We start from the raw sequence: 111,712 nt of genomic DNA, 5'->3' as shown, positions 1-111,712 counted from the left end.
GGTAGGGTGCGGGCGTGACAACCGACAGCCCATCGTCCCCGCGAGCGAGGCGACGCCGACGGATCGGTTGCGCCGCAGCGGCTGCGGGCGTCATCGGCGCAGGCCTCCTCGTCCACGGTCTCGTCGAGGGGCCGGCCGGGGACATCGCCGGGGACGCCCTCTACGCCGTGCTGATCTACGCGCTCATCGCCTGCGCACTCCCCCGTGCGCGCTCCGGCGCGATCGCGGTGTCGGCCGCCCTCGTGTGCGCTGCCGTCGAGTTCGCCCAACTCACCGGCATCCCGCGCGCCCTGGGCCAGGCGTTCCCACCCGTGCACCTGGTGCTGGGTTCGGGATTCGATCCCCGGGATCTGGTCGTCTACGTCTGCGCCGTCGCGGTGGCCGCTGCGCTCGACGCCGGCGTGCGCTCCAGGTGGACAGCGCGTCCGGAGAAAGCAGAAGGCGCCCTCCCGGAGGAGAGCGCCTTCTGAAGAGATCGCTGCTTACGCAGCCGACTTCGGAGCGTTGACGTCGGAAGGCAGAGCCTTCTTGGCCGTCTCGACGAGAGTCGTGAACGTCGCTGCGTCGTTGACCGCGAGGTCGGCGAGCATACGACGGTCGACCGTCACACCCGCGAGGCCGAGGCCCTGGATGAAGCGGTTGTACGTGATGCCGTTCTGGCGTGCCGCAGCGTTGATGCGCTGGATCCAGAGACGACGGAAGTCACCCTTGCGCTTGCGACGGTCCCGGTACGAGTAGACCAGGGAGTGGATGACCTGCTCCTTGGCCTTCCGGTAGAGGCGCGAACGCTGGCCGCGGTAACCGGAGGCGCGCTCGAGGATGACCCGGCGCTTCTTGTGAGCGTTTACCGCCCGCTTGACTCTTGCCATTTTCCTGTATTCCTATCGTGCGTTCGGCGCGTCAGCGACCGAGAAGCTTGTTCGCGACCTTGGCGTCTGCCTTCGACAGAACCTGGTCCTGGTTGAGGCGACGGGTGCGACGGCTCGACTTGTGCTCGAGGTTGTGACGCATGCCAGCCTGCTGCTTCTTCAGCTTTCCGCTGCCGGTGATCTTGAAGCGCTTCTTCGCACCCGAATGGGTCTTCTGCTTCGGCATCTTCTCTTCCTTCGTATGGCGCCTTCTCAGGCGACGGTGTCAACCCGCGGTGCGGGAGTGTGTGGGGCGGGTGTCACTCCGCGGCGGCTTCGGCCGGAGCCTCGGCCTTCGCCTCGCGGGCAGCCTGCTTGTTGGCGGCGCGCTGCGCGTCGCGAACGGCGTTCTGCTCCTGCTTGGCCTCGGACTTGCTCTTCAGCGGAGCCACGACCATCACCATGTTGCGACCGTCGATCGTCGGGTTCGACTCGACGGTTCCGAGCTCCGCGACGTCCTCGGCGAACTTGCGCAGCAGACGCACACCCTGCTCGGGACGCGACTGCTCGCGGCCGCGGAACAGGATCATGGCCTTGACCTTGTCGCCGGCCTTCAGGAAGCCCTCGGCACGCTTGAGCTTGGTCGTGTAGTCGTGCGCCTCGATCTTCAGGCGGAAGCGGACCTCCTTGAGAACGGTGTTCGCCTGGTTGCGGCGAGCCTCCTTCTCCTTCTGGGCGGCTTCGTACTTGAACTTGCCGTAGTCCATGATCTTGACCACGGGCGGCTTCGAGTTGGGTGCGACCTCGACGAGGTCGAGGTCGGCTTCCTGCGCAAGGCGCAGCGCCGCCTCGATGCGGACGACGCCGATCTGCTCACCCGCGGGGCCGACGAGGCGGACCTCGGGGACGCGGATGCGCTCATTGGTGCGGGGATCGCTGATGCGGAACTCCTTAGACGATGGGATTCGGCCACCGGGATGCTGTCAGCATTCCGGGCGAAATCAGAATCGTCCCCACCCACCGGCCTTCAGAAGCCGGCTTCGCACCCTGACGACCGCCCCGCTCTGCGAGCGGATCCGGTGGAGTGCAAGACCCGGTAGCCTGGAACGGCAAGCGCGGGTGGGAAGTGAATCCTCTTTCGTGCCGGAGCATGACGCTCCGGAGCCCGACAAAGTCTAACAGAAGGCAAGGCGAAGTGACGAACCAGGCATCCAACGAGGCTGACCGCGAGCGCGAAGAGCGCTGGGCACGGCAGGAGGAGGCCGCGTCGTCCGCGACGCGCGACATCGCCGACGTCCCCGCCGTCGAGGTCATCACCACCGCCGCCGTGCACCTCATGAGCGCGGCCGCCGTCAAGCTCGGTCTCGCCGACGACCCGAACGCGCAGGATCAGCTCGACCTCGACGAGGCGCGCAAGCTCATCAACGCCCTCGCGGGACTCATCACCGCCGGTGCCCCCGAGATCAGCGACATGCACGCGCGCTCCCTGCGCGACGGATTGCGCTCGCTCCAGCTCGCCTTCCGTGAGGCTTCCGTCATCCCCGACCCGATCGGCAAGGGGCCGGGAGAGAAGTGGACCGGGCCGGTCAACTAGTTTCTCCGGGGCGAGCGCAACGACGCCGCCTTCGTTCGCAGAACGGGGACCCTCCCGCTTCGCGGGCCCCTCCCGATGCTCACTCCCGGCGGCATCGCTGCGCTCGCCGGTCGGAACGACTCGACCGTTGGAGCTATAGGCGCGTCAGGCGCTGCGGCGGAGCTTGACGGTGAGGGAGTCCGCCAGGACGGCGATGCGGTCGTCGGACGACCACCGCTGAGCGAGGCGGGCGAGCACCGCGTCGAGGACCTCTCGCTCGAGTCCGTCGACGAGTTCGAGGATCACGATCAGTTCGGGACCCCGCAGACGCGCATCCGGATCCCCCGCGGCCACCGCCACGTCGATCACCGCGAGCTCCTGCGCGACGCTCGCCTGCAGGGCGGCGAACACCTCGGGCGAGAGGAAGCTCGGTTCCCACGCGTGCTCCTGCGCGATCGCCCACACCGCGGGGCGGCGGATCACGAACTCGGTCTCCGACGTCGGGTCGAGCACGATCAGATCGGTGTCGTCGGCGGATGCTGCGAGAGCCGCGCGAACGGCCTCGACAGGGATGGGTCGCGCCGACGCGTCCCATCCCTGCATCGCCTCCACCGAGGAGAACACGGGTTGCACGCGACGCCCGTCCGGTGCCGCGACCGTCACGATCGAGAGCTCCTGCGTCTTGTCGACGGCGAGTCCGCTCGGGGCGACACCCTCCTCGCCCTTCTCGGCGACGAGCGGGATGAGCACACGCGCATGGCGGAAGGCGTCCACGACCTCCACCTGGCTACCGGAACCCGCGCGGAAACTCAGCAGCGCGGCGAGCAGGGCGGGATCGGCGGAGCCGTCATCGGCGGCGTGCTGGTTCGCCTCGAAACTGCGCCCCTCCCACGGAACTCCAGCGGAGTCGCCACGGTTCGCCGCACCCGCGTGGTCGTGGGAACCGTGACCGTGCGGGCCGTGACCGCAGGAGTCGTCAGTCGCCGGCGACATCCAGCGCCTCAGCAAGGGTGAACGCCCCGGCGTACAGGGCCTTGCCCACGATGGCGCCCTCGACTCCGAGCGGCACCAGCTCGCGCAGCGCGGCGATGTCGTCGAGGCTCGAGATGCCGCCCGAGGCGACGACGGGCTTGGGCGTACGGGCGGTGACCTCGCGCAGGAGTTCGAGGTTCGGGCCGCGCAGCGTGCCGTCCTTCGTCACATCGGTGAGCACGTAACGGCTGCAGCCCGCGTCCTCCAGGCGGTCGAGCACCTCCCAGAGGTCGCCGCCCTCTTTCGTCCACCCACGCGCTGCGAGGGTCGTGCCGCGGACGTCCAGACCGACGGCGATCGCTTCACCGTAACGGCCGATCACGTCGGCCGCCCACTCCGGGTTCTCCAGGGCGGCGGTTCCGAGGTTGATGCGGGTCGCTCCGCTCTCGAGAGCCGCTTCGAGCGTCGCATCGTCGCGGATTCCACCCGAGAGTTCGATGTTCACGCCTCGGTACTGCTTGATGACCTTGCGCAGGATCGGCGCGTTGCTCCCCCGACCGAACGCCGCATCGAGATCGACGAGATGGATCCACTGAGCGCCCTGCGAGACCCATTCGCCGGCGGCGTCCAGCGGATCTCCGTAGCTGGTCTCCGTGCCGGCCTCGCCCTGCGTGAGGCGCACGGCCTTGCCACCGGCGACATCGACCGCGGGGAGCAGCGTGAGAGAGGGAGACTGTGCGAAGTCGTTCATGACGTCCTTGGTGTGGGGGCTCGGCGCCCGCTGCGGGCACGAGATTCGAGGGTACTCTGCGGCCGCTCGGGCCTCAAAATGCATGACGCCGGGCGGCGCCTCTCAGAGGCTCCGGGTCCAGTTGCGCAGGAGACGGATGCCCGCGTCCCCCGACTTCTCCGGGTGGAACTGCGTCGCGGTGAGCGGGCCGTTCTCGACCGCGGCCAGGAACGGATCACCGTAGGTCGTCCAGGTGAGAACGGGCTGCGGGAACGGCGGGATGACGTCGAGTTCCCAGGTCTGAGCCGCGTACGAGTGCACGAAGTAGAAGCGTTCGTCCTCGATGCCGTCGAACAGGATGCTGTCGGGCCCCGGGGACACCGTGTTCCAGCCCATGTGCGGGAGGACCGACGCGTTGAGCTCGGTGACCGCTCCCGGCCACTCCCCCAGTCCCTCGGTGTTCTGCCCGCGTTCGACACCGCGTTCGAAGAGCACCTGCATCCCGACGCAGATTCCCATGACCGGGCGTCCACCCGCGAGCCGACGATCGATGATGTCGTCTCCGCCGTGCGCCCGCAGGGCGTCACGGACCGCGGCGAACGCGCCGACGCCCGGCACGAGCAGTCCATCGGCTTCGAGCGCCTCGGTGCGATCGCGAGTGAGGACGGCGTCCGCTCCGGCGGCGACCAGCGCCTTCACCGCGGAGTGCACGTTGCCGGACTCGTAGTCGAAGACGGCGACCCGGGGTGTGCGGGTCACAGCGCGCCCTTGGTCGACGGGATGCCGTCGACCAGCGGGTCGAGGGCCTTGGCCTGCCGGAAAGCGCGCGCGAAGGCCTTGTACTCCGCTTCGGCGATGTGGTGCGGGTCGCGACCACCCAGCACGCGGACGTGAACGGTGAGCGCCGCGTTGAAGGCGATCGCCTCGAAGGTGTGCCGGACGAGCGAGCCCGTGAAGTGGCCGCCGATGAGGTGCTGCTCGAAGCCCGCGGGCTCGCCCTCGTGCACGAGGTACGGACGGCCGGAGATGTCGACGACGGCCTGGGCGAGCGCCTCGTCGAGCGGCACGAGCGCATCGCCGTAGCGCGAGATGCCCGCCTTGTCGCCGAGCGCCTCACCGATCGCCTGGCCGAGCACGATCGAGATGTCCTCGACGGTGTGGTGCGCATCGATGTGGGTGTCGCCCGAGGCCCGCACCGTCAGATCGGTGAGCGAGTGCTTGGCGAAAGCCGTGAGCATGTGGTCGAAGAACGGAACGGAGGTGTCGATGCGGCTGGCGCCGGTGCCATCGAGGTTCAGCTCGAGCTCGACGGTGGACTCCGACGTGCTGCGCACGCGGCGCGCGGTGCGCGGGGCCGGGGTGGGGGTGCTCATGAGGCCGATTCTATCGAGGCCAGCGCATCGAGGAACGCCGTGGTCTCGGCCTCGGTGCCCGCGGTGACGCGCAGGTGGCCGGGGATCCCGACGTCACGGACGAGCACGCCCTGCTCGTAGAGACGCTGCCACGTGGCCTTCGGATCGGAGACGCCGCCGAACAGCACGAAGTTGGACCAGGACTCGTGAGGCGTGTATCCGAGCGCCTCGAGCGTCGCTATGATCCGATCGCGCTGCGCGACGATCTCCTCGACCATGCCCAGCATGACGTCGGAGTTGCGCAGCGCGGCGACCGCCGCCGCCTGGGTGAGCGCGCTCAGGTGGTACGGCAATCGCACGAGACGCAGGGCGTCGATGAACGCGGGATCGGCGGCCAGGTATCCCACCCGCGCTCCGGCGAAGGCGAAGGCCTTGCTCATCGTGCGCGACACCGCGAGCCGCGGGCGTCCCTCCAGCAGCGTGAGCGCCGAGGGCGCGTCGTGCGGAGCGAACTCCTGATAGGCCTCGTCGACCACGACCACACCGCGCGCGGCGGCATAGACGGCCTCGATGACGTCGAGTCCGAGCGGCGTCCCCGTCGGATTGTTCGGCGAGCACAGGAGCACCACGTCGGGATCGACCTGCTCGATCTGAGCGACCGCCTCTTCCGGGGTGATCGTGTAGTCGGGTTGACGCTCCCCCGCCACCCAGCGCGCGCCCGTCCCCTGGGCCAGCAGGGGGTACATCGAGTACGTCGGCGCGAAGCCGAAGACCGACCGCCCCGGGCCGGCGAAAGCCTGGAGGATGTGCTGGAGCACCTCGTTCGAGCCGTTGCCCGCCCAGATCTGCGAGGCGTCGAGGCCGTGACCGAGGTACTGCGCGAAGCCCTCACGGAGAGCCGTGAACTCGCGGTCGGGGTAGCGATTCACGTCGCGGAGCGCGACCGCGATGTCGTCGAGGATGTCGCTCGCCACGGCATCCGGTACGGGATGCGTGTTCTCGTTGACGTTCAGAGCGATCGGGAGCGGCGCCTGAGGTGCCCCATACGGGGTGAGCCCTCGGAGATCGTCGCGGAGAGGGAGATCATCGAGCGAAGAAGTCACCACTCCATGCTAGGCCGCACGGCCGAGGCCGTTCTCCGCGTTACCGCCTTTTGCGGTGGGGACGACCTTTTGCGGTGGGGACGACGGCCGGACGAGTCAGCTCGCGTACTCCGCGGGGATCGACAGCTCCTGGCCGATCTGCAGCACGCCGCCCTGCAGCATGTTGAGACGAGTGATCTCGCCGATCACCTCTCGCGGGTCGGACTCGGGCGAGACCTCGGCCGCGATCGACCACAGCGTGTCGCCGGGCATCACGGTGACCGTCTCGAACGTCACCGTGCCGGCCCCCTCGCCGGTCGCCAGCGCGCTGCCGCCGCTGAGCGCGGCGAAGGCGATGCCGAATGCGAGCGGAAGCGCGGCCAGAGCGAGCAGCACACGACGACCGCGCGCCGTCAGCCGGAGACGCGTCGCCGGGCGGACCGGACGGACGGCTGCGGTGCTGAAGGTGATGCTGCTCATGTCGTTCTCCTCTGCCTTGCTCCGGTGAACCGGAGGTCTGTCATCACCCGCGAGCGATGACCACGTTGGCGTAGCGTTCGCATCCGCCTCTCGGCCGGGAGGGGCGAGTGCGAAGCTACGTTCCGAAGGTATCTTCGAATTCGAATATCTGTCAAGCTTTCTTCGAAATCACGTTCGCGATTTCACCGACACGCTCGAACAGATCTTCCACATCCGCGCTTTTCTCGGATACGGTTTCGATACCAACACCGAACCACGGGCCTCCGACATTCGAAGAAGGACGCCGGAATCGCGCACCGAAGGAGCATCATGAGCGAGATCACCGCCCCCGATCCCGAGGCACCGCGCACACGCCGTCGGAAGAGCCTGAGCCCCAAGCAGATGGCCATTCTCGAGGTGATCCAGGCGTCGATCGCCCAGCAGGGGTATCCGCCGAGCATGCGCGAGATCGGCGACGCCGTCGGGCTCAAGTCGCTCTCGAGCGTGACCCACCAGCTCGGCCAGCTCGAGCTCAGCGGCTACCTGCGTCGCGATCCCGGCAAGACGCGTGCGATGGAGGTCCTGATCGATCTCCCCGGCACGAGCACCGAGAACCCCGCCGATGTCGCCACTCCCGTGGGCGACGCTGCTCTGGTGCCCCTCGTCGGTCGCATCGCCGCCGGCGTCCCGATCACGGCCGACCAGCACGTCGAGGAGATCTTCCCCCTGCCGCGACAGCTCGTCGGCAAGGGCGACCTGTTCATGCTCAAGGTCTCGGGCGAGTCCATGATCGACGCGGCGATCTGCGACGGCGACTGGGTCGTCGTCCGCTCCCAGCACACCGCCGAGAACGGTGAGATCGTGGCGGCGATGCTCGACGGTGAGGCGACGGTCAAGACCTTCCGGCGCCGCGACGGCCACACCTGGCTGCTTCCGCGCAACTCGGCGTTCGAACCGATCCTCGGCGACGAAGCCGTCGTCCTCGGAAAGATCGTCGCCGTCCTCCGCGCGGTCTGACGCACACCCGGGCCCGGCGCGCTCGCGTCGACGCATAGGCTCGAAGCATGTCGTCACCGTACGGTTCCTGGTCCTCGCCCTTCACCCCGGCATCCGTCGCCGCGGCCTCCCCGCGCCTCGACGGAGCACGATTCGTCGGCGAGGAGATCTGGTGGGCGGAGTCCGTGCCCGCAGAGGGCGGTCGCATGACGGTGCGCTCATCGCTCGGACATGAGGTGCTCCCCGCTCCCTGGAGCGCCCGATCACGCGTGCACGAGTACGGCGGTGGAGCATGGACGGCGGACGCCGATGGCACCCTCTTCTTCGTCCAGGCCGACGATCAGCGCGTCTACCGGCTCGGTCGCGGCACGGAGCCTGTCGCTCTCACTCCTCCGGGCCCCGCCCACGGCGGGCTGCGCGTGCAGGACAGCCGCCTTCTCGCCGTCCGCGAGGACCTGACCTCGACCGAGCACCGTCGGGCGATCGTCGAGATCCCGACCGACGGGTCTGCCGCGGAGTCCCCGTCCGCCGTCATCGTGCACGCCGAGAGCGGCGCCTTCTACGCCCATCCCTCCCTCTCCCCCGACGGCACGAGACTGGCCTGGGTCGAATGGTCGGGCGAGCGGATGCCGTGGGACGAAGCGCACCTGCGTCTGCGTGACCTGCGCTCCGGCGAGACGGGCTCGGTGTCCACGCGTGCGGCCCTGCAGCCGGAGTGGATATCCGAGAACGAACTCCTCTTCGCGGACGACCGCGACGGGCGCTGGGCCGTGCACCGTGTCACCGTCGACGGGATCGCGCCCACGGCCGCGCCGGTCCCTCTCACCTCCGCCGATGCCGACACCGGCTACGGACTGTGGGTGCTCGGCAATCGCTGGTTCCAGCCCCTCGATGACGGCCGTCTCGTGGCCGTGCGCACGAACGGCCGCGACGAGATCGTCGTCCTCTCCGGCGACGGTTCCGAGCGACGCGTCGAGGTGCCGTGCGACGGGCACGTGAGCATCGATGACGTCGTCGGCTCGCTCGTCCTGCTCTCGGGGAACGGATCGGGCGTCACCTCCGGGGTGTGGTGCGCCGATCTCGACACGGGTGCCGTCGTCGCGGTCCGCGGAGGCGAGGCCGTCGATCCCGCGTGGATGCCGCCGCCCCTCGCTCTCACCTTCGACGGCCGTCACGGCCCGGTGCACGCCTACGCGTATCCGCCCGCGAACCCGGGTGCTGCGGCATCCGCCGACGAACTCCCGCCGTACCTGGTGCTGGTGCACGGCGGTCCGACCGCTCATGTGACCGGGGCGACCTCGGCGGCGCTCGCGTTCTACACGAGCCGCGGGATCGGGGTGCTCGACGTGAACTACGGCGGGTCGACCGGCTATGGGCGCGCCTATCGCGAGCGGCTCGACCGCCAGTGGGGCGTCGTCGACGTCGACGACGTCATCGCTGCGGCGCACGGCCTCGCGGCGGCGGGCCTCGCGGACCCGACGCGCATCGCGATCCGCGGAGGCTCGGCCGGTGGTTGGACGGTCCTCTCCGCGCTCGTGCGCGGGGGCGCGTTCGCGGCGGGCATCTCGCGTTACGGCGTCTCCGACCTGAGGATGCTCGTCGCCGACTCCCACGACTTCGAGAAGCACTACATCGACGGCCTCGTCGGTCCGCTCCCGGCATCCGAGGAGCTGTACATCGAACGCTCGCCCCTGACGCACGCCGACCGGATCGACGTTCCGGTGCTCCTGCTCCAGGGAGCCGATGACATCGTGGTGCCTCCGTCGCAGTCCGAGGCGATCCGCGATGCGCTCGCCCGACGGGGCGTCGATCACGAGTACGTGCTCTACCCCGGGGAGGGGCACGGCTTCCGGCGCGCGGAGACGGTCGTCGATGCCCTCGAACGCGAACTCGCGTTCCTGGGTCGGGCGTTCGGCTTCACGCCGTCGCCGTGACCTGCGGCTATTCGCCGACGCGGTTGCGCAGTCGCATCGCGCGTTCCGCTTCGCGCGTGTCCTGACGCTCACGGAGCGTCTGGCGCTTGTCGTACTCGCGCTTGCCCTTGGCGAGTGCGATCTCGACCTTGGCGCGACCGTCGGAGAAGTACAGCTTGAGCGGGATCAGCGTGTAACCGCCCGCCGAGACCGCGTGGGCGATCTTCACGATCTCCTCGCGGTGCAGCAGCAGCTTGCGGATGCGCTTGGCCGAATGGTTCGTCCAGTGCCCTTGCGAGTACTCGGGGATGTGCACGGAGTCGAGGAACACCTCGTTGCCCTTGACGAACGCGTAACCGTCCGAGAGGTTCGCACGCCCCTGGCGCAGTGACTTGACTTCGGTGCCGGTGAGCACCATCCCCGCCTCGTACGACTTCTCGATGTTGTAGTCGTGACGTGCGCGACGATTGGTCGCGATGACCTTCTCCCCGCGTTCCCTGGGCATGATGCTCTCCTGATCCGTGTCGTGCGCTCGCACAACAGCCTTTCAGCATACCTGCGTCACGTGCCTCCGAGCCACTTCCGACCCGGCCGAGATGGTCAGGTGCGCAACCAGCGCCGGATCGCGAAGCCCGCCGAGAGTGCGGCGAGCACGACGCCGATGCCGATCAGCACCGGCACGACCCACGCGGCATCCTGCATTCCGATCCAGGTCGTGATGAAGGGCACGCGTCCCCGCAGGTAGCCGTTCACACCGAAGTGCACGCCCGCGAGAATCGCCGCACTCGCGAGCGCCGATCCCAGCAGGGCGGCGAAGACGCCTTCGAGCACGAACGGCGTCTGGATGAATCGGTTCGACGCGCCCACCAGGCGCATGATCCCGATCTCCTTGCGCCGCGCGTAGGCCGACAATCGGATGGTCGTGGCGATGAGCAGCGTCGCAGCGATGAGCATGAGCACCGCGATCCCGACAGCCACGTACGTCGCGACCGTGAGCGCCGAGAACAGCGGTTCGAGATATTGCAGCTGATCCTTGACCTGCTCGACGCCGGTCTGACCGCTGAAGGCTTCGGAGAGCACCTGGGACTGCCCCGGATCCTTCATCGTCACGAAGAAGACCTCGAACGCCTGGTCCGGGGTGATCACGCTCGCCTGCTCCTCGCCCACCTGCTCGACGAGCTTGGCGTAGGTGTCTTCCTTCGTGTCGAAGGTCATCGAGCTGATGAGCGGCGCGAGCGCGTCGCCCTCGAGCTGGGCGCGCACCGAGGCGACCTGCTCTTCGCTCGCAGCCCCGTCTACGCAGGTGTCGGACTCCGACACCGCCGAGCACATGTACACGGCGACCTGGGCGCGTTCGCTCCAGTAGCCGCGCATGACGCCGATCTGCGACTGCATCAGGATCGCCGCGCCCACGAAGGTGAGCGACACGAACGTCACGAGCACGACCGAGATCACCATCGAGATGTTCCGGCGCAGGCCCAGCAGGGCCTCGGTGAGGATCAGTCCGATTCTCATGAGGTCGGACCCACTTCCTCGTCGTCGCCGCTGGAGAGGCCGAGTCTGTCGGCGACGCCGAGCTCGGCGACGTCGACCTCGGGAAGGACGATCGGATGCGTGCGCGGACCGGTGGAGGGAGACGTCGGCGCGGCGTCGGCTTCGGCGGGCGCAGCCTCATCGGCGGCGTGTTCCGTGGGAGCCGCGGCGGGGACCTGGCCCGGAGCCGGAGCGGCTGCCGCGGCGGCGGGAGTCGGCACGGGCGCCGGGGAAGCGGGTGTCGGAGCGGATGCCGCGGCCTTGCGCTGCGCGCTGAGCTCCTCGGTCAGTGCGGCCCGCACGATCGACAGATCAGACGTCTGGCGCTGCACCTCCTGCACCGCCGTGAGCGCAGCCGCGGCGGCGGCGCCGCGCACCTCCTCGGGAACGAGACGCGGGATGTTGGAGGTGTCGCCGTAACCGCCGTGCACCTCGTCGCGCACCATCACGCCGTCGCGGAGCTCGATGACTCGGCGCTTCATCTGATCGACGAAACCGGCCTCGTGTGTGGCCATGAGCACGGTCGTCCCGCCCGCATTGATACGTGCGAGGAGCTGCATGATGTCGACCGAGGTGGCGGGGTCGAGGTTTCCCGTCGGCTCATCGGCGAGAAGCACCTGCGGGCGATTGACGAGAGCGCGCGCGATCGCGACGCGCTGCTGCTCACCGCCCGAGAGCTCATGCGGCATGCGCTTCTGCTTGCCGTCGAGACCGACCAGGGCCAACGCCTCGGGAACGGCCTGCTGGATGAAGCCCCGCGACGAACCGGTCACCTGCAGGGTGAAGGCGACGTTCTGGTACACCGTCTTCGACGGAAGCAGGCGGAAGTCCTGGAACACCGAGCCGATGTGGCGTCGGAAGTACGGAACCTTGCGGTTCGCGAGCGAACGGAGGTCGCGCCCCATCACGGCGACGCGGCCCGTGGTGGGCACGTCCTCGCGCAGGATGAGCCGCAGGCAGGACGATTTCCCGGAACCCGAGGCACCCACGAGGAAGACGAACTCCCCGCGCTGCACCTCGAAGTCGACTCCGGAGAGGGCGGGCTTGGACGTCCCGCGGTAGCGTTTCGTGACGTTCTCGAACCGAATCATGGCGATACGAGCCTAAGCGCGCTCCCCTCCCGCGCCGCGCGCGACACCCCGCGCGGGCCGGACGTGCGAGAAGGCATCGTTCGACATCCGTCTCCGTCGATGTCACGAGCCACTGCTATACATGAAGTGGCAGTCCGCGCCATCCACGCGGACGTGAGATCCGAGGGGGATGCCATGACGACACCTGCAGGCTGGTACGACGACGGTTCCGGGCGTCAGCGCTGGTGGGACGGCGAGCAGTGGACCGAGCACTTCGCTCCCGAGGCGACGGCTCCCGAAGCGAGCGCTCCCGAGACGACCACCGTCTCCGAGCAGCCGACCGCGCAGGTCGCCGAGGAGCCGCTCCCCGTCGTCCCGACCGAGGCCGAGGTGGACGCGACCATCGCGGTCGCCGAAGAGAACGAGCCGTCGGCACATGCGGATGCCGCAGCCGAGGGGCCGGCATCCGACGTCGCCCCCGAAGCCCCGGCCTACGCGGCTCCCGAAGCCCCGGCCTACGTGGCTCCCGAGGCCCCGGCGTACGTGGCTCCCGAGGCGCCCGCGTACGTCGCTCCCGAGGCACCCGCTTACGCAGCGCCGGCCTACGCGGCACCCGGCTATCCGACCACCGCCCCCGGAGGCGCTCCGGCCTACGGCGTCGCTCCGACGGGCGCATACCCCGGCAGCGCTCCCTACGGCGGCGCCCCCGGCGGGTACACCCCGTACCCCGGATCCCCCGCCGCCGAGCCCCGCCCGATCTCGGTGCTCGGCCTGGTCGGACTCGGTCTCGCCGTGCTGGGAACGATCCTGGTGTGCTTCCTGCTGACCGCGGTCTTCGGCTGGATCCTCCTCTTCGCCGGGCTCGTGGTCTCGATCGTGTCGCTCTTCCTCAAGGGCAAGAAGTGGCCGGGAATCACGGGAATCGGAGTGTCCGTCCTCGGAGGCATCGTCGGCGGCATCATGGCGATCGTGTTCTTCACGTTCGGCATCGCCCAGATCGCCATCGACACCGCGGAGTCGTACTCGCCCCCGCCCGTGCCTTCGATCGGCACCGACGGCGGAGAGGACTCCGGCGAGATCGTGGAGGGCACGATGGGCTCTCCCGTCACGGTGAACCAGTACTCGGGCGAGAGCGAGGTCACCATCACCGCCGCGTCCTGGGGCACCTCCAACGGCTCCAGCTTCGAGGCCGAGAACGGCGGATACCTCTCGGTCGAGCTCACGTGGGAGGCCATCAGCGGCGACACCTCCGTGAACCCGCTCTACTTCACGGTGATCGATGCCGACGGCAACGAGGGCACCTACGACTACTTCGGCGACGCCACGCTCGAGTCCGCCCAGCTGGCCCCGGGCGAGACCGCGCAGGGCACGCTGTCGTTCGATGTCGCGCAGAGCGACTCCTACACGATCGTCATCACCGACGAACTGCTGCAGGACGTCGCGGAAGTGACCGTCGAGGCCAGCGCCCGCTGACCGCGGAGCGTCGAGACGAAGAGCACCACCGAGGTGTCGACTCCCGCAGGCTGGTACGACGACGGATCCGGGCAGAAGCGCTGGTGGGACGGAGCGGGATGGACGGCGCACGTCGCCGCCTCCGCCGCCCCCGCGCTCGTGTCTCCTGAGCCCGCACCGTTCGTACCGCCGTACACGCCGCCCCTCGCCCCGCCGGTGCCCACCGCACCGCCGGGGGCATCGCCGATCGCCGCGCCGCAGCACCCCTCGGCACCTGCATATCCGTCGGCGCCGCAGTACCCAACGGCACCGCAGTACCCGTCCGCACCGCAGTTCTCGCCGTACCCGTCGGCACCGGGGGTGCCGGCGCCGTACGACGGCTACGCACTCCCCGGCACCTCTCCTGCGCCGTTCCCGGCGGTCGGACTCGCCGGCCTCATCGCCGCCGCGCTCGGAACGATCGTGGCCTGCATCCCGCAGATCCCGCTCATCGGATGGTTGCTTCTCGGCGCGGGATTCGTCCTGTCGCTCGTGTCGCTGTTCTTCCGCGCCCGGAAGTGGGCGGGAATCGCCGGGCTGGCGGTCTCCGTGCTCGGGGCGCTTCTCGCGGCCGTGCTCTCGTTCGTCCTCGTGGGTTCGTTCTCCGTGTCAGGGAGCGCGGACGACGTTCCCGGCAGCGAGGTGATCTACGCCAGCGACCTGGAGGTGGGCGACTGCCTCCCCGAGGGGCTGGACGGCGAAGAGTTCTTCGAGGTGACGATCGTGCCGTGCGACGGTCCGCACATCGACGAGATCTACTACGAGTTCGATCTACCGGACGGAGAGTTCCCCGGCGAGGACGCACTCACGGAGGCGGCGATCCGCGAGTGCGAGCCGCAGTTCGAGGAGTTCGCCGGCATCGCCTATGAGGAATCCGAGCTGAACTACTGGTGGCTCACGCCGACGGAGACATCATGGGCTGGCGGAGACCGCACGATGCAGTGCCTGATCTACGACTACGACGGCAGCACCGTGACCGGAACTCTCGAGGGCGCCGCCCGCTGAAATGCGCGCGGCGCGCTCGGGATCAGTCCTCTTCTGGACGCTTGCGCCAACGGATGCCGGCGGAGATGAACCCATCGAGGTCGCCGTCGAAGACCGCCATCGGGTTGCCCGACTCGTATCCGGTGCGAAGATCCTTCACGAGCTGCTGACCGTAGAGGAAGTACGAACGCATCTGGTCGCCCCAGCTGGCGGTGATGTTGCCCGCGAGTTCCTTCTTCTTCGCTGCTTCCTGCTCCTTTTGCAGCAGGAGGAGGCGGGTCTGCAGCACGCGCATGGCTGCGGCGCGGTTCTGGATCTGCGACTTCTCGTTCTGCATCGACACGACGATGCCGGTCGGCAGGTGCGTCAGTCGCACGGCGGAGTCGGTGGTGTTGACCGACTGGCCGCCGGGGCCGGACGAGCGGAAGACGTCGACGCGGATGTCGTTCTCGGGGATGTCGACCTCGGTCGCCTCCTCCATGAGCGGGATGACCTCGACCGCGGCGAACGACGTCTGACGTTTGTCGGCCGAACCGAAGGGGCTGATGCGCGCCAGGCGGTGGGTGCCGGCCTCGACCGACACCGTGCCGAACGCGTACGGCGCGTCGATCTCGAACGTGGCCGATTTGATGCCCGCGCCCTCGGCGTAGGAGGTGTCCATGACCTTCACGGGGTACTTGTGCCGCTCGGCCCAGCGCAGGTACATGCGCATGAGCATCTCGGCGAAGTCGGTCGCGTCGTCGCCACCCGCGCCGGAGCGGATCGTCACGATCGCGGAACGCTCGTCGTACTCGCCGTCGAGCAGCGTCTGCACCTCGAGCTGGTTGATCATCTCGGTGAGGGCTGCGAGTTCGGTGCGAGCCTCCTGCGCGGAGTCCTCGTCACCCATCTCGTTGGCCAGGTCGACGAGCACTTCGAGGTCGTCGAGGCGATGGGCGATGCCGGTGACGCGGGCGAGCTCGGACTGGCGGTGGCTCAGCGCGCTGGTGACCTTCTGCGCGTTCTCGGTGTCGTCCCAGAGGTCGGGGGCACCGGCTTCTTCGCTGAGCCGCGCGATCTCGTCGCGGAGCCGTGCGACATCGACGACCTCGCTGATGTCGCCGAAGGTGTGCCTGAGTGCCTGGATGTCGGCGGAGAGATCGAGTTCGAGCATGATCACCGAGCCTATCCTGTCGTCGCCGCGGGAGTAGCCTCGAACGGTGAGCAGTGCATCCACGGTCCTCCGACGATTCGGGCCGATGGTGTATCTCCCGACCGTGCTGTTCTCGCTCGGCGAGGGCGCGGTGATCCCGCTCATCCCCGTCATCGCCGCATCGATGGGCGCCGACGTCGCGTTCGCCGCGCTGGTCGCCTCGGCGCTGGTCGTCGGTCAGCTCTGCGGCAATCTGCCCGCCGGATGGGCGGTCGCGCGTATCGGCGAGCGGTTCACGATGGTCATCGCCGGCGCGATCGCCATGCTCTCGGCGGTCGGGGTGGTCTTCGCCCCGTCGATCGGCGTGCTGGCGGCATCTGTCTTCGTCCTCGGTTTCTGCGCCGCGGCCTTCGGGCTCGCGCGTCACGCCTTCATGACCACGCGGGTGCCGATCGAGTTCCGCGCTCGTGCGCTGTCGTTGCTGGGCGGCAGCTTCCGCCTGGGGATCTTCATCGGGCCGTTCGTCGCGGCGGGTCTGCTGGAACTGTTCGCCACCGAGACCGCCGCGATCTGGTTCTTCCTCGGATGCCTCACGGTGATGGTGCTGCTCGTACTCTTCGGCCCCGATCCGGAGAAGACGATCCCGCCCGCTGTGACCTCCCCCATCCGCATCGGCACGGCCGAGGACCCGGGCGCCGTGGTCAGCGGAGCGATCCCCACCTTCGAGCGGATCGGGATCTTCCGCACGATGTGGCAGCAGCGCACGGTGCTCAGCCGGCTCGGCCTCGCCGCGGCGTCGCTTTCGGCCGTGCGTTCGGCCCGCCAGGTCGTGCTGCCGCTCTGGGGCCTCTCGCTGGGCCTCGATGCGCAGACGATCGCACTGGTCGTCGGGATCTCGGGCGCGATCGACTTCGCGCTGTTCTACGCGAGCGGGCAGGTCATGGACCGGTTCGGCCGGATGTGGGCGGCGATGCCGGCGATGATCCTGATGGGAGCGGGCTTCGTCGCCCTCTCGCTGTCGCACGACGTCGAGGCACCGGTGCTGTGGTTCGGGATGTTCGCCGCGGTGCTCGGTGTGGGCAACGGCCTGTCCAGCGGCATCCTGCTCACGCTGGGCGCCGATGTCGCGCCGAAGCGCGAACCCGCGGCCTTCCTCGGATCCTGGCGGACGCTGACGGATGCCGGTGGGGCGATCGCGCCGCTCCTGGTGTCGGCGATCACGGCGATCGCGTCCCTTCCGGTCGCAGCCGCTGCGATCGGGGTGATCGGGCTGCTCGGTGCCGTGGGGTTCGTCCGGTGGATCCCTCGGTTCGTCCCGAGGGTTCGGGACGACGACCCGGTGCCGCCTCCCGGCTGACGGTCGCTCATCGCAGCGCGGTGCGGCTCGTCGCGGTCGCTTCGAGCACGACGCCGTCGGGCACGAAGGGCGAGAACACCGGCGGATGCCAGGGTGCCGTCACCGTCACCCGCACCGAGACACCGTCGGGTGTCCACGCGTCGACGAGAGCGGCATCTCCCTCGATCGCGTCGATGACCTCGAGCGCCTGCTCCCGCATGTCGCCGTCGTCGAGCTCGGCACGGACGCCGTGGTCATCAGCGACCAGTGTGAACCCGTCCGCTGCCGCTGCCGCCGCCGAATCGGCCACAGCGTCGAGACGTTTCTGCGCGAGGTACAGGTCGGTGGCGCACACGGAGACCAGCACGATCGCGAGCGCGAGGAGCACGTAGCCCAGGGTCAGGAGCAGGATGCTGCCCTCCTCGGCCTCGCTCGTACGACGCCGCATCATCCGCTCCCCCAACCGCGACCGACCTTCTGCACGGAGGTGGCCTCCAGAGGAACGGCGAGGGCGCTGTCGAGTCCGAGCATCTCCGGCACGAACGGCATCCGCACGACCGTGGTGACCGTCACGCGGAGCGTCGCGCCGCCCGTCGGGCACTCGGCACCTTCGGGCACGCAGGAGAGAGCGACGTCGGTGGCCTCGGCATCCATTCGGTACTCCTCGACGACCGCGGTGAGCACGTCGTCCGCGGCGAGCGCCGCGGATTCCGGGCCGGTCGACAGCGCGATGGTCCGGGCGATGTGTCTCGCAGCGGCCTCCGCCCCCAAGGACTGCTCCTGGATCGCGCCCAGGACGATCACGAGGTAGGCGAACGGCACCAGCAGGATCACCCCGACCGTGATGAACTCCAGCGCGGCGGAACCGTCGTCATTCCTCCCCCAGGCTCTCCATCGGAGCATGCGCGGTCACCTCCCAGGCGGCGGGGATACCGATCAGGCCCACCAGTGGGAACGTCGTCCGGATGCGCACGTCGACGCGATCGCGGTCACCGAGGTCGGTGACGCCGACGGCGATGTCCTCGGCGTACGCGGCCCCGACCGCGCGCTCGATCACCTCGCGCGCCCGCTCGGCGCCCTCCTCGAGCGTGGTGTCGGCGAGCGCCGCGTGGTACGCGCCCTCGACCGCTGCATCGTGCACCACGTTGCGGACGTAGACGGCGACACCGAGCTGGATCACGGCGAGTGTGAGCGCGGTGAGGAGCGTGCCGACGAGAACGAACTCGACGGGGCTCGATCCCCGCTCATCGTCGCGGATCCCGGACGAGCTCACTGGATCCCGGAGACCCGCTGGATCGCCTGCTCGAACAGATCCGACAGCGCCGGACCGGCGACCGCCCAGATGAGCACGACGAGGCCGGCGGTCATGAGCGTCACGAGCACCCAGCCGGGCACGTCGCCGCGGTCATCGTGCGCGAGCGCGCGCATCCACCGGGTCGCGCGGGTGCGGAGGGGAAGGATCGGGTTCATGGGTTTCCTTTCGTGGGAGCTCAGCCGATGCCGAGCCGGAGGATGAAGAGTCCGGGGTAGATCGCGAAGAAGACCGACAGGGGCAGGATCAGGAAGACGAGCGGCAGGAGCGTGCCGCTTCCGTTGGCTTGCGTTCTGCGGCGTCGGCGGGCAAGAACATCGACGGGTCGAGCACCCCGTGAATGGTTATCGCCTGGGGTCGTCCCTGCACGATGTCCGACACGATCACCCGCACGTCAAGAAGCTCCACGATCTCGCGGCGCATCGCCGCCGAGGCGTTCTCCAGACGTCCACGGGCGCGCTCCGCGAGCGCCGCCACATCCGTGATCCGCTGGGCTTGCTCGCCCCGCACAGACCGCATGGCGGCAAGTCCCTCCAGGCGCTCCCGGACGTCCGCGAGCTCACCACGGAGGCGCTCGATCGTCTGCCGGTGCTCCTCGGGGTCGTCGGCCATGAGGTACAGATCCTTCGCCCGACCCATCGCCCGCTCCAAGGTCGCCTCCTGCTTGCGAAGGGCGGCGATCATCGGGGCTTCGTCGTTCAGGTCGGCGTCGTCGTCCAGCTCAAGCCACTGGCGGGCCAGGCGATCGAGTCGTTCCGGATCGGCCAGCATCGCGGCGATCTCCGCCCAAACCGGCTCATCGATCGCCGGTCCCTTGATCTGCGGGCACGAGCAGCGCGGCTGTTCCTTCGACCGATACCGCCGTCCAGAGCACACGTAGTACGGGTTCGGGCGCGACTTCGTGGTCACACCGTCGTAGTGCTTGTCCATGTCACAGGGGCCAAACAGCCGACCGGTGAGCAGCTGTCGCTGCGGCGCGGAAGGCGTGACGGATGCCTTGCGGTTGACCGCCCGCTGGAGTGCGAGCCATTCTTGCCGGGTGAACACGGGCGCCCCCAGCGGCACCTTCACCGTGTCGCCATACATCGGCGTCCCGTCGCGATTCATCTTCGTGACCTTGCGCGCCGAACGGTAGTTGCCAGTCATCGCGGAACCCCACTCGGTCTCTGCCGTCCACAGGGATGGGTTCGTGGCGGTCTGACGGACCGTCTGGTATTGCCACTGTGCCGCGTGGCGCGGGTGCATCCCCATGAAGTTGAGCCGCTCAGCCACCTCGGCCGTGGACAGGCGCTCTTTGACGAATAGCCGGTACATCGCGCGGAGCACCTCACGCTCGCGCTCGTCCGGCACTGGAAGCGCGCTGCGGTTGTTGTTCGACTTCGTACTGTCGCGCTTCCACCCGAACGGGGGCTTCGACCCCGCCCATCCCCCAGCACGGCCCTTGGCACGCTGACCTGCGGCGGTGCGCGCCACAATCGTGTCCCGCTCCATTTCCGCGAACCCTGCCATGACCGTGCGCATCATCTTGCCCTGCGGGGTGCTCATGTCGATCTGCTCCTTGACCAGCACCAGGTCGACGCCCATCTCGGCGAAACGATCGGTCTCGCGGATCGCGTCTGCCGCCTTGCGCGCGAATCGGTCCAGCTTGGACACCACGATCGCGTCGATCTTGCCGTCGCGGGCATCCTGGAGCATCTGCCGCCATTGCGGGCGGTTCGCGTTCGTGCCCGACAGGCCCTCGTCCACGTACGCGCCGACCAGCTCCCAACCTCGGACCTTGATCGCCGCTTCGCAGATCTCGCGCTGCTCCGGGAGTGAGGTGTTGTCGACCTGGAGGTCGGTGCTCACCCGGGCGTAGTAGGCGGCGCGCTTAACGGTCATGGTCTGCTCCGAACTCGATGCTGCGCCCGGCCTCGCAAGCCCGGCACTCCAAGCGGCGCTGGGTGCTGCCCGGGCTCACCGGAGCGAAGGCGGATGGTGCTTTCACACGCCTGCACGACGTGCAGGTCTGCGGGTCGAAGACGATGACTTCGCTCATGCTCGGAATCCTTCGAGGTCGGTCGCGTCGTGGGTGATCGCGAGTGCCAGAGCGAGCGGGATCTCGTCGTCGAGCGTCAGGTCTGGGTCGTGCAGTTCCGCCGCCCGGGACAGGTGCATCCGCAGTTCCCGGAAGTTCTTGACCGTCAGGGCGGGGTCGATCGGACCTTGCGAGACCATGGTCGCGACGATGAACTCGTCGAGAGTGAGACGTTCAGGCATCGCCACGGCGAGCCTCCTTTCGGCTGTTGCGCTTCCTCGCGGCTTCGCAGTCCTTGCACTTCGACCGGAGCCACGGCCGGTCAGACCGCACCCGAGCGAATGCGCTCGCGGGCAGGTCTCGGTCGCATCGGCGACAGGTTTTGCTCTCGACGGCGATCACCCCGCACCTCCGTTCATCGCGGCGTGCTCGCCGTCCCATCGCGGGTGCAGCGGTCGCCACACATCGACGCCGGGGACGAGCCCGAGGACGTGGCCGTCTGGATCCCAGGCGACATGCACTGTCCCGAGGTCGTCCACGGAGGTCACCACTCCTGTGTCGCCCGCGCGCAGACGGGTGTACTCGTCGGTGGTGCTAACGAACGTGATGTGATCACCGGGCTGGGTCACTTCGCGGCCTCCTTCATGTCGGTGGCGGCTTTCGCGACGAGGCGCTCAGCAGCGCGGCGGAACTTCGCCTGGAGGGCGGCGCTGGGGAGTGACTTCGCCGCCGATGTGATCGCGGCCGGGGTGACCTTGCCGCCGTCCTGGATCGTGTTGAAGAGTTCGGCGACGAGTTGGGACACGTGCTTGGCGTCATGCCCTGGCCGGTAGATCGCTCGTCGCCCGATCGCTTCTCCGCATCCGCAGTTGCATCCGGTCGAGACCTCTGTGGCGATGGACTTGGTGTTCATGGCTAAGTTTCCGATCTGTTCTCTGATCGGGGATTTATTTGCCCCACCTTCCATCAAAATGTACGCATATGCGTCCGCACAATCCCTCTGCTCAGCCTCAGCCTTCCGAGCCGCACGGAGAGCCCGCCGCCGCTCCTTCGCACGCTGCCGCGCCTCCACAGTTGGCCTATACGGCCGACGATCCTGCGCGCGCTCAGCCTCGCGCGCGTAGCCGCCCCACACTCCGGCGGGCTCATCGGCAGCGACGGCGTAAGCCCGGCACTGGAACACGAGCGGGCAGTCCCAGCAGCGGTCTACTGCACGCTGCTGGTCGGCCAAGTCGTCAGACGTCCACGCCGCCGCATCCGGACCTACGCATGGGATCGCCCGCCCCTCATCGATAGCCGCGCCCACCTGCTGGAGCAGCCGGGCATGCAGCTCCCCGGCCTCCGGCGGGGCCTCCGTCGAACTCGCGGATACCGGGACGGGCCGGAGCGGGGTCGAGCCCATAGGACTCACAGGAACGCCAGCCGGAAGCAGGACGGACATGCGCGCTGGAAACTCACCGCTATGGTAAGTCTCGTGAAGGTGTTCATTAGTTGGTCCGGAGACAATTCGAGGCACGTGGCGGAGTCGCTGCGAACGTGGTTGCCTACCGTTCTTGCGGGAGCGGTAGAGTGCTTCGTCTCCAGCCAGGACATCCGCCGCGGCGAACGCGGCATGGACGTGATTGCGGGCGAACTGCAGGATCGCGACTACGGCATTGTGGTCCTCACGCGAGAGAACATGCAGAGCCCATGGATCAACTTTGAGGCTGGGGCACTCGGCAAGACGCTCGGCGTAGGGAAAGTGGCGCCTTTGCTTCTCGACCTCACTCGTGCTGATGTCGTCGGCCCGATCGCTCAGTTCCAAAGCACGCTGCTTACCGATCGTGACGATGTACGGCAGTTCATCCGGGACATGGCCGCCCTCTCGCCGACGATCCCAGAGGCGTCGATCGACGCGTTGTTTGCGTCCCAGTGGCCCGAGCTGGAAAAGGTGATCGAGCGAGCAGTTGGGATGAATAGCCCGACGACAACACGGACTTCGGAATCGATCCTCGAGGAGGTCCTGGAACGCGTCAGACGTATCGAGCGATTGAACGCCGGAGCTTCGGATGTGGACAAGTCGACCCACAGAAAGCTGTCCGATGATGTCCTCGATGCTCTCTCGGCTGGCAAGGATCGCTCGCCTATCACGGTGATTTCTCAGACATCGAAAGATGGAACCGCCGTGACCGTCGACGCGAATCCGGACACCTTCCTCGACGATGACGCCATGCAGCGGGTTTCCAATGAGCACGATGCGTGGATCGCAGTCCAACCACACGACATCAGGTTCAGGCCGTTCGGTACTTCTCGCGACTGGCCAAAGATGAAGCCACTGCGACAGTCGAGAGTAGTGCAAACCCTCGTTCACGACGCGTGACAGTGGCGCACTAGCGCAATCCCGGTCGCGTTGGTTCATGCTTCAACTGAGTGTCCGTGCAACGCGTCTTCGCGCACCCACGCGTCGATCACTGCGCGGCGGCTCTCGTCGAGATGGAACTGCGATCCATCGAATTGCACGGGGCCGCCGAGGCCAGCTACACGACCGAGGTCATAGAGAACTGACTCGGCAGCCCGTGCCTCGACTCGTTCATCCGGGTGTCCCTGGTTGACCAGCCGATCACGGCGGAAACCGACGAGCTCCTGCAAGTAGAGAGGGCCGAGACGAAGCCAAGCCGCGATCTCGGGTGCTCGCTTCGCGTCTGCGGTGTCCTTCGCAAGCTGCTCGGCGTAGCGCGCGTCGTTGTTGTCGTTCGTGTTCATTCAGGTGCCTCCTTAGGGGCTGTCGGTGGTTAAGGCCCGGCGGCTGTCGCGGACGTCCGGGCGGGACGCTGAAAGCCACCGGGGGTCTAATTAGTCGGTGGTTTCGAGCCGGGACGGTCGTTCGTGCTCTGGTTCGCGGGCACGCTCAATCTCGGACGGTGACGGATGCCACGCTCGACGAGCGCGCCGGTAGTGAGAGCGACACAGCCCAGAGCGTTCCGAAGGACGGGCGCACCCGTCGACCCAGCACTCGTTGGCGACCATCGCCACGGGTCCCCAGGATTCGACCTCCGCGATGTGAGGCGCGAGCCAGTCGGGTATCTGCGGTTCGTTGCTGTTCATGAGAGCGCCTCCATCGCGCGTGAAAGGTTGGGAGAAGATAAGGAAGTTGTTGTGTCTGTCGACTCGGGGTCGCCGGATCTCGCCGGGCCGCTCACCCTTCCAGGGGTGAGAGCGGACTCCGGCGAACTCCGTCGGTGGACCTGCGAGGGGCTCGCCGGGCGAGTTCGCCGGGCGAACTCTCGCCGCGTAGCGACGCGGCAATAACCTTGCCGGACAGATGCAGAGTGGGGGCTCGCCGGGCGAGTTCGCCGGACGTATCGCCGACGGCACTCATCCGGCGAGGCGTCCGGCGAGGTCTGTGGATGGATCCAGAGCATCATTCGTCGGCCTCTCCTCGCACCAGAGCAGTGCCTTCGGCGTAGCCGTTGCCCGTCCAGTGGACGAGACCCTCAGCGACGGCTTGCTCGATCAGCGCGCGGGCCTTCTCGCGACCAAGGGCCTTCTGGCCGTCCTTTGCGACCCTGCTCTTAGCCGATCGGCCGCTGACCCCGACGAAGGCCTCTTCGAGCCGCCTCTTCGAAGTTCCGTTGCCGGCCTTGACGAACTCCAAGACGCGGGCGGTGTTGAGCCCCTCGGCGAAGCGCTGTCTCTCGCGCTCGGCGAGACGCTCCAGGGAGTCTCGGTCGTCATTGCTGATCTCGGGAACCCTGACAATGCTCTCCAATTCCGCGAGGACGGAGCCCCTGAGGTTCCCGGTGCCGTGGCCGCTCGTCGGCGCGATGCGAAGGTTCGCAACAACCTGCCCCTTGAAGTAGGTGCCGGGGCGATCCTTCGCGCACTTCAAGCGCGCCTGACCCGCCTTGCCCTCGGAGAACCCCGCGTCACCGAGAACCTCCTGGATGTACTGCGCCCCGCTGATCGCGGCCCGCTTGCGCTGCGACCCGATTGGCCACAGCCCGCCGTCCGCCGACTTCGACATGTGATCAAGGACCACGACCGCCGGTCCGAGCTTCGCGATCGCTCGGGCGACCCTCTGGAACCACAGGGCCACTTCTTCGTCGGCGTTAGGGTTGATTCCCTCAGCGGCGAGCGCCTCCCCGGTCGAGTCCACGATGACCACCGTCGGCGCGCGTTCCGCCACGAGAGCGAGCAACCGCGCAAGCTCGGCATCACCGAGGCTCGTGTCGGGATTCAGATAAACGAACCGATTCAGGATCGCTTCGGGCTCAACTCCGAGTTGGAGGAGCCGAGTGACGATGCCGTCGCTGGAGTCCTCATAGTCGATGTAGAACGCTACGTTCCCGTCGGCGAGTTCCTGGGCGCACGTGTGCAGGGCAGTCCAGGACTTTCCGTCACCCGAGGCCCCAGCGAGACCGTTGACGCGAGCGGCATAGAAGAGCGCCTGACCTACGGAGGTTCTTCCGACCGTCGGGCGAAGACGCGTGCGCGTGCCGTCGATGAGGCCTTGCACCACGTCCCGTAGATCCTGCTGTTCCCACCCAGTCGCCTCGCGACTGTCACGCGTAACCGAGTGCGTCGCCCTCGGGGCTCCGCCGTACTTCTGCACCGCGCCGATCAAGCCGTTACGCCATTCCTGGGCGGGATCTTCACCGGGCGTGTGCGGGGATGCGAGCCATGTTTGTTCGGCGAAGGCGAGTGCCTCGGGGACGCCGCCGTGTCCTTCACTCCCGAGCTTTACGAGGTACGTCTGGACGGAGAGCATGACGTCGTGGCCTGAGAACACCTCTCCGGCTTCGAAGGGTCGGATCGTTGCAAGAACTGCGGCGCTCGCCTCCGTACCGGAGTAAACCGACAGCCACTCCTCTACGTCACCGGTCCACGGCGTAGCGCTCACTCCGTCAGTTTCCGTGCGGCCGCTGCGGAACCAGGCAAGAAATGATGCGACGTGTTCAGGCTCCGGTGGACGCCTCAACTCACCAAAGGGGCCGGTCATGAGATATCCCAGAGGTACGGTCGGATCTGTCCGTCGACCTTTGACTTACGAACTGTCGGCGCGATGAAGACGAACCCATGCCCTTCACCTTCGACTCCAGCCTGGAGGTCGAGCCCACCACGCTTGGTCTTGCGCGTACCGGTTGCGGCGATGAACAGATGCTCACCGCCCGAGGGTGTTGCGGCGCGGGCATACACGGTGGGCATCAATTGCAGCCGCTCGACTTCTGCGAGGTCGCGGTCTCCGCCGTTGCGCGGGTCAACGTCAAGAACGTCGAAGGCGTGGCCGGTGACGAAGCCCAACGCGTCCCCGTAGCGCCAGCGAGTGAGAGCGGTCTCGTCGCCGGGAGTCGTCCGGTCCCAATCTTCGGGGAACCAATAACCCGAAGCGCCGGTGCCCCAATTCACGGCCCATTCCCCCGTCTTGAGGAGCGCGGGAGCTGCGCGGAACACAGCACCGCCGAGACGCACAAGATCGCGGGCGTGTTCGACTGCCTCTTCAGCCTCGTCCCGTGTGATGAATCGCCGGGGGCTCAGAAGACGCTGGCTTGCGGTCGGCGTCCCATCGCTGCGCGGCATTACAGGCTCACCACCTGGATGATGAATGCGGTCATGCCGATGCCGAACGCGTAAGCGGTGCCGCAGACGGCGAGCCAGAACGCTGTCTCGGCGTCGGGCTTCCCAGGAAGGAAGTGGCGCAGTCGTCCAGGAACATGGATGGCGCTCATGCGTGCTGCACCCCCTCGGGTGCGTCCGTGTCCGGGCCGAACAACCAGGTCAACAACCTGGCTACGTCCTCGGCGGGCAGCGGTCGAGCGTCCCAGTATGTGGTCGGTGAAGTAGCCACCGTGTACTCCCTACTTGCGACGGGAGTGCGCCTGAAACGACAAACGCACGCCCGTATCCAGTTGAGGGAAAGCTCCGGATGCTCCGGAGCCGGTCCGTTGGGACCTTCCACTCCTCATTGGGATACGACGTGCGTTGTAGGGTCGCTGTCGCTGCGAGTTGACCTCGCCAGCGAACCCGAGGATCCGCTGCGCAGGGACAGTAACCAAGCCCCTGCTGTCTTCAGTTATCGCCCGGCTGGCTTCCTGCCGACGAGAGGAACCCTACCGGTACCGGCCCCAGCCTCATAAGTACTGGAAGCGAGGCTTGTAGAGACTCATAATCCGGATTGTTGGATCGACACAGTGACGCTCAGTCACGGCAATCATTGCGCAGTGAGGTTAGGCCCCATCGTAACTAGTCACCGTTCTCCGCCCGCGCCTCCGCGACAGCCGCATCGCCTTCAACGTCCCGGCCACCGTCAGAAGGTGCCGTTCTATCATCCGAGAGGAGGGGGTCCCGCCGGATGCCGTGCCGTCGGTCGTCGCTCATCTGTCGCGACTTTCTGCGGAGGAACTCGATCGCTCCTGGAGTGCCTTTCATCACGTCTTCGCCAAGCTTTGGACTCTCCGCGATGAGCGCCGCGATCATTTGCAGCTCGCTCGCCGAGACGCGACTGCGTGGCATGATATCGAGCATTTGGACGTCGCGAGACAGCCCCCGGACCGATGCCATGATGTCCGTGAACATCTCCGCAACGTCAGGGGGTTCCGGGGCGTCCACGGGCTCTTCTAGCGCAGGGATGTCCGCGATTAACTGCTCAAGATCGGCCCACCACTTCTCCACTGCTCGCTCGACGTCGATGTCGACGCCGTCGACCGCAGCGATATCCTTCATCAGCTTCGTGATGCCCGTGCGGTTGGCCGGAACACCATTGAACTGCTTCAGTGGCTCATCGAGGGCCGAAGGCTGAAACCCAAGAGTGACTGGAACGACCCTGGCATCGTTCTCGATCCGTTTAGCGAGCGCACCTGATTCGAAGTTCAACCACGGATTCCCAACGTTTTCGGGTGTCACGCAGAGGATACCGAAATCTGTTTTGGACAGTTCTCCGTTGATCTCGTTGTTCCATCGCTGGCCCGAACGGATATCGTCTGTCGACGAGAAGCACTCGACCGTGTGGATCACATCGTGAATCCACGTCCTGAGCGCGACTGCGAGCTGCTGGCTACGCGGGCCTGACCAACTGATGAAAATCTTCACGCGCCCACCCTATCGGGAACCGTGGCTACCAATAGGTGCGCCCCGCCCGCCACGAAACAAGGAGAGACTAGTGATTCTCCGTCGGTTCCTGTTCCTGGCGAAAAGCCTCTTCGTGGATGCGCCGAAACTCCTGCGGCCGCTTCCCCCGTCTCTCAAGAAGTTCGTCGAGTTCCGCTTCGTCCTCGTACACGAGACGACTGCCGGGCAGAGCGGAAAATCCTTCACCCTCCTGCTCAAGCTTCATGTGCAGGTATAGGTAGAACAAGCTGATCCCGGGGGAAATGGGTTCGCGAGCGTCCTCGTCGTCCCAATCGTGCAGGAGCCAACCTGCGCCGAAGTCTGCAACTTGCCGCCAGTTCTGCTGCATGTAGTCGTTGATCTGCTCCACCGAGGTGAAACCGACCTCGCCCATCTCCTCAGATCGCATCGCCGCGTAAGTAAATGAGGCCCCGAGATCCAATCGTCGACCTGTTCGTTTCGAGATCGTACGGTCGGCGAGCGCCACGGGGCCTGTATTCGAGATCAGGGCCAAGATCGAATCCCGGTCGACAGCTATGTTGCGGCGCCCGCTTTTCACTTCAGCATCGGCCCGCTTCGCGTGGCTCGTCGAATCCGTCTGAAGTTTGACGAACTCGTCATCAGCTAGTTCCAGTAGACCGGCTAGTCGAGCGAACCGGCGACTGATCTCACGTGGAACCGCGACCGAGGACTTATAACCAAGATCGTGCTCAATTTCGGCCCAAGCGTGCTGCAAAATGGATCTAACCTGGATCTCGAAGTAGATACCCGCGAAGCTCCGCCATTCGGGAAGGCGCGCACGATCTTCTTGCAGTTTCACAACGAGGTGAAAAGACTGATAGCCGAACTCATCATCGCTCAGGGATGCAGCCTTATCTAACGAACGGGTTGCATCGACAGTGAAAGCTCCAGTCAGCACCGCGACGGCGGCATCAACCTCGGTCGTGAGATTAGTAATAACACGCACGCCTAAGAGATCATGCAAATCCGAGAACCTCCCGTACTTATCGGGTGCATCCTCAATCTTTGCCCTTGCGCTCTCTTCGGTCTTGACGCGATGCGTGACGCTGTGGATTTTCACCCCACCATCGGCGAGCACCTCCTCAACCAGCGAGCGAATTTTCTCACCCCGAGCCCGGTGCGGTTCCGACTCTTGGTTGTAATCTCCGCGCCTAGCCATGGCTCTTCCCTTGCTGCGACAGTTCGTGAATTAGATCTTCAGCCATGGCGACCCCTGGCGGGAGTAGAGCGACCGTGCCCACAGTCTGGTCGTACTCCACGAGCCGTGCTTGGTGCATGGGCCGGAGCACGTTCTTCCGGTAGTCCGCGGGCCGTTTCTGCTCTAGCCACGACACGAGGTCAGCCTCCTTGGCGTCCGTGACCCCGGCCAGAAGCAGGAGCGTCTGCTTCAGCAACGTCAATCCTGGCTTCAGGACTCGGCGCTTATCGCCGCTCTTCCACACCAGCGACACCTCACGCTCTACGAGCGCGTCCACCAGGACGGTTGCATCATCGGTCGACAGGCCGTGCAGCAGTCGAACAAGCTCGGCCACAATCCACTTACTCATGTACACGACCGTGGTCGCGTCCATATGGTTCGGGTCTACGTCTCCGCCTGCGTGACCCACACCACGGTTGTTCCGGATCTCATACAGCGCCAGAATCATGCGGGGTATCTGAATTCGTGCAGCGCGTGGGCCGGTCTCGCCCTCAAGCTTCTTGCACGCGTCCACGATGTTGCTGGGCTTGCTTGACCGCACCGGGTACGTCCCCGCGAAGTAGCCGCCCAAGATCGTGTAGGCCGCTTCACAGAGCTTGCCACCGTTCAGCTCGGCGGGCTCCCAGCGATGTTCGGCGTAGTTCTTGACGACCTGCTGAAACGCGTCCAACAGGTCAGCGACAAGGGTTGGGGGCAGGGCGCTAAACGCATCCTTCGGGTCAAGAGGCATCCGACACGATCATCTGTTCGACCGCCTTGCGACCTGCATCAGTAAGTTTGTAGGTCTTCCGAGCCTGCTTGCTCTTACCGGACTTTTTGAGCTGCAATATCAGCGCGGGCTTCTTGCCGATGAGGTTTGTCATGACCTTGGCGGTGCCGGTGACCCCGTGTCCGAGGTCTTTGAGGAGCTTGTTTAGCTCAAGGGAGCCAAACGATTCCTGACCCCTGAGGATCTGCACCCAGTACGCGGCCACGAGCATACCGTCGCCGTGTGTCGATGCTCCCGAGGCGTCGTACAGTTCAGCGAAGTGGCTGTACCCGCCGCCACCTCCGGTTTCGATTTCAGCGTCGTCCTCGCCGTCTTCGTCGTCCTGGTCGACCTGATCGTTGACCGCTCCACGTGATTTCGCTGTCGACACTGAGATTCCGTATCGCTCGGCGACCCACCGGATTACCCGTCCGCGGGCGTCTTCATCGATGCCCGCCAGCGCCTTCGAAACTGTCCCCATAGCCTCGATTTCGAGGTCCTTTTCGTCTGCCATTTCATCCCCCATTGGTAAGTGGCTGATAGAAGCCTACTAGGGTCTGCCGACACCAAGCCAGGCCAGAGAGCGCCAGTTCTCGGCCTCCCATGGGGTTTCCCTGGACTCGAAGAAGGCCCGACGCCCTCCGAGGGGTGCCGGGCCTTCTCAGTTCGAGGAAAGGCGCTTCGTGCCTTAGCCCTGGATGAGTCCGGGGCGAGCGGGTGGCACAGCCGCCACAAACGCCTCCATCCCGTTGTTGAACTTGTCGAAGAGCGACACCACTACCTGCATATCCGGTGTGGCCTTCGCATCCTGCGCCGTCAGATCGGCATACGCCGCCGTGTGGTTGCGGAGCGCCTGGGAGAGGAACTGCCGCTCCCGAGGAGCAACCGTGTTCTCCAACAGGTCGAGCGTCTTGTCGGTTGCATCGAGGATCCGGTCGGACATCGCGGCCCGACGGTTTCGAGCATGCTGACTCTGAACACCCCGAGCCTTCGCCATGGCCTCCGGCGTGCCCGAGGAGCCGGAGCCCGTGCGGGCGAACTCCAGCCCCTCCGTGTCACGGACGACCCGAGAGACCGTCTGTGGGTGGACCCCCACAGACTTCGCGACCTGACCGCGCGTCAGCCCATCGCGGACCAGGCGCGCGATCTCCGCCTCCACCTCCGGCGGCGTCCGCACTCCGGACTGACGCGCGGACACGTCTCAAGCGCCCTTGGACGCCGAGCGGGCGATCTTGTCGAGGCGGTCCACCTCGACATCGACCTTGTAGCTGTCGACAAACGCATCCGAAGTCGCGATGGTCGACGCGCCGTCCGGGTCGACCTGCGCCAGGTAGCTGAGCGCGCCGATCGACACTGCACCCTCCAGCGCCTCCGAGAGAACCCGGCCCCATGCCTTCTTGAACTCGTCGGTCTTCTCGTCCGCGATCACCCGCGCCGCGCCGTCATGGCCGACCGCCGCCAGCCGGTCGATCACCAGATCGATAATCTCCGAGAGGTACGCCTCCGGATTGATCGACTGCGCGACCTCGGGCAGCAGTTCGGCGTTCGCCGCGACCGCGATCAGACGCTGCTCCGACGCTGTGTGGATGACCTGCTCGATCTCGCGGGTTCGGATCAACTGGGACACCATCTCCCACTCGCGGTTCACCACGGCCACCTCGTCGGCGGTGCTGGGCTGGAACGAGGAGATCAGCTTCTGGCGGGCGTTCAGGGTGCGGTCATCGCCGCCCCGGTTACCGGGGATCGACTGGTGCGCCGGGATGCGCGCGACCAACACGCGTCGAGCTTCCTCGATCATCTCGATACGGCGGCGGGTGATCGCGCTGTTGTGATAGTTCGGGTCGTGCCATGCGATCGCGAGTTCGAGGGACCGACGATAGGTCGCGTAGCCCTCGGCGAACTCCGCCCCGTGCGTCCGCTTGTAGTCCTCGAAAGCGCGGAAGTGCTCGCCGTGAACCTCGGGGTTGGATCCCGGAACGATGGGATCGGTCGTGATTGCCATGATGATTCTCGATTCTCTGGGTGGGCTCTCGTGGCCCTGGGTGACCGACCAGTTGGCACTGGCCGGGGATTACGGGCGCGACAAAACCAGCCCTGATTCGGCGGCACAAGTCACCACGTCGACAGGCGCATCACGCGGCCATCGCAACGGCTCGGACGGCGACCTCGAACGGGAACTTCGGGAGGGTGACCGGAGCGTCAGATGCAAGCCGACCGAGTAGGGAGGAGCATGAGGATCTCCTTGCGCCCGGCCTGCTCGATGAGGATCCGCTTGGCGTCCTCGCGGGCGTCGCCCGCCTGCGCCTGCAGGACGGCGGCGAGGGGTGCGCCGTGCTCGAGCGCGGCGATCACCTGGTCGATCGCGCGCGAGAGGCCCGGCAGCTGGAGTCGTGCGGCGGTCTCGCTCAGTGCCTCCGCCAGCGGGGAACCGGTGCCGACCGCGAGGACGACCTGCCGGAACTCGCCGGTGAGCTCGCCGGATCCGACCGATGACACCCGCCGCAGGGCGTCGAGGAACCCCTCGCCGGCGGACAGACAGAGGGCCAAGAACTCGAGCGTCGTCGGAAGCTCGTCGGTCATACGAGTGCGTCGCGCCTTGACCCGAGTGGACAACTGCATGTCGTAGAGCGCTCCGGCTGCCCCTCCGCAGAGGAGCGGAAGGACGGCCACGGGGGCGGTCATGCGGCCGGTGAGCACGAGGACGACGATCACCAGCGCGCCGCCGGCGATCCCCCCGACGATCCATCCGAGCTGGCGAGCCCGGAATCCCGAGGGAGTGACACTCGCGCCCGACTGCGCGATGCGACGAGCGAGCGCTTCTCCCCCGCCGAGCACCCTCTCGAAGAGAACGAGGAGATGCTGCCAGGGTGAGCGCCTCCCCGTGGGGAGCAGGGCGATCGACGGGAGCGCCGAGAGTGGAAGGTCGGCATCGTCCACGACGTCGCGCACGTACGGAGCGATCCGCACGGCCAGGGATGCGGCACCCCAGCGCGGCACGACCGAGAGGATGCCCAGGACGCCGAGTCCGAACATCCCACCCAGCAGTGCGGCGATCGCGATCGACGACCCGGAGTTCATCCGAACCACCGACGAGGCTCGGGCAGGCGTCCGATCCGGACCATCACGCGGAAGGCCACGGTCGACACGGCGGCTCCGAGACAGATCACCAGCACACCCTCAGGCGTGCCGTAGGCTTCGGCGCCCTCTGGCCGCATCACCAGCAGGCCGAGGATCACCCATGGCGCCACCGCGCCCAGCACTGCGGCCCCGCGGATCCATGACTGGCGCGCCTCGACCTCGCCGCGGAGGGCGGCATCGGCACGGACAGAGGCGGCGAGCGCGCGGAGCACGCCGGTCAGCTCGGTGCCACCCACCTGCCGGGCCATGCGCAGAGTCTCGATGATGCGGTCCCCGATGGGGTCGGCGAGCGTGTCCTTGAGGCGATCGAGGCTCGTCTCGAACCGCCCCGTCGCCCGCACATCGTGCGCGAACACCGCGAACGCCGGTCGCAGCATCGCCGGCGCGGAGTCCTCCAGCGCTCCGACCGCATCGGGGAGGGACAGACCGACGCGGATCGACGCGATGAGCAGATCGCATACGTCCGGCCAGAGCTGGCGGCGAAGACGGCGCAGACGCAGTCGACGCCCCCGCAGATACCCGATCGGCGCCGAGCCCGCTGCGAGCCCGGCGAGGAGCGCCAGAACCGGAAGACCGGAGACGAGCCAGGCGGCAGCCGCCGCGGCGAGCGCCACCGCGATCATGCCCGTGAGCACCGCTCGCGGGGTCAGCGCGCCGATCCCCGCCTCCGCGACGAGCCGAGTGAGATGCCCCCGACGGGGCGTCGTACTCTTCGGCGCGCCCGCCGGCCACAGCCACGGCGAAAGGCACAGCAGCGCTCCTGCGGCCAGGAGGGCGCCGAGGAACAGCGTCACGAGTCGCGCCCCGGGGTACGCAGAGCGGTGCCGCGCCCGGGGTCCGAGTAGATGACGCGGGTGGCGATCCGTCCGTCGGCGATCTCACCGGTCGGGGCGATGACTTCGCGTACCCGTCGTCCGCCCTCCGGATCGCGCACGCAATGCACCACGAGATCGACGGACGCGGCGAGCGCCGGCACGATGAAGGAGCGGTCGATGTTCCGCCCGGCCAGGAGAGGCAGCATCGTGAGCTTGTCGAGCGCATCGTCGGCGGAGTTCGCGTGCACGGTCGCCGCTCCCGGCACCCCGGTGTTGAGCGCCAGCACCAGGTCGAGCGCCTCGGCATCGCGCACCTCTCCGACGACCAGCCGATCGGGACGCATGCGGAGGGCTTCCTTCACGAGCCTGCGGAGGGTGATCTCACCGGAGCCCTCCAGACTCGCCTGGCGCCCCTGCAGCGCGACGAGATCGGGTCCGTCGACCGAGAGCTCGAAGGTCTCCTCGACCGTGACGATGCGCTGCAGATCGGCGCAGGCGGCCAGGAGGGCGCCGAGCATCGTGGTCTTGCCCGCATGCGTCGCCCCGGAGACGATCACACTCCGCCCCGCACGCATCTCATCGCCGAGGAATCTCGCGAGATCGACGGGGAGCGCCCCCTGCGCGGCGAGCGCATCGAGAGTCCGATGCCCGGGCAGGAACTTTCGGATGTTGACCGCCCACCCGCCGCGCACCACATCGGCGATCGCGACGTGCAGACGGGAGCCGTCGGGCAGCGAGGCGTCGACGAACGGTTGGCTGATGTCGACGCGGCGACCGGTGGATTGCAGCATTCGCTCGACGAGGTCGCGCACGACCGTCTCACCGAGCCGCAGTTCGACGCGCTCGGCCACTCCGCCCCGGGCGATGTGCACCTGGTCTCCCCCGTTCACCCAGATCTCCTCGATCCCCGGATCGTCGAGCAAGGGCTGCAACGCCCCGTACCCGCTGACCGCCGCGAGCACATCGCGGACCGAGCGCGCCTCGTCGTCGATGAGCTCCTGCCCTCGGGCGAGAGCCAGGTCGTTGTGCCTGCGGACCTCGGCCTCGGTGATCCGACGGACGGCATCCGGATCGATCGAGGGGTCGGTGCCGTCGCTGCGCAGACGAAGGCGCACACGATCGGCCACGGCGAGAGAGGGAGGATTCACGCCGAGCATCCTCGCAAGAATCGCGAGAACGGCGCGGAAGTTATCCACAGCGAAGGCGGAACGACCTCGGAACGGCCCTCGTGCTGCACTGAAGACGTGGCCTCCGACTCCTCGGAGCCCCCGGTGCCCGGATCGCCGCGGGGATGGTCACGCGGCCGTCGATCGGACGGTCGAGTCACCCGACGGATCGAGGGATCCCCGCCCTCTCCTTGTACCGGATTCTCCCGGGAAAGCGGAGGCCTCCGCTCGGTAGACTGTGAGCACCGCGCGGGAGTGGTGGAATTGGCAGACACGCAGGATTTAGGTTCCTGTGCCCCAGGGCGTGTGGGTTCAAGTCCCACCTTCCGCACAGGACGAGCGCATTCGCGCGTTCGGCTGCTCGACCGCCGCACCATCGCACCATCGCACCACGACGGGACACCCATGCATCACGCCGCGCTCATCCCCTGGCTCGACCCGGCCACGATCATCGGCACGGCGGGCCCGTGGGCTCTCCTCGTGGTGTGCTTCATCGTCTTCGCCGAGACCGGACTGCTGGTCGGCTTCCTGCTCCCGGGTGACACGCTGCTCGTGATCGCCGGTCTGCTGTCGCACCCGATCGCGGGTTCCGAGCACGGCGTCTTCGGCATCAACGTGTGGTTCGTGGCGCTCCTGATCGGTCTCTCGGCGTTCGTCGGCGGCGAGGTCGGCTACGTGATCGGCCACAAGGGCGGTCCGGCCGTCTTCGAGCGCAAGGAATCGGGCCTCTTCAGCAAGAAGAACGTCGAGCGCACGAACGCGTTCTTCGAGCGCTTCGGCGGCATCACCGTGATCCTCGCCCGGTTCGTGCCGATCGTGCGCACGTTCGCCCCGGTCGCCGCGGGCGTCGGACACATGCCGTGGCGCAAGTACACGCTCTACAACCTCATCGGTGCCATCCTCTGGGGCTTCGGTCTCACGATGTTCGGGTACGCGATCGGGTTCATCCCGCCCGTCGCCCACTTCGTCGAGAGCTACATCGATCTGATCCTGCTCGCCGCGGTCGGCGGCACGGCTCTGGTGACGCTGTGGCATTACCTCCGCGAGCGCTACAAAGCGAAGAAGGAGGCCGAGGCCGGCCACGACGTCGTCACCGAGGCGGCCGAGGCGCAGGCTCTCACGCTCGATCCCGAGGTCTTCGACCGCGCACCCGACCTGGACGGCGACGGCAAGCACTGACGACGCGGGCTGAAAGCGGGCGCGGCCGTCAGCCCGCTTTCCTCTTCGCCGGCGCCTTCTTCGCGGCGGGCTTCTTCGCGGCCGACTTCTCGGCGTCGGCATCCTTCCCGTCGCCGCCGGACTTCTCCGCGGAGCCCTTCGCCCGCTGTTCCTTGGACTTCGCGACGCTGGCGCGCAGGGCCTCCATGAGGTCGATGACCTCGCCGCCCTTCTCCGCTCCCTCCGTCTCGCCGAAGGTGTCGGCGACGTCGAAGCCCTCGCCCGCGTCGATCTTGGCGTCGATGAGCGTGCGCAGCTCCTTCTGGTACTCGTCGACGAACTCCGCGGGGTCGAAGTCGCTCGAGTAACTCTCGACCAGCGATGCCGACAGTTCGAGTTCCTTCTTCGAGATCGACACGTCCTCGTGCAGCGCAGGAAAGTCGACCTCGCGCACCTCGTCGGCCCAGAGCAGGGTCTGCAGCACGAGCACGTCCCCGCGCACCCGCAGCGCGGCGAGACGGGTCTTCTGCCGGAGCGTGAAGCGCACGATCGCGGTGCGGTCGCTCTGCTCGAGCGTCTTGCGCAGCAGCACGTAAGCCTTGGGGGATTTCGAATCCGGCTCGAGGTAGTACGGCTTGTCGAGGGTGAGCAGGTCGACCTGGTCGCTGGGCACGAACTCCACGACATCGATCTCACGGCTCTTCTCGGAAGGGAGAGCGGCGAGATCGTCCTTGGTGAGCACGACGGTGTGCCCCTCGTCGACGTAGGCGCGATCGATGTCGGAGTAGGCCACGGTCTCGCCGCAGATCTCGCACGTGCGCTGGTAGCGGATGCGTCCGCCGTCCTTGTCGTGCACCTGGTGCAGCGGAACGTCGTGGTCCTCGGTGGCGGAGTACACCTTCACCGGCACGTTGACGAGCCCGAACGTGACCGCGCCCTTCCAGATCGTTCTCATGACCCCAGTGAACACCAGCGGCACCGGCCGAGACCAGCCCTTGACTACGCTGGCTCCATGGTCGTCGACGGTCGGATCGTGCAGGTCGAAGGACGCCGCCTGCGCGTGACCAACCTCGACAAGGTCGTGTATCCCGAAACCGGCACGACGAAGGGCGAGATCTTCGCCTACTACTCGGCCATCGCACCGCAGCTGCTGCCCCTGCTCGCCGGGCGCCCCGTGACCCGCAAGCGCTGGGTCGAGGGTATGGGGACGGCGGATGCCCCGGCCGATGCCTTCTTCACGAAGCAGCTCGAACGCGGGGCGCCCGAGTGGATTCCCCGCCAGGCGATCGTGCACTCCGACGGTCCGAAGGACTATCCGCTGGTCGACGAGGTGCCGACCCTGGTGTGGCTGGCTCAGGTCGCGGCGATCGAGCTGCACGTACCGCAGTGGCGGTTCGGAGCCGACGGACTGCCCGGGCGACCCGACCGCCTGGTGCTCGACCTCGACCCGGGCCCCGGCGCGGGACTCGCGCAGTGCGCGGCCGTCGCCCGTCTCGCCCGCGGCATCCTGACCGGGATGGGGCTCGATCCGGTGCCGGTGACCAGCGGCAGCAAGGGCATCCACCTGTACGCGTCGCTCCCCGGCGAGCAGACGAGCGCCGAGATCTCGATGGTCGTGAAGGAACTCGCCCGCGTCATCGAGAACGAGCACCCCGAGCTCGCGACCGCCACCATGTCGAAGGCCGTGCGGAGCGGCCGAGTGTTCCTCGACTGGAGTCAGAACAACGGCAAGAAGACGACGATCTCGCCGTACTCGCTGCGCGGCCGCGCCCGGCCATGGGTGGCGGCTCCCCGCACCTGGGACGAGCTCGACGACCCCGATCTCGCACAGCTCGACCTCGACGAGGTGCTGGAGCGCGCGGCAGCCGGCATCGACCCGATGGCGGCGCTGCACCCGGCGGATGCCCCGGCCCCGACTTCCCCGCCAGCCGCCCAGTCGAAGGCGGAGCGACACCGGCCGAGCAGCCGCGGCGCCTCTCCCGTCGCGCTCGATCCGGAGGCGACGCTCCCGACTTTCGAGCCGATGCTCGCCGAGCACGGCACCCCCGCACTCGCGCGCCGCCTGAGCGATCCCGCCTGGGCCGAAGTGAAATGGGACGGCATCCGCGCGATGGGCACCTGGTCGAACGGATGGATGCGTCTGCACGCCCGCCGAGGCACCGATATCACCGCGCGCTACCCGGAGCTCACGAGCGACGGCGCCCCGTTCCTGCCGGCGGCGGACGCGGTCGTCGACGGAGAGATCGTCGCCTTCGACCATGACGGCCGTCCGAGCTTCTCGCGGCTGCAGAACCGCATGCACCTCACCCGCGCGCGCGAGATCGAACGGGAGGTCGTGCGCACGCCCATCGTGTACATGCTCTTCGACCTGCTGCGCCTCGACGGCCACGATCTCACCGGCATCCCCCTGCACCAGCGGCGCACACTGCTCGATGACCTGATCGCCGACCTCGACGCGCCGGTGCAGGTGCCGCCCGTGTTCGACGACGTCGATGACGCTCTCGCCGCGAGCGACGACTTCGGTCTCGAAGGCGTCGTCGTCAAGGACCGAGACTCGCGTTACCGCCCCGGCACGCGCTCGCCCTCCTGGCTCAAGCTCAAGCACACCCGAATGCAGGAGACGGTCATCGTCGGCATCCGTCCGGGCAAGGGCGATCGCGAGCGCACGCTCGGTTCCCTCCTGCTCGCGGTGCACGACTCCCCCGGCTCACCCCTGCGCTACGTCGGCCGGGTCGGAACCGGGTTCACCGAGCGCATCCTGCGCGATCTGCTCGACCTGCTCGAACCGCTGCGCACGAAGACCGCACCCCTCGACGGGGTTCCCGCGCCCGACGCCTCCGACGCGCTCTGGGTGCGCCCGGAAGTGGTCGGCGAGGTGGAATTCGCGAACTGGACGCCGGACGGGGTGCTGCGGCACGCGCGCTGGCGCGGACTGCGCCCCGACAAATCGCCCGATGAGGTCGTACGCGAGAGCTGACCCTCAGGCGTGGCGCGGCTCGCAGTCCGACTGCTCCGCCGGTTCGATCTGGAACGTCGAGTGCTCGACGTCGAAGTGCTCGGCGAGGCATCCCTGCATCTCCGAGAGGAGCCTGGTCGATCGTCCGTCGGCGAGGATCGCCGGGTCGACGAGCACGTGCGCGCTGAACACCGGCGCGCCACGGGTCAGTTGCCAGACGTGCACGTCGTGCACCCCGACCACACCGTCGTAGCCGAGCAGGTGCGAGCGGATGTCGGCCACCGCCATCCCCTTCGGCGCCGACTCGGAGAGCACCGAGAAGACCTCCCGCAGCAGAGAGATCGCCCGCGGGATGATGAGGATCGCGATGAACATCGAGGCGATGGCATCCGCCGGCATCCAGCCCGTCGCCACGATCACGATCGCCGCGACGATCACGGCCGCCGAGCCGATCAGATCTCCCATCACCTCGAGGTACGCCCCGCGCACGTTGATGCTGGTGCGCTGCGCGCGGCTGAGCAACCACATCGAGACCGCGTTCGCCAGCAGGCCGACCACCGCGACGACGAGCATCAGCGGACCCGCCACCTCGACCTCGCCCGGGTCGATCAGGCGGCCGACGGCCTCGAACCCCACCCACCCCGCGAGCAGGATCAGGATGATCGCGTTGATCAGCGCGCCGAAGACCTCGGCCCGCTGATATCCGAACGTGCGACGGTCATCGGCGGGGCGCGCGGCCACCGCCGCGGCGATGAGCGCGATCACGAGTGCCGAGGCGTCCGTGAACATGTGCGCGGCGTCGGCAAGGAGCGCCAAGGAACCGGTCAGCAGAGCGCCGACAACCTGCACCACCATGATCGTCGCGGTGAGGCACAGCGAGATCGTCAGAAGACGCCGGTGGCCGGCCGAGCGGATGCCGCCGGCAGCGGGAGCGTGATCGTGCATGCCTCCAGGCTAAGCGCGGAATCAGCCGTTCAGCCGCGATTTCGCTAGTCGGGAAGGGTAACGAGAACCAGTCTCATCTCGTTCTGCCCGAGCCCGCGCTCAGAGGTCGGCGAGCAGCGGCGCCAACTCCTCGAACGCGCGGGCGCGATGGGACTGCGCCTGCTTCTCCCCGTCGGTGAAGTCCCCGACCGAGCGCTCCTCCCCCGCCGGCTGGCCGTCGGGGATGAAGATGGGGTCGTACCCGAACCCGCCCCCGCCGGAGGCGGCGTGCGCGAGCCGCCCGGGCCAGATACCGGTGACGACCTTCTCGGCACCGTCGGGTGAGACGAGCGCGATCGTCGAGGTGAAGTGCGCGGCGCGATGCGGGTCGGCGATGTCGCGCAGCTGATCGAGCAGCAGCTCGAGGTTGGCGACGGCATCCTTCTTCTGCCCCGCCCAGTAGGCGGAGAACACGCCCGGCGAGCCGCCGAGCACGTCGACGCAGATTCCCGAATCGTCGGCGAGCGCCGGAAGTCCGGTGTGCGCGGCCGCGGCTCGAGCCTTGATCAGCGCGTTGTCGGCGAAGGTCACTCCGTCCTCGACCGGTTCGGGTCCGTCGTAGCCGACGACTTCGAGGTCGGGGCGCACCCGGGCGACGATCTGCTGGAACTCGGCGACCTTGTGCGGATTGTGCGTGGCCAGGACGACCTTCATCGTCACTCGGCCGCCAGTGCGGCGATCTGCCGCTCGGTGAGGGTCGCGCAGCCGTCGACGCCGAGCTGCAGCAGCGCGTCGAGTTCGCGCTTGTCGAAGGGCGCACCCTCGGCGGTGCCCTGCACCTCGACGAACAGTCCGCGACCGGTGACGACGACGTTCATGTCGGTCTCCGCGCGCACGTCCTCGACATATGCCAGATCGAGCATGGGCTCTCCATCGATGATCCCGACCGACACCGCGGCGACCGAGTCGAGCAGCGGGGTGGAGTTGCGACCGATGAACTTCTTCTCGCGTCCCCACTCGATCGCGTCGGCGAGGGCGATGTACGCGCCCGTGATCGCCGCGGTGCGCGTGCCGCCGTCGGCCTGCAGCACGTCGCAGTCGATCACGATCGTGTTCTCGCCGAGCGCCTTGGTGTCGACGACCGCACGCAGCGCGCGCCCGATCAGGCGGGAGATCTCGTGGGTGCGCCCGCCGATGCGTCCCTTCACGCTCTCGCGGTCGTTGCGGCTGTTCGTGGCGCGAGGGAGCATGGCGTACTCGGCGGTCACCCACCCCTTGCCCTTGCCGGTGAGCCAGCGCGGAACGCCGTTGGTGAAGGATGCCGTGCACAGCACCTTCGTCCCGCCGAAGCTGATCAGCGCGGAGCCCTCGGCCTGAGAGCTCCATCCGCGCTCGATCGTGACCTCGCGGAGCTGGTCGGTGGAGCGGCCGTCGGCACGCACGATGTCAGACATGGGCTTCCTTCGTTTCGGGGAGAGGGGTACCGCTCAGCGCGGCTCGGAGAGGGAGTCGGGAAGGGGAATGACGCCGGTCTGGACGAGCTGCACGTCGCGCACCTCGCGACCCATCAGGCGGTTCGCGAGCGCGGTGAAGTCCGAGGCGGAGTCGCCCGTGGCCTCGTACACGTACCGCGCGGTCGCGTCGGGCGGGGCGAGCAGATCGCCGCGGACGAGCTGACGGTAGACGTCGCCGGCCGTCTCGTCATCGCTCGACACGAGCGTGACGCCCTCGCCCATCACGTAGCTGATGGCGCCGCGCAGGAACGGGTAGTGGGTGCAGCCGAGCACGAGCGTGTCGACCTCCGCTTCGCGCAGCGGCGCGAGGTACTCCTCGGCGACGGCGAGCACCTCCGGGGTGCCGGTGATGCCCGCCTCGACGAACTCGACGAAGCGCGGGCAGGCCGCGGTGAACACCTGCAGCCGCTCGTTGACCTCGAGCATGTCCTGGTACGCGCGCGAGCCGATCGTGCCGACCGTGCCGATCACGCCGATGCGTCCGTTGCGCGTCGTCGAGACGGCCCGCCGAACCGCGGGCCCGATGACCTCGACCACCGGCACGTCGTAGCGCTCGCGCGCATCGCGGAGCATGGCCGAGGATGCCGTGTTGCAGGCGATCACGAGCATCTTCACGCCCTGGTCGACGAGCGTGTCGAGCACCTCGAGCGAGTAGCGGCGCACATCGGCGATGGGCTTCGGCCCGTAGGGCGAGTGGGCGGTGTCGCCGATGTAGACGAACGACTCGCGGGGCAGCTGGGCGCGGATGGCCCGCGCCACCGTGAGCCCGCCGACACCGGAGTCGAAGATACCGATCGGCGCGTCGTTCATGACTCCCCAGCCTAGTCGCGACGACACGGCCGCAGGTGAGCCGCGCTCACTAAACTGAGCGCATGACCTCGTCGACGGCGCTGCTCACCGACCGCTACGAACTCACGATGCTCGCCGCATCGCTGCGCGACGGGACCGCATCGCGCCCGAGCGTGTTCGAGCTCTTCTCACGCCGCCTCTCGGGCGGACGCCGGTTCGGGGTCGTCGCCGGCACCGGGCGCCTGCTCAGCCTGGTGCGCGACTTCCGCTTCGGTGACGACGAGCTTCGTTTTCTCCGCGACAACGACGTGGTCGATGCGGCATCCCTGCGCTACCTCGAGGATTACCGGTTCACCGGATCCATTCGCGGCTACCGCGAGGGCGAGCTGTACTTCCCCGGCTCCCCCATCCTCACCGTCGAGGGCAGCTTCGCCGATGCGGTCGTCCTCGAGACGCTGGCGCTGAGCGTGCTCAACCACGACTCGGCCGTCGCCACGGCCGCCTCGCGCATGAGCATCGCGGCGGGCGAGCGCCCCCTCGCGGAGATGGGATCGCGACGCGCCGCCGAGCGGTCGGCCGTCGCGGCCGCCCGTGCCGCCTACATCGCCGGGTTCCGGTCGACGAGCAATCTCGAGGCCGGCCGCACGTGGGGCATCCCGACGATGGGCACCGCCGCGCACTCCTGGACGCTGCTCCACGACAGCGAGGAAGAGGCCTTCCGGTCGCAGATCGAAAGCCTCGGAACCGACACCACGCTGCTCGTCGACACCTACGACATCCCGACGGGCGTGGAGACGGCGATCCGCGTCGCCGGCACGGGCCTCGGCGGGGTGCGCATCGACTCCGGCGACCTGCCCACCGTGGCGGCCGCCGTGCGCGAGCAGCTCGACGCTCTCGGCGCGACCGAGACACGCATCACGGTCACGAGCGACCTCGACGAGTACGCCATCGCGGCCCTCGCCGCGTCGCCCGTCGACGCCTACGGCGTCGGTACGTCGGTGGTCACGGGATCGGGATATCCGACGGCCAGCATGGTCTACAAGCTCGTCGCCCGACAGGATGCCACGGGTTCGTGGATCGGCGTCGCCAAGGCTTCCGCGGACAAGGCGTCGCACGGCGGCCGCAAAGCCGCCTTCCGTCGCCTCGAGGACGGCGTCGCCACCGCGGAGGAGGTTCTCGTCGCCGACGGCTTCGAGAAGCTGGACGGGCCGGCATCCTCCGTCGGGGGGCGCCCGCTCCAGGTGACGTTCATCGACCACGGCGAGATCGACTCCGCGCACGAGGGCGCCGCGGGAACGGCATCCGCCCGCGAGCATCACCTCCGCGTCCGTGAGGAACTGCCGGTGCGCGCGCTCGCGCTGAGCAAGTCCGACCCGGCCATCCCCACCGTCTACATCGACGTGGAGTGAGATCGCGCCCGCGCGGTCAGCGCGTCATCGACTCGTAGATCTCCTTGCACGTCGGGCAGATCGGGAACTTCTCGGGGTCGCGCCCCGGCGTCCACTTCTTGCCGCAGAGTGCGCGGACCGGCTTGCCGGTGATCGCCGACTCGAGGATCTTGTCCTTCTTCACGTAATGCGAGAAACGCTCGTGGTCACCCGGCTCGAGATTCTCCTCTCGGAGGAGCTCTTCCAGTTCGCGATCAAGCGTTGCCACGCCGCCCTGATCGGGGCTGTCCAGCGGAGTACTCATCCCGTGAGTCTAGCCGCGTCCACGCGTGCGCGGGGCGGCGTCACGCGGTCTCGACGAACTCCATGAGGCGTTCCCCACTGCGTTCGAAGATGAGGCCGCCGACGACCGCTCCGATGACGAAGACACCGACGCCGGTACCGAGGCCGGCCCAGAACGTCGCCATCGCCTGCTCCTCCCCCGAGAGGAGGTTCGAGGCGAAGAGCCAGATGACCGGACCGCTGACGAGGATCGCCCCGAGGAATGCGACGGCCGGCCCGTAGGCGCCGCGCGACGTCGGACGCTGCGGTTGCTGGAACGGACTGTCGCCCGGGCGTGACACCGCGTACGGCGCGACGACCGACACGATGCTCGACAGGCCGAGGGCCGAGAGCAGCAGGCTGGATCCGAGACCGATCAGCGGCAGCAGCAGATGCCAGTCGTCGATGACGAGGAGCGTGAGCGGAACGGCGATCGCCAGGACCGGAATCGACACCAGGAGAACGGGGACCAGGCGCCCGAGCCGATCGGGCAGCCCGCGCACACCGCTGGCGACGTGCGTCCACAGGGCCGTCGAGTCGTAGGCGACGTCGTTGTGCGGCAGCCATCCGAAGAAGAGCGCCATCACGGGGACCGGCACGAGGGCGGCGATCTCGAGCGGTACTCCGGCGACCAGGAGCGGGAGCACCGTGAGGACCCCCGCGACCGGGACGACGATCACGTTGACGATGTAGCGGCGGTCGCGCAGCCAGTACACGAGGCTGCGCGAGGCGATGGCTCCGAAGGCCGTCGACGGCAGGAGGGCGAACCACCCGAGACCGGTGCGTTCGCGCGCGGCCACGGGCCGCTCGGTCGTCGTGAGCAGGCGGCGGACCAGCCATTCCCACACCACCCAGAACCCCGCGAGGGTCACGACGGCGATGAGGCCGATGAGCCACGCCGTCGAGCTCTCGGGCGCCTGGAACAGCGCGCCGGGTGCCGCTCCGAGCGGGGTGAGGGAGAGCACTCCCGTCAGCGAGATCAGGGATGCCGGCACCTCCCCGTCCCACCGGAACGACGCGAGGAACACGGCGACCGGGAACGCGACGACGAGCAGCGCGAGCACGAACAGTGCCGTGAGCTCGCGCGAGCGCCGTTCGGGCAGCAGCAGCGCATTGACCGCCATGCCGATGCGCGCGACCAGGATGGTGCTGACGATGCCCACCACCGCCATCCCGACCGCGAGCGGCCACGCGACGCCGAGCTGCACCGCCACGATGCCGACGCTGAGGTACACGGCCAGGAGAGCCAGGCTCGGGACGCTGATCAGCGACGCGACGACGAGGATCCACGGCATCTGACGCTCGTCGACGCCGAAGACGGCGAAGCGGCGAGGATCGAGCTGGTCCACGGCTCCCACGAGGATCGGGCCGATGAGGAAGCCGAGGAGGATCGCGGCGCCGCCGAGGACGGTGACCGTGCGGGCGACGCCGAGCGGTGCGCCGGAGAGGCTGAGCACCGAGGTGCAGACGACGACCGTGATCGCCACGACGACGAGGAAGGACAGGATCGACCGCGTCCGGCGCTCGCCGCGCAGCGATCCGAGCAGAAGGGCGAGCCTCAGTCGGAGAACGTGTGCAGCCACTCGAGCCCCTCCACCTCTCCGATACCGCCGGAGAGCTCGACGAAGCGCGCTTCGAGCGTCTGGCCCGCCCGCACCTCGTCGATCGTCCCCTCGGCGAGCACTTCGCCGTCGACGATGATCGCGACGCGCGAGCACACCCGCTCCACGAGATCCATCCCGTGGCTCGACAGGATGACGGTGCCGCCGTGCGCGACGTACGCCCGCAGGATGTCGAGGATCACCGCCGAGGAGACGGGGTCGACCGATTCGAACGGCTCGTCGAGCACGAGCACGCGCGGCGAGTGGATCATCGCCCCCGCGAGCATGACCTTCTTGGTCATACCCGCCGAGTAGTCCGAGACGACGCGACCGAGCGCATCCCCCAGATCGAAGGCGCGCGCGAGATCGGCGACGCGCTTCTCGATCACGTCGGAGGCCAGGCCCCGCAGGAGCCCGTAGTAGTAGAGGAGCTGACGGCCGGTCAGACGGTCGAACGTGCGCAGGCGATCGGGGAGGACGCCCATCACCCGCTTCGCCGCCTGGGAGTTCGTCGCCTGGTCGATGCCGCAGATCACGACGCTCCCGGCGTCGGCGCGCAGCAGCCCCGCGATGATCGACAGCGTCGTCGTCTTACCGGCTCCGTTGGGTCCGACGATGCCGTAGAAGGAGCCCGCCGGCACCGACAGGTCTATGCCGTGCACGGCACGATTGTCGCCGAAATGCTTGACGAGCCCGCGGATGTGCAGAGCCTCGACGTCCGACGCAGCGGGGGCGGCCGATTCCGCGGCGACGGCGGATGCCTCGGACCGGACGTCCGTGGCCTCGACATCGGGCCCGGCTTCGGTGGTCTCCGGCTCGACAACCTCCGCCTCAGCGATCTCGAGCTCGACGACCTCGGCCTCGACGACCTCGGGCTCGACGACCTCCGTCTCAGCGATCTCCGCCTCAGCGATCTCAGGCTCGACGATCACCTCGTCGACGCCGACAGTCGCTCCGACACCGACCGTCCCGTCGACCTCGACCACCGCCTCAGGCGGGTCGATCCGGGTCGACTCGATCGTGACGGGAGCCTGCGGCTTCGGCTCGGCGACCTCCGCGGACTCAGCCGCAGCCGCATTCGCCGCGGCCGCCTTCGCCGCAGCGGTCCTCGCGGCGGCAGTCTTCGCCGCGGTCGTGCGAGTGGAAGCGGCGCGTGATGCGGCGGTGCGTGCCGTCGACTTCGCCGCCTGAGCCTTCGTCGCCGCGGTCTTCGCCGCAGCGGTCTTCGCCGCTGTCGACTTGGCTGCCGTCGACTTCGCCGCCGTCGACTTCGCTGCAGCCGATTTCGCGGCCGCTGTCTTCGCTGCCGTGGTCTTCGCCGCAGCGGTCGTGCTCGCGGCGGTCGTCTTCTTCGCCGCCGCCGACTTGGCTGCGGCCGTTTTCGCCGCAGCGGACTTCGCGGGTGTACGCGTCGTCGTGGCACGCGCTCCGGCAGCCGGCCGCGCGGGAACCTTCTTCTCGATCGGGCCCGCCGCCGAGACGGGCTCGATGACGACGTCGGTGCCCGCAGCGGCCTTCTCCGCCGCAGCCTTTGCCGTGCTCGGGCGCTTCGCGGGCGTGCGGGCTGCGGGAGTCTTCTTCGCGGCGTTCGTGCGGGCCGCGGAAGCCTTCTTCGCCGTCGGGGAGGACGCGGATGCCCGCTTCGACGTCGCCGTCCGCTTCTCCGGGGTCGCCTTCGATTCGGTCGTGGGGTCTTCCGCCTTTTCGGGGCGGGCGTCGGGGGAAGCAGTCACGGGTTCTACGGTATCAACGCGAGCCGACTTCCCCGGGGTCGGTCGCAACATTCACCCTGACAATCACCCGGGCGCCTTCCCCGACGTCGACCCTGGGTATACGGTGTGGACTGGGTCACGAAACGGCAACGGGCGCCGTGAGACCCGGTGTTTCCCAGGGTCCATCGCTAGCATGAACGCGGCACGACGAAGTGTCCGGCTGGTTAACCGGCCATGAACACACCTTCCAAAGGAGCACTCGTGACTCTTCAGACCGTCATCCTCGCAGCCGGCATGGGCTCGCGCCTGGGCCGTTCGCTGCCCAAGCCGCTCACCGAACTCGGCGACGGCCGCACGATCATGCGCCAGCAGCATGACAACATCCGCGCCGCGTTCGGCACCGACGCGCGCATCACCACCGTGGTCGGCTACCGCGCCGAGACCATCATCGAGGCCTTCCCCTCCGCCAACTACGTGCACAACGAGCGCTACGACGAGACCAACACCTCGAAGAGCCTCCTGCGCGCCCTCGGCGCGACCGGACGCGGCGGCGTGCTGTGGATGAACGGCGACGTCGTCTTCGACCCGATGATCCTCGGCCGAGCGGCCTCGTTCATCGAGCGCGATCAGTCGTTCGTCACGGTCAACACCTCCAAGGTCAGCGACGAAGAGGTGAAGTACACGGTCACGGCCGAGGGCTTCATCAAGGAGCTGTCGAAGACCGTGACCGGCGGCCTCGGCGAGGCCGTCGGCATCAACTACATCTCGTCGGCGCAGAAGAAGGCGTTCATGCGCCAGCTGCAGCGCGTCGACGACCAGGACTACTTCGAGCGTGGCCTCGAGCTCGCGATCGCCGAGGACGGCCTGCTGCTCGAGCCGATGGACGTCTCCGACCTGTACGCGGTCGAGGTCGACTTCGCCGAAGACCTCGAGCGGGCGAACCTCTTCGTCTGAGTCGCTGTCGAGAGCCTCCAGCGAAAACGCCGGGAGCCGCACCCTCAGGGGTGCGGCTCCCGGCGTTTTCGCGGGCGGGGTTCCTAGGATCGTGACATGGCCCCGAAGGTGCACAAGATCCACTCCCTCCCGGACGACGCCCCGTGGGACAAGGGCATCCCTCCGACGGGATCGCCCGAGCATCCGTTCGTCGTCCGTGGCCTCGATCGCGTGCTCTCGATCCAGCGCCCACTGGTGCTCGCGCACATCCGCAGCATCCGTCTGCGCAATCCCCATGCGTCACCCGCCGAGATCGTACGGATCCTCGAACGGCGCTACCTCGCCGCCGTCACCACCGGTGGGGCAGCGGTCGGGGCCACAGCCGTCGTACCGGGGATCGGCACCGGCGTGACGCTCGCGCTCTCCGGCGTCGAGACGGTCGGCTTCGTCGAGTCGACCGCCCTGTTCGCGCAGTCGGTCGCCGAGGTGCACGGCATCGCGGTCGCCAACCCCGATCGCGCCCGGGCGCTGGTGATGACCCTGATGCTCGGCAAGGAGGGCGTCGACCTGGTCGGGCAGCTCGCCGGTCAGGTCGCCGGCCGCGGCGGTACCCGGAACGCCTACTGGGGCGAGCTCGTGACGAAATCCCTCCCCCGTGCCGCCGTCGGACCGCTCGTCGATCAGCTCAAGAGCATGTTCGTGAAGCAGTTCGCCGCGCGCGGCGGCGCCTCCTTCCTGGGCAAGGCGCTACCGTTCGGAGTGGGCGCGGCGATCGGCGGCGCGGGCAACCACATCCTCGGCCGACGCGTGCTGACGACCTCGCACCGCGCGTTCGGCGCCGCTCCCCTCGACCTCCCGCCCGAGCTCGAACCCGTCGCCGGTGCCGAGAAGGTCGAACTCCGCGTGCTCCGCGGCGCGCGCTACGCGGGTTCAGCGGTCGCGGGCGCGGCCGGCACGGCGGTGCGCGGGGTGGGGTGGGCGGGTCGTAAGGTCGGCGAACTGACCACCCGTCGCGGACGCGGCGCGAGCGGAGAGCTGGAGTCCGATTCCGCCCCACGCGGCGACCACGAACTCCCCGAGAATCCGGGCGCCGTCGGTCCGCCGCGCTGATCGGACAGAGAGCACCTCACCAAAGGATCACGCCACCCGTTGTGGCGAGCATCCAACAGGCCGAGCCGCGGCGACGATAGTGTGGAATCCGTGACGGACAAGCCCGACCTCTTTACCACCGCCGGCAAGATCGCGGATCTGCGCGCTCGCTACACCGAAGCCGTCGTCGACGCAGAAGCGAAGGCGAAGGAGAAGCAGCACGCCAAGGGCAAGATGACCGCCCGCGAGCGCATCGAGCTGCTCGTCGATCCCGGGAGCTTCGTCGAGTTCGACGAGTACGTGCGCCACCGCACGACCGCGTTCGGCATGGATCGCTCCCGGCCCTACGGCGACTCGGTCGTCACCGGTGTCGGCACGATCAACGGGCGCACGGTCGCGGTCTACTCGCAGGACTTCTCGACGTTCGGCGGCTCGCTCGGCGAGGTCGCCGGCGAGAAGATCATCAAGGTCATGGAGTTCGCACTGGCGGGCGGCATGCCCTGCATCGGCATCCTCGACTCGGGAGGGGCGCGCATCCAGGAGGGTGTCGTCGCGCTCGGCAAGTACGGCGAGATCTTCCGCCTGAACACCCGCGCCTCCGGTGTCATCCCGCAGATCTCGATCATCATGGGCCCGGCGGCCGGCGGCGCGGTGTACTCCCCCGCCCTCACCGACTTCGTGATCATGGTCGACAAGACGAGCCAGATGTTCGTCACCGGCCCCGACGTCATCAAGACGGTCACCGGCGAAGACGTCGGCATGGAGGAGCTGGGCGGTGCGTACACGCACAACACCCGCTCCGGTGTCGCGCACTACCTCGCGGAGGACGAGGACGACGCGCTCGACTACGCGCGCACTCTGCTCAGCTTCCTGCCGGACAACAACATGGCAGAACTCCCCTCGTACGAGGGTGTCTTCGAGTTCGAGACGACGGATGCCGACCGCGCGCTGAACACGATCATCCCGGACTCGGCCAACCAGCCGTACGACATCCACACGGTGATCGAGCACGTCGTCGACGAGGGCGACTTCCTCGAGGTTCAGCCGCTCTTCGCGCCGAACATCGTCATCGGCTTCGGCCGCATCGAGGGACGCTCGGTCGGCATCATCGCCAACCAGCCCTCGCAGATGGCGGGAACGCTGAACATCGAGGCCGGCGAGAAGGCGAGCCGCTTCGTCCGCTTCTGCGATGCGTTCTCGATCCCGATCGTGACGCTCGTCGACGTTCCGGGCTACCTGCCCGGAACCGACCAGGAGTGGACCGGCGTGATCCGACGCGGAGCCAAACTGCTCTACGCGTACGCCGAGGCCACCGTGCCGCTGGTGACCGTCATCCTGCGCAAGGCCTACGGCGGCGCCTACATCGTGATGGGCTCGAAGCAGCTCGGCGCCGACGTCAACCTCGCGTGGCCGACCGCCGAGATCGCGGTCATGGGCGGCCAGGGCGCCGTGAACATCCTCTACCGGGGTGAGATCAAGAAGGCCGAGGAAGCCGGCGAAGACGTCGCCGCCGTGCGCACCCGCCTCGCGAACGAGTACACCTACAACGTCGCCTCGCCGTTCCTCGCCGCCGAGCGCGGCGAACTCGACGGCATCATCGAGCCGGCGAACACGCGCGTCTCGATCGCCAAGGCACTCCGCGCCCTGCGCGGCAAGCGCGCTGAACTGCCGCCGAAGAAGCACGGGAACATCCCGCTGTGATCGACGAGAGGGACGAGCGCCCGGCGCTCGAGATCACCCGCGGCACGGCGACCGAGGAAGAACTGGCCGCGCTCATCGCGGTGGTCAGCGACGCATATGCGGCCGAGGAATCGGATGCCGTCGCCGAGGAGCCGGTCGTCTCGGCGTGGACGCGCACGCAGCGCTCCCTGCGCAAGCCGCTGAGCAGGGACATCCCTTGGGGACGCTTCGCCCGCTGAGCACCGCCGGGCTCTCCCGGAACCGTGGATCAGCGCGCGAAGCGCAGCGTGACCAGCTGGAACGGCCGCAGCGACAGCTCGACGCCCGTCGCGACGCCGGTGACCGCCGCCCGCGGTGTCTCCCGCTCGAGGAGGTCGGTCTCCACGACCGACCCGAAGTCGAACGACGGCGTGACCTCCCCCACCGCCCGTCCGCCGTGCGCTTCGTACAGCCGCACGATGACATCACCGCTCCGGTCCTCCGCGAGCTTGACCGCCTCGATCACGATCGCGTCCGACGACACCGCGAATAGCGGCGCGACGGGGCCAGAGCCGCGCAGCGAGCGTGCGGGCAGATTCAGGCGGTACCCCTCGCGCACGGCATCCGCGATCCCCGCATCCGGACGGATGCCGACGCGGAAGGCGTGTCGTCCCTGATCCGCCTCCGGATCGGGGAACAGCGGCGCCCGCAGCAGGGAGAGCCGTACCGTCGACGCCGTTCCGCCGCCCTCACGGGGCGCTCGCGTGATGTCGTGGCCGTAGGTCGAGTCGTTCGCGATCGCGACCCCGAAGCCCGGTTCTCCGAGGTGCACCCAGCGGTGTGCGACCGTCTCGAAACGGGCGACGTCCCACGACGTGTTGGTGTGGGTGGGCCGGTGCACGTGACCGAACTGGATCTCGGATGCCGCACGATCGCTGTGCACGTCGAGCGGGAAGCCGAGCTTGAGCAGCTTCTGGCGCTCGTGCCAGTCGACGATCGTCTCGATGTCGAGGCTCGGGGACCCCGCCGCGAGCGTGAGGACCTGAGTGATGCGGGACGCACCGAACTCCCGGTCGATCCGCACGACGGCGGCGGTCGGGTGCGCGACGACCTCGATCGCCACGACATCCCTCAGCTCGACGGCGTGCCGGCGGTAGTGCTCGTCGATGTCCCAGGCATCCCATGCCGTGGGGGTGTCGCGGTGCAGCGTCAGCAGGTTCCCGCGCTCCCCCGTCGGGATCGTCTCGCGCCCGGTCGCACGCACGCTCAGCGAGGAGATGAGCCCATCGGCATCCACCACGACCCGCAGATGCTCGTTCTCGAGCACGATCTCCTCGCCATGCCGTCCGGCATGTGCCGCCGCATTCGCGGACTCCGCGACGCCGATCGCCAGGCCGGGCACACCACCCGACGGGTAGGGGCTCGCGTTGGCGACCAGTTCCACCTCCCCGCGGCCTGCGACGACCTCGAACGCGGTGTCGATGAGGCCGTCGAGCGTCTCGAGGACCTCCGCGTAGCGGCGCTCGGCCTCGCGGTGCACCCAACCGATCGAACTGCCGGGAAGGATGTCGTGGAACTGCTGCAGGAGCACGGTCTCCCACGCCTCCTCCAACGCGTCGTACGGGTACTCGGCACCCGCCAGCGCCGCGGCCGTCGCCCACAGCTCGGCCTCGCGCAGGGCGTGCTCGCTGCGCCGGTTACCGCGTTTCGTGCGCGCCTGCGAGGTGTAGGTGCCGCGGTGGAACTCGAGGTACATCTCCCCCGACCACACCGGCGGATCGGGGTACTCGGCCTCGGCCGTCTCGAAGAAGCACCGCGGATCGGAGAGGGTCACGGTCGGTGATCCCTCCAGCGATCGCAGTCGTGCGGCGGCGGCGAGCATCTCGCGGGTCGGCCCGCCTCCGCCGTCGCCGTATCCGAAGGGCACGAGCGAGGCGGTCGCCGCGCCCTTCTCGGCGAACTGGCGCTCGGCGCGGGCGAGATCCGCACCCGAGAGCTGCGAGTTGTACGTGTCGACCGGCGGGAAGTGCGTGAAGATGCGGGTGCCGTCCAGACCTTCCCACGTGAAGGTGTGATGGGGCATCGTGTTCGTCTCGTTCCACGACATCTTCTGCGTCAGCATCCACCGCGACCCGGCGGCCCGCGCGATCTGCGGGAGCGCGGCCGAGTATCCGAACGAATCGGGCAGCCAGACATCGAGGGGCTCGACCCCGAACTCCTCGAGGAAGAAACGCTTTCCCCGCACGAACTGGCGCGCGAGGGCCTCGCCTCCCGGCATGTTCGTGTCGGACTCCACCCACATGCCGCCCGCGGGGTGGAATCGACCGGCCGCGACGGCGGCGCGCAACCGCTCGAAGAGCTCGGGCTGGAACCGCTTCATCCAGGCGTACTGCTGCGCCGACGACGCCGCGAACGAGAACTCGGAGTCCTCTCCGATCAGCGAGAGGACGTTCGAGAACGTGCGCGCCACCTTGCGCTGCGTCTCGCGCACCGGCCACAGCCACGCGGAGTCGATGTGGGCGTGCCCGACCGCGTGGGCGGAGTGCGCGGACGCGGATGCCGGGCGGCCGAGAACCTCCGAGATTGCGACGCGCGCATCGGCGACGGTGCCGGCGACGTCGTCCGGATCCGTCGCGTCGACCGCGTGCTCGAGGGCGCGCAGGATTTCGGCGCGGCGGGAGGAGCTCTCGGGGAGCTCGGCGCGCAGACCGTCGAGCACCGCGATGTCCTGCAGAAGTTCCCAGACCGTGAGGTCGAGCACGGCCACGTCGGCACGACGCAGCTCGTACAGCGGTTCGTCGCCGGCGGAGTCCCACTCCCCGAGCGGCGTGGGGCCGAAGGTGCGGAACCCGTCGCCCACGTCCGGGTTCGCCGCCGCCTCGAGGTAGAGCTCGATCGCATCGCCCGGAGCACCGTCGAGCGGCACGTAGGCGTTGCGCGGCTCGACCGCCTTGACGATGGATCCGTCCGGCCGGTACACCGTGCCCTCGGCCTGGAACCCCGGCTGCGCGCCGTGGAAGCCGAGGTCGAAGACGAGTTCGGCCCGCTGCCCGGCATCCGTCGTCGGGATCGTCCCGGTCACCCGCAGCCACATCGTGCTCCAGGCACGCCCCCACGGCGAGCCCACGGCGAAGGGGGCGTACGTCTGCCCGACCGCCTCGGCGAACGGCACGGGTTCATCCGGGACCCGCCAGGCCTCGAGAGTGAGCTCGTGCGAGTGTGCGTACAGCGCGGGCTCGAGGCGCTCCCGCACGAACCGGCGGATGCGTGCTTCGACCAGTGAGGAGTTGTCGTGCATGACGGGTTTCCGATCGACGATGACGGAGGAACACCCGAATACTACATCGATTGGATTTAAGGAGCCACAGGCACGTCCGAGCGCTCCGACAGCATCAGCGTCGAGCTCCGCGGGGTGAGCGCCCGATCGAGCACCACGCAGGCCGCCCCCACGGCTCCCACGTCGGCACCCACGACCGTGCCGTCGATCGGGATCTCCCGCAGCGCTCGCGTCGCGCTCAGCCGCTGCACGTGCTCCGAGATCTCGGCGAGGTAGACCTCCGAGACGTACCCCCAGAAGGGTCCCCCGAGCACGATGCGCTCCACGTCGAGGACGTCGGTGAGCACCACCAGGAGGGCGGCGGTGCAGCGCGCGGCACGGCCGAGGATTCCCGCGGCGGCCACCTCCCCCTGTTCCGCCCGCGCACATACGTGCGCGAATCGCGCCTCGAGCGCACCGGGCTCGTCATCGTCGCCCTCCGCAGACAGCACCCCCGCACGCACCGCTTCCGCCACGATCGACTGCGGCGTGCACGTGACGGCGACGCATCCCCGGGATCCACAGGCGCACGGCGGCCCCTCAGGATCGACCACGATGTGCCCGATCTCGCCGAGGTTGCCCGTGCGTCCGCGCGTGACATCGCCGTCGCGCGCGAGCGCCGCACCGAGGCCCGTGCCGAGGTAGAGGAAGACGAACGAGTCGTCCACGGGACCTCGGCGCGTCCAGAGCTCACCCACGGCCGCCGCAGCGGTGTCCTTCTCCAACGCCACCGCGAACCCGGTCGCCGCCGACAGCAGCTCACGCAGGGGCACCCGGCGCCATCCGCGCAGCATGGGCGGGTCGACCACGGTCCCGTTCGCCTCGTCGAGGGGTCCGGGAGCGGCGAGTCCGATACCGAAGATCCGCGAGCGATCGACACCGACCTCGGTGATGAGGGCATCGATCGCGCGAGCCATCTCGTCGATGATTCGCCCGGGTTCGGGTGATCCCACCGGGATCAGGCGCCGCGCGACCACCGCGCCGGCGAGGTCGAGGAGCACCACCGTCACCACGGCGGGATCGAGATGGACACCCACCGAGTACCGGCTCTCCGCGACCAGACGGAGCAGGACGCGGGGCTTTCCCGGGCCGTTGATGGCGCGCCCGGCCTCGGCGATCAGTCCCTCGTCGAGGAGGCGGCGGGTGATGTTCGTGAGCGTCTGCGCGGAGAGTCCGGTGGTCGCGGCGAGCTCCGTACGGCTCAGCGCCTCACCCGCGCGGCGGATCGCCTCGATCACGACCGCCTGATTGAAGTCGCCCATTCGGGGCAGGTTCGTTCCGCGCCGCGTGCTCATCCGGCCATCCTCCCGCATCCGCGCACCTATGTCCCCCAAAATACCTACAGACACGGGGGTTGCGAGCCGCGAAACTAATAGAGACGCTTCGCGTTCGATCGGTCTCTCTGTCCCAGGGTAGACAGACGGTGATCGATCATCCGCGGCTGGTTTTCGGGTAACTGAGCCGCATGGCGAGGGGCTGGCGATATCGCCGCCCCTCGCCCATTCTCACTTCCTCTTCGACTCCGGCACCCTCCCCCAGCCGGAGCCGAAGAGAAGCGCCATCGCCGATGGTTCAGCCGCGGGCGGCACTGCGCGGGATCTCGTGCCACACGTCGACGGAGTCGTCGTCGCGCGATGATCCCGACCCCACACGCCCGACCACCGTCACCGCTGTGCGATCGTCCTTGGCGGAACGGATGATGAGGCGTCCCGCGTGGGCCCCCGCCAGGACGCCGGCGAGCTCGTCCCGGATCTCGATGCGACGCGCCTCGTCGACCCCCTCGAGACCGCCCTCGTCGAACACCGTGACGACCGCGCCGCGCCGACGCGCCGCTTCGATCGCATCGCGGACCGCATCGTTGAGCAGGTCGGCTCCGCGCAGCTCATCACGCAGGCGCCCCTCGGCGAGCCGGGCATCGAGACGCTCCTCCTCGGTCAGAGAGCCACGCGTCGCCACCGCGCGGCTGAGCACGGGGCCGGCGACCGCGAGCGCGAACTGTGTGCGCACGCGACGCTCCCGCTGACGCACGAGCTGGGTGGCGTGCCAGGCCGACACGGCCTGCTGGATCTCGGCGAGGCGCTCGGTGTCGCGCACCGCCCGGTCCCAGAACCACACCAGGAGGTTCGCGACGACCACCCACATGATCGATCCGACCAGGCCGAAGTTGAGAAGGGACTCGAGGAAGCCCAGGAAGACCGACGACGTCGCCACCAGGAGAAGGAGGATCAGCCAGCCCGTCAGGAACCGCCGCCGGACGATGAGGATCACGCTGAGCAAGCCCACGCCGCCGATGTACCAGGTGGCGAAGGGGGCGGTCCGCCCTGCCTCGTTCAGCGAGAACGTCACCGCGATCGGGATGATCACGCTGACGATCACCGCCAGCGTCGCCGTCCACAACGGCAGCTTCACCGTTTCCGGAGAGCCGAGGATCGCGAGGTTGACGACCAGGAGGTAGAGCGCGATCGCGAGCACCATGAGCAGCGGTGCCGTGGGCTGCACGATCCACCACACGGCGCGCGCAGCGAAGTACAAGGCGAAGCCGACCGCGAGAGACGTCGCGACGCTGCGGACGGTCCGGTTCATGAGGCGCTCCAGCCCAGGGTCACGGTCGTGCCCCTGGCATCCGAATCGATCCGAGCCCTTCCGGCCACGCCGGCCATGCGCGCGAGGATCGACGCGCGGATCCCCAGGCGGTCCTCGCCGATCGCCGTGAGGTCGAACCCCGCTCCGGTATCGCTCACGATCACGCGGATGCCGTCGTCACCCTGCGAGTCGGCGAGGATGTGGAGTCCCCGCCCGCCCGCGTGCGTCACCGCGTTGCCGATCGCCTGACGCGCGGCGAGCACGAGCGCGCGCGCCACGCGGCCGGGAATCGCCCCGGGAGTACCGGTCTCCTCGACGATCGCGTCCACGCCCATCTCCGACAGTGCCCGACGCAGCTCCGACACGATCTGGCTGACGGCGACCGGCTCATCGCTGCCCTCCTGGGCGACCGCCGCCTCGGTGTTGGCGAGACGGGTGAGCGCCTCGCGCGCCATCGCCACCGCGAGTTCCTTCGCCCTGTCGCTCTCGGCCCGCTCGGCGGCGATCAGCGCCGCGAGCACGCTGTCGTGCATGAGCGCCGACATCGCGATGCGCTCCTCCTCCGCGGCGGCCGCCGCCGCCGCTGCCGCGTAGGAGGCGACTGCGTGCCCTCGCGCGTCGTCGACGCCCGCGGCGACCGAGCGGAACATCCACCCCAGCGAGATGATGACGATGCCGAGGATCAGCGTGAAAGAGACATCGAACGCCGTCGTGGTCCAGAACTCGCGGGAGAACTCCCCCTGCACGAGCCGCACGTAGCCGTAGACGAACGGCACGGCCACCGCCCAGGCGTACTGCACGCGCACCGGGAAGGCGAGCATCGCGGCCACGACGCCGACGTTGACGAAGAAGAAGATCCACGGCTGTTTGGCCGCGAGCCCGTCGCCGATCGTCACGACGTTGGGCCAGGCGGCGAGCACGAGCACGTACGTGACGGCGAAGACGCCGGACGCGACACGGACTCCCCGGCCGATCAGGCAGCAGACCAGCATCACCGCGAACGGCACGTAGACGAGGAAGACGATGACGGCGTGGCCGACGTTCGCATCCGCGAGGGAAGGGATCGCGACGAACAGCGCCTGCACGCCGAGCGCCGTCGACCCGATCGCGACGACCGTGGCGAGGATGCGCTCCATGCGCTTGCCGGTGAACCGTTCGAATTCGGTCTCGGCCGCTCCGGGAGACGGGATCTGGTTCCACGCCTCGCGGATGCTGAGGGACTCAGCGGCCACTCGACGCCCCGTCTGGTTCGACGATGCCGTCTTCCATCGCGCGGCGGAGCAAGTCGACCTTCGTCGGCGCCGGGCGCCCGACCTCGACGTACTTCACGCGGATGCGGGTGATGTTCTCCTTGGCCGTCGAGTAGGCGACACCGAGACGCTCGGCGACCGCCTTGAGCGGCAGCCCGGCGGCGTACAGGCGGAGCACCTCGCGCTCGCGGGTCGAGAGCTGCGCGTCGGCGAAATCGCGGTCGCCGTCGACCGCGCTCGCCCACTCGACGTTGTTGAGCGCCTCGCCGTGGGCGACGGTGCGGATCGCATCGAGCACGTCGTCGAGCGCGGAGGACTTGCTCACCACGCCCGCGGCTCCGGCGGCGAGCGCCTCTCGGACCGCGGCCGGACGATCGGCGACGCTGTGGATGACGACGCTCGCGCCGTCGGTGACCAGCGAGGTCACGTTCTCGGTGACCGTCGTCCCGTCGCCGAGGGTGAGATCGAGCACGACGACCTCGGCGGGTGCCGCGCCGGATGCGGCGCGCCAGTCGAGGTACGACACGACCGTGCTGCCCGAGAAGACGATGGTCTGCCCGTCGCGCGCGCACGCCGCTTCGAGTCCCAGGCGGACGGACTCGTGATCATCGATGAGGGCGACCGTGCTCATCCCCACAGCCTAGTCAGCGGGTGAGCAGCGCGACGACCTCGAAGTGATGCGAGTGCGGGAACAGATCGAACCCGCGCAGCCGGTCGACATTCCAGCCGAGCCCCCGGAACGTGCCGAGGTCGCGTGCCAGGGCGACCGGATCGCAGGCGACGTAGGCGATCGCCTCCGGAGCGAGGGCGTGCACCGCCTCGACGACCTGGCGGCCGGCGCCCGCGCGCGGCGGGTCGAGGATGACGGCTCCGCTGCGTCCGCCTCCGGTGCGCGTGGCGAGGAACCGGTCGACCCGCGCCGTCACGGCGTTCACCGCGAGCGGGGCGAGGTTCTCGGCGGCATGCTGGGTCGCCCGGGCGCTCGATTCGACGGTCACGATGTCGGTGCCGCCGAGATCGGCGAGCGTCGCGGCGAACAGGCCGACCCCGCCGTAGAGGTCGAAGTGCGTCGCCCGCTCGTCGACGTGCCCGTCGAGAAGGCCGTAGACCGCCGCATCCAGAACGGATGCCGCACGCGGATGCACCTGCCAGAACCCGGTGGAGTCGACCGCGAACCGCCGGTCGTTCACGACCTCGTGGATCACCTCGGGAGCCGGGCGGCGTCGGAACCCGCGGGCGACCTTCGCCGGACGCTCGGTGGCGTCGCGGCGGATGACCCGCACCGTGCCGTCGGCCGGTTCGACGAGTTCGATGCGCCCCGGGGCCTCTCCGTGCAGGGAGAGTGCGGCCTCGGCGATCGCCGGCCGCGCGAGCGGGTGGGAGGTCACGGGGATCACGCGGTGGCTGCGGGCCGCGTACGGACCGACCTGCCCCGCGTCGTCGACGTGCAGCGTGACACGCGTGCGCCAGCCGCTCCCGTCGCCCGATTCGACGGCCTCGATCTCGGGGGCCTCGAGACCCGCGCCGGCGAAGCGGTCGAGCGCTTCGGTCAGCACCTGCCGCTTGAGGACGCGCTGGTGGTCGAGATCGATGTGCCCCAGATCGGCTCCACCCGGACGATCGGCGGGATCACGGGTCACGTCGGCCTCTGCCCAGAGGTGCGGACGACGGTGCTCGGACGCGTCGAGCACCTCGACGGTCTCGGCGCGCCAGAAGCTGCGGGTCGAGGCATCCGCTCCCTCGCCGGGCGCGATCAGCCGGGCACGGACGCGCTCGCCCGGGATGGCGTCGGAGACGAAGACGACGCGTCCTTCGTGGCGGGCGACGAAGGTGCCGCCGTGCGCGATCCCCGTGATGTCGAGGTCGAGCAGGTCCGCATCGGGGGAAGTCATCCTTCGAGGATACGGCGGTCCACGGATACGGTGGACCACATGCGCGTCTGCCTCGCCTCCACCTCTCCCGCCCGTCTGATGCTGCTGCGACAGGCGGGGATCGAGCCGCTCACCCTCTCCCCCGACGTCGACGAGGACGCGGTGGCGGCGGCCGCCGCGGCCGAACGGGGAGCGGAGCTGCCCCCCGCGGAGCTCGTGCTGCTGCTGGGACGGGCCAAGGCCGCCGATGTCGCCCGTCGCCTCTCGTCCGAGGACCCCTCCTTCGATGGCATCGTGATCGGGGGCGATTCGATGTTCGAGCTCAACGGACGCGTCTACGGCAAGCCCTACACGGCGGAGGAGGCGACGCGCCGCTGGCGCGAGATGCGCGGCGCCACCGGCGTGCTGCACTCCGGACATTCGGTCTTCCGCGTCTCGCCCGGCGCGGAGCCGGTCGAGGCCACCGCGACGGCCGCGGCATCCGTCACCTTCGCCGACGACATCTCCGACGCGGAGATCGCGGCCTACGTCGCCTCGGGCGAGCCGTTGCTGGTCGCGGGCGCCTTCACCGTCGACAGCCTGGGCGGGGCGTTCATCACCCGGGTCGACGGCGATCCATCGACCGTGGTGGGGATGTCCCTCTCAACCGTGCGGCGCCTCGCCGCCGACCTCGGCGTCGTCTGGACGGACCTCTGGAACACCCCGACCACGTCGTAGACTCCCCTCCACGTTCTCGGCTCTTTCTTGTGGGGAGTCGTCAAATGGATCCCCCTGCTTCTCGCTAGGCTGGCAACCATGCCTGCTATCGCCAAGGTGCTCATCGCCAACCGCGGCGAGATCGCCGTCCGCATCATCCGCGCCGCCCGGGATTCCGGAATCGCCTCGGTCGCCGTCTACGCCGACCAGGACCGTGACGCGCTGCACACGCGACTCGCCGACGAGGCCTACGCACTCGGAGGCGCGACGAGCGCCGAGACGTACCTCCAGATCGAGAAGATCCTCTCCGTCGCCCGGCGCGCCGGTGCCGACGCCGTGCACCCCGGATACGGCTTCCTCGCCGAGAACGCCGAGTTCGCCCGCGCCGTGATCGGTGCCGGACTCATCTGGATCGGCCCGTCGCCCGAGGCCATCGAGGCCCTCGGAGACAAGGTCACCGCGCGCCACGTGGCGGAGAAGGTGGGCGCCCCGCTCGCCCCCGGCACGCCCGGTCCGGTCGAGACCGCCGACGAGGTCGTGGCCTTCGCGAAGGAGTTCGGCCTGCCGATCGCCATCAAGGCGGCCTACGGCGGCGGCGGGCGCGGCCTCAAGGTCGCCCGCGAGCTCGACGAGGTCGCCGAGCTGTTCGAGTCGGCCACGCGCGAGGCCGTCGCGGCCTTCGGTCGCGGCGAGTGCTTCGTCGAGAAGTACCTCGACAAGCCGCGCCACGTCGAGACCCAGTGCCTGGCGGACGCCGAGGGCAATGTCGTCGTCATCTCGACCCGCGACTGCTCGCTGCAGCGTCGCCACCAGAAGCTCGTCGAGGAGGCGCCCGCGCCGTTCCTCACCGACGAGCAGAACGCCCAGCTCTACGCCGCATCGAAGGCCATCCTCAAGGAGGTCGGCTACGTGGGCGCCGGAACCTGCGAGTTCCTCATCGGCGCCGACGGCACGGTCTCGTTCCTCGAGGTCAACACGCGCCTCCAGGTCGAGCACCCGGTCTCCGAGGAGGTCACCGGCATCGATCTCGTGCGCGAGCAGTTCCGCATCGCCGCCGGCGGCACGATCGACTACGCCGACCCCGAGCCCCAGGGCCACTCCTTCGAGTTCCGCATCAACGGCGAGGACCCGGGTCGCGGCTTCCTCCCCCAGCCGGGCCCCGTCCACGTCTTCAAGACCTTCGGCGGTCCCGGCATCCGTCTCGACTCCGGCGTGACCGCCGGCGATGCGGTCTCGGGCGCCTTCGACTCGCTGCTGGCGAAGATCATCGTCACCGGCAAGGACCGCGAGGAGGCGCTGGAGCGCTCGCGCCGCGCGCTCGACGAGTTCGAGGTCGCGGGTCTCCCCACCGTGCTCCCCTTCCACCGCAAGGTCGTGCGCGACCCCGCCTTCACCGCCGAGAACGGCGAATTCGGCATCTTCACGCGCTGGATCGAGACCGAGTTCGTCAACGACATCCCTGCGTGGGACGGCGAGCTCGAGGCCCCGGCACCGGGTGCCGGTCGCCACACGGTGGTCGTCGAGGTCGCGGGCAAGCGCCTCGAGGTCAGCCTGCCCGACCGCGTGGCCGTCGCAGCCGGTAGCACCGGGCGCCCGGCCGCCGTGCCGCCGGCGCGTCGCAGCCATGCCACCACCGCCAACGCGGGCGCCTCGGGCGATGCGGTCAAGTCGCCCATGCAGGCGACGGTCGTCAAGATCGCCGTCGAAGAGGGGCAGCAGGTCGTCAAGGGCGACCTCGTCGTCGTGCTGGAGGCCATGAAGATGGAACAGCCTCTGCAGGCCCACAAGGACGGCGTCGTCGGCAACATCAATGCGGATGCCGGTGCCACCGTCTCCGCCGGGCACCAGCTGCTCACGATCAGCTGACCATCCCGCGAACACGCGAAAGGCGCCCCACCGAGGTGGGGCGCCTTTCGCGTCGTCCGGTCAGGAGATGTTGAATAGGTGCATCGCCCGGCTCGCGTCCGTGATGCTGCTGGACAGCGAGGGGTACGCCGCGAAGACGCGCGAGACCTGATCGACCGTGAGGCGCCGCTCGACGGCGATCGCGATCGGGTAGATCAGCTCGGAGGCCTTCGGGGCGACGATCACGCCGCCGATGACGGTTCCCGACCCCTTGCGGGCGATGAGCTTCACGAAGCCGTCCTTGATGCCCATCATCTTCGCGCGCGGGTTCGCCGCCAACGGGAGCTTGTAGACCATGCCGTCGGCCACGCCGTCCTCGACGTCCTTCTCGGAGTACCCGACGGTCGCGATCTCGGGCGCGGTGAAGATGTTCGAGGTGATCTTGATCTGCTCCAGCGGGATCACGATGTCGCCGAGAGCGTGGAACACGGCCGTACGGCCCTGCATCGACGCGACGGAGGCCAGTGGGAAGAAGTTCGTGCAGTCGCCCACCGCGTAGATGTTGGGGACCGAGGTGCGCGCCACGCGGTTCACTCGGACGTGCCCCTGCTCGGTGAGCTCCACGCCCGCCTCGGCCAGACCGATGTCGGCGGTGTTGGGGATGGATCCGACCGCCATGAGGCAGTGGCTGCCGTCGACCGTGCGGCCGTCGGAGAGCGTGACGGTGACGCCGTCCTTCGTGGTCTCGACCTTGTCGGCGCGGGCCTTCGAGAGCACGGTCATGCCACCGCGCTTGAAGACCTTCTCGAGCACGCGGGCGGCATCCTGGTCTTCGCCGGGAAGCACCTGGTCGCGACTGGAGACGAGCGTCACCTTCGCACCGAGGTTCATGTACGCGGAGGCGAACTCGGCGCCGGTGACACCCGAGCCGACCACGATCAGGTGCTCCGGGAGGGACTTCATGTCGTACAGCTGCGTCCACGTGAGGATCCGTCGGCCGTCGGGCTTGGCGGAGTCCAGCTCGCGGGGAGCCGCGCCGACCGCCACCACGATGGTGTCGGCCTCCACGCGGTCGAAGTCGGTGCCGCCCTGACCGGTCGAGACGACGATCGCGTCGGAACCCTCCAGCCGCCCGTGACCGGAGAGGATGCGCACACCCGCCTCGAGGAGGGTCGCCCGCATGTCCTCCGACTGCTGCCCGGCGAGCGCCATCAGGCGCTTGTTGACGGCAGCGAGGTTGATCGCGATCTCGGGCTTGAGCGGCTTGCCCTTCTCGCCCTTCGCGTAGAACTGCACACCGAGGTCGCTCGCCTCGGAGATCGCGACCGCGGCATCGGCCGTCGCGATCAGGCTCTTCGACGGCACGACGTCGGTGAGGACTGCCGCACCGCCCACGCCGACGCGCTCGACCAGGGTCACCTCGGCTCCGAGCTGAGCGGCAGCCAGGGCCGCCTCGTAACCGCCGGGACCGCCGCCGAGGACGGCGACGCGCTGAGTGCGCTCGAAAGGGGTGGAAGACATGAAAGCCATTCTTCCGCAATCTTGGCAGCCGAGCCGTCACCTTCCTAGAGTGGAGCCTATGTCCGAGACTCACAGCAACCCCCTGGACGACCCGAACGCCAACCCGTTCGAGGTCGCCGCCACCGCCGCCGCCGACATCGCCCGGCTGACCGGCGTCGAGAAGCACGACATCGCGCTCACGCTCGGCAGCGGTTGGGGCAAGGCCGCCGACATCATCGGCGAGACCGTCGCGACCATCCCCGCGACCGAGGTGACCGGCTTCTCGAAGCCCGCGCTCGAAGGCCACGTCGGCACCCTGCGCAGCATCCGCACCCCCGACGGCAAGAACGTCCTCGTCATCGGCGCGCGCACCCACTACTACGAGGACCACGGCGTCCGTCGTGTCGTGCACAGCGTGCGCACGGCGGCGGCGACCGGCGCCAAGATCATGGTGCTCACGAACGGCGCCGGCGGCATCCGCGAGACCTGGACGCCCGGCCAGCCGGTGCTCATCAGCGACCACATCAACCTCACCGCCGACTCCCCGCTCGAGGGCGCCACCTTCATCGACCTCACCGATCTGTACGCGAAGCGCCTGCGCGACATCGCCCGCAGCGTCGACCCGAGCCTCGACGAGGGCGTCTACACGCAGTTCCGCGGCCCGCACTACGAGACGCCGGCCGAGGTGCAGATGGCGAAGGTCATCGGCGGGAACATCGTCGGCATGTCGACCGCTCTCGAGGCGATCGCCGCCCGCGAGGCGGGCATGGAGGTGCTCGGATTCTCGCTGATCACGAACCTCGCCGCCGGCATCCAGAAGACGCCCCTCAGCCACGCCGAGGTGATCGAGGCCGGCCGCGAGGCGGAGCCGGTGATCTCGGCCCTCCTCGCCCGAGTGGTCGAGGCGCTGTGAGCGAGGAGCGGCTCGCCCAGGCACGCGCCTGGATGCGCCAGGACCCCGACCACGAGACCCGCGACCAGCTCGCCGGGATCATCACGCGCGCGGCGAGCGGCGAGGAGGCCGCGCTGGCCGACCTCGACGACCGCTTCGGCGCCCGCCTGGCCTTCGGGACGGCGGGTCTGCGCGGCGAGCTCGGGGCCGGGAGCAACCGCATGAACCGGGTGCTCGTGGCGCAGGCCGCCGCGGGCTTCGCGGCGTATCTGCGCGAGCGCTCGGGAGGCGCGACGCCGACCGTGGTGATCGGCTACGACGGACGCCGCAACTCGCGGGTGTTCGCCACGGACTCCGCCGAGATCTTCGCCGGCGCGGGGCTGCGTGCCGTGCTGCTCCCCCGTCTACTGCCCACACCGGTGCTCGCATTCGCGGTGCGCCACCTCGGTGCGGATGCCGGGGTCATGGTGACCGCGAGCCACAACCCGCCGAACGACAACGGCTACAAGGTCTACCTCGGCGGCGCCGACGAGGGCTCGCAGATCGTCGCCCCGGCGGACGCCGAGATCGCGGCATCCATCCAGCTCATCGCGGATGCCGGCAGCATCGCCGCTCTCCCCCGCTCGACCTCCTACGAGGTCGCGGGCGAAGACGTCGTCGATGCGTACGTGGCCGCCACCGCCGCGGTCGCCCCCGCTCCCGCGAGCGCATCGAGCATGCGCTGGGTGTACACGGCGATGCACGGCGTCGGGTGGGAGACCTTCGCGCGCATCGTGACCGCCGCGGGGTACCCGCGGCCCGCCGTCGTCGGCGAACAGCTCGCGCCGGACGCGACCTTCCGCACGGTCTCCTTCCCGAATCCGGAGGAGCCGGGAGCGATGGACCTCGCGTTCGCGCGTGCCCGTCGTACGAACGCGGACTTCATCCTCGCCAACGACCCGGACGCCGACCGCCTCGCCGTCGCCATCCCCGACGACTCTGCCCCCGAGGGCTGGCGTCGCCTGACCGGCAACGAGGTCGGCCTGCTCCTGGGCGCCCGCGCCGCGCGCGCCGCCGCCGGTACGCCCGGCGCAGCGCTCGCGTGCTCACTGGTGTCGTCGCCGGGCCTCGGCGCGATCGCCGCGCACCACGGCCTCGACTTCCACGAGACGCTCACGGGGTTCAAATGGATCTCCCGTGCGCCCGGCATCGTCTTCGGTTTCGAGGAGGCCCTCGGCTATCTCGTGAACCCCGAGACGGTGCGCGACAAGGACGGCATCTCCGCAGCCGTCGCGATCCTCGGCCTCGCCGCCGAGGCCCGCGACCGCGGCGCATCGATCGCGGATCTGCTCGCGGAACTCGGCGACACCTACGGGCATTTCTCGAGCGGTCAGGTCTCGATCCGCGTCGACGATCTCTCGATCATCGGGCGCGTCATGCTGGCCCTGCGCACGCTGCCCCCGGTCCAGATCGCCGGCCGCCCGGTCGCCTCGGCCGAGGATCTTCTGCACGCAGCCGCGGGACAGCCCTCGGGCGATGTGCTGCGCTACCGGCTCGACGACGGCTCACGGGTGATCGTGCGCCCGAGCGGTACCGAGCCCAAGCTCAAGGTGTACATCGACGCCGCGGGTGCCTCGGCCGACGAAGCCCGCGCAGCGGTCGCCGAGATCGAGACCGGTGTGCGGGAACTCCTCGACGAGCGCTCCTGATCCCTCACGACGGCGCGTGGCCCCTCGGGGCCGCGCGCCGTCGGCATACCCGGATACGATCGGATCATGCCGACCCGCCACGTCATCGTCAGCGCGCACAACGGAGTGCATGCCCGACCCGTCGCCGAGATCGTCCGTCTCGTGCAGGCGCACGGGGCACCGGTCACCCTGCGCACCTCGGACGGGACGACCGTCGATCTGCGCAGCGTGCTGGCGGTGATGGACCTCGCGCTCGGCACGGGCGATGCCGTGGAGCTGCAGACCGCGGCGGGCCCGGGTGCCGATGAGCTGCTCGACGAGCTGGCGGCCGTCCTCGCGCCGGCGAGCTGACCCCGCTCCGCTGTCTGCGGTGATGACGGCGAGAACGCTCAGCCGTCGATGACGGCGACGAGCTCGTCGAGGAAGGCCTCGAAAGTCGTTCCCCGGCGCACGATCCGCTGCACGCTCTCGCGCTCGCTGAAGACCTCTACGAGCTGCTCGAACACGGTCTGGAACGCCGCGCGATCGCCCTCGCTGAAGGCGGCGAGCGCGACCACCTGCACCCGACCGTCCGCCCACGCGGCCGATCCGTCGGCCACCCCGATCGCGATGGCCGTGCGCGTCGCGGTCATCTGCAGCGCGTGCGGCACGGCGAGCGCATCGGTGAACGCGGTCGACGACATCCGCTCGCGCACGATGGTGTTCTCGACGTAGTCCTCCCCGATGACGCCGGTGTCCACGAGCAGTCCTCCGAGGCGTCGGATGATCGCCTCCTCGCCCTCGTCGGGCAGCGGGTGCACGAAGGCATCGGCGTCGAAGTACTGGGCGAGCTCCTCGCGCAGGTGCGTGAGCCGGCGACCGCGGCGGATGCGACCGGCGGCCTGCTGCACGCGCTCGACGTCGGAGTCGGTGAAGAACGGATGGATGCGCACGAAGCGGTCGCCGGTGAGGGCGGGCTCGATCGTGCTGAGCACGAGGTCGGTGTCGAACGACGACCAGTCCGGGTCGACGCTGGTCACCACGCTCGTCACCTCGATCGCCGAACCGAGTGAGCGGTCGACGCTCGATCGCAGCAGCTCGTGCAGCTCGTAATACCCCGGGCAGACGATGGTGGCGGTGAGGATCGTCGCAGCCTTGCGGCTGCGTTCGAGCCGTCCGCCGACGTGCATGGCGATGTAGGCGATCTCGTCGTCGTGGATCGGGGTGCCGAGGCGGTCGTGCAACCCCGAGGCGATCGACACCGCGACCTCGAAGATCATGGGGTACGAAGTCTTCAACGAGCGCGTGAGCGGGTTGCGGGCGAAGGCCTGGCCCTGCGCACGCCGGAGCAGGTTCTGCACGTGCAGCGAGAGGCGGAGCACGAACGAGTCCTCGACGAGGTCGACGTCGTACTCGGCCGCAGCCCGGGCGAGCTCGGCGCGCACCGCGTCTTCGACCCCGACCTCCACGCCGCTGCGGGCGACCTCCCGCGTCGCCTCCTCGCCGGGAGCGACGACCCGGGTGAGCACGAGCGAGGCGAGGTGCCGGCTGTCGCCTTCCCCCAGCTCGACGCCGAAGTGCTCGGTCGCCAGGCGTGAGATCGTCTCCCCCACCCGCGGGATCTCGTCGTGCGCTCCGGTCGGGACGCCCGCGATCGCGTAGCCCGCGGCGACGCGGTCCGTCGCGATCGCGATGTGCAGGAGCACGTCCGAGATCGCGAGCTCGTTGACGAAGTAGCCGAGCGTTCCGAGTTCGCGCACGAGCGCCGACTTGAACGGGCCGACCGCCTCGGCCGACATGCCCGTGCCGGCGAGCGCACGACGGAACGTCTCGGGGTGGAACGACGCGGCATCCATCTCGTCGTGGGCGAGGCGCGAGATCAGCCGGCGCTGCTCCTCCTCGGTGCCCTGCAGGCGCACGATCTCGCGATCGCGCTCGAGCACGAGGTCCGTGCCGTCGAGGAGGCTGCGGACACGGGCGAGATCGGACTCGAGGGTCGCCTCGCTGACGTGCATCCGCTCGGCGGTCGCGTAGATGTCGATGCCGTCGGGCTCGTCGAGGAGCATCCGCACCACGGCGTGCAGGCGATCGCGTGGAGCGGACTCGCCACCCGACCGCGCGCGCAGCGCATCGCGCGCGGCGGGGCCCGCACGATAGCCCGCGGGACCGGACTCCACGGCGTCGCCGCCGACGCGGGCGTTGAGGGCGGCGACGTACGAGCGGATGCTGCGGGGCGTCACCCCGACCAGATCGGCGAGGCTGGCAGCGGTCGCCCACGATCCCCGACGCAGCAGAACGGTGAGGATCTGGTCCTGGCGCTGGCGCGACATGATCCTCCCTCTGCTCGTCGTACGTGCGCGACTTCTCTGTGCGCCGCCCTCCCATGATGTCAGGCCGCGGCCGGAGCGGGGGCCGGAAGCGGGGTTCCGCAGGGGCGGAAAGGATCCTGTTGGCACGCCACCCCCGGTCTTTCACAGACTGTTCTCAGGAAGGTGGAATCGATGAGGATCCTCATTGTGTGCGGCGCGGGTGCGTCGAGCACGTTCGTCGCACAGAGACTGCGGCGCGCCGCATCCGACGCGGGTCTCGAATGGGATGCCGTCGCCGGAGTGGAGTCCGCCGTCTTCCCCGGCGCACAGGATGCGCTCCTCGTCGGCCCGCACCTCGCGGACCGGGTGGACGCCCTGCGCGCGAGCGCCGGGGTTCCCGTCGCCCTCCTGCCCGCCGACATCTTCGCCGACCGCGACGGGGAACGGACGCTCGCCCTGGTGCGCGCGCTGCTCGCCGCGGAGACCACCCCGAAAGGAACACCATGACCGTTTCACGCACCGTTCGGATCGGCTCCTCCCACGGGCTGCACGCGCGCCCCGCGAAGCTCTTCGCGCAGGCCGCCAAGGAGGCGGGCATCCCCGTCACGATCGCCAAGGACTCCGGCAAGGCCGTCAACGCGGCCAGCATCCTCGGGGTCATCGCCCTCGCGATCGAGCACGGCGACTACGTCACCCTCACGGCCGACGGCGACAGCGCGGAGGGCGTGCTCGACACGCTCACCGAACTGCTGACCACCGACCACGACCAGGAATCCTGATGAGCGAGCTGCGCGGAGTCGGCATCGGGCTCGGCGTCGCGCAGGGCCCGGTCGTGCGCATGACCGAGGCGCTGCCCGCGCCCGACCAGACGCCCAGCACCGTCGGCGCCGAGGCGGAGCGGGCGCGCGTGCGCGAGGCCGTGACGGTCGTCGCCCAGGAGCTCACCGCCCGCGGCGAGGCGGCCGGCGGGTCGGCCCAGGAGGTGCTCGAAGCCCAGGCGATGATCGCCGAGGACCCGACGCTCCAGGACGAGGTCGACGAGCGCATCGACGCCGGCTCCACCGCCGAGTGGGCCGTGCACGACGCCTTCGCGGGATTCAAGGCCACGCTCGAGGCCGTCGGCGGCTATCTCGGCGAACGCGCCGCCGACCTCGACGACATCGCCCAGCGGGTGCTCGCCCGCCTGCGCGGCGTCGAGGCGCCCGGCGTGCCGAACCCGGGGCATCCGTTCGTCCTGGTGGCGCGCGATCTCGCGCCCGCCGACACCGCCCTGCTCGATCTGGACCAGGTGCTCGCGCTCATCACGAGCGATGGCGGCCCCACCTCGCACACCGCGATCCTCGCGCGTGAGAAGGGCATCGTCGCGATCGTCGGAGCGACCGAGGCAGCGGCTCTCGCGACCGGCACGACGGTCATCGTCGACGCCGCGGCGGGCATCGTCACCGCCGATCCCGCACAGGACGCCCTCGACCGCGCCGCCCAGCGCGCCGCGGAGCGCGCCTCCGCCGACGCCGCACCCGCGACGCCGGGGGCGCTGGCCGACGGCACCGCGATCCCGCTGCTGGCGAACCTCGGCAAGCCCGCGGATGCCGCGGACGCCGTCGAGCGCGGCGCCGAGGGCGTGGGGCTCTTCCGCACCGAGTTCCTGTTCCTCTCGGCCACGCAGGCGCCCACGATCGCGCAGCAGCGCGAGTCGTACCGCGAGCTGCTCGCCGCCTTCCCGGGCAAGAAGGTCGTCGTGCGCATGCTCGACGCGGGCGCAGACAAGCCCCTCGCCTTCCTCAACGATGCCCACGAGGAGAACCCTGCACTCGGGCTCCGGGGCCTGCGTTCGCTGCGCGCGAGCGAGGACATCCTGCGCGAGCAGCTCACGGCCCTCGCCGAGGCGGATGCCGCCACCTCCGCCGACCTGTGGGTCATGGCGCCGATGGTCACGACCGTCGAGGAGACCGCGTACTTCACCGGCCTCGCCCGCGAATACGGGCTGAAGACCGCCGGCGTCATGGTCGAGGTGCCGGCGAGCGCGCTGCTCGCCGACCGGGTGCTCGCGCACGCGGACTTCGCCTCGATCGGCACCAACGACCTGACGCAGTACACGATGGCGGCCGATCGCCTGCTCGGATCGGTCGCGAGCTTCCAGGACCCGTGGCACCCCGCTGTCCTGCGCCTCGTGCGCGAGGTCGGGGCCGCAGGTTCTCGCCTGGGCAAGCCCGTCGGCATCTGCGGTGAGGCCGCCGCCGATCCCCTCCTCGCCGTCGTACTCGTGGGCCTCGGCGCCACGAGCCTCTCGATGGCTCCCGCAGCGCTGGCGGACGTCCGCCACGCGCTCTCCGAACGCACGCTCGACGAGGCCCGTAACCTCGCCGAGCTCGCACTGGCGGCGGACGACGCCGCCGGTGCACGCCTGGCCGTGGTGGAAGCATCCACGGCCCTCCCTCCTCACCAGAAAGAGACGACATCATGACGACGACGTCACCAGCCCCCGCGAAGGCGAACGGGCTCCGAACGGGCGTGCAGCGTTTCGGCACGTTCCTCTCCGGCATGATCATGCCCAACATCCCCGCCCTCATCGCGTGGGGCATCATTACCGCTTTCTTCATCCCCAAGGGGTGGACGCCGAACGCACAACTCGAGACGCTGGTCGGCCCGATCATCCACTACCTGCTGCCGATCGTGATCGCATACACCGGCGGATTCCTGATCTACAAGATGCGGGGTGGAATCGTCGCGGCGATCGCCGTGATGGGTCCGATCGCCGGCTCGGACTACCTCATCGCCCAGGTGAACGCCAATCTGCCCGCCGACAACCAGCTCGGCCAGATCCACATGTTCATCGGCGCGATGATCATGGCTCCTCTGGCCGCCTACACGATGAAGTGGCTCGATTCCCTCTGGGACGGCAAGATCAAGCCCGGCTTCGAGATGCTCGTGAACATGTTCTCGGCCGGAATCTGGGGCTTCGTGCTCGTCATCATCGGCTTCTATCCGATCGCGTGGCTCGTCAATGGCCTCATGAACGTCCTCTCGGCGGCGGTCAACTGGCTCGTCGAGACGAACCTGCTCCCGCTCACGAGCATCCTGATCGAGCCGGCGAAGGTCTTCTTCCTCAACAACGCCATCAACCACGGCGTCCTCACGCCGCTCGGAACGCAGCAAGCGGCGGAAAGCGGCAAGTCGATCCTCTTCCTGCTCGAGGCGAACCCCGGCCCCGGTGTCGGCCTTCTCCTCGCCTTCACGTTCTTCGGTATCGGCGCTGCGCGCGCATCGGCACCGGGAGCGGCCGTCATCCAGTTCGTCGGTGGCATCCACGAGGTCTACTTCCCGTTCGCGCTCATGAAGCCTGTCCTGATCGTCGCCCTCATCGCCGGTGGCATGACCGGCGTCACCACGAACATGCTCTTCAACACGGGTCTCGTCGCGCCGGCAGCGCCGGGAAGCATCATCGCGGTACTCGGTCAGACCTATCGAACCGACTACCTGGGTGTCATCCTCTCGGTCATCCTCTCGGCAGCGGTGACGTTCATCATCTCGGCACTCATCCTGCGCGCAAGCCGCAAGAAGGACCTCGCGAAGGAAGACGCCTTCGCCGCCGCCGTCGCCCAGACCGAGGCGAACAAGGGCAAGTCCTCCGACGCGCTCTCCGGCCTCGCCGCACAGGCTGCGGCCGGTGCCGCTCCCGTCGCGACCGATCGCCGCATCGAGAACGTCGTGTTCGCGTGCGACGCCGGTATGGGCTCCTCCGCCATGGGCGCGAGCGTCCTGCGCAACAAGTTCAAGAAGGCGGGCGTCGAGGGCGTCACGGTCACCAATCAGGCGATCGCGAACCTCGACGGAACGGCCGATCTCGTGATCACGCAGCAGCAGCTGACCGATCGCGCGAGGGCCCAGTCGCCGAACTCCCTGCACGTATCGGTCGACAACTTCATGAATTCCCCGAAGTATGAAGAGGTCGTCGAGATGGTGCGCGCCCAGCGCGACACCGACGCGTGACACACCCCGGTGGGCGGATGCTGCGGCATCCGCCCACCGGACCATTCTCAGAAAGGAATCATCATGAGCGTTCTCACCCTCGACCAGATCCGGATCCACCCGGGATCGGCGACGCAGGAGGAGGCCCTGCAGGAGGCGACCGACATCCTGGTCTCGGTGGGCGCCGTGACCCCGGCCTACGTCGACGCGATGCGTCAGCGCGAGGAGACGGTCTCGACCTTCATGGGCAACGGTCTCGCGATCCCGCACGGCACCAACGAGACCAAGGACGCGATCCTCGCCTCGGCCCTCTCCGTCGTGCGCTACGACGGCGGCGTGGACTGGGCGGGCGAGCCGGCGACGTTCGTGATCGGCATCGCCGGACGCGGGGACGAGCACCTCGAGATCCTCTCGCAGATCGCGATCCTGTTCTCCGACGAGGACGACGTCGCGAAGCTGACGGCGGCGCAGACCCCCGACGAGCTCTTCGCCCTGCTCTCGGCGGTGAACGAGGGATGAAGGCCGTCCAGTTCGGCGCCGGCAACATCGGCCGCGGGTTCGTGGGCCTCCTGCTCCACGAGGGCGGCTACGAGGTCGTCTTCTCCGATGTGGCGGATGCGCTCGTCGATGCGATCAACGCCGTCGACGCGTACACGGTGCACGAGGTCGGGCCGGGGGGCGTCGACCGCACCGTGACCGGGTTCCGGGCCGTCAACAGCAAGACCGATCCGGATGCCGCGGCCGACGAGGTCGCCACGGCCGACGTCGTGACCTGCGCGGTCGGCCCGACCGTCCTGCGTTTCATCGCGCCGACGATCGTCGCGGGTCTCACCCGCCGCTCCCCCGACGCCGCGCCGCTGGTGATCATGGCGTGCGAGAACGCGATCGGCGCGACCGATCTGCTCCGCGCCGAGATCGAGAGCGCCGCGGGCGCCGACGCGCGCGAGCTGCTCGCGAAGGCCGTGTTCGCGAACACCGCCGTCGACCGCATCGTGCCGGCCCAGCCCGAGGGTGCGGGAGTCGACGTCACGGTCGAGCCGTACTTCGAGTGGACGATCGAGCAGGGCCCGTTCGGCGGCTCGCTGCCGAGCATCCCCGGCGCGCACTTCGTCGACGACCTCGCCCCGTACATCGAGCGCAAGCTGTTCACCGTCAACACCGGTCACGCGGCCACCGCGTACTTCGGCGCCCGCGCCGGCATCGACCGGATCTCCGACGCCCTCGCCGATCCGCAGATCGCCGCGGCGGTCGGCGCGGCCCTCGAGGAGACCTCGGCGGTGCTCGCCGCGACCCACGGGCTCGACCCGGCCGATCTGGCCGAGTACCGCGCGACCATCCTCGAGCGCTTCCGCAATCCGGCGCTCGTCGACACCGTGCAGCGCGTCGGACGCCAGCCGCTGCGCAAGATCTCGCGGCACGAGCGGTTCATCGGACCGGCCGCCGCCGCCGCCGAGCACGGCCTGTCGACGGACGCGCTCGTGGCGGCCATCGCCGCGACCCTCGAGTTCGAGGATGCCGACGACACCCAGGCGGTCGAGCTGCGCCAGCTGCTCGGCACGCTGGACGCGCAGACGTTCACGACGCGCACGACGGGGCTGGAGCCGCAGCATCCGCTCTTCGTCGCCGTCGAGGCGGTCGTGGCCGCCCGACAGGACGCTCTCCGCGCCGCCTGATCCATCGATCGCGGACGCCCCCGCACCCCGATACGATCGGGGTGCGGGGGCGTTTTCGGTACACGGACGTGCGGGGGCAACATGGACACCTATGCCGTGATCGGCGCGGGACCGTCGGGCCTGGCCGCCGTCCGCGCTCTGCGGAAGCGCGGCATCCCCGTCGTTGGCTACGAGGCCTCGCACGGCGTCGGCGGCCTCTGGGACATCTCCAATCCGCGCAGCACGATGTACGAGTCGGCGCACCTCATCTCGTCGCGCACGACGACCGAGTTCCGCGAGTTCCCGATGCGATCGACGGTCGACTATCCGGGGCACGCGGCGCTGCTCGAGTACTTCCGGGAGTACGCCGATCACTTCGGTCTGACCGAGCTCTTCCGCTTCGACACGCGCGTCACCCGGCTCGACCCCCGCGACGACGGCGGTTGGGACCTGACGAGCGTCGGCCCGGACGGCGAGCACACGCACCGATACGCCGGCGTCGTGCTCGCGAACGGCACGCTCGCCGAGCCGAACGTCCCCACCTTCCCGGGCGACTTCACCGGCGAGGTGCTGCACACGAGCGCCTACTCCTCCCCCGCGCAGCTCGCGGGACGCCGGGTGCTCATCATCGGCGCCGGCAATTCGGGCTGCGACATCGCAGTGGATGCCGTGCACCACGCCGACGCGATCGACATGAGCGTGCGTCGCGGCTACTACTTCGTTCCGCGCTACCTCTTCGGTCGCCCGAGCGACACCCTGAACCAGGGCCGTCCGCTGCCCGCCCGGCTCAAGCAGGCCCTCGACTCCCGCGTGCTGCGCGCCTTCACCGGCGACCCCGTGCGGTTCGGCTTCCCGAAGCCCGACTACCGCATCTACGAGTCGCACCCGATCGTGAACACCATGGTGCTCAATCACCTCGGCCAGGGCGATCTGCGCGTCCGGCCCGACGTCGACCGCTTCGACGGCTCGACCGTGCACTTCCGCGACGGATCGTCCGGCGAGTACGACCTGGTGCTCCTCGCGACCGGCTACCGACTCGATTATCCGTTCGTCGACCCCGCGCACCTGAACTGGCGCGGCGCCTCCCCCCGGCTCTTCCTGCACGTGTTCCCGCCGTCGTTCAACGGGCTGTTCGTGATGGGCATGATCGAGGCATCCGGGATCGGCTGGCAGGGCCGCTACGAGCAGGCGGAGCTCCTCGCCACGTATCTCGACACGGCGGAGCGGGACCCGGCCCGCGCGGCGCGGTTCCGCGCGAGGGTGACCGATTCCGCCTGGCCCGACCTCACCGGCGGGTATCACTACCTGGGCCTCGACCGCATGGCCTACTACGTCAACAAGGACGCCTACCGCGGCGCTGTCCGGCGGGAGCAGCAGGCTCTCGCGCAACCCGCGTGAGCGGTGCTCTCCCAGGCATCGCGCGTACCCTGGAGAGGTGCAGAAGAAGCGTGGCCGGCGCGTCCTGAAGTGGATGCTGTGGAGCATCCTGATCCTCGTCCTCCTCGGCGCCGGCGGCATCGTCGCCTGGAGCCAGATCGGTGTGATGGGGGCGGAGAAGGCCCCCCTCGCCGCCGTGCGCGAGAACCCCGCGATCACGGTCGACGACGCGGAGCAGGGCATCGTCCTGGCGCCCGCCGACGGGGATTCCGAGATCGGTCTCGTCTTCGTGCCCGGCGCGAAGGTCGACCCCTGGGCGTACGCCGCGATCCTGCAGGGCGTCGCCGAGGAGGGGGTCACGGTCGTGATCACGCGTCCCTGGCTGAACCTCGCCTTCTTCGACCCGCGCCCCCTCGACTCCTTCACCTCCGCCGCGCCCGACGTCGACGTGTGGGCCGTGGGCGGCCACTCCCTGGGCGGCGTGCGCGCCTGCCAGCTCGCGGCGGATGCCGATGCGCTCGTGCTCTTCGGCTCGTACTGCGCCAACGATCTGTCCGGCACCGATCTCGCGGTGCTCAGCCTCGCCGGCTCCGAGGACGGCCTCTCGACGCCGGCGAAGATCTCGGATGCGCGCGGCAACCTGCCCGCCGATGCCGACCTCGTCGAGATCGACGGCGCCTCGCACGCCTCGTTCGGGGACTACGGCCCGCAGGCCGGCGACGGCACGCCGTCGATCTCCGACGAAGAGATGCACGCCACGGTCACCGAACTCCTCGGTGCGTTCCTCTCCGAGGACGCGCTGGCCGCCGCGGGCTGAGCGCGGAGGTCAGCCGATCCGCGAGATCAGCGACTCGAGGCCCATGCCGTAGTCGATGCGCACGACCGGCAGCGCCAGCTTGTCGGTGCCGATCTCGACGTAACCCGGCTCGATGGTGCGGGCCATCTCGAAGCCGGCCTGGGTCACACCCTGCTTCGCCGTGTCGTTGTAGTGCCCGAACGGGTAGGCGATGACCTCGCGCACGCCCAGCACGTCGCCGGAGGTGTGGAGGTCGGCGGCGATCTCGTCGGCGGTCCAGTTCTCCATCCGGCCCCGACCGTTGGCACCGGCCTGATGCATGTCGTGCGTGTGCGAGCGGCGCAGCACGTACGGCGACGGCGGCGGGTCCTGCCGGTAGGCGGTGATCATGAACGATGTCGAGAGCAGCTTGTACTTGTCGATGACCGGCACGGCGAGGTCGAACCACGTCTGGTCGGCGTCGTCATCGGTGATGATGACGGAGCGCGCGGGTAGCGACAGCCGGCCGTCGATGAACGCGCTCAGCTCGTCCCACGTGGGCAGGTAGAACCCGGTCGTCGCGATGTGGTTCATCTGCGCGTCGAAGTCGCCGATGTAGGCGTAGTTGCCGCGCAGCCACCCGGACTCCCCCTCGGGGTTCGGGGTGAACTGGTGGTACATCAGGATCGGCACCTGCACATCGGCCGCCGCGTTCGCCTCGGGCGTCGTCCACGCGCCGAACAGCTCGACCTCGGCATTGGTGCAGACGACCGCGTCCGCACCGTTGACGCGCGCCGCGACGTTCTGGGCCGCCGCATCGTCGGCCGTGGCGTACCACCCGGCGAACACGCGACCGTCCTGCGCCGGGATCGGCAGGTACTGGTAGAGCGCGCCCTGCGACTGCACCTGCATGTCGAGCGCGATGCCCTCGCCCGTGAACGACACGGCGCACCCGTTCGGATCACCGGAGTCGGCGACGAGCTGCTGCGCCGCGGTCAGCGGGCGCTCGATCGGCGTCGCCTCGACGCGCGGGACAGGCTCCGGCTCGCGATTCGTCCACGTGAAGGCGGCAGCGGCACCACCCGCCACGACCACCACAGCGACGACCGCGCCGATCCAGATCCCCCGGCGTCTGCGCCGTGCCCGCGAACGGCTCCCCCGAGTCGTCATGGTCAGGCGTCGAAGCCTTCGGCGATCATCTCCACGAGCTCTTCGCGCTCCTCGACCGGGAGGAACGTCGCGGCCGCGGCGTTGAACTGGAAGGTCTCGAGGTCGTCGAGGTCGTACTCGAACGCCTCGACGAGAAGGGCGAGCTCACGGGTGAGTGAGGTCGCGCTCATGGTGCGGTTGTCGACGTTCACGGTGACGGCGAAGCCGAGCTGGTAGAGCAGATCGAACGGGTGATCGGCGAGCTCCGAGCCCCAGGCGGCGACCGCCCCGGTCTGCAGGTTCGACGACGGCGACAGTTCGAGCGGGATCTCGCGGTCGCGCACCCAGCGCGCCACCTCGCCGAACTGCACCTGCACCTCATCGCCCTCGCGCGTGATGACCTCGAGGTCCTCGGCGATGCGCACGCCGTGCCCGAGCCTCAGGGCGCGTCCGTCGAGCAGGGCGGAGCGGATCGAGTCGAGTCCGGCCGCTTCGCCGGCGTGCACCGTCACGGGGAAGAAGTTGTCGGCGAGGTAGTCGAAGGCCTCGCGATAGTTCGACGACGGGAAGCCGTCCTCGGGGCCCGCGGTGTCGAAGCCCACGACGCCGCGGCCGCGGAAGTCGACCGCGAGTTCCGCGATCTCCCGGGCGCGATCGTGCTGGCGCATCGCCGACAGCAACTGGCCGACGCGGATGCTGTGCCCCGCGGCGTCCGCCGCGTCCTCGCCCTCCTCGATCCCCTGCTGCACGGCCTCGACGACCTGCTCGAGGCTGAGGCCGCCCGCCAGGTGCTGCTCGGGTGCCCAGCGCACCTCGCCGTAGATCACGCCGTCCTTCGCCAGGTCCTGCACGAACTCCCGGGCCACCCGGGTCAACGCCTCCGGGGTCTGCATGACCGCGATCGTGAGGTCGAACGTCTTCAGGTACTCGACCAGCGAGCCCGAATCGCTCTGCTTCGCGAACCAGCGCCCGAGCGAGCGTGCATCGCTCTGCGGCAGCTCGATGCCCGCGGCATCCGCCAGCTCGACGATTGTCGCCGGACGCAGCGCGCCGTCGAGATGGTCGTGCAGCGACACCTTCGGCAGACTCCGCAGGGAGATCCCCTGGATCTTGACGTCGCCGTTCGCATCGATCGCCATGGGGATCCTCCAGTCGCAGAAAAGTGTGGCGGTGGTGACCGCCGTGTTCAGGGTAGCGGGCCGGAGGTCAGGCCGTGATGCGTTCGCGCACGATCGGTCCGCGCGCAGGTGCATCCGCTCCGATCTCCCACGCTCCCTCGAGGGCCTCGATCGCGCGCGGGAAGCGCGCCTCGTCGGCCGCCGAGAGCGTGAACAGCGGCTGTCCGGCGACGACGCGGTCGCCCGGCTTCGCGTGCAGGTCGATCCCCGCCTCGAAGATCACGGGGTCCTCGGCGCGCGCACGGCCGGCGCCGAGACGCCAGGCCGCGATGCCGAACGGCAGGGCGTCCATGCGGCTGATGACGCCGTCGGCGGGCGCCGTGACGACGTGGGTCTCGCGGGCGACCGGAAGCGCGGCATCCGGGTCGCCGTCCTGCGCGCGGATCATCGCCTTCCACTGATCCATCGCGCGCCCGTCGTCGAGAGCCGCCTCCACATCGGCATCCGGCTGACCGGCCAGCGCGAGCATCTCGCGGGCGAGCGCGATCGTGAGCTCGCGGACGTCGGCGGGACCTGCGCCGGCCAGGATCTCGACCGACTCGCGCACCTCGTTGGCATTGCCGATCGCGAAGCCGAGGGGCACGTTCATGTCGGTGAGCAGGGCCGTCGTCGCGACGCCCGAATCGGTGCCGAGCGCGACCATCGTGCGAGCGAGCTCACGCGCACGATCGATGTCCTGCATGAAGGCGCCCGAGCCGAACTTGACGTCGAGCACGAGCGCGTCCGTGCCCTCCGCGATCTTCTTCGACATGATGCTCGACGCGATCAGCGGGATCGCCTCGACCGTGCCGGTCACGTCGCGCAGCGCGTAGAGCTTCTTGTCGGCGGGGGCGAGACCGGAACCCGCCGCGCAGATCACCGCACCCACGTCGCCCTGCATCTGGGCGAACATCTCCTCGTTGCTGAGCGCCGCGCGCCAGCCGGGGATCGACTCGAGCTTGTCGAGCGTGCCGCCCGTGTGGCCGAGGCCGCGGCCGCTGAGCTGCGGCACCGCCACCCCGAACGCCGCGACCAGCGGAGCGAGCGGCAGCGTGATCTTGTCGCCCACGCCGCCCGTGGAGTGCTTGTCGACCGTCTTCTTGCCGAGGGCGGCGAAGCTCATCCGCTCCCCCGACGCGATCATCGCGTCGGTGAGCACACGGATCTCGTCGCGCTCCATGCCGCGCTGGAAGATCGCCATCGCGAACGAGGCCATCTGCGCGTCCGAGACGTAGCCGCGCGTGTACGCGTCGACCATCCATCGCAGGGCGGGTTCCGGAACGGCTCCGCCATCGCGCTTCGCGCGGATGACGTCGACCGCGTCGTAGGGCTCCACCGTGCTCATCGTGCGTCCTCCAGGTCGCGGGGGCCGAACGCATCCGGCAGTACTTCGTCGATCGTGCGGATGCCGGAGACGGTTTCGAGCAGCATTCCGGGCATCGCGTGCTCGAACAGCAGCTGACGGCAGCGGCCGCACGGCATGATCGTCTGCCCGTCGTTGTTCACGCACACGAAGGCGACGAGCTGGCCGCCGCCGGACATGTGCAGATCGCCGACGAGAGCGCACTCGGCGCACAGGGTGACGCCGTACGACGCGTTCTCGACGTTGCAGCCGGCGACGATGCGCCCGTCTCCCACCAGTGCCGCAGCCCCCACGCGGTAGCGCGAGTAGGGGGCGTAGGCCTTCTCCATGGCGGACGTGGCGACCTGGCGCAGCTCGTCCCAGTCGATGTCTGTCATGTCTCTCCTAGGACTTGATGTACGGTTCGCCGTCAGCCGCGGGGGCCCGCGACTTCCCGACGAGGCCGGCGACCGCGAAGATCGTCACGACGTACGGCAGCATGAGCATGAACTGGCTCGGCACCGGGGATCCGATGACGCTGAGCACGCCCTGCAGGTTGGTGGCGAAGCCGAACAGCAGCGCCGCGAGTGTGGCCTTGATCGGGTCCCACTTACCGAAGATCACCGCGGCGAGGGCGATGAAGCCCGCGCCCGCCGTCATCTCCTGGTTGAAGCGCGGCACCGAGACGAGCGTGTAGAACGCGCCGCCCATGCCGGCGACGGCACCGGCGAGCAGGATCGCCCGGTAGCGGGTCGCCAGAACCTTGATGCCGACCGTGTCGGCCGCCTGCGGGTGCTCGCCGACCGCGCGCAGGCGCAGACCCCACCGGGTGCGGTACAGACCGAACCAGACGAGCGCGACCACGAAGAACATCAGGTAGACGATGAACGACTGGCGGAACAGGATCGGGCCGATGACCGGGATCTCGCTCAGCACGGGGATCGACACGGTGTCGAACGTGGCCGGGCTGTTGAGGGTCTCGGTGTTCGGGGCGAGCACCACGCGGAAGAGGAAGGTCGTCAGACCGATCACCAGCACGTTGAGCACGACACCGACGATGACCTGGTCGACGTAGTACGTGATCGTGAAGACGCCGAGCACGAGCGAGACGAGCATGCCCGCACCCATCGCGGCGACCAGACCCGCCCACGGCGAACCGGTGATCGACGAGGCGATCGCTGCCGAGAAGGCGCCCGCCAGCAGCTGCGCCTCGATCGCGATGTTCACGACACCGGCGCGCTCACCGATCACGCCGCCCAGGGCGCCGAAGATCAGGGGCGTGGCCAGGGCCAGCGCTCCCCCGAGCAGGCTGATCATCCGCAGCGTCTCACCGGCGGCGGCCCAGGCGAGGAAGCCCAGCAGGAGGGCTGCGACGTAGACGATCACCAACCAGAGCGGGATGCTGCGACGAGCGGATGCCCGCACGAACGCGAAGACGGTGACCGCGGCGAGCACCACGACGGCGACCCAGGCGGTCGCGTTCGCGGGCAGGATCACGTCCGGGATCGCGAAGAACGCGTCGGCCGAGGCCAGCCGGAAGGTCGTCTCCCCGTCGCGCGGGGCGAGCAACGGCAGGAGGGCGAACAGGACCGTGAAGATCCCGAAGATGATCGGCGCCTTCCACGAGGCGACGGCGACGGCGCGCGGCTCCTCGATCGCGACGGCGGCATTCGTGACGGCGCTCATGCCGACACCTCCTGCTTCTGCGACTTCTTGGCCGCTCGGGTCTTCTTGCGTGAGGGACGCCCGGGCTGCGGGAGACCGAACATCGCGCGCACCAGCGGGGGCGCGGCGATGAAGAGCACGATCAGCGACTGCACGACGAGCACGATCTCGATCGGGATGCCCTGCGAGGACTGCATCGTGAAACCACCGGTCTTGAACGCCCCGAAGAGGAGTCCGGCGCCGAGGATGCCGATCGGCGAGGAGCGCCCGAGCAGAGCGACCGTGATGGCGTCGAAGCCGATGCCCGCGTCGATCGAACCGCCGAAACCGCTGGTCTCGGTGCCGAGGATCTGGCTGATGCCGGCGATACCCACCAGCGCACCGGCGATCAGCATGACGACGAAGTACATCTTGCCGACGTCGATACCCGCGACCCGGGCCGCCGCGGGGTTCTCCCCCACCGCGCGGAAGCGGAAACCGAGCGACGAACGCTCGAGCAGCCACCACGTGAAGGCGACGGCGGCCAGAGCCACCAGGAAGCCCCAGTGCAGTTTGTAGGTGTCACCGAGCAGCAGCGGGAGCACGGCCGAGTCGGGCATCGGAGCCGTCTTCGGGTTGCTCGATCCCGGCGCCTGCAGGATGCCCTGCGTCGCCAGCATCCAGGCCAGCAGGTAGAAGGCGATGTGGTTGAGCATGATCGTCGTGATCACCTCGTGCGCGCCCGTGCGCGCCTTGAGGATCCCGGCGATACCGGCCCACAGGGCTGCGGCGACCATACCGGCGATGACGGCGGCGATCAGGTGCAGCGGGAACGGCATGTCGATCTGCGTCGCGACGTATCCGCCGGCCGCGGCCGCCATGAGCATCTGCCCCTGACCACCGATGTTGAACAGCCCGGCGCGGAACGCGAGGCCGACACCGAGTCCGGCCGCGATCAGCGGCGTCGCGAACTTGAGCGTCTCGGTCAGCGGACGGATGCCGGTGGCGAAGTCGTCGGCGTTGAAGTTGTAGATCGCGCCGCGGAACAGCGCGGCGTACGCACCGCTGACGGCCTGCCAGACGGCGGCGATCATGTCACCGGGACGGGCGAAGAAGTACCCCGCCGTCTCCTGCACCTCTTCGTTCGTCGCCGCGATCATGATCGAGCCGACGACGACCGCGATCAGGACGGCGAGCACCGAGATGATCGCGTTGCCCGAGACGATCTGCTGGAACGCGACGCGCCACCGCGAGGGGGCCACGACGGTCTCCGGCTCGGCGAGCGGTCCCTTGGTCTCTACGACGCTCATGCGCTCTCTCCGTTCATGCCCGCCATCATCAGACCGAGCTGATCGCGGGGGGTGTTGCCGGGCACGATGCCGACGACGCGGCCGCGGTACATCACGAGGATCCGGTCGGCGAGGGCGGCGACCTCGTCGAGCTCGGTCGAGATCACGATCACCGGAACACCGGCATCGCGCGTGTCGATGATGCGCTTGTGGATGAACTCGATCGATCCGACATCGACTCCACGGGTCGGCTGCGCGGCGACGAACAGCGCGAGGTCGCGGCTGAGCTCGCGGGCGAGGACGACCTTCTGCTGGTTACCGCCCGACAGACGGCCGGCGGCCTGCGCCGGTCCCTGCGTACGGATGTCGAACTCGGCGATCTTGGCGCGGGCGAATTCGTCGAGAGCGCCACGGCGCACCGTTCCGGCGGAGACGAACTCCCCGCCGAACGACCGGTCGAGCATGAGGTTCTCCGAGATCGAGAACTCCTTGACGAGACCGTCGACGCTGCGGTCCTCGGGCACGAAACCCACACCCGCGTCGAGGATCTGCCGCACGCTGCGTCCGACGAGCTCTTCGCCGTCGAGGCGGATGCTTCCGCGCACGTGGTCCTGCAGGCCGAGGATCGCCTCGGTGAGCTCGGTCTGACCGTTGCCCTGCACACCGGCGATCGCGAGGACCTCTCCCCCGTGCACCTCGAAGCTCGCGTCGTCGACGAGGACGATGCCGGAGCGGTCGGTGACGGTGAGGCCCTGCACGCTGAGACCGTTCTCGCGCAGCGTCGGGGCGTCCTTGTGGACGGTGAGCTCGACCGCGCGGCCGACCATGAGCGAGGCGAGTTCCTCGTTCGAGGCCGTGGGCGATGCCTCGCCGACGACCTTGCCGAGACGGATCACGGTGATGCGATCGGCGACCTCACGGACCTCGCGGAGCTTGTGGGTGATGAAGACGATCGAGGTGCCCTGCGACTTGAGCTGGCGCATCGTCGCCATCAGCTCGTCGGTCTCCTGCGGGGTGAGCACGGCGGTCGGCTCGTCGAACACGAGCACCTTCGCCTCGCGCGACAGCGCCTTGATGATCTCGACGCGCTGCTGCACGCCGACCGGGAGGTCTTCGACGAGCGCGTCGGGGTCGACGGCGAATCCGAAGCGGTCCGAGATCTCGCGCACCTTCGCGCGAGCGGCCGCGAGGTCGAGACGACCTCCGAATCGGGTCTGCTCATGGCCGAGCATGACGTTCTCGGCGACGGTGAAGACGGGGATCAGCATGAAGTGCTGGTGCACCATGCCGATGCCGGCCGCCATGGCGTCGCCGGGTCCGTCGAAGTGCTGGACGACGTCGTCCAGCAGGATGTCTCCCTCGTCGGCCTGGTAGAGGCCGTAGAGAACGTTCATCAGCGTCGACTTGCCGGCGCCGTTCTCTCCGAGAAGACAGTGGATCTCACCCTCTTCGACGGTGAGATCGATGTGGTCGTTGGCTGTCAGCGCCCCGAATCTCTTCGTGATGCCGCGCAGTTCAAGCTTCATGTGTTCGATCCTATTCAGCAGACCGGAGCGTCGGGAATGCCTCCCGACAGGACGGAACGGGGAGGCCGACGAGCGTCGGCCTCCCCGTTCTCAGTGAATCACTCGCTCAGGTAGGAGTTGACGGTGACGGTGCCGTCGATGATGTCCTGCTGCAGCTGGGTGACCTCGTCCTGCAGGCCGGCGTCGACCTTGTCGGCGAAGTTGTGGAGGTCGGCGATGCCGACGCCCTCGTTCTCCAGCGTGCCGATGTAGGTCTCCGGGTCGAACTCGCCCTTGCCGCTGGCGAGGACGGCCTCGTAGGTCGAGAGGTCCATGGCCTTGAGGACCGAGGTGAGCACGACGTCCTCCGTGCTCGGGTCGGTCTCGAACAGGTCGGCGTCGGCGCCGATCAGCGCGACATCCTTACCGGACTCCTTGATGGCCTGCTGCGCCGACTGGTAGATCGGGCCGCCGACGGGGAAGATGACGTCGACGTCCTGGTCGAGAACGTTGACGGCGACCTGCTTGGCGTCCTGGTTGGCCTCGAAGCCACCCGTGAACGAGCCGGTCTTGCCGTCCCAACCGACGACCTGGACGTCGGTGCCCTTGACCTCGTTGTAGTGGTCGACGCCCTGCTTGAAGCCGTCCATGAAGATGGTGACGGTCGGGAACTCCATGCCACCGAAGGTGCCGACCTTGCCGGTCTTCGAGTAGCCGGCCGACAGGTAGCCCGCGAGGAAGGCGGCCTGGGCGGTGTCGTAGAGGAGCGGCTTGATGTTGTCCGCGTCCTTGGTTCCGTCGAAGTCGTTGTCGGCGGCGTCGTCGACGAGGATGAAGTCGACGTCCTCGTTGGCGGTGGCGGCCTCGACCGTGGCGGCCGAGAGGGCGAAGCCCACGGCGACGATCGCGTTGCAGCCCTCGTCGACGAGGTTCGTGATGTTGGGACCGTACTCGGTCTCGGCGTTGGACTGGACGTCCTTCAGCTTGACGCCGAGCTCATCGGCGGCCTTCGTGGCGCCCTCGAACGAGAGCTGGTTGAACGACTTGTCGTCGAAGCCGCCCATGTCGGAGACGATGCAGGGCAGGAAGTCGGGGGTGTCGCCGCCCGCGTCGCCGCCCGATTCGGCCGGTGCCTGGCCACAGCCGGCGAGAGCGAAGATGACGCTCGCGGCGACGGTCGCGCCGAGAAGCTTCTTGGTGGTGGAGATGGTCAACTCAGTGCCTCCCTGAACGGAACCGCGTCCCTCGCGGATCGATCAAAGTTACCTACTGTTTCACCCTTTTCGTATACCGGCGGCCCTCGCTCCGGTGAATCTTTACAAACTCGAAACCTGGAGCGCCGATGAGCACGATGCGCTGCTCATCAGAGCACATCGCCCCGTCCCGTGAGTTTGAGCGACTCCACGACGCCCTTCACCCGCTGCGCGTGCTCGACCGTCGTGACCAGCAGCGCATCGGGCGTATCGACCACCACGATGTCCTGAACGCCCACCAGGCTGATCACCCGTGAGGTCTGACTCACGAGGATTCCGGTCGCGGCATCCGAGAGCACTCGGGCGTGCGGCCCGAGGACCGCGAGATCGTTCTTGCGCCCGTTCGTGATGAGCTTCGTGAGCGAGGCGAAGTCCCCCACGTCGTCCCAGTCGAAGTGGCCCGGGACCACGGCGAGGCGCCCGCGTCGCGCGGCCGGCTCGGCCACGGCGTAATCGATCGCGATCTTCTTCAGACGCGGCCAGATCCGATCGACCGCGGGACCGCGTGCCTCGCGGTCGTCCCAGGCCTCTGCCAACTCCTGCAGTCCCGCGTGAAGCTCGGGCTCGTTCGCCGCGAGCTCGTCGAGCAGCACGCTCGCCTTCGCGATGAACATCCCCGCGTTCCACAGATAACCGCGGTCGGCGAGATATCCCTTCGCCGTCTCGAGGTCCGGCTTCTCGACGAAGGTGTCGACGAGCGCCGCTTCGCGCGCGCCGTCGACCACGAGCTCGGCGCCCATCTTGATGTAGCCGAAGCCGACGGCCGGCTCCGTGGGCGAGATGCCGATGGTGCAGATGTAGCCCTCGCGGGCGACCTCCACGGCATCCCGCACTGCGAACTCGAACACGCGCGTACCGCGGATGACGTGATCGGCGCTGAACGACCCGATGATCACGTCGGGGTCGCGGCGGTGGAGGATGGCGGCGGCGAGGCCGATCGCGGCAGCGGACTCGCGCGGCTCGGATTCGAGGAAGACGTTGAGATCGGCGATGCCGGGCAGCTGCTCCTCGACCGCGGCGCGGTGGGCGCGACCGGTGACGACGGCGATGCGATCGGGGCCCGCCAGGGGGACGAGCCGATCCCAGGTGTCGCGCAGCAGCGAATGACCCGATCCGGTGAGGTCGTGCAGGAACTTCGGCGCATCCGCTCGGGACAGCGGCCACAACCGGCTGCCGATTCCGCCCGCGGGGATCACGGCGTAGAAGTCTTCGATCGGTTGCGTCATGCCGCCAGGGTATCCCGGGGCGATCGCAGACTCCCGGTGCTGCTCAAGAACGCCTCAAGACCGGCCGGAGTTAGGTTCCCCTTCGTCGCCCCCCGCTGGAAGACGGGAATAGGATGGACACCGATCGGGCGTGCCTGGCGGCATGCGACCGACGCACATCGATCCAGGGAGGACGACCGTGTCCACGAGCGCTCGCTTGACACCGTCGATTTCGGAAACCACGTCCAAGACCCCCCGCGGCACCCTCTACCGGGGTCGCGAAGGCATGTGGTCGTGGGTGCTTCACCGCATCACCGGAGTCGCCATCTTCTTCTTCCTGTTGGTGCACGTGCTCGACACGGCGCTGATCAGGGTCTCACCCGAGGCGTACAACGCCGTCATCGGCACCTACAAGAACCCGATCATGGCGATCGGCGAGGTCGTCCTGGTCGCGGGCATCGTGTTCCACGCGATGAACGGACTGCGCATCATCGCCGTCGACTTCTGGTCGAAGGGCGCGAAGTACCAGCGACAGCTCTTCTGGGGCGTGCTGCTGGTGTGGGGCATCATCATGGCCGGTTTCGTGCCGCGACACCTCATGCTCGCGTTCGCCGGATTCACGGGGGGTGGACACTGATGTCCTCGCAGACCATCGCACCGCCGGCCCGTCGCCGCCGCGGATTCAACCTCGAGAAGTGGGGCTGGATCTTCATGCGCGCCTCGGGCATCGTGCTCGTCGTGCTGATCTTCGGCCACCTCTTCATCAACCTCATGGTCGGCGAGGGCATCCACGCCCTGGACTTCGCGTTCATCGCCGGCAAGTTCGCGACCCCGTTCTGGCAGTGGTGGGACGTGCTGATGCTGTGGCTCGCGCTGATCCACGGCGCGAACGGCATGCGCACGATCGTGAACGACTACGTCACGAACAACACCGCCCGCAAGGCGCTCATCTGGGCACTCGGCCTCGCCGCCGGACTGCTGATCCTGCTCGGCACGCTCGTCGTGTTCACGTTCGACCCCTGCTTGGGCGTGACCGAGTCGAGCACGCTGTGGGATTCGTGCCAGTCGCTGGGCAACTAAAGAAGAAGGCATACGAGAAGTGACTACCGAGACGCAGGATTCCGTCGTCCGTGACGGCGTGCACTACCACCAGTTCGACATCGTCATCGTGGGCGCCGGCGGCGCCGGCATGCGCGCGGCGATCGAGGCGGGCCCCGGTGCGAAGACCGCGGTGATCTCGAAGCTGTACCCGACCCGCTCGCACACGGGCGCGGCGCAGGGCGGCATGGCCGCGGCGCTCGCCAACGTCGAGGAGGACTCCTGGGAGTGGCACACCTTCGACACGGTCAAGGGCGGCGACTACCTCGTCGACCAGGACGCGGCGGAGATCCTCGCGAAGGAGGCCATCGACGCGGTCATCGACCTCGAGAACATGGGCCTCCCCTTCAACCGCACGCCCGAGGGCAAGATCGACCAGCGGCGCTTCGGCGGTCACACGGCCGAGCACGGCAAGACGCCGGTGCGCCGCGCCTGCTACGCGGCCGACCGTACCGGCCACATGATCCTGCAGACGCTGTTCCAGAACTGCGTCAAGCTCGGCATCAACTTCTTCAACGAGTTCTACGTGCTCGACCTGCTGACGGTGAAGGATGCCGACGGCAAGACGCAGGTCTCCGGCGTCGTCGCCTACGACCTCTCCACCGGTGAGCTCCACGTCTTCCAGGCGAAGGCCGTGATCTTCGCCACCGGCGGATTCGGCAAGATCTTCAAGACCACCTCCAACGCGCACACCCTCACGGGTGACGGCGTCGGGATCGTCTGGCGCAAGGGCCTCCCGCTCGAAGACCTCGAGTTCTTCCAGTTCCACCCGACCGGTCTCGCCGGCCTCGGCATCCTGCTCACCGAGGGTGCCCGCGGTGAGGGAGCGATCCTGCGCAACGCCTCGGGCGAGCGTTTCATGGAGCGCTACGCGCCGACCATCAAGGACCTCGCTCCCCGCGACATCGTCGCGCGCTGCATGGTGCAGGAGGTCGCGGAGGGCCGCGGCGCCGGTCCCCACAAGGACTACGTGCTGCTGGACTGCACGCACCTGGGTGCCGAGGTCCTCGAGACCAAGCTCCCCGACATCACCGAGTTCGCCCGCACGTACCTGGGTGTCGACCCGGTCGTCGAGCCGGTGCCCGTGATGCCGACCGCGCACTACGCGATGGGAGGCATCCCCACGAACAACAACGGCGAGGTGCTCGCCGACAACGACACGATCGTCCCGGGTCTCTACGCGGCCGGCGAGTGCGCGTGCGTCTCGGTGCACGGCGCCAACCGCCTCGGCACCAACTCGCTGCTCGACATCAACGTGTTCGGCAAGCGCTCCGGTCGCAACGCGGTCGAGTACGTCAAGACGGCCGAGTTCGTGCCTCTCCCCGAGAACCCGGCGGCCTTCGTCTCCGACATGCTCGAGGGTCTGCGCAACAACCAGGGCACCGAGCGCATCGCCGTGCTGCGCAAGACGCTGCAGGACGAGATGGACAAGGGCGCACAGGTCTTCCGTACGCACGAATCGCTCCAGCACGTGCTGGGCGTCATCGCCGAGCTGCGCGAGCGCTACAAGAACGTGCACGTCGACGACAAGGGCCACCGCTTCAACACCGACCTCCTCGAGGCCGTCGAGCTGGGCTTCCTGCTCGACATCGCCGAGGTCGTCGTCTACGCCGCGCAGAACCGCGAGGAGAGCCGCGGCGGCCACATGCGCGACGACTTCCCCAAGCGCGACGACGAGAACTACATGCAGCACACGATGGCGTACCTCACCGGAGACGCGCACTCGTCCGACCCGGGCGACCACATCAAGCTCGACTGGAAGCCCGTCGTCTTCACCAAGAACGAGCAGGGCGAGTTGAACTACCCGCCGATGGAGAGGAAGTACTGAGCATGTCGAACGCCATCGCCGAAGCCCCCGCAGACACGACCGAAGAGACCGGGATCCAGTCCTTCATCGTCACCTTCAACATCCGCCGCTTCGACCCGGAGGTCGACTACGAGCCGCACTGGGTGGACTACGACGTGGAGCTCTACTCCACCGACCGCGTGCTCGACGCGCTCCACAAGATCAAATGGGAGGTCGACGGCTCGCTCACCTTCCGTCGCTCCTGCGCGCACGGCATCTGCGGATCGGATGCCATGCGCATCAACGGTCGCAACCGTCTCGCCTGCAAGACGCTGATCAAGGACCTCGACATCTCGAAGCCGATCTACGTCGAGGCCATCAAGGGCCTCCCCCTCGAGAAGGACCTCGTGGTCGACATGGAGCCGTTCTTCGCCTCCTACCGCGAAGTGCAGCCGTTCCTCGTCGCGAGTTCCGTTCCCGAGAAGGGCAAGGAGCGCACGCAGTCGATCGCCGACCGCGAGATCTTCGACGACACCACCAAGTGCATCCTGTGCGCGGCGTGCACCTCGTCGTGCCCCGTCTTCTGGACCGACGGTCAGTACTTCGGCCCGGCGGCGATCGTCAACGCGCACCGCTTCATCTTCGACTCGCGCGACGACAACGCCGCCGTGCGTCTCGACATCCTCAACGACAAGGAGGGCGTCTGGCGCTGCCGCACGACCTTCAACTGCTCCGAGGCCTGCCCCCGTGGCATCGAGGTCACGAAGGCGATCGCCGAGGTCAAGCAGGCCGTTCTGCGCGGACGCCCCTGACCTGCATCCGGCATTCGTTCGAGAAAGGGCGGCTCCCTCGGGAGCCGCCCGTTCTCGCGTTTCGGCCCGTTGTCACCGATCGATAATGTGGAGGGCATGTCCGCTCCCCGTCCCCTCCGCGCGCGGCTCGAGGCACCCATCGAGCGTGTGACGGAGCTGAAGGACCGCACCCTCGCCGCCTTCCCCGTCCGGGTCTGGCGCAACTTCGCATTCAGCAACGGCTTCCTGCTGTCGGCGGGGATGAGCTACTACGTGCTCTTCGCCCTCTTCGCGCTGCTGTACGTCGGCTTCGCGGGCGCGGGTCTCTGGCTCGGAGCGAGCAGCCTCGCGATCGAAGCCCTCGTGCGCCTGGTCAACACGTACATCCCGGGGCTGATCGCCCCGGAGGGCGGCCTGTTCTCGGTCGAGGACGTCACCCAGATCGCTCAGGACTCCACGGGCATTCTGGGTGTCACCGGAGCGATCGCCGTCGGCGTGGCGCTGTGGACGGCGGTGAGCGCGGTGACCTTCACGCGGCGCGCGGTGCGCGACCTCTTCGGACTGCCGTTCGATGCGCGCCCGTACTGGTTGCTCAAGGTGCGCGACTTCTTCGCGGCGATCGTCTTCGGCGGGGCCATGCTCGTCGGCGCGGTGCTCATCTCCCTGAGCGTCTGGGCGCTGGAGCAGATCTTCCTGCTCTTCGATTGGAGCACCGGCACCTGGTTCTTCTCGTTCGGCGCGCAGACCGTCTCGGTCGTCGTGGCCTTCGCCCTCGATGCGACCGCGCTGGCGATGCTGGTGCGCTTCCTGACGGGTACGCATCTGCACTGGCGATTCATCTGGCCCGGTGCGATGCTCGGCGGAGGCGCGATGGTCGTGCTGCAGCTCGGTGCCGGATTGCTGCTCTCGCACGTGCCCAGCAATCCGCTGCTCGCCTCCTTCACCGTGATCATCGGTCTGCTGCTGTGGTGCCGCTGGCTGGCGATCGTGGTGCTGATGGCGGCCTCGTGGATCGCGGTGGCGGCCGAGGACAAGGATCAGCCGCTCGAGCGCGAGGACGAGGAGACGGCGCGTCGGGCCGAGAAGCAGGCGCTCCTGCTCGCCGCCCGCGTGCAGGTGCGCCGAGCGCAGGAGGCCGTCGACACGGCGCCCTGGTACCGGCGACCGGCCGCACGACGCGCGCTGAAGGCCGCGCAGCAGAGGCTGACGGATGCGCGGGCGGACGCCGAGGCGGACGCCGTGACGACAGGCAATGTCCGACCCCGCCCGTAGGCTGGATCACATGCCTCATCTGCGTATCGCCTCGGTCAATGTCAACGGGATCCGGGCGGCCGCCCGCAACGGCATGAGCGGATGGCTCGACGCCGCCGACGTCGATGTCCTGACGCTCCAGGAGGTCCGCGGTCAGGACGAGCATCTCGCAGCCGCCCTGCCCGGCTGGTCGTTCGTGCACGACGAGGCGACCGCCAAGGGCCGCGCCGGCGTCGCGATCGCCAGCCGCGTTCCGGCGCTCGCTTCCCGCACGGCGTTCGGCGCCGAGGACTTCGACTCGAAGGGCCGGTGGATCGAGGCCGACTTCCTGCTCGGCGACCGTCCGCTCACCGTGGTCAGCGCCTACGTGCACTCCGGCGAGGCAGACACCCCGAAGCAGGACGAGAAGTGGAAGTTCCTCGATGCCTTCGGCCCGCGCCTGAGCGAACTCGGCGCCGACGATGCGCTCGCCCTGGTGACCGGCGACCTCAACGTCGGCCACCGTGAACTCGACATCAAGAACTGGCGCGGCAACCGCAAGAAGGCCGGGTTCCTCCCCCGTGAACGCGCCTACTTCGATCGCTTCCTCGGCGCAGCGGGCACCGAGGTGACGGGTGTCGACGGCACGGTCGGCACGGGGCTCGGCTGGGTCGATGTCGGCCGCCGCTTCCACGGAGAGGTCGAGGGGCCCTACACCTGGTGGTCGATGCGCGGACAGGCGTTCGACAACGATTCCGGGTGGCGCATCGACTACCACCTCGCGACGCCTGCACTCGCCGAGCGCGCCACCGGCTACCACGTTGCCCGCGCCGCCGCGTACGACCAGCGCTGGAGCGACCACGCTCCGGTCGTCGTCGACTACACCTACTGACCCGGCACCGGCGGCTTCCCCCGCCCCATAGGATTGAACGCGTGACCAAGCCTCGCCTCTACTCAGGAATGCAGCCCTCCGCCGACTCCCTCCAGATCGGCAACTACATCGGGGCGCTCCTCCAGTGGCGTGATCTGCAGGGTTCGTACGACGCGTACTTCTCGGTCGTCGACCTGCATGCCCTCACGGTCGCTCAGGACCCCGCGGTGCTGCGCGAGAAGACGCGCCGCACCGCCGCGCAGTACATCGCCGCCGGCATCGAGCCCTCGCAGTCGACCCTGTATGTGCAGTCGCACGTGCGGGCGCACGCCGAACTCGCCTGGATCCTCAGCACCATCACCGGCTTCGGCGAGGCCGGGCGCATGACGCAGTTCAAGGACAAGTCGGCGCGGTACGGACAGGACGCCACGAGCGTCGGGCTGTTCACGTATCCGGTGCTGATGGCCGCCGACATCCTGCTGTACCAGACCGATGTGGTGCCCGTGGGCGACGACCAGAAGCAGCATGTCGAGCTCACCCGCGACCTCGCGGAGCGCTTCAACTCGCGCTTCGGCGAGACGTTCACGGTGCCGATGCCGGTGATCCAGAAGGACACCGCGCGCATCTACGACCTGCAGAACCCGACGTCGAAGATGTCGAAGTCGGCCGAGAGCGACGCCGGCGTGCTGTGGATGCTCGACGATCCGGCCAAGTCCGCGAAGAAGATCATGCGCGCGGTGACCGACAACGAGGGCTCCGTGCGCTTCGACCGTGAGAGCAAGCCCGGCGTCTCGAACCTGCTCACGATCTACGCGGCCCTCTCCGGCCGCCAGGTCGCGTCGATCGAAGACGAATACGCCGGACGCGGCTACGGCGACTTCAAGAAGGGCCTCGCGGAGGTCGTCGTGTCGGAGTTCGAACCGGTGCGCACCCGCGCGCTCGAGCTCCTCGACGATCCGGCCGAGCTCGACCGCATCCTGGCGGACAACGCCGGACGCGCGGATGCCGTGGCCGACGCGACCCTCGCGCAGGTCTACGACCGCGTCGGCCTGCTCCGCCGGGTCTGACCCTTCACCCTAGGATGACCTCGTGACCGATCCCCAGCTTCCTCCGCCGTCCGGTTCCGTGCCCTCAGGCTTCGTTCCCCCGGCTCCGCCGGCCGCACCGCCCGTCGTGCCCGCACCGCCCGCAGCCGCTCCGGCTCTCGCACCTGCGGCGTACGGGGCGTCCGTTCCGCCCGTTCCGCCGGCGCCCGGCTACGCCGCGCCTCCCGGGGCCTATCAGGTGCCGGTCGGCGGATACACGGCTCCCACCGGTGCGTACACCGTGCCCGACCCGGCACCCCGGCCGTCGAAGTTGACCGGCACGCTGTCGCTGGTCTTCGCTCTCGTCGCCGCCGTCGTCACGCCGATCGTGGCGGCGTTCGCGTCGTACGAGGTCGGCCGACGGGTGCCCGAGGCGATCGTGCGCCTCAACAGCGACGACCTCTCGTCGCTCGCCGTCCTCTCCCCCGCCCGCGACCAGGTGCTGTGGGCGGAGATCTCGTTCTGGGCCGGCACGATCCTCGGCATCGCCGCGATCGTGCTGGGCATCATGGCCATCGCACGCAAGCGCGGTCGCGGCCAGGGAATCGGCGCGCTCATCGTCGCGGTCGTCGGCCCCGCGATCTTCTTCCTCATCGCCGGGGTCGCGCTCGGCGCCGGAGCAGCAGCCGGAGGGATCGGCCTCTACAGCTGAGGCGCCCTACGCAGCACGACTCGACGCCTTACGCCGCCCGAGTCCGCACCCTGCGCAGCACGACTCCGCACCCTGCGCCTCAGCGCGGTGCGTGGTGCTTCTGCTGGGCGGCGAGGAGTCCCTCACCGATGAGGAGCTCGACGGCGTCCGCGGCATCCGAGACGAGGATCGGCAGGTTCGGTTTCTCGTCCTTGCCGAACGGCGAGAGCACCCAGTCCGCCGGATCCTGGCGTCCGACGGGGCGCCCGATCCCGACCCGTACACGTGGGAACTCGGGAGTGGTGATCGCGCGCGCGATGTCGCGCACGCCGTTGTGACCGCCATGCCCTCCCCCGGTCTTCAGCTTGACGGTGTCGAAGGGGATGTCGAGCTCGTCGTGCACGACGATGATCTGCTCCGCCGGCACCGAATAGAAGCGCGCGAGCGCCGCCACGGGCGTGCCCGACACGTTCATGAAGGTGTTCGGTTTCGCGAGCACGAGCTTGTCGCCGCCGGGTCGGAGCCAGGTCTCGACGACGCGCGCTCCGCCCTTGTGCTCGCGGAAGCTCTCGTTGCGGCGCGCGGCGAGCTCGTCGACCACCATCTGCCCGATGTTGTGACGGGTCGCTTCGTAGCGCGGACCCGGATTGCCGAGCCCCACCACCAGCCAGGGTGAAGTCATGTCCTCATCCTCTCGCACGGGCGCGCGACGGCCGCCCGGTCGGGGTACGAAAGAGGGGACGCGATCGGATCGCGCCCCCTCTTTCCGTGATTCAGCCGGAGATCACTCCGCGGCGGGCTCCTCGGCGGCAGCCTCTTCGCCCTCGGCGGGCGCCTCGTCCTCTTCGACCTCGAGGGCCGGGATGGAGATGGCGACGACGAGCACCTCGGCGTCGGTCAGCAGCGTCGAGCCCTTCGGGAGCTTCACGTCGGCAGCCGTGATGTGCGTGCCGTCCTCGAGGCCCTCGACCGAGACCTCGACGTTCTGCGGGATGTGCGTGGCCTCGGCCTCGATCGACAGCGTGGTCGCGTCGAGGTTGGCGATCGTGCCGGGAGCCGATTCGCCGGTGACGACGATCGGCACGTCGATGGCGACCTTCTCGCCCTTCTTCACGACCAGGAGGTCGATGTGCTCGATGATCTGGTGCACGGGGTCCTTCTGGACGTCCTTGACCAGGGCGAGCTGCGGCGTGCCCTCGATGTCGAGCTCGAGCAGCGCGTTGGCGCGACGGATGATGAGCGAGACCTGGTGGCCGGGCAGTGCGACGTGCACGGGCTCGGTTCCGTGGCCGTAGATGACGGCCGGGATCTTGCCGGCTGCGCGCAGACGGCGGGCGAAGCCCTTGCCGAAGCTGTTGCGCAGCTCGGCCTGGACCTTGGTGTCTTCAGACATGAGGTTCTCCTTCGGGGCACGCAGCGATTGCGCCGCGCGGTGGTCTGTGTGTTGTCGTGCTCTCGACATGGACACGTGAGGAAAGCCACCGGGGACTCGCATCGCCGCGTCGATAACGGACGCTCGCGCACGCGCGCAATCATCCCTCGCCGAGGTACTCGATCAATGGTACCGGATCACCCGATAGGCTGGGGACACCGTTCGCCTTCTCGCAGATCACGGAGACCCCTCATGCTCGACGGAGCCTTCTTCTCGCACGTCATCCTCTGGGTCATCGGCGCGATGACCGTCGGCGCCACGATCGCCAGCTTCGCCGCGCTGTTCTCGCTCGGCCGCTCCGGCTACCGCAAGGACTGACGCCTCAGGCGGCCGGGTCCCCGATCGCCGCCCGGATCAACGAGACGCTGCGTTCGACGTCCGCCGGTTCGACGCGGATGCCGTTCTCGTCGCTCTCGAGCGACTCGAGGGTGGCCAGTTGCGAGTCGAGCAGCGCCGCCGGCATGAAGTGATCGGTCCGGGCACGCATCCGCTCCTCCAGCGCCGCCCTGTCGACGGTCAGCTCCGCGAAGAACGCATCGGACGACTCCGCCCTGATCGCATCGCGGTAGATGCGACGCAGCGCCGAGCACGCGATGACGATCCGATCGTCGGCCTGGAGCGCCCGTCCCACGACGCCGAGCCACGGCATCCGATCGTCGTCGTCGAGCGGGATGCCGGCGGCCATCTTGTCGACGTTCGTGATCGGGTGCAGGTCGTCGGCGTCGATGAACCGGGCCCCGATGCTCTCGGCGAGCGCGAGGCCCACCGTCGACTTGCCGCAGCCACTCGGCCCCATCACGATGATTCGCACGGTCATCGAACTCCTCCTCCGTCGAACGCGCTCAAGAGAGTTCCGCTCAGTAGAACTCGACGGTGTCGACGACCGCACGCAGCGGTCGACCGTCGAGCAGCCGGGAGGCGTTGTCGGCGAAGCGGCGCGCGATGCGCTCCTCCTCGTTCGCGTTGATCGCCGCCGTGTGCGGGCTCACGAGGACCCGGGGATGACTCCACAGCGGTGACTGATCGGCGAGCGGCTCCTGCTCGAACACGTCGAGGCCGGCGAACGCCACGCGCCCGTCGTCGAGAGCCGTCAGGAGCGCGGCCTCGTCGACGACCGTGCCGCGACCGACGTTGGTGAGGATCAGTCCCGGCTTCACGGCGGCGAGCACGTCGGCGCCGATCAGGTGGTGGGTCTGCTCGGTGCCCGGCAGGGTCACGACGATCGCGTCGACCTGGGCCACGGCATCCGTCAGCTCGGAGAGCGGGATCAGACGGTCGACGCCATCCACCGGCTCGCCCGAACGGGTGGTGCCCCACACGGTCGCGCCGAGCGCGTGGAAGCGGCGCGCGCACTCCGTTCCGATGCCGCCGAGGCCGACGACCAGCACGGTCATCTCGTCGAGCTGACGCATCTGCCAGCGATCCGGCCAGGTGCGGCTGCGCTGGTCGGCGAGGAGCCGGGGAAGCCCCTTCGCCCCGGCGAGCACCGCGAAGACCGAGAACTCGGCGAGCGTGCCGCCGTGCACGCCCGCGCTCGTGGTGAAGACGACGCGATCGAGTTCGGCGCGGTCGAGACCCGCGGCCTTGACCGAAGCCCCTCCGCCCGCCGCCGTCGTCATCACCCAGCGCAGGGCGGGGTTCGCACGCACGGTGCGGGCGAGCGCCGCCGCGTCCACATCGGGGATGCCGAAGAGAACATCGGCGGAGTCGACCATCGCGTCGAACGCCGTCTGCTGCTCAGCGGTGCGGACGTGGTCGGGATCCCCCGACCAGTCGGCGGGCCAGCGCGCGGGATGCACGAGCGAGTGGTCGCGCACGACCTCCAGCCGGGGCTCGAGTTCTTCGATCAGTCGGCACTGCTCCTCGGGCAACGGCACCGTTACCACCGCTCGCAGTCTGGGTCCGCTGTTCACCACGCTGATTCCTCCTCGAAGACGCCGTCTGCATCCAGCGTAGAGGCCCCCGGAGCGGCGCCCTGCCGGTCGCTGACGCAAACCGAGACACACGCGCACGGGTCCCCGGTGACAGCGATACGCTGAGAACAACCCTTCTTCACGATCGAGGAGCCTTCTGTGCCCGAAGCATCAGCCAACATCGGAGTCGTCGGACTCGCCGTCATGGGGTCGAACCTCGCCCGCAACCTCGCCAGCCGCGAGGGCAACACGGTGGCGATCTTCAACCGCAGCTACGAGAAGACCCAGAGCCTTCTCGATGCGCACCCCGAGGCCGGTTTCATCCCGGCGCAGTCCTACCGGGAGTTCGCCGACTCGCTGCAGAAGCCGCGCACGGCGATCATCATGGTCAAGGCCGGCGGCCCGACGGATGCCGTGATCGACTCGCTCGTCGAGGTCTTCGAGCCCGGCGACATCATCGTCGACGGCGGAAACGCGTACTTCCCCGACACGATCCGTCGCGAGAAGGCCGTGCGCGAGACCGGTATCAACTTCGTCGGCGCCGGCATCTCCGGTGGTGAGGAGGGCGCCCTCACGGGCCCCTCGATCATGCCCGGCGGCTCGGACGAGTCGTGGGTCACCCTCGGCCCGATCCTGAAGTCCATCGCGGCGATCGCCGAGGGCGAGCCCTGCGTGACGCACGTCGGCCACGACGGCGCCGGTCACTTCGTGAAGATGGTGCACAACGGCATCGAGTACGCCGACATGCAGCTCATCGCGGAGGCCTACGACCTCATGCGTCGCGGCACGGGCAAGAGCCCCTCCGAGATCGCCGACATCTTCGCCGAGTGGAACAAGGGCGAGCTCGAGTCGTACCTGATCGAGATCACCGCCGAGGTGCTCCGCCAGGTCGACGCCGAGACCGGTAAGCCGCTCGTCGACGTCATCCTCGACCAGGCAGGCGCCAAGGGCACCGGGGCGTGGACCGTGCAGACGGCCCTCTCGCTCGGCGTTCCCGTCTCGGGCATCGCCGAGGCGACCTTCGCCCGTTCGCTCTCGTCGCACCCCGAGCAGCGCGCGGTCGCCGGCGCCCTCCCGGGCCCCGACGAGGAGTTCACCGTCTCGGCCGAGAACACCGAGCAGTTCATCGAGGACGTGCGCCTCGCGCTGTACGCGTCGAAGATCGTCGCCTACTCGCAGGGCTTCGACGAGATCCGTGCCGGCGCCGCCGAGTACGACTGGAACATCGACCTCGGGGCGATCTCGAAGATCTGGCGCGGCGGCTGCATCATCCGCGCACAGTTCCTGAACCGCATCGCCGACGCCTACGCCGAGACCCCCGAGCTGCCGGTGCTCATGACCGCACCGTACTTCGCCGAGGCGCTCACGCGCGGCCAGTCCGCCTGGCGCCGCGTCGTCGTGACCGCCGCGCAGGCCGGAATCCCGGCTCCGGCGTTCTCGTCGTCGCTGTCGTACTACGACGGCATCCGCGCCGACCGCCTGCCCGCCGCCCTGGTGCAGGGTCAGCGCGACTTCTTCGGCGCCCACACCTACAAGCGCATCGACAAGGAAGGCACCTTCCACACGCAGTGGTCGGGCGACCGCACCGAGATCGAGGCCGAGGACACCCACTGACCTCGCGCTGACGCACACGAAGGGCCCCGGCATCACGCCGGGGCCCTTCGTGCGTCCGCCTACTTCGTGATGTCCTGCACGGTCCCCTTCGAGAGCCGCAACCGGCGGGTGGCGCGGCGGGCGACGGCCGAGTCGTGCGTCACGACGATCATCGTGATGCCCTCGGCGCAGAGCCCTTCGAGAAGCGCGAGGATCTCATCGCGCATGCTCTCGTCGAGGTTTCCCGTCGGCTCATCGGCCAGCAGCACGCGCGGGCGCTTGACGATCGCCCGCGCGATCGCGACCCGCTGCTGCTGACCGCCCGAGAGCTCGGTGGGCAGGTGATCGCCGCGGTCGGCGAGCCCCACGTGTTCGAGCGCCTCGGTCACACGACGGCGTCGCTCAGCCCGGTCGAGAGAGGTCGGTTCGAGCGCCATGTCGACGTTCTCGGCGGCCGTGAGCGTGGGGATCAGGTTGAACCCCTGGAACACGAACCCGATCTCCTCGGCCCGGATGCGGCTGAGCTCCTTCGGCGAGGCCGAGGCGAGCTCGGTGCCTCCGAGGGTCAGGGAGCCGGAGGACGGGCGGTCGAGCGCGCCGAGCAGCTGGAGCAGCGTGGACTTCCCTCCGCCGGTCGGCCCCTGGATCGTGACGAACTCGCCGGTGCCGATCTCGAGATCGACGCCGGTCAGCGCCTTCACCGTGCGCCCCTTCTGGGCGTAGGTGCGCGTGACGCCGGTGGCGCGGTACAGCGGCGCCGCGGCATCCGTCTCCGAAGCGGTGGCGGTGGTGTCGGTGATGGTCATCTTCTTCTCCTGGTCTGTCGTGATTGTCGTGGGCGGCGCGATCACGCGACCGACCGCAGAGCCTCGGCCGGGCTGAGGCGGGCGGCGCGCCAGCCGCCGAAGGCACCGGCGACGAGGCCGCCGAGCACCGCGAGACCGACCGCGGCGACGAGCACCCACGGGGTGAAGGGGGCCTGCAGCACGATGTCGGCCGCCTGCGTGGTCTGGAACATCCCTCCCCCGCCCGTCGGCCCGCCCATACCGCCGGGGCCGCCCTGCGCACCCTCGGTGGCCGCGGCGCCCGCCGCGACGGTCGGCCGGATGACGTTGATCACGATGATCCCGGCGACGCCGATCACGAGGCCGACCGCTCCCCCGATGAGGCCCTGCACCATGGATTCCCCGGCCACCTGGCGCACGACGCGCCCGTTCGACCATCCGATCGCCTTCAGGGTGCCGAACTCCCGGGTGCGGCGCCCGACGCCCGAGAGGGTCAGCAGGACCGACAGCAGCACGGCGACCGCCAGCACGATGATCGAGAGCCACGTGCCGAGGTTGGTGATGAGCGACGTCGCGCTCGACAACGAGCCCGAGACGCTCGACGCGAGCTCGGCCTGCGAGGTGACGGTCGCATCGGGCAGCTCGTCGGTGAGCGCCGCCTGCACCGCGTCGATCGACGATGCCGAGTCGGCCTGCACGTAGACGGTGGAGATCACGTCGCCGGCGCCCGAGAGCTCCTGCGCGGTGTCGAGGGGCAGGTAGACGTTCGCCGCGGTGTCGGCCGCATCCGACGTGGAGGTGAGGATGCCGACCACCTCGACGTCGGACCCCGCGACGTCGATCGTGTCGCCGACGGCGATGTCGTTCGTGGTCGCGTACGTGCTGTCGACGAGGGCGACGAGCGCGCCGCTGTCGTCGGCGTCGAGCGCGCGTCCGTCGCCGACCTCGACCGAGGCGAGCGGTCCGATCGCCGTCGCCGCCGGGTCGATGCCGAGCACGGTGAAGGAATCGACGCCGAACGCGCCGCCGCCCGCCCCATCGGATCCACCCTGCGGAGGAGCCTGGCCCTCTGCGGGCATCTGTCCCTGCTCGCCCTGCGTCGCGCCGTCCTGCTGTCCGAACCCGCCGCTCGGGAGTTCGCCCGAGAAGGTGGAGTTGGTGAGGCTCAGTGCGCCCGTCGCGGCCGAGACGCCCTCGGTCGAGGCGACGGTGTCGAGCACCGAGGCCTCCAGCGTGCCACGCATGAAGTCGGTGCTCAGCGTGGACTGGTTGAGGGTGGTCGTATCGCCCTCGGTCTCGCCGGAGTCGGCGTCGAACTCGAAGCGCGGGCCACCGCCCTCCCCCGGTTCCGCCGCAGCTCCGGTGACGGTCAGGTCGGTGCCGACGCCGTACACGGACTCGAGGGCCTGCGCCTGCGCGTCGCGCACGCCCGCCGTGAGGGCGTTCACGATGATCACGAGGCCGATCGCGATCGCGAGGCCGATCGCGACGATCGTCGTCTGCTTCTTGCGGCCCGCGAGTTCGCGCCGCAGATATGTTCCGTACATCTCTCTCCTTCTGCCGCGGAGGTCGCGGTGCCAGAGACGACGTTAGGAACGCGGTCTATGCGGATTCGAAGGCACGGTGATGAAGAGGCTATGGATGACGGGGCCGGGGATGACGGCATCCGATCTTCACAGGCTATGCATAGCGCGCTCCATAGAAACCCCATAGGAGGTTCCGCAGAATGAGTGCATGACCAGTGATCTCCCCGACCTGCGCCGCCCCGACGGAACCCCGCTGCGCATCCTCGCGGTCGACGACGAGCAGATGCTCACCGACCTGCTCGCGATGGCCCTGCGCATGGAGGGCTGGGAGGTGCGCACCGCGTCATCCGGCATGGAGGCGCTCCAGGTCGCCCGCGAGTTCGAGCCGGACGCCCTCGTGCTCGACATCATGATGCCCGACCTCGACGGGATGGCCGTGCTGCGGCGCCTGCGCGAATCCGGGAGCCTGGTACCCGTGCTCTTCCTCACCGCGAAGGATGCCGTCGGCGACCGCGTCGCGGGCCTCACCGCCGGCGGTGACGACTACGTGACGAAGCCGTTCAGCCTCGAAGAGGTGATCGCCCGCCTGCGCGCGATCATCCGCCGCACCGGCCACGCGATGGCCGACGACGGACAGTCGATCCTGCGGGTCGCCGATCTCACCCTCAACGAGGACAGCCATGAGGTCGTGCGCGACGGCACCGAGATCGAGCTCACCGCGACCGAGTTCGAGCTGCTGCGGTACCTCATGCGGAACGAGCGTCGCGTGCTCTCGAAGGCGCAGATCCTCGACCGCGTGTGGAGTTACGACTTCGGCGGCAAGTCGTCGGTGGTCGAGCTCTACATCTCGTACCTGCGCAAGAAGATCGACGCCGGACGCACTCCCCTGCTGCACACCGTGCGCGGCGTCGGCTACATGATCAAGGCCCCGCAGTGACCCAGACGAGGATGACGCGTCGGCCGATGAGCCTGCAGACGCGGCTGATGACCGCCGTCATCGGGTTCGTCTCGCTCATCCTCGTGATCGTGGCCGTGATCACCAGCGCAACGCTGGGGAGCACTCTCGAGCGACAGCTCGACGAGCGGATCTACGGCTATGCGGATTCGGTGTCGCGGATCATCAAGCAGGTCTCACCCGACCTCGTCACCGCCCAGAACATCATCGGACGCGGTGGCGGCGAACCCGGGCTCCTCGTGGCGATCCAGAACCCGGCGACCGGAATCGACGGTGTCGTGGTGCCGAGTTCGACGGACGATTTCGAGGGTGGGACGGATGCCCTCACCTCGGCGCAGCTCGTGCAGATCGCCGATGCTCTCAACGGCCAGCACGTCGCGAACGTCACGATCGAGGGTCTCGGTTCGTACCGGGTGACCGCGTCGACGGCACCCTCCGGCGTCGTGGTCGTGACCGGCCTCCCCCGCGAGGCGATCCAGAATCAGCTCACCGCACTGCTCACGGTGATCGCGCTCGCGACCATCGGCGGGCTCATCCTGCTCGCCCTCACCACGGCGATCACGATCCGCGTGGGACTCCGACCGCTCCGGGCGGTTGCCGCGACCGCCACCCGCGTGGCCAACCAGCCGCTCGATCGCGGGGAGGTGTCGATCACCGAACGGATCCCCGCGTCTCAGGCCGATCCGCGCACCGAGGCGGGACTCGTCGGCGCATCGCTGAACAAGCTGCTCGATCATGTCGACACCTCGCTCGCCGCCCGCCAGAAGAACGAGGAGCGGATGCGGCGCTTCGTCGCCGACGCCAGCCACGAGTTGCGGACGCCCCTCGCCTCGATCCGCGGATACTCCGAGCTGTCGCTGCGCGCTCTCGGGCAGGCGCACGGACCGGAGGCGATCGAGGGCACGACCACGTCTCTGGAGCGCATCCAGGCCCAGTCGCTGCGGATGACGCGTCTGGTCGAGGACCTGCTGCTCCTGGCACGTCTCGACGAGGGGCGCGAGTTGGTCTACGGCACCGTGGACCTCACGCAGCTCGCACTCGAGAGTCTGGCCGATGCCCGGCCGACGGCCGTCGATCACCACTGGAACATCGAGGCGCCCGACGAGCCCGTCGTCGTCGTCGGCGACAGCGGGCGCATGCACCAGGTCGTCGCGAATCTGCTCGCCAACGCGCGGACGCACACCCCCGCCGGCACGACGATCACCCTGTCGGTCGCGCAGGAGGACGACGAGGCCGTGCTGCGCGTGCACGACGACGGTCCCGGCATCGATCCGGTCGTGCGAGACGAGCTCTTCGCCCGCTTCGCGCGGGGCGACAGCTCGCGGGCCCGCCAGACGGGAGGCACGGGTCTGGGGCTCGCGATCGCCAAGGCCATCGTCGAGGGGCACGGCGGCTTCATCTCCGTCGCCAGCGAGCCCGGAGACACGACGTTCACGGTGCGTCTGCCCCGGAGCCCCGCGGTTGCGGCGGCCGAGGGTGAGACGTCGGAGGCGCGCGAGGCGTAGGGGCGGGCGTCGGGACCGCACGGCGTCGGGGTCACTCGGCGTCGGGGCCGCACGGCGTCGGGGTCGCACGGCGTCGGGGTCGCACGGCGTCGGGGTCGCACGTCGTCGGCGTCGCACGTCTGCACGGAGAAGTCACGTCTGCACGGAACATCCGCCGTGTGCTCCGTGCAGACGTGCGTCGGCCGTGCAGATGAGCGAGGCCACGCAACGTCAGGACGCCCGGGTGAGTGCGGCGATGATCGCCGCCTCGACCACGGGCCAGTCGTGCACGACCTGGGCGTAGTCGAAACGCAGCGTCTCGAATCCTCGCGCGGATGCGGCGGCATCGCGCTGCAGATCGCGATGCCGCTGCGCGGGGTCGCCGTGATGCTCAGCCCCGTCGGTTTCGAGGATGAGTCGCCCGCCGACGACGAAGTCGACCCGTCCCACACCCTCGATCTTCACCTGGCAATCCAGGCGGATGCCGAGGTGGTGCAGCCGCAACCGGAGGAGCGACTCGAGGCCGCTGCCTGCGTCGTACCGAGCGAGGTCGATGAGCCATCGCGCGGACGCCGGCAGCCGCGCTCGCAACAGTCTGGCCGACCCGATCTTGCGCTGACGCATCGCCGATTCGAGAGCGACGAAGAACGCCTCCGCCCCGCGACAGGCGTAAACATGCACCAGCGCGTCTTCGAGCGGCGCCAGTCCAAGAACCGTCGCCCCCTCGAACCAATGGCTGACACAGTCGCATCCGGTGTGATGGACGCGTCCGTTCTCTCCGAGCCACACATGCAGGTCCGGATCATCATCGAGCACCCAGATCCCGTGCATCCGCAGCGCCACCGTGCAGGTGAGCGCTCCTCCGTGAGCAGCAGCGGCGACGAGTTCCGGGGCGGTGCGATCAGTCGCGAACACCCCTCGCCGCACGCGCACGACAGTCCCGTCGCGAACGGCTCGCGCAACGTGGAACCGTGTCAGACCGAAACGATGCAGGAAGGTGCCGCGGGCGATGCCGCCGCTGTGGTTGATCACATCTGCAGGCGAGAGCATCCGACCATCGTCACCGATCTCGACGAGCAGCCAAGTGCTCTCCCGCCGCGTGCGCGAAGAACTCTCGTAGCTGCTCCGTAGTGCAGAAAGAGTGCACGCATCACACCTGCACGGAGTGCGCACGTCTGCACGGTGAAAACCGGCATCCGCCCGTGCGGACGTGTTTCCTCCGTGCAGGTGCGCGCGTGCGGCGGGCTGCAGTCGGCTGAGACGGCGCGCACCGCGCGCGGGTCAGTACCCGGCGAAGGCGTCGGTGGTCAGGGCACGGGCGCGCTGGAGAGCGGGCGCGAGGTCGGCGATCAGGCGAGGCGGACCCGAGATGAACGCATGACGATCGGCGATGTCGGGCACGAAGCGGTCGAGACCGTCGGCGTCGAGGCGGATGCCGTGCGCCCAGGTCCAGTGCGGCGGGAGGTCGTGCGGCTGGTCTCGGGTGAACACGACCACGTGCGCTCCGGTCGCGGCGAGCTCGTCGCGGAACGCGAGCTCGGCGGCCTCCGCCGCGACGTACACGAGCACGACGTCGCGCGCGACGCCCTGGGCCTGCAGCTGCCGGAGCTGCGAGACGAAGGGCGTGACGCCGATGCCGGCGGCCACCATCAGCACGGGGCTCTCGCCGCGTGGGAGCAGGAAGTCGCCCCAGGTGCCGGTGACCGCGAGCGTCGTGCCCGGTTCGGCGGCGGCGAGGGCGCGCTTGTACGACGACGGATGCTGCTGGTCGCCGTTCTTGTACGCGATGCGCAGCGTCGGAAGGTCGGCCGGAGCGGAGACGATGCTGAACTCGCGTCGGGTTCCCCGTGCGTCCGGGCGGTGATGCGGCACGTCGAGTTCGAGGTACTGCCCGGGGAGGAACGACACCTTCCCCTTCGCGCGGAAAGTCAGCTCCTGCGCGGTGGGTGTGACGAACCGGCGCTTCTCGAGCACCAGGCGAACCGAGCCGCGCACCGCGAACGCGAAGGCCACGAGGTTGCCGATGAGGAGCGCCCGTTCCTGGCCGAGCGTGAACAGCCCGGCGATCGAGATCGGCCAGCCGGCCAGCACGCCCACGACCGCGGCGACCGAGAACTGCTGCCAACGCCGCGGCGGCAGGGTCAGCGGCTCGGAGAGCATGAATGCCCCGAGGAAGAGGAACGGCGACTGCAGCAGCGCGAACGAGAACGCGGTGCCGAGATCGGCGTCAAGGCCGGCCTGCTGGGCCTGCACGAACTGGCGCAGCACCGACGTGGCGAGAGCGATCACGAGGAACAGCAGCACGATCCGCACCTTCTCGGTGCGCCACAGCACGGCGAGACCGAGCAGCACGACCGGGATCGTGAGCGACGGGGTGCCGACCCACCACGATGCCGAGGTGCCGAGCCACGAGAACGCCCCGAACGACCCGACGATCGAGACGACGGCGGCGCCGAACGCGGCGGGGTTGAGGATGTGGCGTCCGCGCCAGGCGATCAGGTACTTCGACAGGCTCGCCACGGTGCCCGCGATCGCGAGACCGAGGATCGCCTGCACCTCGACGCCCGGGCGCAGGACGAAGAGCAGGATCAGCGCGGTCACGAGCGACGACTCGATGCGCCACGGCAGGCGGAGCAGACGCTGCACCAGTGCATCCACGCCCGAGATCACGACGGCGAGCACCAGGAACGACACCACGATCTCGACCGGTGTGGGCGAGACGATGACCCCGAGCGCCGACAGGCCGAGAGCGATGACGGCGAGGGCGATGAGCGCGAACAGCACCAGCCGGTACATCGACAGGGCCCCGAGGAGGGCGAGCACGCGCTGCCGTGCGGCGGTGAAGGAACGGTTCATGAGCTCGACTCTTCCCTATCGGGGCGAACGGGTGGGGGTGAAGATCTCGACGGGGCACCCGGGTGAGCGCTGCGCTCGGCCGTCGGTGCTCATGCGCACCCACTCGACGCCCCAGCGGGCGGCGAGTTCGGGGCCGCCGTCGAAGAAGAGCGCGGTGGCGACGGCATCCGCGGTCATGGCGTCGGGTGCGATCGCCCAGGTCGCCGCCCAGGTGCGCACCGGCAGTCCAGTACGGGCGTCGAGCACGTGGTGCAGTCCGTCGCCCCAGGCCCGGCGGTTGATGGCCGAGGCGCACAGGGCCTGGTCACGGATCGTGGCGATGCCGATCGCCCGCGACGGATCGAACGGATGCTCCAGGCCGATGCGCACACCGGCGCCGTCGGCACCAGCGCCGCGCACGGCGAGGTCTCCGCCGGCATCGACGATCAGGTCACCCGCGACAGAGCTCAGCGCATCGCGCACGAGGTCGACGAGACGCCCCTTGCCGAGCGCACCGACGTCGATCAGTGCGGGATGCGCGACCGCCGCCGTGCCCGTCGTCCACCGCACCCGCTCGGTCCAATCGGCCGGCGCGATCACCGGAGCTGCGGCGGTGAGCGAGTAGTCGGCGTCGTAACCGAGGGCTTCGAGGCTCTCCCCCACGAGCGGATTGACCGCCCCGGCGGTCGCATCCGACAGTTCGCGGTACGCGTCGAGCATCGCCCCCGCGTCGGGAGAGGCGAGCATGCCGCCCTCGCGCGCGAGACGCGTGACATCGGAGTCGGGGCGGAACCGCGACCACTCCCGGTCGAAGCGCTCGATCACGGCATCGACGGCGCCGCGGGAGTCCGCCGACAGCTCGTCGGCCGACTCGATCTCCCAGCGCGTGCCGATCGCCTCGAATCGCCAGATCACCATCGCCGGATCACCACGACCACGTCACCATCGCCAGATCACCCGTCGGGGATCAGGCTGCGGCCTGCTCCTTGATGTCATCGACGGCGGCGTTGAACCCACCGCTCGTCAGCGAGGATCCGGCCACGCGGCTGACGTTCAGGTCGTCGAGCGCCTTGCCCTCGACCTCTTCGGAGATGCCGTCGATGAACGCGCCCTGGTACTGCTCGGTCTCGCGCGCCTGCGGGTCACCGGTCACCTCGACGTCGGTGACGACGCCGTCGGCGAGGGTGAGGGTCACCGAGATCGTCTCGACCGATTCGGGGGTCTGGTACGAGCCCTCCGCCGTGTAGGTGCCGTCGGCGTACGACGACGACGCGTCGGCGCCCGAGGAGGACTCCGAGCCGGTCGCGCTGTCGGTGCCGGAGGTGCTGTCGGTCGTCCCGCCGGTGTCGGTCGGCGTGGTCGCGCACCCGGCAAGGACGAGGAGTCCGGCGATGCCCACGAGGGCGGATCCCTTGCGGACGGAAGTCGGTACGGTCGTGCGGATCATGGTGGTCCTCCCGGCTCGGTGTCGTCGACGCGGTGTCGATGATCCGAGCGTAGAAAGGGTGGCTATGTGCCCGCTGTGCCGTGTCGAGGCGAAGGCTATGGGCCTACGCGTCGCCGCCGAACATGCTCGTGACCGAGCCGTCCTCGAAGACCTCGTGGATCGCGCGGGCGAGCAGCGGAGCGATCGGGAGGATCGTGAGCTTGTCCCAGCGACGCGACTCGGTGAGCGGGATCGTGTCGGTGATGACGACCTCGTCGATCGAGGAGTCCTGCAGACGATCGGATGCCGGGTCGCTGAAGATCGCGTGCGTCGCCGCGACGATGACGCGGTGCGCGCCGGCCGCCTTCAGCGCCTGCGCGGCCTTGACGATCGTGCCGCCGGTGTCGATCATGTCGTCAACGAGGAGGCAGGTGCGGCCCTCGACCGTCCCGACGATCTCGTGCACGGAGACCTGGTTCGCGACCTTCGGATCGCGGCGCTTGTGGATGATCGCGAGCGGGGCGCCGAGGCTGTCGGACCACGTGTCGGCGACGCGCACGCGCCCCATGTCGGGCGAGACGACCGTGAGGATCTCGCGGTCCGCGGCCGAGAGCGTGCGCTCGAAGTAGTCGAGCAGCACGGGCTTGGCGAAGAGGTGATCGACGGGACCGTCGAAGAAGCCCTGGATCTGCGCGGCGTGCAGGTCGACGCTCATCACGCGGTCGGCGCCGGCGGTCTTGAGCAGGTCGGCGACGAGACGGGCGCTGATCGGCTCGCGACCGCGGCCCTTCTTGTCCTGACGCGAGTACGGATAGTACGGGGCGACGACCGTGATGCGCTTGGCCGAGGCGCGCTTGGCGGCGTCGATCATGATGAGCGTCTCCATGAGCCACTCGTTGACCGGCTCGCCGAAGGTCTGCACGAGGAAGAGATCGACGCCGCGGATCGACACCTCGAAGCGCGCGTAGATCTCGCCGGAGGCGAAGGTGCGGTGCTCGACCGGAGCGATCTCCGTGCCGAGGGCCTCGGCGACGGCCGCCGTGAGCTCGGGGTGCGAGCGCCCACCCGCGACGACGAGCCGCTTCTTGGTCTTCGCGATGATGCCGGGGGCTACCCCGTTGTCGCGATCCAGATCGACCGTCTTCTTCTTCCGGGCCATGGCCTGCCTATTCCGCCGCTCGCTCTCGGGCCACGGCATCCGCCGCGCCCGTCCCTGCTCTGTTCTTCTCGACCCAGCCCTCGATGTTGCGCTGGGGTGCGACGGTCATGGCCAGTGCACCGGCCGGAACATCCTTGCGGACGACCGCGCCGGCGCCGGTCTTCGCGCCTGCTCCCAGCCTAACGGGCGCGACGAGCACCGTGTGCGACCCGGTGTGCACCTCGTCGCCGATCTCCGTTCGGTGCTTGTTCACGTCGTCGTAGTTCGCCGTGATCGTGCTCGCGCCGAGGTTCACGCCGCGGCCGATCGTGGCGTCTCCCACGTACGACAGATGCGGCACCTTGCTGCCCTCACCGATCTCGGCGTTCTTGGTCTCGACGTACGCGCCGATCTTTCCCTTCGCGCCCAGGATCGTGCCGGGGCGCAGGAAGGAGAACGGCCCGACCGTCGCCTCGGCTCCGATCACCGCGAACGTCGCGTCGGTACGGCGCACGGTCGCGCCCTCGCCGACCTCGCAGCCGACGAGCGACGTGTCGGGACCGATGATCGCGCCCTCCGCGATCGTCGTGGCGCGCAGGATGTGCGTGTTCGGGAGGATCGTGACGTCGGGGGCGAGCACGGCGTCGTCGTCGATCCACGTCGTGGCCGGGTCGACGACCGTGACGCCCTCGAGCTGCCAGCGGCGGACGATGCGCTCGTTGAGAAGGCGGCCGACGAGCGCGAGCTGCGCGCGGTCGTTGACCCCGTAGGTCACGGTGACGTCGGAGACGACGGATGCCGCGACACGGTCGCCGTCGCGACGGAGCAGCCCCGGAACGTCGGTGAGGTACATCTCGCCCTGAGCGTTGTCGACACCGATCTCCGGCAGGTACTGGCGCAGCGTCGCGGCGCGGAACACGTACATGCCCGCGTTGATCTCGCGGACGGCGGCCTCGTCGGCGCTCGCGTCCTTCTGCTCGACGATGCGGTCGACGCTCCCGTCCGCATCGCGGATGACGCGGCCGTACCCGGTCGGATCGTCGACGACGGCGGTCATGAGCGTCGCCGGCGTACCCGCGGCACGGTGGGCAGCGAGGAAGCCGTTCAGGGTGTCGGCATCCGCGAGCGGGCAATCACCCGACAGCACGAGCACGTCACCCGTGAAGTCGTCGGGGAGGGCATCGATCGCGACCTGCACGGCGCGACCGGTGCCCGGCACGTCGTCCTGATCGATGAACACGGCGTCCGGGTAGTCCTCGGCGAGGGCCGCGACGACCTGGTCGCGCTCGTGCCGCACGACGACCTCGACGTGCGCGGCGCCGAGCCGGGCGGCGGTCGTGAGCACGTGGCCGACGAGCGGGCGACCGCCGATCGGGTGCAGCACCTTCGGCAGCCGGGACTTCATGCGCGTGCCCTGCCCTGCGGCGAGGACGACGATCGCGAGGTTGTTCTCCGTCATGCTCCGCCGCCAGGACTCGAACCTAGACCTCACAGCTCCAAAGGCTGTCGTGCTGCCATTACACCACGGCGGACCGCGGCCTCCGCGAGGAAAGCCGCCCGCTCATTCTGCCACGCCGACATCGGCGCGAAACACGGCTCTGGGATGCTTCGACCATGAGCATCCTGATCGACCGCGTCGCGGGCCCGACCCCCGGCCTCGCCGCGTTCCTCCTCGCGCACCACGACGACATGGCCGGCACCGCGCCGCCCGAGAGCCAGCACGCGCTGTCGCTCGATCGGCTCCTCGCCCCGGGCGTGCGGCTGTTCGTGGCGCGCGACGGCGACGATCTCGTCGCCACGGGAGCACTCGCCCCGCTCGCCGAGGGTCACGAGGAGCTCAAGTCGATGCGCACCGAGCCCGCCCGCCGGGGAGAGGGTCTGGGGCGGGCGATGCT

General features: G+C 68.9%; 113 protein-coding genes, 2 tRNA genes and 1 pseudogene (1 of these 116 cut by a window edge). 42 read left to right on the top strand and 74 right to left on the bottom strand.

The window, feature by feature from the left end:
• Nucleotides 1-14: 14 nt before the first annotated feature.
• Nucleotides 15-470, top strand: a complete 456-nt coding sequence (locus tag ACI2JZ_RS16405; protein WP_404598558.1) for a DUF2809 domain-containing protein — start codon at nt 15-17, stop codon at nt 468-470.
• 12 nt (nt 471-482) lie between these two features.
• Here ACI2JZ_RS16405 and rplT read toward each other — a convergent pair whose 3' ends face one another.
• From rplT to infC, 3 genes are all read right to left on the bottom strand, one after another.
• On the bottom strand, nt 483-869 hold the full coding sequence (gene rplT / locus ACI2JZ_RS16400; protein WP_045252681.1) for a 50S ribosomal protein L20: 387 nt from the start codon (nt 867-869) through the stop codon (nt 483-485).
• 31 nt (nt 870-900) lie between these two features.
• Nucleotides 901-1,095 (bottom strand): 50S ribosomal protein L35, encoded by a 195-nt coding sequence (gene rpmI, locus ACI2JZ_RS16395; RefSeq protein ID WP_247625340.1) that lies wholly within the window; start codon nt 1,093-1,095, stop codon nt 901-903.
• Between the two features lie 73 nt (nt 1,096-1,168).
• Nucleotides 1,169-1,813, bottom strand: a complete 645-nt coding sequence (infC, locus tag ACI2JZ_RS16390) for a translation initiation factor IF-3 (protein WP_308194271.1) — start codon at nt 1,811-1,813, stop codon at nt 1,169-1,171.
• Nucleotides 1,814-2,043: 230 nt separating this feature from the next.
• Here infC and ACI2JZ_RS16385 point away from each other — a divergent pair, with 230 nt between their 5' ends.
• Nucleotides 2,044-2,442 carry a DUF1844 domain-containing protein gene (locus tag ACI2JZ_RS16385; RefSeq protein ID WP_404598556.1) on the top strand — a complete coding sequence of 133 codons (399 nt, stop codon included), beginning with the start codon at nt 2,044-2,046 and terminating at the stop codon, nt 2,440-2,442.
• Between the two features lie 144 nt (nt 2,443-2,586).
• Here the strand turns inward: ACI2JZ_RS16385 and ACI2JZ_RS16380 are convergent, their stop codons facing one another.
• From ACI2JZ_RS16380 to ACI2JZ_RS16355, 6 genes are all read right to left on the bottom strand, one after another.
• Nucleotides 2,587-3,414: an SseB family protein gene (locus ACI2JZ_RS16380; protein WP_404598554.1), complete on the bottom strand. Its 828-nt coding sequence runs from the start codon at nt 3,412-3,414 to the stop codon at nt 2,587-2,589.
• On the bottom strand, nt 3,398-4,144 hold the full coding sequence (gene priA / locus ACI2JZ_RS16375; protein ID WP_247634394.1) for a bifunctional 1-(5-phosphoribosyl)-5-((5-phosphoribosylamino)methylideneamino)imidazole-4-carboxamide isomerase/phosphoribosylanthranilate isomerase PriA: 747 nt from the start codon (nt 4,142-4,144) through the stop codon (nt 3,398-3,400). Before priA ends, ACI2JZ_RS16380 begins: the two co-directional genes overlap by 17 nt.
• A 102-nt stretch (nt 4,145-4,246) precedes the next feature.
• Nucleotides 4,247-4,882: an imidazole glycerol phosphate synthase subunit HisH gene (gene hisH, locus ACI2JZ_RS16370; protein ID WP_247625336.1), complete on the bottom strand. Its 636-nt coding sequence runs from the start codon at nt 4,880-4,882 to the stop codon at nt 4,247-4,249.
• Entirely contained in the window at nt 4,879-5,496 is a 618-nt protein-coding gene (gene hisB / locus ACI2JZ_RS16365) for an imidazoleglycerol-phosphate dehydratase HisB (protein WP_247625335.1), read from the bottom strand. The genes hisH and hisB overlap by 4 nt, the downstream gene beginning before the upstream one ends.
• Nucleotides 5,493-6,578: a histidinol-phosphate transaminase gene (locus ACI2JZ_RS16360; RefSeq protein ID WP_404598552.1), complete on the bottom strand. Its 1,086-nt coding sequence runs from the start codon at nt 6,576-6,578 to the stop codon at nt 5,493-5,495. The genes hisB and ACI2JZ_RS16360 overlap by 4 nt, the downstream gene beginning before the upstream one ends.
• Before the next feature lie 96 nt (nt 6,579-6,674).
• Nucleotides 6,675-7,037 (bottom strand): LysM peptidoglycan-binding domain-containing protein, encoded by a 363-nt coding sequence (locus ACI2JZ_RS16355; RefSeq protein WP_247956540.1) that lies wholly within the window; start codon nt 7,035-7,037, stop codon nt 6,675-6,677.
• A 309-nt stretch (nt 7,038-7,346) separates the two neighbouring features.
• Between ACI2JZ_RS16355 and lexA the strand changes: the two genes are divergently transcribed.
• Together lexA and ACI2JZ_RS16345 are read left to right on the top strand one after the other, a co-directional pair.
• Nucleotides 7,347-8,033, top strand: a complete 687-nt coding sequence (gene lexA / locus ACI2JZ_RS16350; protein WP_404598549.1) for a transcriptional repressor LexA — start codon at nt 7,347-7,349, stop codon at nt 8,031-8,033.
• Nucleotides 8,034-8,080: 47 nt separating this feature from the next.
• On the top strand, nt 8,081-9,946 hold the full coding sequence (locus ACI2JZ_RS16345; RefSeq protein WP_404598548.1) for a S9 family peptidase: 1,866 nt from the start codon (nt 8,081-8,083) through the stop codon (nt 9,944-9,946).
• Nucleotides 9,947-9,953: 7 nt separating this feature from the next.
• Here ACI2JZ_RS16345 and smpB read toward each other — a convergent pair whose 3' ends face one another.
• From smpB to ftsE, 3 genes are all read right to left on the bottom strand, one after another.
• Nucleotides 9,954-10,430: an SsrA-binding protein SmpB gene (gene smpB, locus ACI2JZ_RS16340; RefSeq protein ID WP_247625330.1), complete on the bottom strand. Its 477-nt coding sequence runs from the start codon at nt 10,428-10,430 to the stop codon at nt 9,954-9,956.
• Between the two features lie 95 nt (nt 10,431-10,525).
• Entirely contained in the window at nt 10,526-11,440 is a 915-nt protein-coding gene (gene ftsX / locus ACI2JZ_RS16335) for a permease-like cell division protein FtsX (RefSeq protein WP_247625329.1), read from the bottom strand.
• The gene (gene ftsE, locus ACI2JZ_RS16330; protein ID WP_404598546.1) at nt 11,437-12,549 is read right to left on the bottom strand and encodes a cell division ATP-binding protein FtsE; all 1,113 of its coding nucleotides are present in this window, start codon (nt 12,547-12,549) and stop codon (nt 11,437-11,439) included. The genes ftsX and ftsE overlap by 4 nt, the downstream gene beginning before the upstream one ends.
• Before the next feature lie 174 nt (nt 12,550-12,723).
• On the opposite strand from ftsE, the gene ACI2JZ_RS16325 reads away from it, so the two are divergent.
• Both ACI2JZ_RS16325 and ACI2JZ_RS16320 read left to right on the top strand, forming a co-directional pair.
• The gene (locus ACI2JZ_RS16325; RefSeq protein ID WP_404598544.1) at nt 12,724-14,001 is read left to right on the top strand and encodes a DUF2510 domain-containing protein; all 1,278 of its coding nucleotides are present in this window, start codon (nt 12,724-12,726) and stop codon (nt 13,999-14,001) included.
• Nucleotides 14,002-14,034: 33 nt separating this feature from the next.
• Entirely contained in the window at nt 14,035-15,024 is a 990-nt protein-coding gene (locus ACI2JZ_RS16320; RefSeq protein ID WP_404598543.1) for a septum formation family protein, read from the top strand.
• A 22-nt stretch (nt 15,025-15,046) separates the two neighbouring features.
• Here the strand turns inward: ACI2JZ_RS16320 and prfB are convergent, their stop codons facing one another.
• Nucleotides 15,047-16,156, bottom strand: coding sequence for a peptide chain release factor 2 (prfB, locus tag ACI2JZ_RS16315; protein WP_404598542.1), 1,110 nt, complete (start codon nt 16,154-16,156; stop codon nt 15,047-15,049).
• Between the two features lie 85 nt (nt 16,157-16,241).
• Here prfB and ACI2JZ_RS16310 point away from each other — a divergent pair, with 85 nt between their 5' ends.
• Complete coding sequence (locus tag ACI2JZ_RS16310) at nt 16,242-17,492, top strand: MFS transporter (RefSeq protein WP_404598587.1); 1,251 nt, start codon at nt 16,242-16,244, stop codon at nt 17,490-17,492.
• A 7-nt stretch (nt 17,493-17,499) separates the two neighbouring features.
• Here ACI2JZ_RS16310 and ACI2JZ_RS16305 read toward each other — a convergent pair whose 3' ends face one another.
• The 10 genes and pseudogenes from ACI2JZ_RS16305 to ACI2JZ_RS16260 form a co-directional block, all read right to left on the bottom strand.
• Nucleotides 17,500-17,919 (bottom strand): hypothetical protein, encoded by a 420-nt coding sequence (locus ACI2JZ_RS16305; protein WP_404598541.1) that lies wholly within the window; start codon nt 17,917-17,919, stop codon nt 17,500-17,502.
• On the bottom strand, nt 17,919-18,374 hold the full coding sequence (locus ACI2JZ_RS16300; RefSeq protein WP_404598540.1) for a TadE family protein: 456 nt from the start codon (nt 18,372-18,374) through the stop codon (nt 17,919-17,921). Before ACI2JZ_RS16300 ends, ACI2JZ_RS16305 begins: the two co-directional genes overlap by 1 nt.
• A complete protein-coding gene (locus ACI2JZ_RS16295; protein ID WP_247634384.1) occupies nt 18,343-18,744 on the bottom strand; it encodes a TadE/TadG family type IV pilus assembly protein in 402 nt (133 codons plus the stop codon). The genes ACI2JZ_RS16300 and ACI2JZ_RS16295 overlap by 32 nt, the downstream gene beginning before the upstream one ends.
• Nucleotides 18,741-18,941, bottom strand: coding sequence for a hypothetical protein (locus ACI2JZ_RS16290; RefSeq protein WP_404598539.1), 201 nt, complete (start codon nt 18,939-18,941; stop codon nt 18,741-18,743). The genes ACI2JZ_RS16295 and ACI2JZ_RS16290 overlap by 4 nt, the downstream gene beginning before the upstream one ends.
• An 88-nt stretch (nt 18,942-19,029) precedes the next feature.
• Complete coding sequence (locus tag ACI2JZ_RS16285; RefSeq protein WP_404598538.1) at nt 19,030-20,664, bottom strand: recombinase family protein; 1,635 nt, start codon at nt 20,662-20,664, stop codon at nt 19,030-19,032.
• Nucleotides 20,654-20,821, bottom strand: a complete 168-nt coding sequence (locus tag ACI2JZ_RS16280; protein ID WP_404598536.1) for a hypothetical protein — start codon at nt 20,819-20,821, stop codon at nt 20,654-20,656. The genes ACI2JZ_RS16285 and ACI2JZ_RS16280 overlap by 11 nt, the downstream gene beginning before the upstream one ends.
• Entirely contained in the window at nt 20,818-21,042 is a 225-nt protein-coding gene (locus ACI2JZ_RS16275) for a hypothetical protein (protein ID WP_404598586.1), read from the bottom strand. Before ACI2JZ_RS16275 ends, ACI2JZ_RS16280 begins: the two co-directional genes overlap by 4 nt.
• Nucleotides 21,043-21,198: 156 nt before the next feature.
• Nucleotides 21,199-21,429, bottom strand: a complete 231-nt coding sequence (locus tag ACI2JZ_RS16270; RefSeq protein WP_404598535.1) for a DUF4314 domain-containing protein — start codon at nt 21,427-21,429, stop codon at nt 21,199-21,201.
• A complete protein-coding gene (locus ACI2JZ_RS16265) occupies nt 21,426-21,713 on the bottom strand; it encodes a hypothetical protein (RefSeq protein ID WP_404598588.1) in 288 nt (95 codons plus the stop codon). The genes ACI2JZ_RS16270 and ACI2JZ_RS16265 overlap by 4 nt, the downstream gene beginning before the upstream one ends.
• 198 nt (nt 21,714-21,911) lie before the next feature.
• Nucleotides 21,912-22,202, bottom strand: a pseudogene (locus ACI2JZ_RS16260) (WhiB family transcriptional regulator); the annotation flags it as partial.
• Between the two features lie 72 nt (nt 22,203-22,274).
• Here ACI2JZ_RS16260 and ACI2JZ_RS16255 point away from each other — a divergent pair.
• A complete protein-coding gene (locus ACI2JZ_RS16255) occupies nt 22,275-23,159 on the top strand; it encodes a TIR domain-containing protein (protein ID WP_404598533.1) in 885 nt (294 codons plus the stop codon).
• A gap of 35 nt (nt 23,160-23,194) precedes the next feature.
• Here the strand turns inward: ACI2JZ_RS16255 and ACI2JZ_RS16250 are convergent, their stop codons facing one another.
• The 13 genes from ACI2JZ_RS16250 to ACI2JZ_RS16190 form a co-directional block, all read right to left on the bottom strand.
• Nucleotides 23,195-23,542: a hypothetical protein gene (locus ACI2JZ_RS16250; RefSeq protein ID WP_404598531.1), complete on the bottom strand. Its 348-nt coding sequence runs from the start codon at nt 23,540-23,542 to the stop codon at nt 23,195-23,197.
• 658 nt (nt 23,543-24,200) lie between these two features.
• Complete coding sequence (locus tag ACI2JZ_RS16245) at nt 24,201-25,679, bottom strand: AAA family ATPase (RefSeq protein WP_404598530.1); 1,479 nt, start codon at nt 25,677-25,679, stop codon at nt 24,201-24,203.
• 95 nt (nt 25,680-25,774) lie between these two features.
• Nucleotides 25,775-26,356, bottom strand: coding sequence for a bifunctional DNA primase/polymerase (locus ACI2JZ_RS16240; protein WP_404598529.1), 582 nt, complete (start codon nt 26,354-26,356; stop codon nt 25,775-25,777).
• Nucleotides 26,356-26,505 carry a hypothetical protein gene (locus ACI2JZ_RS16235; RefSeq protein ID WP_404598528.1) on the bottom strand — a complete coding sequence of 50 codons (150 nt, stop codon included), beginning with the start codon at nt 26,503-26,505 and terminating at the stop codon, nt 26,356-26,358. Before ACI2JZ_RS16235 ends, ACI2JZ_RS16240 begins: the two co-directional genes overlap by 1 nt.
• Nucleotides 26,506-27,019: 514 nt before the next feature.
• Entirely contained in the window at nt 27,020-27,865 is an 846-nt protein-coding gene (locus ACI2JZ_RS16230; RefSeq protein ID WP_404598526.1) for a toll/interleukin-1 receptor domain-containing protein, read from the bottom strand.
• A 67-nt stretch (nt 27,866-27,932) separates the two neighbouring features.
• Nucleotides 27,933-29,063 carry a GTP pyrophosphokinase family protein gene (locus ACI2JZ_RS16225; protein WP_404598525.1) on the bottom strand — a complete coding sequence of 377 codons (1,131 nt, stop codon included), beginning with the start codon at nt 29,061-29,063 and terminating at the stop codon, nt 27,933-27,935.
• Nucleotides 29,056-29,832, bottom strand: a complete 777-nt coding sequence (locus ACI2JZ_RS16220; protein WP_404598524.1) for a hypothetical protein — start codon at nt 29,830-29,832, stop codon at nt 29,056-29,058. The genes ACI2JZ_RS16225 and ACI2JZ_RS16220 overlap by 8 nt, the downstream gene beginning before the upstream one ends.
• Nucleotides 29,822-30,364 carry a hypothetical protein gene (locus tag ACI2JZ_RS16215; RefSeq protein ID WP_404598522.1) on the bottom strand — a complete coding sequence of 181 codons (543 nt, stop codon included), beginning with the start codon at nt 30,362-30,364 and terminating at the stop codon, nt 29,822-29,824. The genes ACI2JZ_RS16220 and ACI2JZ_RS16215 overlap by 11 nt, the downstream gene beginning before the upstream one ends.
• A 174-nt stretch (nt 30,365-30,538) precedes the next feature.
• Nucleotides 30,539-31,048 carry a helix-turn-helix domain-containing protein gene (locus ACI2JZ_RS16210; protein WP_404598520.1) on the bottom strand — a complete coding sequence of 170 codons (510 nt, stop codon included), beginning with the start codon at nt 31,046-31,048 and terminating at the stop codon, nt 30,539-30,541.
• 3 nt (nt 31,049-31,051) lie between these two features.
• A complete protein-coding gene (locus tag ACI2JZ_RS16205; protein WP_404598519.1) occupies nt 31,052-31,852 on the bottom strand; it encodes a hypothetical protein in 801 nt (266 codons plus the stop codon).
• A gap of 197 nt (nt 31,853-32,049) precedes the next feature.
• Complete coding sequence (locus ACI2JZ_RS16200) at nt 32,050-32,928, bottom strand: type II secretion system F family protein (RefSeq protein ID WP_404598518.1); 879 nt, start codon at nt 32,926-32,928, stop codon at nt 32,050-32,052.
• On the bottom strand, nt 32,925-33,782 hold the full coding sequence (locus ACI2JZ_RS16195; protein WP_404598517.1) for a type II secretion system F family protein: 858 nt from the start codon (nt 33,780-33,782) through the stop codon (nt 32,925-32,927). Before ACI2JZ_RS16195 ends, ACI2JZ_RS16200 begins: the two co-directional genes overlap by 4 nt.
• Complete coding sequence (locus tag ACI2JZ_RS16190; protein ID WP_404598516.1) at nt 33,779-34,951, bottom strand: CpaF family protein; 1,173 nt, start codon at nt 34,949-34,951, stop codon at nt 33,779-33,781. The genes ACI2JZ_RS16195 and ACI2JZ_RS16190 overlap by 4 nt, the downstream gene beginning before the upstream one ends.
• A 267-nt stretch (nt 34,952-35,218) precedes the next feature.
• Here ACI2JZ_RS16190 and ACI2JZ_RS16185 point away from each other — a divergent pair.
• Nucleotides 35,219-35,300: transfer RNA gene (locus tag ACI2JZ_RS16185), tRNA-Leu, on the top strand.
• A gap of 74 nt (nt 35,301-35,374) precedes the next feature.
• Nucleotides 35,375-36,148: a DedA family protein gene (locus ACI2JZ_RS16180; RefSeq protein WP_404598515.1), complete on the top strand. Its 774-nt coding sequence runs from the start codon at nt 35,375-35,377 to the stop codon at nt 36,146-36,148.
• Nucleotides 36,149-36,176: 28 nt separating this feature from the next.
• On the opposite strand, the gene ACI2JZ_RS16175 is transcribed toward ACI2JZ_RS16180, so the two are convergent.
• Nucleotides 36,177-37,082, bottom strand: coding sequence for a Ku protein (locus ACI2JZ_RS16175; RefSeq protein WP_404598513.1), 906 nt, complete (start codon nt 37,080-37,082; stop codon nt 36,177-36,179).
• Between the two features lie 57 nt (nt 37,083-37,139).
• On the opposite strand from ACI2JZ_RS16175, the gene ligD reads away from it, so the two are divergent.
• The gene (ligD, locus tag ACI2JZ_RS16170) at nt 37,140-39,104 is read left to right on the top strand and encodes a non-homologous end-joining DNA ligase (RefSeq protein ID WP_404598512.1); all 1,965 of its coding nucleotides are present in this window, start codon (nt 37,140-37,142) and stop codon (nt 39,102-39,104) included.
• A 3-nt stretch (nt 39,105-39,107) separates the two neighbouring features.
• Here the strand turns inward: ligD and ACI2JZ_RS16165 are convergent, their stop codons facing one another.
• The 4 genes from ACI2JZ_RS16165 to murI form a co-directional block, all read right to left on the bottom strand.
• Nucleotides 39,108-40,028, bottom strand: coding sequence for a cation diffusion facilitator family transporter (locus ACI2JZ_RS16165; RefSeq protein ID WP_404598511.1), 921 nt, complete (start codon nt 40,026-40,028; stop codon nt 39,108-39,110).
• A gap of 99 nt (nt 40,029-40,127) precedes the next feature.
• Nucleotides 40,128-40,721 carry an RdgB/HAM1 family non-canonical purine NTP pyrophosphatase gene (gene rdgB / locus ACI2JZ_RS16160; RefSeq protein WP_404598509.1) on the bottom strand — a complete coding sequence of 198 codons (594 nt, stop codon included), beginning with the start codon at nt 40,719-40,721 and terminating at the stop codon, nt 40,128-40,130.
• 2 nt (nt 40,722-40,723) lie between these two features.
• Nucleotides 40,724-41,461, bottom strand: coding sequence for a ribonuclease PH (gene rph / locus ACI2JZ_RS16155; protein ID WP_404598507.1), 738 nt, complete (start codon nt 41,459-41,461; stop codon nt 40,724-40,726).
• Nucleotides 41,462-41,494: 33 nt separating this feature from the next.
• Entirely contained in the window at nt 41,495-42,331 is an 837-nt protein-coding gene (gene murI, locus ACI2JZ_RS16150) for a glutamate racemase (RefSeq protein ID WP_247624798.1), read from the bottom strand.
• Between the two features lie 62 nt (nt 42,332-42,393).
• Here murI and ACI2JZ_RS16145 point away from each other — a divergent pair, with 62 nt between their 5' ends.
• The gene (locus tag ACI2JZ_RS16145) at nt 42,394-43,719 is read left to right on the top strand and encodes a nicotinate phosphoribosyltransferase (RefSeq protein WP_404598506.1); all 1,326 of its coding nucleotides are present in this window, start codon (nt 42,394-42,396) and stop codon (nt 43,717-43,719) included.
• 16 nt (nt 43,720-43,735) lie between these two features.
• On the opposite strand, the gene ACI2JZ_RS16140 is transcribed toward ACI2JZ_RS16145, so the two are convergent.
• Genes ACI2JZ_RS16140 through ACI2JZ_RS16130 form a run of 3 tightly spaced genes read right to left on the bottom strand, consistent with a single transcriptional unit; the run spans nt 43,736 to nt 47,353 of the window.
• On the bottom strand, nt 43,736-44,002 hold the full coding sequence (locus ACI2JZ_RS16140) for a DUF3039 domain-containing protein (RefSeq protein WP_247624800.1): 267 nt from the start codon (nt 44,000-44,002) through the stop codon (nt 43,736-43,738).
• A 40-nt stretch (nt 44,003-44,042) separates the two neighbouring features.
• Nucleotides 44,043-45,602, bottom strand: coding sequence for a hypothetical protein (locus ACI2JZ_RS16135; protein ID WP_404598505.1), 1,560 nt, complete (start codon nt 45,600-45,602; stop codon nt 44,043-44,045).
• Nucleotides 45,578-47,353, bottom strand: a complete 1,776-nt coding sequence (locus ACI2JZ_RS16130) for an ATP-binding cassette domain-containing protein (protein ID WP_404598504.1) — start codon at nt 47,351-47,353, stop codon at nt 45,578-45,580. The genes ACI2JZ_RS16135 and ACI2JZ_RS16130 overlap by 25 nt, the downstream gene beginning before the upstream one ends.
• Before the next feature lie 240 nt (nt 47,354-47,593).
• Here ACI2JZ_RS16130 and ACI2JZ_RS16125 point away from each other — a divergent pair, with 240 nt between their 5' ends.
• The 4 genes from ACI2JZ_RS16125 to ACI2JZ_RS16110 all read left to right on the top strand — a co-directional run bounded on the left by ACI2JZ_RS16125 (nt 47,594) and on the right by ACI2JZ_RS16110 (nt 51,273).
• Nucleotides 47,594-48,286 (top strand): NTP transferase domain-containing protein, encoded by a 693-nt coding sequence (locus ACI2JZ_RS16125; RefSeq protein WP_247634340.1) that lies wholly within the window; start codon nt 47,594-47,596, stop codon nt 48,284-48,286.
• A gap of 96 nt (nt 48,287-48,382) precedes the next feature.
• Nucleotides 48,383-49,375 (top strand): hypothetical protein, encoded by a 993-nt coding sequence (locus ACI2JZ_RS16120; protein ID WP_404598502.1) that lies wholly within the window; start codon nt 48,383-48,385, stop codon nt 49,373-49,375.
• Nucleotides 49,376-49,465: 90 nt separating this feature from the next.
• On the top strand, nt 49,466-51,055 hold the full coding sequence (locus tag ACI2JZ_RS16115) for an acyl-CoA carboxylase subunit beta (RefSeq protein ID WP_404598501.1): 1,590 nt from the start codon (nt 49,466-49,468) through the stop codon (nt 51,053-51,055).
• Entirely contained in the window at nt 51,052-51,273 is a 222-nt protein-coding gene (locus tag ACI2JZ_RS16110) for an acyl-CoA carboxylase subunit epsilon (RefSeq protein WP_404598499.1), read from the top strand. Before ACI2JZ_RS16115 ends, ACI2JZ_RS16110 begins: the two co-directional genes overlap by 4 nt.
• A 29-nt stretch (nt 51,274-51,302) precedes the next feature.
• Here the strand turns inward: ACI2JZ_RS16110 and ACI2JZ_RS16105 are convergent, their stop codons facing one another.
• The 6 genes from ACI2JZ_RS16105 to ACI2JZ_RS16080 all read right to left on the bottom strand — a co-directional run bounded on the left by ACI2JZ_RS16105 (nt 51,303) and on the right by ACI2JZ_RS16080 (nt 60,054).
• Entirely contained in the window at nt 51,303-54,311 is a 3,009-nt protein-coding gene (locus ACI2JZ_RS16105; RefSeq protein ID WP_404598497.1) for an alpha-mannosidase, read from the bottom strand.
• Between the two features lie 56 nt (nt 54,312-54,367).
• A complete protein-coding gene (locus ACI2JZ_RS16100; RefSeq protein WP_404598495.1) occupies nt 54,368-55,624 on the bottom strand; it encodes an ROK family protein in 1,257 nt (418 codons plus the stop codon).
• Nucleotides 55,625-55,901: 277 nt separating this feature from the next.
• Nucleotides 55,902-56,912, bottom strand: a complete 1,011-nt coding sequence (locus ACI2JZ_RS16095) for a hypothetical protein (RefSeq protein ID WP_404598494.1) — start codon at nt 56,910-56,912, stop codon at nt 55,902-55,904.
• Complete coding sequence (locus tag ACI2JZ_RS16090; protein WP_404598492.1) at nt 56,909-58,144, bottom strand: sensor histidine kinase; 1,236 nt, start codon at nt 58,142-58,144, stop codon at nt 56,909-56,911. Before ACI2JZ_RS16090 ends, ACI2JZ_RS16095 begins: the two co-directional genes overlap by 4 nt.
• The gene (locus ACI2JZ_RS16085; RefSeq protein ID WP_247624811.1) at nt 58,134-58,793 is read right to left on the bottom strand and encodes a response regulator transcription factor; all 660 of its coding nucleotides are present in this window, start codon (nt 58,791-58,793) and stop codon (nt 58,134-58,136) included. The genes ACI2JZ_RS16090 and ACI2JZ_RS16085 overlap by 11 nt, the downstream gene beginning before the upstream one ends.
• Nucleotides 58,794-58,806: 13 nt before the next feature.
• Entirely contained in the window at nt 58,807-60,054 is a 1,248-nt protein-coding gene (locus tag ACI2JZ_RS16080) for a class I SAM-dependent RNA methyltransferase (protein ID WP_247956558.1), read from the bottom strand.
• A gap of 39 nt (nt 60,055-60,093) precedes the next feature.
• Here ACI2JZ_RS16080 and ACI2JZ_RS16075 point away from each other — a divergent pair, with 39 nt between their 5' ends.
• On the top strand, nt 60,094-60,750 hold the full coding sequence (locus ACI2JZ_RS16075; protein ID WP_404598490.1) for a Maf family protein: 657 nt from the start codon (nt 60,094-60,096) through the stop codon (nt 60,748-60,750).
• A 78-nt stretch (nt 60,751-60,828) separates the two neighbouring features.
• Nucleotides 60,829-62,595, top strand: a complete 1,767-nt coding sequence (locus tag ACI2JZ_RS16070) for an acetyl/propionyl/methylcrotonyl-CoA carboxylase subunit alpha (protein WP_404598488.1) — start codon at nt 60,829-60,831, stop codon at nt 62,593-62,595.
• A gap of 60 nt (nt 62,596-62,655) precedes the next feature.
• Here ACI2JZ_RS16070 and ACI2JZ_RS16065 read toward each other — a convergent pair whose 3' ends face one another.
• A complete protein-coding gene (locus ACI2JZ_RS16065) occupies nt 62,656-64,104 on the bottom strand; it encodes an NAD(P)H-quinone dehydrogenase (RefSeq protein WP_404598487.1) in 1,449 nt (482 codons plus the stop codon).
• A 49-nt stretch (nt 64,105-64,153) separates the two neighbouring features.
• On the opposite strand from ACI2JZ_RS16065, the gene ACI2JZ_RS16060 reads away from it, so the two are divergent.
• From ACI2JZ_RS16060 to ACI2JZ_RS16050, 3 genes are all read left to right on the top strand, one after another.
• Nucleotides 64,154-64,987 carry a purine-nucleoside phosphorylase gene (locus ACI2JZ_RS16060; protein ID WP_404598486.1) on the top strand — a complete coding sequence of 278 codons (834 nt, stop codon included), beginning with the start codon at nt 64,154-64,156 and terminating at the stop codon, nt 64,985-64,987.
• Entirely contained in the window at nt 64,984-66,654 is a 1,671-nt protein-coding gene (locus ACI2JZ_RS16055) for a phospho-sugar mutase (protein WP_404598485.1), read from the top strand. Before ACI2JZ_RS16060 ends, ACI2JZ_RS16055 begins: the two co-directional genes overlap by 4 nt.
• A gap of 66 nt (nt 66,655-66,720) precedes the next feature.
• Nucleotides 66,721-66,984, top strand: a complete 264-nt coding sequence (locus ACI2JZ_RS16050; RefSeq protein ID WP_247624818.1) for an HPr family phosphocarrier protein — start codon at nt 66,721-66,723, stop codon at nt 66,982-66,984.
• A 38-nt stretch (nt 66,985-67,022) separates the two neighbouring features.
• Here ACI2JZ_RS16050 and ACI2JZ_RS16045 read toward each other — a convergent pair whose 3' ends face one another.
• Nucleotides 67,023-68,942 carry a BglG family transcription antiterminator gene (locus ACI2JZ_RS16045; protein ID WP_404598484.1) on the bottom strand — a complete coding sequence of 640 codons (1,920 nt, stop codon included), beginning with the start codon at nt 68,940-68,942 and terminating at the stop codon, nt 67,023-67,025.
• 171 nt (nt 68,943-69,113) lie between these two features.
• Between ACI2JZ_RS16045 and ACI2JZ_RS16040 the strand changes: the two genes are divergently transcribed.
• The 8 genes from ACI2JZ_RS16040 (at nt 69,114) to ACI2JZ_RS16005 (ending at nt 76,736) form a co-directional block, all read left to right on the top strand.
• Nucleotides 69,114-69,428 (top strand): PTS sugar transporter subunit IIB, encoded by a 315-nt coding sequence (locus ACI2JZ_RS16040; protein WP_404598483.1) that lies wholly within the window; start codon nt 69,114-69,116, stop codon nt 69,426-69,428.
• Nucleotides 69,425-69,700 (top strand): HPr family phosphocarrier protein, encoded by a 276-nt coding sequence (locus tag ACI2JZ_RS16035; protein WP_247624821.1) that lies wholly within the window; start codon nt 69,425-69,427, stop codon nt 69,698-69,700. The genes ACI2JZ_RS16040 and ACI2JZ_RS16035 overlap by 4 nt, the downstream gene beginning before the upstream one ends.
• On the top strand, nt 69,700-71,385 hold the full coding sequence (gene ptsP / locus ACI2JZ_RS16030; protein ID WP_404598482.1) for a phosphoenolpyruvate--protein phosphotransferase: 1,686 nt from the start codon (nt 69,700-69,702) through the stop codon (nt 71,383-71,385). The genes ACI2JZ_RS16035 and ptsP overlap by 1 nt, the downstream gene beginning before the upstream one ends.
• Nucleotides 71,382-72,911 carry a PTS mannitol transporter subunit IICB gene (locus ACI2JZ_RS16025; RefSeq protein ID WP_404598481.1) on the top strand — a complete coding sequence of 510 codons (1,530 nt, stop codon included), beginning with the start codon at nt 71,382-71,384 and terminating at the stop codon, nt 72,909-72,911. Before ptsP ends, ACI2JZ_RS16025 begins: the two co-directional genes overlap by 4 nt.
• Before the next feature lie 63 nt (nt 72,912-72,974).
• Nucleotides 72,975-73,409, top strand: a complete 435-nt coding sequence (locus ACI2JZ_RS16020; RefSeq protein ID WP_247624824.1) for a PTS sugar transporter subunit IIA — start codon at nt 72,975-72,977, stop codon at nt 73,407-73,409.
• Nucleotides 73,406-74,563 (top strand): mannitol-1-phosphate 5-dehydrogenase, encoded by a 1,158-nt coding sequence (locus tag ACI2JZ_RS16015; protein ID WP_404598478.1) that lies wholly within the window; start codon nt 73,406-73,408, stop codon nt 74,561-74,563. Before ACI2JZ_RS16020 ends, ACI2JZ_RS16015 begins: the two co-directional genes overlap by 4 nt.
• 81 nt (nt 74,564-74,644) lie before the next feature.
• Nucleotides 74,645-75,940: a flavin-containing monooxygenase gene (locus ACI2JZ_RS16010; RefSeq protein ID WP_404598476.1), complete on the top strand. Its 1,296-nt coding sequence runs from the start codon at nt 74,645-74,647 to the stop codon at nt 75,938-75,940.
• A gap of 73 nt (nt 75,941-76,013) precedes the next feature.
• The gene (locus ACI2JZ_RS16005) at nt 76,014-76,736 is read left to right on the top strand and encodes an alpha/beta hydrolase (protein ID WP_404598585.1); all 723 of its coding nucleotides are present in this window, start codon (nt 76,014-76,016) and stop codon (nt 76,734-76,736) included.
• Between the two features lie 9 nt (nt 76,737-76,745).
• Here the strand turns inward: ACI2JZ_RS16005 and ACI2JZ_RS16000 are convergent, their stop codons facing one another.
• The 9 genes from ACI2JZ_RS16000 to ACI2JZ_RS15960 all read right to left on the bottom strand — a co-directional run bounded on the left by ACI2JZ_RS16000 (nt 76,746) and on the right by ACI2JZ_RS15960 (nt 87,259).
• Nucleotides 76,746-77,864 carry a polysaccharide deacetylase family protein gene (locus tag ACI2JZ_RS16000; RefSeq protein ID WP_404598475.1) on the bottom strand — a complete coding sequence of 373 codons (1,119 nt, stop codon included), beginning with the start codon at nt 77,862-77,864 and terminating at the stop codon, nt 76,746-76,748.
• A gap of 2 nt (nt 77,865-77,866) precedes the next feature.
• Nucleotides 77,867-78,982, bottom strand: coding sequence for an adenosine deaminase (locus ACI2JZ_RS15995; RefSeq protein WP_247624829.1), 1,116 nt, complete (start codon nt 78,980-78,982; stop codon nt 77,867-77,869).
• Nucleotides 78,983-79,049: 67 nt separating this feature from the next.
• A complete protein-coding gene (locus ACI2JZ_RS15990) occupies nt 79,050-80,345 on the bottom strand; it encodes a thymidine phosphorylase (RefSeq protein WP_404598473.1) in 1,296 nt (431 codons plus the stop codon).
• Nucleotides 80,342-80,740: a cytidine deaminase gene (locus ACI2JZ_RS15985; protein WP_247624831.1), complete on the bottom strand. Its 399-nt coding sequence runs from the start codon at nt 80,738-80,740 to the stop codon at nt 80,342-80,344. The genes ACI2JZ_RS15990 and ACI2JZ_RS15985 overlap by 4 nt, the downstream gene beginning before the upstream one ends.
• Before the next feature lie 7 nt (nt 80,741-80,747).
• The gene (locus ACI2JZ_RS15980; RefSeq protein ID WP_247956569.1) at nt 80,748-82,028 is read right to left on the bottom strand and encodes an ABC transporter permease; all 1,281 of its coding nucleotides are present in this window, start codon (nt 82,026-82,028) and stop codon (nt 80,748-80,750) included.
• Nucleotides 82,025-83,296 (bottom strand): ABC transporter permease, encoded by a 1,272-nt coding sequence (locus tag ACI2JZ_RS15975; protein WP_404598470.1) that lies wholly within the window; start codon nt 83,294-83,296, stop codon nt 82,025-82,027. Before ACI2JZ_RS15975 ends, ACI2JZ_RS15980 begins: the two co-directional genes overlap by 4 nt.
• Nucleotides 83,293-84,801, bottom strand: a complete 1,509-nt coding sequence (locus ACI2JZ_RS15970) for an ABC transporter ATP-binding protein (protein ID WP_247956571.1) — start codon at nt 84,799-84,801, stop codon at nt 83,293-83,295. Before ACI2JZ_RS15970 ends, ACI2JZ_RS15975 begins: the two co-directional genes overlap by 4 nt.
• 98 nt (nt 84,802-84,899) lie before the next feature.
• Nucleotides 84,900-85,994, bottom strand: a complete 1,095-nt coding sequence (locus ACI2JZ_RS15965; RefSeq protein ID WP_247624835.1) for a BMP family protein — start codon at nt 85,992-85,994, stop codon at nt 84,900-84,902.
• Nucleotides 85,995-86,143: 149 nt separating this feature from the next.
• Nucleotides 86,144-87,259 (bottom strand): mannose-1-phosphate guanylyltransferase, encoded by a 1,116-nt coding sequence (locus ACI2JZ_RS15960; protein ID WP_247624836.1) that lies wholly within the window; start codon nt 87,257-87,259, stop codon nt 86,144-86,146.
• 178 nt (nt 87,260-87,437) lie between these two features.
• Between ACI2JZ_RS15960 and sdhC the strand changes: the two genes are divergently transcribed.
• The 8 genes from sdhC to ACI2JZ_RS15920 all read left to right on the top strand — a co-directional run bounded on the left by sdhC (nt 87,438) and on the right by ACI2JZ_RS15920 (nt 94,751).
• Nucleotides 87,438-87,875: a succinate dehydrogenase, cytochrome b556 subunit gene (gene sdhC, locus ACI2JZ_RS15955; protein ID WP_247624837.1), complete on the top strand. Its 438-nt coding sequence runs from the start codon at nt 87,438-87,440 to the stop codon at nt 87,873-87,875.
• Entirely contained in the window at nt 87,875-88,318 is a 444-nt protein-coding gene (locus ACI2JZ_RS15950) for a succinate dehydrogenase hydrophobic membrane anchor subunit (protein ID WP_247624838.1), read from the top strand. The genes sdhC and ACI2JZ_RS15950 overlap by 1 nt, the downstream gene beginning before the upstream one ends.
• A gap of 19 nt (nt 88,319-88,337) precedes the next feature.
• Nucleotides 88,338-90,164 carry a succinate dehydrogenase flavoprotein subunit gene (gene sdhA / locus ACI2JZ_RS15945; RefSeq protein ID WP_336641940.1) on the top strand — a complete coding sequence of 609 codons (1,827 nt, stop codon included), beginning with the start codon at nt 88,338-88,340 and terminating at the stop codon, nt 90,162-90,164.
• Nucleotides 90,165-90,166: 2 nt separating this feature from the next.
• Nucleotides 90,167-90,934 (top strand): succinate dehydrogenase iron-sulfur subunit, encoded by a 768-nt coding sequence (locus ACI2JZ_RS15940; RefSeq protein ID WP_404598468.1) that lies wholly within the window; start codon nt 90,167-90,169, stop codon nt 90,932-90,934.
• Nucleotides 90,935-91,030: 96 nt separating this feature from the next.
• Nucleotides 91,031-92,185 (top strand): YihY/virulence factor BrkB family protein, encoded by a 1,155-nt coding sequence (locus ACI2JZ_RS15935; RefSeq protein ID WP_247624841.1) that lies wholly within the window; start codon nt 91,031-91,033, stop codon nt 92,183-92,185.
• 10 nt (nt 92,186-92,195) lie between these two features.
• The gene (locus ACI2JZ_RS15930) at nt 92,196-93,035 is read left to right on the top strand and encodes an exodeoxyribonuclease III (protein ID WP_247634313.1); all 840 of its coding nucleotides are present in this window, start codon (nt 92,196-92,198) and stop codon (nt 93,033-93,035) included.
• 41 nt (nt 93,036-93,076) lie between these two features.
• A complete protein-coding gene (gene trpS, locus ACI2JZ_RS15925; RefSeq protein WP_404598466.1) occupies nt 93,077-94,081 on the top strand; it encodes a tryptophan--tRNA ligase in 1,005 nt (334 codons plus the stop codon).
• Nucleotides 94,082-94,103: 22 nt separating this feature from the next.
• The gene (locus ACI2JZ_RS15920; RefSeq protein WP_404598465.1) at nt 94,104-94,751 is read left to right on the top strand and encodes a hypothetical protein; all 648 of its coding nucleotides are present in this window, start codon (nt 94,104-94,106) and stop codon (nt 94,749-94,751) included.
• Between the two features lie 79 nt (nt 94,752-94,830).
• Here ACI2JZ_RS15920 and pth read toward each other — a convergent pair whose 3' ends face one another.
• On the bottom strand, nt 94,831-95,412 hold the full coding sequence (gene pth / locus ACI2JZ_RS15915) for an aminoacyl-tRNA hydrolase (protein ID WP_404598464.1): 582 nt from the start codon (nt 95,410-95,412) through the stop codon (nt 94,831-94,833).
• 102 nt (nt 95,413-95,514) lie between these two features.
• Nucleotides 95,515-96,123, bottom strand: coding sequence for a 50S ribosomal protein L25/general stress protein Ctc (locus ACI2JZ_RS15910; RefSeq protein WP_247624845.1), 609 nt, complete (start codon nt 96,121-96,123; stop codon nt 95,515-95,517).
• A gap of 231 nt (nt 96,124-96,354) precedes the next feature.
• Between ACI2JZ_RS15910 and ACI2JZ_RS15905 the strand changes: the two genes are divergently transcribed.
• Nucleotides 96,355-96,480 carry a hypothetical protein gene (locus tag ACI2JZ_RS15905; RefSeq protein ID WP_281731609.1) on the top strand — a complete coding sequence of 42 codons (126 nt, stop codon included), beginning with the start codon at nt 96,355-96,357 and terminating at the stop codon, nt 96,478-96,480.
• A gap of 4 nt (nt 96,481-96,484) precedes the next feature.
• Here ACI2JZ_RS15905 and ACI2JZ_RS15900 read toward each other — a convergent pair whose 3' ends face one another.
• Both ACI2JZ_RS15900 and ACI2JZ_RS15895 read right to left on the bottom strand, forming a co-directional pair.
• Nucleotides 96,485-96,979 (bottom strand): gluconokinase, encoded by a 495-nt coding sequence (locus tag ACI2JZ_RS15900; RefSeq protein WP_247956578.1) that lies wholly within the window; start codon nt 96,977-96,979, stop codon nt 96,485-96,487.
• A 40-nt stretch (nt 96,980-97,019) separates the two neighbouring features.
• Nucleotides 97,020-98,057 carry a D-2-hydroxyacid dehydrogenase gene (locus tag ACI2JZ_RS15895; protein WP_404598584.1) on the bottom strand — a complete coding sequence of 346 codons (1,038 nt, stop codon included), beginning with the start codon at nt 98,055-98,057 and terminating at the stop codon, nt 97,020-97,022.
• 177 nt (nt 98,058-98,234) lie between these two features.
• On the opposite strand from ACI2JZ_RS15895, the gene gndA reads away from it, so the two are divergent.
• Nucleotides 98,235-99,689 (top strand): NADP-dependent phosphogluconate dehydrogenase, encoded by a 1,455-nt coding sequence (gene gndA, locus ACI2JZ_RS15890; RefSeq protein WP_404598462.1) that lies wholly within the window; start codon nt 98,235-98,237, stop codon nt 99,687-99,689.
• 59 nt (nt 99,690-99,748) lie between these two features.
• Here gndA and ACI2JZ_RS15885 read toward each other — a convergent pair whose 3' ends face one another.
• Together ACI2JZ_RS15885 and ACI2JZ_RS15880 are read right to left on the bottom strand one after the other, a co-directional pair.
• Nucleotides 99,749-100,474 carry an ABC transporter ATP-binding protein gene (locus ACI2JZ_RS15885; RefSeq protein WP_404598461.1) on the bottom strand — a complete coding sequence of 242 codons (726 nt, stop codon included), beginning with the start codon at nt 100,472-100,474 and terminating at the stop codon, nt 99,749-99,751.
• A gap of 41 nt (nt 100,475-100,515) precedes the next feature.
• A complete protein-coding gene (locus ACI2JZ_RS15880; protein ID WP_404598459.1) occupies nt 100,516-102,000 on the bottom strand; it encodes an ABC transporter permease in 1,485 nt (494 codons plus the stop codon).
• Nucleotides 102,001-102,187: 187 nt separating this feature from the next.
• Here ACI2JZ_RS15880 and ACI2JZ_RS15875 point away from each other — a divergent pair, with 187 nt between their 5' ends.
• The gene (locus ACI2JZ_RS15875; protein WP_247624850.1) at nt 102,188-102,916 is read left to right on the top strand and encodes a response regulator transcription factor; all 729 of its coding nucleotides are present in this window, start codon (nt 102,188-102,190) and stop codon (nt 102,914-102,916) included.
• A 26-nt stretch (nt 102,917-102,942) separates the two neighbouring features.
• Nucleotides 102,943-104,439, top strand: coding sequence for a sensor histidine kinase (locus ACI2JZ_RS15870; RefSeq protein WP_404598456.1), 1,497 nt, complete (start codon nt 102,943-102,945; stop codon nt 104,437-104,439).
• A 210-nt stretch (nt 104,440-104,649) separates the two neighbouring features.
• Here ACI2JZ_RS15870 and ACI2JZ_RS15865 read toward each other — a convergent pair whose 3' ends face one another.
• From ACI2JZ_RS15865 to ACI2JZ_RS15835, 7 genes are all read right to left on the bottom strand, one after another.
• Complete coding sequence (locus tag ACI2JZ_RS15865; protein WP_404598454.1) at nt 104,650-105,468, bottom strand: DUF559 domain-containing protein; 819 nt, start codon at nt 105,466-105,468, stop codon at nt 104,650-104,652.
• A gap of 231 nt (nt 105,469-105,699) precedes the next feature.
• Nucleotides 105,700-107,274, bottom strand: a complete 1,575-nt coding sequence (locus tag ACI2JZ_RS15860; protein ID WP_404598452.1) for a flavodoxin reductase — start codon at nt 107,272-107,274, stop codon at nt 105,700-105,702.
• A gap of 15 nt (nt 107,275-107,289) precedes the next feature.
• Nucleotides 107,290-108,171, bottom strand: coding sequence for an FAD:protein FMN transferase (locus ACI2JZ_RS15855; protein WP_404598450.1), 882 nt, complete (start codon nt 108,169-108,171; stop codon nt 107,290-107,292).
• Nucleotides 108,172-108,220: 49 nt separating this feature from the next.
• The gene (locus tag ACI2JZ_RS15850) at nt 108,221-108,700 is read right to left on the bottom strand and encodes an FMN-binding protein (protein WP_247634304.1); all 480 of its coding nucleotides are present in this window, start codon (nt 108,698-108,700) and stop codon (nt 108,221-108,223) included.
• Nucleotides 108,701-108,803: 103 nt separating this feature from the next.
• Nucleotides 108,804-109,838 (bottom strand): ribose-phosphate diphosphokinase, encoded by a 1,035-nt coding sequence (locus ACI2JZ_RS15845; RefSeq protein ID WP_247624857.1) that lies wholly within the window; start codon nt 109,836-109,838, stop codon nt 108,804-108,806.
• A gap of 7 nt (nt 109,839-109,845) precedes the next feature.
• Nucleotides 109,846-111,276 carry a bifunctional UDP-N-acetylglucosamine diphosphorylase/glucosamine-1-phosphate N-acetyltransferase GlmU gene (gene glmU, locus ACI2JZ_RS15840; protein ID WP_247624858.1) on the bottom strand — a complete coding sequence of 477 codons (1,431 nt, stop codon included), beginning with the start codon at nt 111,274-111,276 and terminating at the stop codon, nt 109,846-109,848.
• Nucleotide 111,277: 1 nt separating this feature from the next.
• Nucleotides 111,278-111,349, bottom strand: a tRNA-Gln gene (locus tag ACI2JZ_RS15835).
• 82 nt (nt 111,350-111,431) lie between these two features.
• On the opposite strand from ACI2JZ_RS15835, the gene ACI2JZ_RS15830 reads away from it, so the two are divergent.
• Nucleotides 111,432-111,712 carry the 5' portion of a GNAT family N-acetyltransferase gene (locus ACI2JZ_RS15830; protein WP_404598449.1) on the top strand. The gene runs 226 nt beyond the window's last position, so only the first 281 of its 507 coding nucleotides appear in the window; it begins with the start codon at nt 111,432-111,434; its stop codon lies beyond the right edge, outside the window.

It is taken from the genome of Microbacterium sp. NPDC087868 (assembly GCF_044900755.1).
Lineage (GTDB): Bacteria > Actinomycetota > Actinomycetes > Actinomycetales > Microbacteriaceae > Microbacterium > Microbacterium galbinum.
Note: the sequence above shows the minus strand (reverse complement) of the source record. Positions and strands in the feature narration are given on the sequence as shown.

Coding starts and splice junctions, on each gene's coding strand:
- ACI2JZ_RS15870 (WP_404598456.1), top strand. CDS start 102,943: ATGAGCCTGCAGACGCGGCTGATGACCGCCGTCATCGGGTTCGTCTCG.
- ACI2JZ_RS16075 (WP_404598490.1), top strand. CDS start 60,094: ATGCGCGTCTGCCTCGCCTCCACCTCTCCCGCCCGTCTGATGCTGCTG.
- rplT (WP_045252681.1), bottom strand. CDS start 869: ATGGCAAGAGTCAAGCGGGCGGTAAACGCTCACAAGAAGCGCCGGGTC.
- ACI2JZ_RS16280 (WP_404598536.1), bottom strand. CDS start 20,821: ATGAGCGAAGTCATCGTCTTCGACCCGCAGACCTGCACGTCGTGCAGG.
- ftsX (WP_247625329.1), bottom strand. CDS start 11,440: ATGAGAATCGGACTGATCCTCACCGAGGCCCTGCTGGGCCTGCGCCGG.
- ACI2JZ_RS15975 (WP_404598470.1), bottom strand. CDS start 83,296: ATGAGCGTCGTAGAGACCAAGGGACCGCTCGCCGAGCCGGAGACCGTC.
- ACI2JZ_RS15875 (WP_247624850.1), top strand. CDS start 102,188: ATGACCAGTGATCTCCCCGACCTGCGCCGCCCCGACGGAACCCCGCTG.
- ACI2JZ_RS16235 (WP_404598528.1), bottom strand. CDS start 26,505: ATGAGCGCCATCCATGTTCCTGGACGACTGCGCCACTTCCTTCCTGGG.
- ACI2JZ_RS16070 (WP_404598488.1), top strand. CDS start 60,829: ATGCCTGCTATCGCCAAGGTGCTCATCGCCAACCGCGGCGAGATCGCC.
- ACI2JZ_RS16065 (WP_404598487.1), bottom strand. CDS start 64,104: ATGGCTTTCATGTCTTCCACCCCTTTCGAGCGCACTCAGCGCGTCGCC.
- ACI2JZ_RS16325 (WP_404598544.1), top strand. CDS start 12,724: ATGACGACACCTGCAGGCTGGTACGACGACGGTTCCGGGCGTCAGCGC.
- ACI2JZ_RS16165 (WP_404598511.1), bottom strand. CDS start 40,028: ATGCACGATCACGCTCCCGCTGCCGGCGGCATCCGCTCGGCCGGCCAC.
- ftsE (WP_404598546.1), bottom strand. CDS start 12,549: ATGATTCGGTTCGAGAACGTCACGAAACGCTACCGCGGGACGTCCAAG.
- ACI2JZ_RS16225 (WP_404598525.1), bottom strand. CDS start 29,063: ATGGCTAGGCGCGGAGATTACAACCAAGAGTCGGAACCGCACCGGGCT.
- ACI2JZ_RS16175 (WP_404598513.1), bottom strand. CDS start 37,082: ATGAGAACGATCTGGAAGGGCGCGGTCACGTTCGGGCTCGTCAACGTG.
- ACI2JZ_RS16045 (WP_404598484.1), bottom strand. CDS start 68,942: ATGTCGCGCCAGCGCCAGGACCAGATCCTCACCGTTCTGCTGCGTCGG.
- ACI2JZ_RS16035 (WP_247624821.1), top strand. CDS start 69,425: ATGACCGTTTCACGCACCGTTCGGATCGGCTCCTCCCACGGGCTGCAC.
- ACI2JZ_RS15960 (WP_247624836.1), bottom strand. CDS start 87,259: ATGACGCAACCGATCGAAGACTTCTACGCCGTGATCCCCGCGGGCGGA.
- ACI2JZ_RS15980 (WP_247956569.1), bottom strand. CDS start 82,028: ATGAGCGCCGTCACGAATGCCGCCGTCGCGATCGAGGAGCCGCGCGCC.
- ACI2JZ_RS16050 (WP_247624818.1), top strand. CDS start 66,721: ATGCCGACCCGCCACGTCATCGTCAGCGCGCACAACGGAGTGCATGCC.
- ACI2JZ_RS16040 (WP_404598483.1), top strand. CDS start 69,114: ATGAGGATCCTCATTGTGTGCGGCGCGGGTGCGTCGAGCACGTTCGTC.
- ptsP (WP_404598482.1), top strand. CDS start 69,700: ATGAGCGAGCTGCGCGGAGTCGGCATCGGGCTCGGCGTCGCGCAGGGC.
- ACI2JZ_RS15850 (WP_247634304.1), bottom strand. CDS start 108,700: ATGATCCGCACGACCGTACCGACTTCCGTCCGCAAGGGATCCGCCCTC.
- rpmI (WP_247625340.1), bottom strand. CDS start 1,095: ATGCCGAAGCAGAAGACCCATTCGGGTGCGAAGAAGCGCTTCAAGATC.
- ACI2JZ_RS15885 (WP_404598461.1), bottom strand. CDS start 100,474: ATGACCATCACCGACACCACCGCCACCGCTTCGGAGACGGATGCCGCG.
- ACI2JZ_RS16140 (WP_247624800.1), bottom strand. CDS start 44,002: ATGAGTACTCCGCTGGACAGCCCCGATCAGGGCGGCGTGGCAACGCTT.
- ACI2JZ_RS15995 (WP_247624829.1), bottom strand. CDS start 78,982: ATGGCGATCGATGCGAACGGCGACGTCAAGATCCAGGGGATCTCCCTG.
- ACI2JZ_RS16285 (WP_404598538.1), bottom strand. CDS start 20,664: ATGACCGTTAAGCGCGCCGCCTACTACGCCCGGGTGAGCACCGACCTC.
- rdgB (WP_404598509.1), bottom strand. CDS start 40,721: ATGAAGGTCGTCCTGGCCACGCACAATCCGCACAAGGTCGCCGAGTTC.
- ACI2JZ_RS16020 (WP_247624824.1), top strand. CDS start 72,975: ATGAGCGTTCTCACCCTCGACCAGATCCGGATCCACCCGGGATCGGCG.
- pth (WP_404598464.1), bottom strand. CDS start 95,412: ATGACTTCACCCTGGCTGGTGGTGGGGCTCGGCAATCCGGGTCCGCGC.
- priA (WP_247634394.1), bottom strand. CDS start 4,144: ATGAACGACTTCGCACAGTCTCCCTCTCTCACGCTGCTCCCCGCGGTC.
- ACI2JZ_RS16060 (WP_404598486.1), top strand. CDS start 64,154: ATGTCCGAGACTCACAGCAACCCCCTGGACGACCCGAACGCCAACCCG.
- ACI2JZ_RS16180 (WP_404598515.1), top strand. CDS start 35,375: ATGCATCACGCCGCGCTCATCCCCTGGCTCGACCCGGCCACGATCATC.
- ACI2JZ_RS15900 (WP_247956578.1), bottom strand. CDS start 96,979: ATGACCGTGCGAATCATCGTGATGGGGCCGAGTGGCTGCGGCAAGTCG.
- ACI2JZ_RS15970 (WP_247956571.1), bottom strand. CDS start 84,801: ATGAAGCTTGAACTGCGCGGCATCACGAAGAGATTCGGGGCGCTGACA.
- ACI2JZ_RS16095 (WP_404598494.1), bottom strand. CDS start 56,912: ATGAACCGGACCGTCCGCAGCGTCGCGACGTCTCTCGCGGTCGGCTTC.
- ACI2JZ_RS16275 (WP_404598586.1), bottom strand. CDS start 21,042: ATGCCTGAACGTCTCACTCTCGACGAGTTCATCGTCGCGACCATGGTC.
- ACI2JZ_RS16205 (WP_404598519.1), bottom strand. CDS start 31,852: ATGGCAATCACGACCGATCCCATCGTTCCGGGATCCAACCCCGAGGTT.
- rph (WP_404598507.1), bottom strand. CDS start 41,461: ATGTCTGACATCGTGCGTGCCGACGGCCGCTCCACCGACCAGCTCCGC.
- ACI2JZ_RS15845 (WP_247624857.1), bottom strand. CDS start 109,838: ATGGCCCGGAAGAAGAAGACGGTCGATCTGGATCGCGACAACGGGGTA.
- ACI2JZ_RS16085 (WP_247624811.1), bottom strand. CDS start 58,793: ATGAGCACGGTCGCCCTCATCGATGATCACGAGTCCGTCCGCCTGGGA.
- ACI2JZ_RS15865 (WP_404598454.1), bottom strand. CDS start 105,468: ATGCTCTCGCCTGCAGATGTGATCAACCACAGCGGCGGCATCGCCCGC.
- ACI2JZ_RS16355 (WP_247956540.1), bottom strand. CDS start 7,037: ATGAGCAGCATCACCTTCAGCACCGCAGCCGTCCGTCCGGTCCGCCCG.
- ACI2JZ_RS15930 (WP_247634313.1), top strand. CDS start 92,196: ATGCCTCATCTGCGTATCGCCTCGGTCAATGTCAACGGGATCCGGGCG.
- ACI2JZ_RS16240 (WP_404598529.1), bottom strand. CDS start 26,356: ATGCCGCGCAGCGATGGGACGCCGACCGCAAGCCAGCGTCTTCTGAGC.
- ACI2JZ_RS15860 (WP_404598452.1), bottom strand. CDS start 107,274: ATGAACCGTTCCTTCACCGCCGCACGGCAGCGCGTGCTCGCCCTCCTC.
- ACI2JZ_RS16305 (WP_404598541.1), bottom strand. CDS start 17,919: ATGCGGCGTCGTACGAGCGAGGCCGAGGAGGGCAGCATCCTGCTCCTG.
- ACI2JZ_RS16290 (WP_404598539.1), bottom strand. CDS start 18,941: ATGAACCCGATCCTTCCCCTCCGCACCCGCGCGACCCGGTGGATGCGC.
- ACI2JZ_RS15935 (WP_247624841.1), top strand. CDS start 91,031: ATGTCCGCTCCCCGTCCCCTCCGCGCGCGGCTCGAGGCACCCATCGAG.
- ACI2JZ_RS16310 (WP_404598587.1), top strand. CDS start 16,242: ATGGTGTATCTCCCGACCGTGCTGTTCTCGCTCGGCGAGGGCGCGGTG.
- ACI2JZ_RS16200 (WP_404598518.1), bottom strand. CDS start 32,928: ATGAACTCCGGGTCGTCGATCGCGATCGCCGCACTGCTGGGTGGGATG.
- ACI2JZ_RS16100 (WP_404598495.1), bottom strand. CDS start 55,624: ATGAGCACGCGGCGCGGAACGAACCTGCCCCGAATGGGCGACTTCAAT.
- ACI2JZ_RS16265 (WP_404598588.1), bottom strand. CDS start 21,713: ATGAACACCAAGTCCATCGCCACAGAGGTCTCGACCGGATGCAACTGC.
- ACI2JZ_RS16300 (WP_404598540.1), bottom strand. CDS start 18,374: ATGCTCCGATGGAGAGCCTGGGGGAGGAATGACGACGGTTCCGCCGCG.
- smpB (WP_247625330.1), bottom strand. CDS start 10,430: ATGCCCAGGGAACGCGGGGAGAAGGTCATCGCGACCAATCGTCGCGCA.
- ACI2JZ_RS16380 (WP_404598554.1), bottom strand. CDS start 3,414: ATGTCGCCGGCGACTGACGACTCCTGCGGTCACGGCCCGCACGGTCAC.
- prfB (WP_404598542.1), bottom strand. CDS start 16,156: ATGCTCGAACTCGATCTCTCCGCCGACATCCAGGCACTCAGGCACACC.
- ACI2JZ_RS16000 (WP_404598475.1), bottom strand. CDS start 77,864: ATGACGACTCGGGGGAGCCGTTCGCGGGCACGGCGCAGACGCCGGGGG.
- ACI2JZ_RS16015 (WP_404598478.1), top strand. CDS start 73,406: ATGAAGGCCGTCCAGTTCGGCGCCGGCAACATCGGCCGCGGGTTCGTG.
- ligD (WP_404598512.1), top strand. CDS start 37,140: ATGGTCGTCGACGGTCGGATCGTGCAGGTCGAAGGACGCCGCCTGCGC.
- glmU (WP_247624858.1), bottom strand. CDS start 111,276: ATGACGGAGAACAACCTCGCGATCGTCGTCCTCGCCGCAGGGCAGGGC.
- ACI2JZ_RS15880 (WP_404598459.1), bottom strand. CDS start 102,000: ATGTACGGAACATATCTGCGGCGCGAACTCGCGGGCCGCAAGAAGCAG.
- ACI2JZ_RS16010 (WP_404598476.1), top strand. CDS start 74,645: ATGGACACCTATGCCGTGATCGGCGCGGGACCGTCGGGCCTGGCCGCC.
- ACI2JZ_RS15910 (WP_247624845.1), bottom strand. CDS start 96,123: ATGTCTGAAGACACCAAGGTCCAGGCCGAGCTGCGCAACAGCTTCGGC.
- ACI2JZ_RS16080 (WP_247956558.1), bottom strand. CDS start 60,054: ATGACTTCCCCCGATGCGGACCTGCTCGACCTCGACATCACGGGGATC.
- ACI2JZ_RS16250 (WP_404598531.1), bottom strand. CDS start 23,542: ATGAACACGAACGACAACAACGACGCGCGCTACGCCGAGCAGCTTGCG.
- hisB (WP_247625335.1), bottom strand. CDS start 5,496: ATGAGCACCCCCACCCCGGCCCCGCGCACCGCGCGCCGCGTGCGCAGC.
- lexA (WP_404598549.1), top strand. CDS start 7,347: ATGAGCGAGATCACCGCCCCCGATCCCGAGGCACCGCGCACACGCCGT.
- ACI2JZ_RS15985 (WP_247624831.1), bottom strand. CDS start 80,740: ATGACAGACATCGACTGGGACGAGCTGCGCCAGGTCGCCACGTCCGCC.
- ACI2JZ_RS15940 (WP_404598468.1), top strand. CDS start 90,167: ATGTCGAACGCCATCGCCGAAGCCCCCGCAGACACGACCGAAGAGACC.
- ACI2JZ_RS15990 (WP_404598473.1), bottom strand. CDS start 80,345: ATGAGCACGGTGGAGCCCTACGACGCGGTCGACGTCATCCGCGCGAAG.
- ACI2JZ_RS16345 (WP_404598548.1), top strand. CDS start 8,081: ATGTCGTCACCGTACGGTTCCTGGTCCTCGCCCTTCACCCCGGCATCC.
- ACI2JZ_RS15950 (WP_247624838.1), top strand. CDS start 87,875: ATGTCCTCGCAGACCATCGCACCGCCGGCCCGTCGCCGCCGCGGATTC.
- ACI2JZ_RS16145 (WP_404598506.1), top strand. CDS start 42,394: ATGACCTCGTCGACGGCGCTGCTCACCGACCGCTACGAACTCACGATG.
- ACI2JZ_RS16120 (WP_404598502.1), top strand. CDS start 48,383: ATGGCCCCGAAGGTGCACAAGATCCACTCCCTCCCGGACGACGCCCCG.
- ACI2JZ_RS15905 (WP_281731609.1), top strand. CDS start 96,355: ATGCTCGACGGAGCCTTCTTCTCGCACGTCATCCTCTGGGTCATCGGC.
- ACI2JZ_RS16105 (WP_404598497.1), bottom strand. CDS start 54,311: ATGCACGACAACTCCTCACTGGTCGAAGCACGCATCCGCCGGTTCGTG.
- ACI2JZ_RS16220 (WP_404598524.1), bottom strand. CDS start 29,832: ATGCCTCTTGACCCGAAGGATGCGTTTAGCGCCCTGCCCCCAACCCTT.
- ACI2JZ_RS16005 (WP_404598585.1), top strand. CDS start 76,014: ATGCTGTGGAGCATCCTGATCCTCGTCCTCCTCGGCGCCGGCGGCATC.
- ACI2JZ_RS16215 (WP_404598522.1), bottom strand. CDS start 30,364: ATGGCAGACGAAAAGGACCTCGAAATCGAGGCTATGGGGACAGTTTCG.
- ACI2JZ_RS16025 (WP_404598481.1), top strand. CDS start 71,382: ATGACGACGACGTCACCAGCCCCCGCGAAGGCGAACGGGCTCCGAACG.
- ACI2JZ_RS15855 (WP_404598450.1), bottom strand. CDS start 108,171: ATGGTGATCTGGCGATTCGAGGCGATCGGCACGCGCTGGGAGATCGAG.
- murI (WP_247624798.1), bottom strand. CDS start 42,331: ATGAACGACGCGCCGATCGGTATCTTCGACTCCGGTGTCGGCGGGCTC.